At 65.8% G+C, this 107,564-nt stretch carries 120 protein-coding genes, 8 tRNA genes, 3 rRNA genes and 1 pseudogene (1 of these 132 running past the window's edge); 93 read left to right on the top strand and 39 right to left on the bottom strand.

Annotated features, from left to right (window positions below; all coding sequences use genetic code 11):
- Positions 1-63 precede the first annotated feature (63 nt).
- The 7 genes from rrf to petB all read right to left on the bottom strand — a co-directional run bounded on the left by rrf (position 64) and on the right by petB (position 8,259).
- Positions 64-180: ribosomal RNA gene (gene rrf / locus ACWJI3_RS09670) — 5S ribosomal RNA — on the bottom strand.
- A gap of 162 nt (positions 181-342) precedes the next feature.
- Positions 343-3,218: ribosomal RNA gene (locus ACWJI3_RS09675) — 23S ribosomal RNA — on the bottom strand.
- Between the two features lie 487 nt (positions 3,219-3,705).
- Positions 3,706-3,778 (bottom strand) — tRNA-Ala (locus ACWJI3_RS09680).
- 9 nt (positions 3,779-3,787) lie between these two features.
- Positions 3,788-3,861, bottom strand: a tRNA-Ile gene (locus ACWJI3_RS09685).
- 263 nt (positions 3,862-4,124) lie between these two features.
- Positions 4,125-5,610 (bottom strand): 16S ribosomal RNA (locus tag ACWJI3_RS09690).
- Together the 16S, 23S and 5S rRNA genes with 2 tRNA genes alongside form the textbook arrangement of a ribosomal RNA operon.
- A gap of 1,432 nt (positions 5,611-7,042) precedes the next feature.
- Positions 7,043-7,525 carry a cytochrome b6-f complex subunit IV gene (petD, locus tag ACWJI3_RS09695; RefSeq protein WP_094514044.1) on the bottom strand — a complete coding sequence of 161 codons (483 nt, stop codon included), beginning with the start codon at positions 7,523-7,525 and terminating at the stop codon, positions 7,043-7,045.
- Positions 7,526-7,584: 59 nt separating this feature from the next.
- Entirely contained in the window at positions 7,585-8,259 is a 675-nt protein-coding gene (gene petB / locus ACWJI3_RS09700) for a cytochrome b6 (protein WP_094514048.1), read from the bottom strand.
- 69 nt (positions 8,260-8,328) lie between these two features.
- On the opposite strand from petB, the gene ctpZ reads away from it, so the two are divergent.
- Genes ctpZ through ACWJI3_RS09715 form a run of 3 tightly spaced genes read left to right on the top strand, consistent with a single transcriptional unit; the run spans position 8,329 to position 11,555 of the window.
- On the top strand, positions 8,329-9,537 hold the full coding sequence (ctpZ, locus tag ACWJI3_RS09705; protein ID WP_369803094.1) for a carboxyl-terminal processing protease CtpZ: 1,209 nt from the start codon (positions 8,329-8,331) through the stop codon (positions 9,535-9,537).
- A complete protein-coding gene (locus ACWJI3_RS09710) occupies positions 9,538-10,809 on the top strand; it encodes an HD domain-containing protein (protein ID WP_094514053.1) in 1,272 nt (423 codons plus the stop codon).
- Between the two features lie 23 nt (positions 10,810-10,832).
- A complete protein-coding gene (locus ACWJI3_RS09715; protein ID WP_480203596.1) occupies positions 10,833-11,555 on the top strand; it encodes a septum site-determining protein MinC in 723 nt (240 codons plus the stop codon).
- 53 nt (positions 11,556-11,608) lie between these two features.
- Here the strand turns inward: ACWJI3_RS09715 and ACWJI3_RS09720 are convergent, their stop codons facing one another.
- From ACWJI3_RS09720 to ACWJI3_RS09730, 3 genes are read right to left on the bottom strand one after another with little or no spacing between them, the layout of a single operon-like run.
- Entirely contained in the window at positions 11,609-12,196 is a 588-nt protein-coding gene (locus ACWJI3_RS09720; protein WP_259730080.1) for a chromate transporter, read from the bottom strand.
- Between the two features lie 8 nt (positions 12,197-12,204).
- Positions 12,205-12,807, bottom strand: a complete 603-nt coding sequence (locus ACWJI3_RS09725; protein WP_233133097.1) for a chromate transporter — start codon at positions 12,805-12,807, stop codon at positions 12,205-12,207.
- Positions 12,807-13,766 (bottom strand): phospholipase D-like domain-containing protein, encoded by a 960-nt coding sequence (locus ACWJI3_RS09730; protein ID WP_233133098.1) that lies wholly within the window; start codon positions 13,764-13,766, stop codon positions 12,807-12,809. Before ACWJI3_RS09730 ends, ACWJI3_RS09725 begins: the two co-directional genes overlap by 1 nt.
- A 161-nt stretch (positions 13,767-13,927) precedes the next feature.
- Between ACWJI3_RS09730 and minD the strand changes: the two genes are divergently transcribed.
- The 4 genes from minD (at position 13,928) to ACWJI3_RS09750 (ending at position 15,486) form a co-directional block, all read left to right on the top strand.
- Positions 13,928-14,746 carry a septum site-determining protein MinD gene (minD, locus tag ACWJI3_RS09735; protein ID WP_094514061.1) on the top strand — a complete coding sequence of 273 codons (819 nt, stop codon included), beginning with the start codon at positions 13,928-13,930 and terminating at the stop codon, positions 14,744-14,746.
- 6 nt (positions 14,747-14,752) lie between these two features.
- On the top strand, positions 14,753-15,058 hold the full coding sequence (gene minE, locus ACWJI3_RS09740; RefSeq protein WP_094514062.1) for a cell division topological specificity factor MinE: 306 nt from the start codon (positions 14,753-14,755) through the stop codon (positions 15,056-15,058).
- 99 nt (positions 15,059-15,157) lie between these two features.
- Entirely contained in the window at positions 15,158-15,403 is a 246-nt protein-coding gene (locus ACWJI3_RS09745; protein WP_480203597.1) for a response regulator transcription factor, read from the top strand.
- An 11-nt stretch (positions 15,404-15,414) separates the two neighbouring features.
- Positions 15,415-15,486 (top strand) — tRNA-Thr (locus ACWJI3_RS09750).
- Between the two features lie 193 nt (positions 15,487-15,679).
- On the opposite strand, the gene ACWJI3_RS09755 is transcribed toward ACWJI3_RS09750, so the two are convergent.
- From ACWJI3_RS09755 to ACWJI3_RS09775, 5 genes are all read right to left on the bottom strand, one after another.
- The gene (locus ACWJI3_RS09755) at positions 15,680-15,838 is read right to left on the bottom strand and encodes a hypothetical protein (protein ID WP_198948317.1); all 159 of its coding nucleotides are present in this window, start codon (positions 15,836-15,838) and stop codon (positions 15,680-15,682) included.
- A gap of 7 nt (positions 15,839-15,845) precedes the next feature.
- On the bottom strand, positions 15,846-16,475 hold the full coding sequence (locus ACWJI3_RS09760) for an L-threonylcarbamoyladenylate synthase (protein WP_480203598.1): 630 nt from the start codon (positions 16,473-16,475) through the stop codon (positions 15,846-15,848).
- On the bottom strand, positions 16,475-17,392 hold the full coding sequence (prmC, locus tag ACWJI3_RS09765) for a peptide chain release factor N(5)-glutamine methyltransferase (protein ID WP_480203599.1): 918 nt from the start codon (positions 17,390-17,392) through the stop codon (positions 16,475-16,477). Before prmC ends, ACWJI3_RS09760 begins: the two co-directional genes overlap by 1 nt.
- A 64-nt stretch (positions 17,393-17,456) precedes the next feature.
- Positions 17,457-18,575: a DNA-processing protein DprA gene (locus ACWJI3_RS09770; RefSeq protein WP_480203600.1), complete on the bottom strand. Its 1,119-nt coding sequence runs from the start codon at positions 18,573-18,575 to the stop codon at positions 17,457-17,459.
- Positions 18,576-18,739: 164 nt separating this feature from the next.
- A complete protein-coding gene (locus ACWJI3_RS09775) occupies positions 18,740-19,168 on the bottom strand; it encodes an acyl-CoA thioesterase (protein WP_369803095.1) in 429 nt (142 codons plus the stop codon).
- 116 nt (positions 19,169-19,284) lie between these two features.
- On the opposite strand from ACWJI3_RS09775, the gene ACWJI3_RS09780 reads away from it, so the two are divergent.
- Positions 19,285-20,136, top strand: a complete 852-nt coding sequence (locus ACWJI3_RS09780) for a universal stress protein (RefSeq protein WP_094514074.1) — start codon at positions 19,285-19,287, stop codon at positions 20,134-20,136.
- Between the two features lie 372 nt (positions 20,137-20,508).
- On the opposite strand, the gene psbM is transcribed toward ACWJI3_RS09780, so the two are convergent.
- On the bottom strand, positions 20,509-20,616 hold the full coding sequence (gene psbM, locus ACWJI3_RS09785; protein WP_094514076.1) for a photosystem II reaction center protein PsbM: 108 nt from the start codon (positions 20,614-20,616) through the stop codon (positions 20,509-20,511).
- 15 nt (positions 20,617-20,631) lie between these two features.
- Entirely contained in the window at positions 20,632-21,117 is a 486-nt protein-coding gene (locus ACWJI3_RS09790) for a 2Fe-2S iron-sulfur cluster-binding protein (protein WP_094514078.1), read from the bottom strand.
- Between the two features lie 223 nt (positions 21,118-21,340).
- Between ACWJI3_RS09790 and psbB the strand changes: the two genes are divergently transcribed.
- The 13 genes from psbB to ACWJI3_RS09855 all read left to right on the top strand — a co-directional run bounded on the left by psbB (position 21,341) and on the right by ACWJI3_RS09855 (position 31,787).
- Complete coding sequence (gene psbB / locus ACWJI3_RS09795; protein WP_094514080.1) at positions 21,341-22,900, top strand: photosystem II chlorophyll-binding protein CP47; 1,560 nt, start codon at positions 21,341-21,343, stop codon at positions 22,898-22,900.
- A gap of 24 nt (positions 22,901-22,924) precedes the next feature.
- Entirely contained in the window at positions 22,925-23,020 is a 96-nt protein-coding gene (locus tag ACWJI3_RS09800; RefSeq protein WP_006042122.1) for a photosystem II reaction center protein T, read from the top strand.
- Between the two features lie 148 nt (positions 23,021-23,168).
- Positions 23,169-23,672, top strand: coding sequence for a transcriptional regulator NrdR (gene nrdR / locus ACWJI3_RS09805; RefSeq protein WP_094514082.1), 504 nt, complete (start codon positions 23,169-23,171; stop codon positions 23,670-23,672).
- 98 nt (positions 23,673-23,770) lie between these two features.
- Positions 23,771-24,832: a 30S ribosomal protein S1 gene (locus ACWJI3_RS09810; protein ID WP_094514084.1), complete on the top strand. Its 1,062-nt coding sequence runs from the start codon at positions 23,771-23,773 to the stop codon at positions 24,830-24,832.
- A gap of 27 nt (positions 24,833-24,859) precedes the next feature.
- The gene (locus ACWJI3_RS09815; protein ID WP_094514086.1) at positions 24,860-25,648 is read left to right on the top strand and encodes an HAD family hydrolase; all 789 of its coding nucleotides are present in this window, start codon (positions 24,860-24,862) and stop codon (positions 25,646-25,648) included.
- 60 nt (positions 25,649-25,708) lie between these two features.
- Complete coding sequence (gene metK, locus ACWJI3_RS09820; RefSeq protein ID WP_094514088.1) at positions 25,709-26,983, top strand: methionine adenosyltransferase; 1,275 nt, start codon at positions 25,709-25,711, stop codon at positions 26,981-26,983.
- Positions 26,984-26,998: 15 nt separating this feature from the next.
- Positions 26,999-28,288: an FGGY-family carbohydrate kinase gene (locus ACWJI3_RS09825; protein ID WP_480203601.1), complete on the top strand. Its 1,290-nt coding sequence runs from the start codon at positions 26,999-27,001 to the stop codon at positions 28,286-28,288.
- Between the two features lie 207 nt (positions 28,289-28,495).
- Positions 28,496-28,771 (top strand): DUF2470 domain-containing protein, encoded by a 276-nt coding sequence (locus ACWJI3_RS09830; RefSeq protein ID WP_259730068.1) that lies wholly within the window; start codon positions 28,496-28,498, stop codon positions 28,769-28,771.
- A gap of 103 nt (positions 28,772-28,874) precedes the next feature.
- Entirely contained in the window at positions 28,875-29,573 is a 699-nt protein-coding gene (locus tag ACWJI3_RS09835) for a ComF family protein (protein WP_480203602.1), read from the top strand.
- A 32-nt stretch (positions 29,574-29,605) separates the two neighbouring features.
- A tRNA-Phe gene (locus ACWJI3_RS09840) sits at positions 29,606-29,678 on the top strand.
- A 178-nt stretch (positions 29,679-29,856) separates the two neighbouring features.
- Positions 29,857-30,093 carry a hypothetical protein gene (locus tag ACWJI3_RS09845; RefSeq protein WP_233133102.1) on the top strand — a complete coding sequence of 79 codons (237 nt, stop codon included), beginning with the start codon at positions 29,857-29,859 and terminating at the stop codon, positions 30,091-30,093.
- 112 nt (positions 30,094-30,205) lie between these two features.
- The gene (locus tag ACWJI3_RS09850; protein WP_480203603.1) at positions 30,206-30,802 is read left to right on the top strand and encodes a chromophore lyase CpcT/CpeT; all 597 of its coding nucleotides are present in this window, start codon (positions 30,206-30,208) and stop codon (positions 30,800-30,802) included.
- Positions 30,803-30,968: 166 nt separating this feature from the next.
- Positions 30,969-31,787 carry a phycobilisome rod-core linker polypeptide gene (locus tag ACWJI3_RS09855; protein WP_255101504.1) on the top strand — a complete coding sequence of 273 codons (819 nt, stop codon included), beginning with the start codon at positions 30,969-30,971 and terminating at the stop codon, positions 31,785-31,787.
- An 82-nt stretch (positions 31,788-31,869) separates the two neighbouring features.
- Here ACWJI3_RS09855 and ACWJI3_RS09860 read toward each other — a convergent pair whose 3' ends face one another.
- The gene (locus tag ACWJI3_RS09860) at positions 31,870-32,418 is read right to left on the bottom strand and encodes a hypothetical protein (protein WP_480203604.1); all 549 of its coding nucleotides are present in this window, start codon (positions 32,416-32,418) and stop codon (positions 31,870-31,872) included.
- Between the two features lie 249 nt (positions 32,419-32,667).
- Between ACWJI3_RS09860 and ACWJI3_RS09865 the strand changes: the two genes are divergently transcribed.
- The 11 genes and pseudogenes from ACWJI3_RS09865 to ACWJI3_RS09915 form a co-directional block, all read left to right on the top strand.
- Positions 32,668-33,513 carry a phycobilisome linker polypeptide gene (locus tag ACWJI3_RS09865; protein WP_094514107.1) on the top strand — a complete coding sequence of 282 codons (846 nt, stop codon included), beginning with the start codon at positions 32,668-32,670 and terminating at the stop codon, positions 33,511-33,513.
- Between the two features lie 31 nt (positions 33,514-33,544).
- Positions 33,545-33,763 (top strand): phycobilisome linker polypeptide, encoded by a 219-nt coding sequence (locus ACWJI3_RS09870; RefSeq protein ID WP_094514109.1) that lies wholly within the window; start codon positions 33,545-33,547, stop codon positions 33,761-33,763.
- A 661-nt stretch (positions 33,764-34,424) separates the two neighbouring features.
- Positions 34,425-34,718, top strand: coding sequence for a DDE-type integrase/transposase/recombinase (locus ACWJI3_RS09875; RefSeq protein WP_480203605.1), 294 nt, complete (start codon positions 34,425-34,427; stop codon positions 34,716-34,718).
- Between the two features lie 789 nt (positions 34,719-35,507).
- A complete protein-coding gene (locus ACWJI3_RS09880) occupies positions 35,508-36,026 on the top strand; it encodes a phycocyanin subunit beta (protein WP_094514122.1) in 519 nt (172 codons plus the stop codon).
- A 79-nt stretch (positions 36,027-36,105) separates the two neighbouring features.
- On the top strand, positions 36,106-36,597 hold the full coding sequence (cpcA, locus tag ACWJI3_RS09885) for a phycocyanin subunit alpha (RefSeq protein ID WP_094514115.1): 492 nt from the start codon (positions 36,106-36,108) through the stop codon (positions 36,595-36,597).
- Positions 36,598-36,704: 107 nt separating this feature from the next.
- Complete coding sequence (locus tag ACWJI3_RS09890; protein ID WP_259728780.1) at positions 36,705-37,556, top strand: phycobilisome linker polypeptide; 852 nt, start codon at positions 36,705-36,707, stop codon at positions 37,554-37,556.
- Between the two features lie 863 nt (positions 37,557-38,419).
- Positions 38,420-38,938: a phycocyanin subunit beta gene (locus ACWJI3_RS09895; protein ID WP_094514122.1), complete on the top strand. Its 519-nt coding sequence runs from the start codon at positions 38,420-38,422 to the stop codon at positions 38,936-38,938.
- Positions 38,939-39,017: 79 nt separating this feature from the next.
- On the top strand, positions 39,018-39,509 hold the full coding sequence (gene cpcA / locus ACWJI3_RS09900) for a phycocyanin subunit alpha (RefSeq protein WP_094514115.1): 492 nt from the start codon (positions 39,018-39,020) through the stop codon (positions 39,507-39,509).
- A gap of 211 nt (positions 39,510-39,720) precedes the next feature.
- Positions 39,721-40,581, top strand: a complete 861-nt coding sequence (locus ACWJI3_RS09905; RefSeq protein WP_480203606.1) for a HEAT repeat domain-containing protein — start codon at positions 39,721-39,723, stop codon at positions 40,579-40,581.
- Between the two features lie 2 nt (positions 40,582-40,583).
- A complete protein-coding gene (locus tag ACWJI3_RS09910) occupies positions 40,584-41,222 on the top strand; it encodes a HEAT repeat domain-containing protein (protein ID WP_480203607.1) in 639 nt (212 codons plus the stop codon).
- Between the two features lie 5 nt (positions 41,223-41,227).
- A pseudogene (locus ACWJI3_RS09915) lies at positions 41,228-41,689 on the top strand (low molecular weight protein-tyrosine-phosphatase); the annotation flags it as partial.
- Between the two features lie 95 nt (positions 41,690-41,784).
- Here ACWJI3_RS09915 and ACWJI3_RS09920 read toward each other — a convergent pair.
- Together ACWJI3_RS09920 and ACWJI3_RS09925 are read right to left on the bottom strand one after the other, a co-directional pair.
- On the bottom strand, positions 41,785-43,359 hold the full coding sequence (locus ACWJI3_RS09920) for a bifunctional pantoate--beta-alanine ligase/(d)CMP kinase (protein WP_480203608.1): 1,575 nt from the start codon (positions 43,357-43,359) through the stop codon (positions 41,785-41,787).
- A gap of 84 nt (positions 43,360-43,443) precedes the next feature.
- Positions 43,444-43,995 carry a septal ring lytic transglycosylase RlpA family protein gene (locus tag ACWJI3_RS09925; protein ID WP_094514131.1) on the bottom strand — a complete coding sequence of 184 codons (552 nt, stop codon included), beginning with the start codon at positions 43,993-43,995 and terminating at the stop codon, positions 43,444-43,446.
- Between the two features lie 432 nt (positions 43,996-44,427).
- Here ACWJI3_RS09925 and purM point away from each other — a divergent pair, with 432 nt between their 5' ends.
- Both purM and ACWJI3_RS09935 read left to right on the top strand, forming a co-directional pair.
- Positions 44,428-45,462, top strand: coding sequence for a phosphoribosylformylglycinamidine cyclo-ligase (gene purM / locus ACWJI3_RS09930; RefSeq protein WP_480203609.1), 1,035 nt, complete (start codon positions 44,428-44,430; stop codon positions 45,460-45,462).
- A 140-nt stretch (positions 45,463-45,602) separates the two neighbouring features.
- A complete protein-coding gene (locus ACWJI3_RS09935) occupies positions 45,603-46,235 on the top strand; it encodes a hypothetical protein (RefSeq protein WP_094514137.1) in 633 nt (210 codons plus the stop codon).
- Between the two features lie 51 nt (positions 46,236-46,286).
- Here the strand turns inward: ACWJI3_RS09935 and ACWJI3_RS09940 are convergent, their stop codons facing one another.
- On the bottom strand, positions 46,287-47,294 hold the full coding sequence (locus tag ACWJI3_RS09940; RefSeq protein WP_480203610.1) for an aldo/keto reductase: 1,008 nt from the start codon (positions 47,292-47,294) through the stop codon (positions 46,287-46,289).
- Positions 47,295-47,352: 58 nt separating this feature from the next.
- Between ACWJI3_RS09940 and ACWJI3_RS09945 the strand changes: the two genes are divergently transcribed.
- Complete coding sequence (locus ACWJI3_RS09945) at positions 47,353-47,511, top strand: hypothetical protein (protein WP_158217486.1); 159 nt, start codon at positions 47,353-47,355, stop codon at positions 47,509-47,511.
- Positions 47,512-47,591: 80 nt separating this feature from the next.
- Complete coding sequence (locus ACWJI3_RS09950; RefSeq protein ID WP_144037039.1) at positions 47,592-48,119, top strand: hypothetical protein; 528 nt, start codon at positions 47,592-47,594, stop codon at positions 48,117-48,119.
- A gap of 96 nt (positions 48,120-48,215) precedes the next feature.
- On the opposite strand, the gene ACWJI3_RS09955 is transcribed toward ACWJI3_RS09950, so the two are convergent.
- Positions 48,216-48,286, bottom strand: a tRNA-Cys gene (locus ACWJI3_RS09955).
- A gap of 45 nt (positions 48,287-48,331) precedes the next feature.
- Between ACWJI3_RS09955 and ACWJI3_RS09960 the strand changes: the two genes are divergently transcribed.
- Positions 48,332-49,573, top strand: coding sequence for a lipid-A-disaccharide synthase-related protein (locus ACWJI3_RS09960; protein WP_480203611.1), 1,242 nt, complete (start codon positions 48,332-48,334; stop codon positions 49,571-49,573).
- A gap of 36 nt (positions 49,574-49,609) precedes the next feature.
- The gene (locus ACWJI3_RS09965; protein WP_255101377.1) at positions 49,610-49,867 is read left to right on the top strand and encodes a hypothetical protein; all 258 of its coding nucleotides are present in this window, start codon (positions 49,610-49,612) and stop codon (positions 49,865-49,867) included.
- 103 nt (positions 49,868-49,970) lie between these two features.
- Here ACWJI3_RS09965 and ACWJI3_RS09970 read toward each other — a convergent pair whose 3' ends face one another.
- Positions 49,971-50,630, bottom strand: a complete 660-nt coding sequence (locus tag ACWJI3_RS09970) for a ribonuclease D (protein WP_094514157.1) — start codon at positions 50,628-50,630, stop codon at positions 49,971-49,973.
- A gap of 78 nt (positions 50,631-50,708) precedes the next feature.
- Here ACWJI3_RS09970 and ACWJI3_RS09975 point away from each other — a divergent pair, with 78 nt between their 5' ends.
- Together ACWJI3_RS09975 and ACWJI3_RS09980 are read left to right on the top strand one after the other, a co-directional pair.
- Positions 50,709-51,263, top strand: coding sequence for a cofactor assembly of complex C subunit B (locus ACWJI3_RS09975; RefSeq protein ID WP_094514160.1), 555 nt, complete (start codon positions 50,709-50,711; stop codon positions 51,261-51,263).
- A 5-nt stretch (positions 51,264-51,268) separates the two neighbouring features.
- The gene (locus tag ACWJI3_RS09980; RefSeq protein ID WP_480203612.1) at positions 51,269-52,105 is read left to right on the top strand and encodes a dehydrogenase; all 837 of its coding nucleotides are present in this window, start codon (positions 51,269-51,271) and stop codon (positions 52,103-52,105) included.
- Here ACWJI3_RS09980 and hemF read toward each other — a convergent pair.
- Complete coding sequence (gene hemF / locus ACWJI3_RS09985; protein WP_480203613.1) at positions 52,053-53,222, bottom strand: oxygen-dependent coproporphyrinogen oxidase; 1,170 nt, start codon at positions 53,220-53,222, stop codon at positions 52,053-52,055. The two genes, ACWJI3_RS09980 and hemF, sit on opposite strands and share 53 nt — an antisense overlap.
- 88 nt (positions 53,223-53,310) lie before the next feature.
- Here hemF and ACWJI3_RS09990 point away from each other — a divergent pair, with 88 nt between their 5' ends.
- The 8 genes from ACWJI3_RS09990 (at position 53,311) to ACWJI3_RS10025 (ending at position 63,996) form a co-directional block, all read left to right on the top strand.
- Positions 53,311-54,402: an Mrp/NBP35 family ATP-binding protein gene (locus tag ACWJI3_RS09990; RefSeq protein WP_255101371.1), complete on the top strand. Its 1,092-nt coding sequence runs from the start codon at positions 53,311-53,313 to the stop codon at positions 54,400-54,402.
- 5 nt (positions 54,403-54,407) lie between these two features.
- Complete coding sequence (gene rodA, locus ACWJI3_RS09995; RefSeq protein ID WP_480203614.1) at positions 54,408-55,682, top strand: rod shape-determining protein RodA; 1,275 nt, start codon at positions 54,408-54,410, stop codon at positions 55,680-55,682.
- The gene (locus ACWJI3_RS10000; RefSeq protein WP_480203615.1) at positions 55,679-57,091 is read left to right on the top strand and encodes a histidine kinase; all 1,413 of its coding nucleotides are present in this window, start codon (positions 55,679-55,681) and stop codon (positions 57,089-57,091) included. The genes rodA and ACWJI3_RS10000 overlap by 4 nt, the downstream gene beginning before the upstream one ends.
- Positions 57,092-57,228: 137 nt before the next feature.
- Complete coding sequence (psaD, locus tag ACWJI3_RS10005) at positions 57,229-57,660, top strand: photosystem I reaction center subunit II PsaD (RefSeq protein ID WP_094514174.1); 432 nt, start codon at positions 57,229-57,231, stop codon at positions 57,658-57,660.
- A gap of 88 nt (positions 57,661-57,748) precedes the next feature.
- Positions 57,749-59,272, top strand: a complete 1,524-nt coding sequence (locus ACWJI3_RS10010) for an anthranilate synthase component I family protein (RefSeq protein WP_255140343.1) — start codon at positions 57,749-57,751, stop codon at positions 59,270-59,272.
- Positions 59,269-60,429 carry a glutamate--cysteine ligase gene (gene gshA, locus ACWJI3_RS10015; protein ID WP_480203616.1) on the top strand — a complete coding sequence of 387 codons (1,161 nt, stop codon included), beginning with the start codon at positions 59,269-59,271 and terminating at the stop codon, positions 60,427-60,429. The genes ACWJI3_RS10010 and gshA overlap by 4 nt, the downstream gene beginning before the upstream one ends.
- Positions 60,426-63,473, top strand: a complete 3,048-nt coding sequence (ppc, locus tag ACWJI3_RS10020) for a phosphoenolpyruvate carboxylase (RefSeq protein ID WP_369803084.1) — start codon at positions 60,426-60,428, stop codon at positions 63,471-63,473. The genes gshA and ppc overlap by 4 nt, the downstream gene beginning before the upstream one ends.
- On the top strand, positions 63,439-63,996 hold the full coding sequence (locus tag ACWJI3_RS10025) for an N-acetyltransferase (RefSeq protein WP_480203617.1): 558 nt from the start codon (positions 63,439-63,441) through the stop codon (positions 63,994-63,996). Before ppc ends, ACWJI3_RS10025 begins: the two co-directional genes overlap by 35 nt.
- A 47-nt stretch (positions 63,997-64,043) precedes the next feature.
- Here ACWJI3_RS10025 and ACWJI3_RS10030 read toward each other — a convergent pair.
- A tRNA-Arg gene (locus ACWJI3_RS10030) sits at positions 64,044-64,117 on the bottom strand.
- A gap of 136 nt (positions 64,118-64,253) precedes the next feature.
- On the opposite strand from ACWJI3_RS10030, the gene recF reads away from it, so the two are divergent.
- Both recF and speD read left to right on the top strand, forming a co-directional pair.
- On the top strand, positions 64,254-65,378 hold the full coding sequence (gene recF, locus ACWJI3_RS10035) for a DNA replication/repair protein RecF (protein ID WP_480203766.1): 1,125 nt from the start codon (positions 64,254-64,256) through the stop codon (positions 65,376-65,378).
- A 38-nt stretch (positions 65,379-65,416) separates the two neighbouring features.
- Positions 65,417-65,923 (top strand): adenosylmethionine decarboxylase, encoded by a 507-nt coding sequence (speD, locus tag ACWJI3_RS10040; RefSeq protein WP_255101367.1) that lies wholly within the window; start codon positions 65,417-65,419, stop codon positions 65,921-65,923.
- A gap of 196 nt (positions 65,924-66,119) precedes the next feature.
- Here the strand turns inward: speD and larE are convergent, their stop codons facing one another.
- Positions 66,120-67,028 (bottom strand): ATP-dependent sacrificial sulfur transferase LarE, encoded by a 909-nt coding sequence (larE, locus tag ACWJI3_RS10045; protein WP_480203618.1) that lies wholly within the window; start codon positions 67,026-67,028, stop codon positions 66,120-66,122.
- A 46-nt stretch (positions 67,029-67,074) separates the two neighbouring features.
- Between larE and ACWJI3_RS10050 the strand changes: the two genes are divergently transcribed.
- Positions 67,075-68,220, top strand: a complete 1,146-nt coding sequence (locus ACWJI3_RS10050) for a cob(I)yrinic acid a,c-diamide adenosyltransferase (RefSeq protein WP_094514202.1) — start codon at positions 67,075-67,077, stop codon at positions 68,218-68,220.
- Positions 68,221-68,430: 210 nt separating this feature from the next.
- Here ACWJI3_RS10050 and ACWJI3_RS10055 read toward each other — a convergent pair whose 3' ends face one another.
- Genes ACWJI3_RS10055 through ACWJI3_RS10065 form a run of 3 tightly spaced genes read right to left on the bottom strand, consistent with a single transcriptional unit; the run spans position 68,431 to position 70,961 of the window.
- Positions 68,431-69,252 carry an ion channel gene (locus ACWJI3_RS10055; protein WP_480203619.1) on the bottom strand — a complete coding sequence of 274 codons (822 nt, stop codon included), beginning with the start codon at positions 69,250-69,252 and terminating at the stop codon, positions 68,431-68,433.
- 7 nt (positions 69,253-69,259) lie between these two features.
- On the bottom strand, positions 69,260-70,429 hold the full coding sequence (gene moeB / locus ACWJI3_RS10060; RefSeq protein WP_094514206.1) for a molybdopterin-synthase adenylyltransferase MoeB: 1,170 nt from the start codon (positions 70,427-70,429) through the stop codon (positions 69,260-69,262).
- 46 nt (positions 70,430-70,475) lie between these two features.
- Positions 70,476-70,961 carry a M67 family metallopeptidase gene (locus ACWJI3_RS10065; RefSeq protein ID WP_255140349.1) on the bottom strand — a complete coding sequence of 162 codons (486 nt, stop codon included), beginning with the start codon at positions 70,959-70,961 and terminating at the stop codon, positions 70,476-70,478.
- 40 nt (positions 70,962-71,001) lie between these two features.
- Here ACWJI3_RS10065 and ACWJI3_RS10070 point away from each other — a divergent pair, with 40 nt between their 5' ends.
- Entirely contained in the window at positions 71,002-71,382 is a 381-nt protein-coding gene (locus tag ACWJI3_RS10070) for a CAAD domain-containing protein (RefSeq protein ID WP_094514210.1), read from the top strand.
- 3 nt (positions 71,383-71,385) lie between these two features.
- On the opposite strand, the gene ACWJI3_RS10075 is transcribed toward ACWJI3_RS10070, so the two are convergent.
- Complete coding sequence (locus ACWJI3_RS10075; RefSeq protein WP_094514411.1) at positions 71,386-72,267, bottom strand: fructosamine kinase family protein; 882 nt, start codon at positions 72,265-72,267, stop codon at positions 71,386-71,388.
- A gap of 46 nt (positions 72,268-72,313) precedes the next feature.
- Here ACWJI3_RS10075 and crtD point away from each other — a divergent pair, with 46 nt between their 5' ends.
- Complete coding sequence (crtD, locus tag ACWJI3_RS10080; RefSeq protein ID WP_480203620.1) at positions 72,314-73,828, top strand: C-3',4' desaturase CrtD; 1,515 nt, start codon at positions 72,314-72,316, stop codon at positions 73,826-73,828.
- Here the strand turns inward: crtD and ACWJI3_RS10085 are convergent.
- A complete protein-coding gene (locus ACWJI3_RS10085) occupies positions 73,825-74,745 on the bottom strand; it encodes a prephenate/arogenate dehydrogenase (RefSeq protein ID WP_480203621.1) in 921 nt (306 codons plus the stop codon). The two genes, crtD and ACWJI3_RS10085, sit on opposite strands and share 4 nt — an antisense overlap.
- Positions 74,746-74,787: 42 nt before the next feature.
- Here ACWJI3_RS10085 and ACWJI3_RS10090 point away from each other — a divergent pair, with 42 nt between their 5' ends.
- The 3 genes from ACWJI3_RS10090 (at position 74,788) to ACWJI3_RS10100 (ending at position 77,079) form a co-directional block, all read left to right on the top strand.
- Positions 74,788-76,221, top strand: coding sequence for a helicase (locus ACWJI3_RS10090; RefSeq protein ID WP_094514214.1), 1,434 nt, complete (start codon positions 74,788-74,790; stop codon positions 76,219-76,221).
- A 65-nt stretch (positions 76,222-76,286) separates the two neighbouring features.
- Positions 76,287-76,535: a DUF2839 domain-containing protein gene (locus ACWJI3_RS10095; RefSeq protein WP_094514216.1), complete on the top strand. Its 249-nt coding sequence runs from the start codon at positions 76,287-76,289 to the stop codon at positions 76,533-76,535.
- A gap of 145 nt (positions 76,536-76,680) precedes the next feature.
- A complete protein-coding gene (locus tag ACWJI3_RS10100; protein WP_094514218.1) occupies positions 76,681-77,079 on the top strand; it encodes a DUF1815 family protein in 399 nt (132 codons plus the stop codon).
- Positions 77,080-77,475: 396 nt separating this feature from the next.
- On the opposite strand, the gene recA is transcribed toward ACWJI3_RS10100, so the two are convergent.
- The 6 genes from recA to ACWJI3_RS10130 all read right to left on the bottom strand — a co-directional run bounded on the left by recA (position 77,476) and on the right by ACWJI3_RS10130 (position 83,113).
- On the bottom strand, positions 77,476-78,678 hold the full coding sequence (gene recA / locus ACWJI3_RS10105) for a recombinase RecA (RefSeq protein ID WP_094514224.1): 1,203 nt from the start codon (positions 78,676-78,678) through the stop codon (positions 77,476-77,478).
- A 148-nt stretch (positions 78,679-78,826) separates the two neighbouring features.
- On the bottom strand, positions 78,827-79,576 hold the full coding sequence (locus ACWJI3_RS10110) for an HAD family hydrolase (RefSeq protein ID WP_480203622.1): 750 nt from the start codon (positions 79,574-79,576) through the stop codon (positions 78,827-78,829).
- 25 nt (positions 79,577-79,601) lie between these two features.
- Positions 79,602-79,673: transfer RNA gene (locus ACWJI3_RS10115), tRNA-Gln, on the bottom strand.
- A 155-nt stretch (positions 79,674-79,828) separates the two neighbouring features.
- Positions 79,829-81,535: an AAA family ATPase gene (locus ACWJI3_RS10120; protein ID WP_480203623.1), complete on the bottom strand. Its 1,707-nt coding sequence runs from the start codon at positions 81,533-81,535 to the stop codon at positions 79,829-79,831.
- 32 nt (positions 81,536-81,567) lie between these two features.
- On the bottom strand, positions 81,568-82,704 hold the full coding sequence (locus ACWJI3_RS10125) for a Light dependent period protein LdpA domain-containing protein (RefSeq protein ID WP_233133107.1): 1,137 nt from the start codon (positions 82,702-82,704) through the stop codon (positions 81,568-81,570).
- A complete protein-coding gene (locus ACWJI3_RS10130) occupies positions 82,652-83,113 on the bottom strand; it encodes an NAD(P)H-quinone oxidoreductase subunit N (protein WP_094514235.1) in 462 nt (153 codons plus the stop codon). Before ACWJI3_RS10130 ends, ACWJI3_RS10125 begins: the two co-directional genes overlap by 53 nt.
- A gap of 425 nt (positions 83,114-83,538) precedes the next feature.
- Between ACWJI3_RS10130 and rplC the strand changes: the two genes are divergently transcribed.
- The 30 genes from rplC to prfA all read left to right on the top strand — a co-directional run bounded on the left by rplC (position 83,539) and on the right by prfA (position 100,232).
- Positions 83,539-84,186, top strand: coding sequence for a 50S ribosomal protein L3 (rplC, locus tag ACWJI3_RS10135; RefSeq protein WP_094514239.1), 648 nt, complete (start codon positions 83,539-83,541; stop codon positions 84,184-84,186).
- Between the two features lie 11 nt (positions 84,187-84,197).
- Positions 84,198-84,833: a 50S ribosomal protein L4 gene (gene rplD / locus ACWJI3_RS10140; RefSeq protein ID WP_094514242.1), complete on the top strand. Its 636-nt coding sequence runs from the start codon at positions 84,198-84,200 to the stop codon at positions 84,831-84,833.
- Positions 84,826-85,128 carry a 50S ribosomal protein L23 gene (locus ACWJI3_RS10145; RefSeq protein WP_094514247.1) on the top strand — a complete coding sequence of 101 codons (303 nt, stop codon included), beginning with the start codon at positions 84,826-84,828 and terminating at the stop codon, positions 85,126-85,128. The genes rplD and ACWJI3_RS10145 overlap by 8 nt, the downstream gene beginning before the upstream one ends.
- Before the next feature lie 15 nt (positions 85,129-85,143).
- Positions 85,144-86,007 (top strand): 50S ribosomal protein L2, encoded by an 864-nt coding sequence (gene rplB, locus ACWJI3_RS10150; RefSeq protein WP_094514251.1) that lies wholly within the window; start codon positions 85,144-85,146, stop codon positions 86,005-86,007.
- A 35-nt stretch (positions 86,008-86,042) separates the two neighbouring features.
- Positions 86,043-86,318: a 30S ribosomal protein S19 gene (rpsS, locus tag ACWJI3_RS10155; protein WP_006173352.1), complete on the top strand. Its 276-nt coding sequence runs from the start codon at positions 86,043-86,045 to the stop codon at positions 86,316-86,318.
- 13 nt (positions 86,319-86,331) lie between these two features.
- Positions 86,332-86,691: a 50S ribosomal protein L22 gene (gene rplV, locus ACWJI3_RS10160; RefSeq protein ID WP_094514255.1), complete on the top strand. Its 360-nt coding sequence runs from the start codon at positions 86,332-86,334 to the stop codon at positions 86,689-86,691.
- Between the two features lie 19 nt (positions 86,692-86,710).
- Positions 86,711-87,439, top strand: a complete 729-nt coding sequence (rpsC, locus tag ACWJI3_RS10165; RefSeq protein WP_094514258.1) for a 30S ribosomal protein S3 — start codon at positions 86,711-86,713, stop codon at positions 87,437-87,439.
- Positions 87,440-87,455: 16 nt separating this feature from the next.
- A complete protein-coding gene (rplP, locus tag ACWJI3_RS10170; protein WP_094514261.1) occupies positions 87,456-87,917 on the top strand; it encodes a 50S ribosomal protein L16 in 462 nt (153 codons plus the stop codon).
- A 2-nt stretch (positions 87,918-87,919) separates the two neighbouring features.
- Positions 87,920-88,135, top strand: a complete 216-nt coding sequence (rpmC, locus tag ACWJI3_RS10175) for a 50S ribosomal protein L29 (RefSeq protein WP_094514264.1) — start codon at positions 87,920-87,922, stop codon at positions 88,133-88,135.
- Positions 88,136-88,149: 14 nt separating this feature from the next.
- Positions 88,150-88,401, top strand: coding sequence for a 30S ribosomal protein S17 (gene rpsQ, locus ACWJI3_RS10180; RefSeq protein ID WP_094514265.1), 252 nt, complete (start codon positions 88,150-88,152; stop codon positions 88,399-88,401).
- Between the two features lie 12 nt (positions 88,402-88,413).
- Positions 88,414-88,779, top strand: coding sequence for a 50S ribosomal protein L14 (rplN, locus tag ACWJI3_RS10185; protein WP_094514267.1), 366 nt, complete (start codon positions 88,414-88,416; stop codon positions 88,777-88,779).
- A 1-nt stretch (position 88,780) separates the two neighbouring features.
- Positions 88,781-89,137 carry a 50S ribosomal protein L24 gene (gene rplX / locus ACWJI3_RS10190; RefSeq protein WP_094514269.1) on the top strand — a complete coding sequence of 119 codons (357 nt, stop codon included), beginning with the start codon at positions 88,781-88,783 and terminating at the stop codon, positions 89,135-89,137.
- Between the two features lie 116 nt (positions 89,138-89,253).
- Entirely contained in the window at positions 89,254-89,793 is a 540-nt protein-coding gene (gene rplE / locus ACWJI3_RS10195) for a 50S ribosomal protein L5 (RefSeq protein WP_094514273.1), read from the top strand.
- Positions 89,794-89,813: 20 nt separating this feature from the next.
- On the top strand, positions 89,814-90,215 hold the full coding sequence (gene rpsH / locus ACWJI3_RS10200; RefSeq protein WP_094514276.1) for a 30S ribosomal protein S8: 402 nt from the start codon (positions 89,814-89,816) through the stop codon (positions 90,213-90,215).
- 15 nt (positions 90,216-90,230) lie between these two features.
- Positions 90,231-90,770, top strand: coding sequence for a 50S ribosomal protein L6 (gene rplF, locus ACWJI3_RS10205; RefSeq protein WP_094514279.1), 540 nt, complete (start codon positions 90,231-90,233; stop codon positions 90,768-90,770).
- A gap of 32 nt (positions 90,771-90,802) precedes the next feature.
- Complete coding sequence (rplR, locus tag ACWJI3_RS10210; RefSeq protein ID WP_094514283.1) at positions 90,803-91,168, top strand: 50S ribosomal protein L18; 366 nt, start codon at positions 90,803-90,805, stop codon at positions 91,166-91,168.
- Positions 91,169-91,181: 13 nt separating this feature from the next.
- Positions 91,182-91,826 carry a 30S ribosomal protein S5 gene (gene rpsE, locus ACWJI3_RS10215; protein WP_480203624.1) on the top strand — a complete coding sequence of 215 codons (645 nt, stop codon included), beginning with the start codon at positions 91,182-91,184 and terminating at the stop codon, positions 91,824-91,826.
- Positions 91,827-91,831: 5 nt separating this feature from the next.
- Positions 91,832-92,281: a 50S ribosomal protein L15 gene (rplO, locus tag ACWJI3_RS10220; protein ID WP_094514288.1), complete on the top strand. Its 450-nt coding sequence runs from the start codon at positions 91,832-91,834 to the stop codon at positions 92,279-92,281.
- A gap of 142 nt (positions 92,282-92,423) precedes the next feature.
- Positions 92,424-93,743, top strand: a complete 1,320-nt coding sequence (gene secY / locus ACWJI3_RS10225) for a preprotein translocase subunit SecY (protein ID WP_094514291.1) — start codon at positions 92,424-92,426, stop codon at positions 93,741-93,743.
- Between the two features lie 82 nt (positions 93,744-93,825).
- On the top strand, positions 93,826-94,374 hold the full coding sequence (locus tag ACWJI3_RS10230; RefSeq protein WP_094514294.1) for an adenylate kinase: 549 nt from the start codon (positions 93,826-93,828) through the stop codon (positions 94,372-94,374).
- A gap of 46 nt (positions 94,375-94,420) precedes the next feature.
- Positions 94,421-94,534, top strand: coding sequence for a 50S ribosomal protein L36 (gene rpmJ / locus ACWJI3_RS10235; protein WP_006173336.1), 114 nt, complete (start codon positions 94,421-94,423; stop codon positions 94,532-94,534).
- A 97-nt stretch (positions 94,535-94,631) separates the two neighbouring features.
- Positions 94,632-94,997 (top strand): 30S ribosomal protein S13, encoded by a 366-nt coding sequence (gene rpsM, locus ACWJI3_RS10240; RefSeq protein WP_094514420.1) that lies wholly within the window; start codon positions 94,632-94,634, stop codon positions 94,995-94,997.
- Positions 94,998-95,060: 63 nt separating this feature from the next.
- A complete protein-coding gene (gene rpsK / locus ACWJI3_RS10245; RefSeq protein WP_006173334.1) occupies positions 95,061-95,453 on the top strand; it encodes a 30S ribosomal protein S11 in 393 nt (130 codons plus the stop codon).
- A 50-nt stretch (positions 95,454-95,503) separates the two neighbouring features.
- Positions 95,504-96,442: a DNA-directed RNA polymerase subunit alpha gene (locus ACWJI3_RS10250; RefSeq protein ID WP_094514422.1), complete on the top strand. Its 939-nt coding sequence runs from the start codon at positions 95,504-95,506 to the stop codon at positions 96,440-96,442.
- Positions 96,443-96,494: 52 nt separating this feature from the next.
- Positions 96,495-96,845, top strand: a complete 351-nt coding sequence (gene rplQ, locus ACWJI3_RS10255) for a 50S ribosomal protein L17 (protein ID WP_094514299.1) — start codon at positions 96,495-96,497, stop codon at positions 96,843-96,845.
- Positions 96,842-97,693: a tRNA pseudouridine(38-40) synthase TruA gene (gene truA, locus ACWJI3_RS10260; RefSeq protein ID WP_480203767.1), complete on the top strand. Its 852-nt coding sequence runs from the start codon at positions 96,842-96,844 to the stop codon at positions 97,691-97,693. Before rplQ ends, truA begins: the two co-directional genes overlap by 4 nt.
- 194 nt (positions 97,694-97,887) lie before the next feature.
- Complete coding sequence (gene rplM / locus ACWJI3_RS10265; RefSeq protein WP_094514307.1) at positions 97,888-98,340, top strand: 50S ribosomal protein L13; 453 nt, start codon at positions 97,888-97,890, stop codon at positions 98,338-98,340.
- Positions 98,337-98,744 carry a 30S ribosomal protein S9 gene (rpsI, locus tag ACWJI3_RS10270; RefSeq protein ID WP_094514311.1) on the top strand — a complete coding sequence of 136 codons (408 nt, stop codon included), beginning with the start codon at positions 98,337-98,339 and terminating at the stop codon, positions 98,742-98,744. Before rplM ends, rpsI begins: the two co-directional genes overlap by 4 nt.
- A gap of 8 nt (positions 98,745-98,752) precedes the next feature.
- On the top strand, positions 98,753-99,031 hold the full coding sequence (gene rpmE, locus ACWJI3_RS10275; RefSeq protein WP_094514314.1) for a 50S ribosomal protein L31: 279 nt from the start codon (positions 98,753-98,755) through the stop codon (positions 99,029-99,031).
- 103 nt (positions 99,032-99,134) lie between these two features.
- Complete coding sequence (gene prfA / locus ACWJI3_RS10280) at positions 99,135-100,232, top strand: peptide chain release factor 1 (RefSeq protein ID WP_094514424.1); 1,098 nt, start codon at positions 99,135-99,137, stop codon at positions 100,230-100,232.
- A 54-nt stretch (positions 100,233-100,286) separates the two neighbouring features.
- Here prfA and ACWJI3_RS10285 read toward each other — a convergent pair whose 3' ends face one another.
- The gene (locus tag ACWJI3_RS10285; RefSeq protein WP_094514316.1) at positions 100,287-100,784 is read right to left on the bottom strand and encodes an HNH endonuclease; all 498 of its coding nucleotides are present in this window, start codon (positions 100,782-100,784) and stop codon (positions 100,287-100,289) included.
- A gap of 125 nt (positions 100,785-100,909) precedes the next feature.
- Here ACWJI3_RS10285 and alr point away from each other — a divergent pair, with 125 nt between their 5' ends.
- Both alr and ACWJI3_RS10295 read left to right on the top strand, forming a co-directional pair.
- Positions 100,910-102,136 (top strand): alanine racemase, encoded by a 1,227-nt coding sequence (gene alr / locus ACWJI3_RS10290; RefSeq protein ID WP_480203625.1) that lies wholly within the window; start codon positions 100,910-100,912, stop codon positions 102,134-102,136.
- A gap of 18 nt (positions 102,137-102,154) precedes the next feature.
- Positions 102,155-102,243: transfer RNA gene (locus ACWJI3_RS10295), tRNA-Ser, on the top strand.
- 35 nt (positions 102,244-102,278) lie between these two features.
- Here ACWJI3_RS10295 and ACWJI3_RS10300 read toward each other — a convergent pair.
- Positions 102,279-103,280 (bottom strand): serine hydrolase, encoded by a 1,002-nt coding sequence (locus ACWJI3_RS10300; RefSeq protein WP_255140361.1) that lies wholly within the window; start codon positions 103,278-103,280, stop codon positions 102,279-102,281.
- 2 nt (positions 103,281-103,282) lie between these two features.
- Here ACWJI3_RS10300 and ACWJI3_RS10305 point away from each other — a divergent pair, with 2 nt between their 5' ends.
- The 5 genes from ACWJI3_RS10305 to ACWJI3_RS10325 form a co-directional block, all read left to right on the top strand.
- Positions 103,283-104,035 (top strand): C40 family peptidase, encoded by a 753-nt coding sequence (locus ACWJI3_RS10305; protein ID WP_399220361.1) that lies wholly within the window; start codon positions 103,283-103,285, stop codon positions 104,033-104,035.
- A 30-nt stretch (positions 104,036-104,065) separates the two neighbouring features.
- A complete protein-coding gene (locus ACWJI3_RS10310; protein ID WP_255101346.1) occupies positions 104,066-105,064 on the top strand; it encodes a glycosyltransferase family 2 protein in 999 nt (332 codons plus the stop codon).
- Positions 105,065-105,175: 111 nt separating this feature from the next.
- Positions 105,176-105,292, top strand: coding sequence for a photosystem I reaction center subunit VIII (locus ACWJI3_RS10315; protein WP_094514330.1), 117 nt, complete (start codon positions 105,176-105,178; stop codon positions 105,290-105,292).
- A gap of 71 nt (positions 105,293-105,363) precedes the next feature.
- On the top strand, positions 105,364-105,855 hold the full coding sequence (locus ACWJI3_RS10320) for a photosystem I reaction center subunit XI (RefSeq protein ID WP_094514333.1): 492 nt from the start codon (positions 105,364-105,366) through the stop codon (positions 105,853-105,855).
- Positions 105,856-106,059: 204 nt separating this feature from the next.
- On the top strand, positions 106,060-107,564 hold the beginning of the coding sequence (locus ACWJI3_RS10325; RefSeq protein WP_480203626.1) for an efflux RND transporter permease subunit. Its footprint extends 1,657 nt past the window's final position; 1,505 of the gene's 3,162 nt are visible here — the first part of the coding sequence; its start codon is at positions 106,060-106,062; its stop codon lies off the right edge, out of view.

A 107,564-nucleotide genomic window follows, 5' to 3' on the forward strand; every position in this document is an offset into this window, starting at 1 on the left:
GATTCATCATCATCAGATGACAAGCTCGATCAAAGCAAAACTTGGTAGGAATGAAAAGTTTTATCCTGGCATTGAGCTATTTTTGCAGGAAGCTACCCTCCAACTATCTTCGCCGCTACTGCGTTTCACAACCGAGTTCGAGATGGATCGGAGTGGGGCCACAGTGCCATGAACACCAGGAAATAGACTTTTCATCCTCAGGTGAACCCTGAGAACTGCATAAGCTAGTCATCCTATCGGAGTTATCTCATTGCTGACAAGCGCAAGCCTGCTGCAATGAGTCTTCTCAAGGTGACGTCTGGAAACAATGCATCCCTGGTCTCCTCAGCAAGGAGCCAAGTGTTGGTCAAGCCCTCGGTCTATTAGTACTCCTCCGCTTCACCTGTTACCAAGCTTCCACGTAGAGCCTATCAACGGGTGTTCTTCCCGTGACCTTACTGGCTTAAGCCATGAGAACACTCATCTTGAGGTGGGCTTCCCACTTAGATGCTTTCAGCGGTTATCCTCTCCGCACATGGCTACCCAGCGTTTACCGTTGGCACGATAACTGGTACACCAGAGGTGCGTTCCTCCCGGTCCTCTCGTACTAGGGAGAACTCCTCTCAATGTTCTTACGCATGCACCGGATATGGACCGAACTGTCTCACGACGTTCTGAACCCAGCTCGCGTACCGCTTTAATGGGCGAACAGCCCAACCCTTGGGACCGACTTCAGCCCCAGGTTGCGATGAGCCGACATCGAGGTGCCAAACCTCCCCGTCGATGTGAACTCTTGGGGGAGATCAGCCTGTTATCCCTAGAGTAACTTTTATCCGTTGAGCGACGGCCCTTCCACTCAGAACCGTCGGATCACTAAAGCCGACTTTCGTCCCTGTTCGACTTGTAGGTCTCACAGTCAAGCTTGCTTCTGCTTTTACACTCGTCGGCTGATTTCCAACCAGCCTGAGCAAACCTTTGCGCGCCTCCGTTACCTTTTAGGAGGCGACCGCCCCAGTCAAACTGCCCACCTGATACTGTCCAGCCCCCGGATAACGGGTGGCTGTTAGAACCCTAGCTCTGAAAGAGTGGTATCTCACCGTTGACTCCGCATGACCCGCAAGCCATGCATCAATGTCTCCCACCTATCCTGCGCATTCAGAGCCCGGGCACAATACCAAGCTACAGTAAAGCTTCATAGGGTCTTTCTGTCCGGGTGCACGTAGTCCGCATCTTCACAGACAATTCTATTTCGCCGAGCCTCTCTCCGAGACAGCGCCCAGATCGTTACGCCTTTCGTGCGGGTCGGAACTTACCCGACAAGGAATTTCGCTACCTTAGGACCGTTATAGTTACGGCCGCCGTTCACCGGGGCTTCAGTCGCCAGCTTCGCTTTCGCTGACCAGCTTCCTTAACCTTCCGGCACTGGGCAGGCGTCAGCCCCCATACATCGTCTTGCGACTTAGCGGAGACCTGTGTTTTTGGTAAACAGTCGCCTGGGCCTCTTCACTGCGACCACCTTGCGGTGGCACCCCTTCTCCCGAAGTTACGGGGCCATTTTGCCGAGTTCCTTAGAGAGAGTTACCTCGCGCCCCTCGGTATTCTCTACCACCCCACCTGTGTCGGTTTCGGGTACAGGCCGTCATGCCTTAACGGGTATAGGGCTTTTCTTGGAAGCTTGACATCACCCACTTCGCTGCCGTAGCAGCTCGTACTCACGCCTCAGCTCGGGATGTTTTCACCACCCCTCAACGCCTCGAACGCTTGAACCAGTAACCAACATCTGGCTGGGCTAGCCTTCTCCGTCCCCCTTCCCAAAACATGACAGGTACAGGAATGTTGACCTGTTGTCCATCGACTACGCCTTTCGGCCTCGCCTTAGGTCCTGACTAACCCTCCGCGGACGAGCCTGCCGGAGGAACCCTTAGGGTTTCGGGGCATGGGATTCTCACCCATGTTTTCGCTACTCAAGCCGACATTCTCACTTCCATGCAGTCCACGGCCGCTTACGCTAACGCTTCACCCCACATGGAACGCTCCCCTACCATTTAACAAGTTAAATCCGCAGCTTCGGTACAATGCTTAGCCCCGTTCATTTTCGGCGCAGGATCGCTCGACCAGTGAGCTATTACGCACTCCTTTGAGGATGGCTGCTTCTGGGCAAACCTCCTGGTTGTCTGGGCAATCCCACCTCCTTTATCACTCAGCATTGATTTGGGGACCTTAGCTGGCGGTCTGGGCTGTTTCCCTTTCGACCATGGAGCTTATCCCCCACAGTCTGACTGCCTAGTTTCACACAGGGTATTCAGAGTTCGTCTCGATTTGGTACCGCTCTCGCAGCCCGCACCGAAACGGTGGCTTTACCCCCCTGCTATAGCACTAGACGCTACGCCTCAACGTATTTCGGGGAGAACCAGCTAGCTCCGGGTTCGATTGGCATTTCACCCCTAACCACAGCTCATCCGCTGATTTTTCAACATCAGTCGGTTCGGACCTCCACTTGGTATCACCCAAGCTTCATCCTGGCCATGGTTAGATCACCCGGGTTCGGGTCTATAAACACTGACGATCGCCCTATTCAGACTCGCTTTCGCTATGGCTCCACCATTCCCGGTTTAACCTGCCAGTGCCTATAAGTCGCCGGCTCATTCTTCAACAGGCACGCGGTCACCCGATCAGTCGGGCTCCCACTGCTTGTAAGCTCACGGTTTCATGTTCTATTTCACTCCCCTCCCGGGGTTCTTTTCACCTTTCCCTCGCGGTACTGTTGCGCTATCGGTCACACAGGAGTACTTAGCCTTACGAGGTGGTCCTCGCAGATTCACACGGAATTCCACGTGCTCCGTGCTACTCGGGATACAGCTAGGCCAGTTTCGCTTTCGTGTACGGGGCTTTCACCCTCTATGGCGCGCCATTCAAACGCTTCCACTAACGTCCCTGGTCCACGTTGCTGTCCCACAACCCCGATGGTCGAAACCATCGGTTTAGGCTCTTCCCCGTTCGCTCGCCGCTACTTAGGGAGTCGTTTTTACTTTCCTTTCCTCCAGCTACTAAGATGTTTCAGTTCGCTGGGTTGGCTCGAGCCGCCCTATGTATTCAGGCGGCCGTTCTAGGGGTTGCCCCATTCGGAAATTCCCGGATCAAAGCGTGTTTCCAGCTCCCCGAGACTTATCGCAGGTAACCACGTCCTTCATCGCCTCTGTGTGCCAAGGTATCCACCGTGAGCCCTTTGTAGCTTGACCAATGTATCCCAACATTGCATTGCTGCCTTGAATCGCAGATTCTCTCGGATTCACCTCTTCATGACAAAATAAAGACAATTTTCATTGCCTTTGCCTTTGTCATGAACGGTTTGAATGCCAAAATCAAACCTCTCCCATCTCGGCGATGCTTGAGGAACAATGCTGGGTCTCGGCTCTTGCTCAAGAACTTCTCGATTCACGCTTCAAAAGTTTCTCTCGAAACCTTTCAGCAAAAATCGAGCATCCATGAGATGCTTTCATTTCCAGACTTTACTTATGCAGTTGTCAAGGTTCTGCTGAACATCAGAGCATGAATCCAGACTTCTCAGTCTCCATTCATGCTGCTAGAGCTCAGCGTCTTTTCAACTGGATGGCAATTCCATCTCAAATGAAAAGAAGCTGAATTCTTGATCAGCGGACATGTCTCGTCACACCGTGGCATGGCTCGGGTTCCTCCTCCTGCTTTCGCTGTGAAGGGTTTGGTCAGTGGAGGTTAGCGGACTCGAACCGCTGACATCCTGCTTGCAAAGCAGGCGCTCTACCAACTGAGCTAAACCCCCAAACACGAATGGGCCATCCTGGACTTGAACCAGGGACCTCACCCTTATCAGGGGTGCGCTCTAACCACCTGAGCTAATGGCCCAGGAGTTTTACCTTTCCATTAAGCTCCTCCCTTTCGGGATTCACTCGCTGTGGGGTGTGACCTAGACAAAGTTTAGGAACTGAAAAGACGCCTCAGACAAGTCTTCAATCACATCCATCGCTGGATATAATTTCTGCTTTCTGATTTGTCAGCTGAGGTACCGATCGACCTTCGAGATGACAGGATTGTGGCCTAAGACAAAGTTGCTACTTAGATTTTCATCCTCATAGCGCTCAGACATCACAATCAGTTTTGTCTCCCTGTTAGGAGGTGATCCAGCCGCACCTTCCGGTACGGCTACCTTGTTACGACTTCACCCCAGTCATCAGCCCCACCTTCGGCGTCCTCCTCCCTTACGGGTTGGAGTAACGACTTCGGGCATGGCCAACTTCCATGGTGTGACGGGCGGTGTGTACAAGGCCCGGGAACGTATTCACCGCAGTATGCTGACCTGCGATTACTAGCGATTCCTCCTTCACGTAGGCGAGTTGCAGCCTACGATCTGAACTGAGCCACGGTTTATGGGATTTGCTAGCTCTCGCGAGTTTGCTGCCCTTTGTCCGTAGCATTGTAGTACGTGTGTAGCCCAGGATGTAAGGGGCATGATGACTTGACGTCATCCACACCTTCCTCCGGTTTATCACCGGCGGTCTCTCTAGAGTGCCCAACTAAATGCTGGCAACTAAAGACGTGGGTTGCGCTCGTTGCGGGACTTAACCCAACATCTCACGACACGAGCTGACGACAGCCATGCACCACCTGTCACTGCGCTCCCGAAGGCACTCCCAAGTTTCCAAGGGATTCGCAGGATGTCAAACCCTGGTAAGGTTCTTCGCGTTGCATCGAATTAAACCACATACTCCACCGCTTGTGCGGGCCCCCGTCAATTCCTTTGAGTTTCACACTTGCGTGCGTACTCCCCAGGCGGAACACTTAACGCGTTGGCTACGACACCGAGGGGGTCGATTCCCCCGACACCTAGTGTTCATCGTTTACGGCCAGGACTACAGGGGTATCTAATCCCTTTCGCTCCCCTGGCTTTCGTCCATGAGCGTCAGTTATGGCCCAGCAGAGCGCCTTCGCCACTGGTGTTCTTCCCGATATCTACGCATTTCACCGCTACACCGGGAATTCCCTCTGCCCCTACCACACTCTAGCCCAGCAGTTTCCATTGCCTGGATGGAGTTAAGCTCCACTTTTTAACAACAGACTTGCTGGGCCGCCTGCGGACGCTTTACGCCCAATAATTCCGGATAACGCTTGCCACTCCCGTATTACCGCGGCTGCTGGCACGGAATTAGCCGTGGCTTATTCCTCAAGTACCGTCATGTCTTCTTCCTTGAGAAAAGAGGTTTACAGCCCAGAGGCCTTCGTCCCTCACGCGGCGTTGCTCCGTCAGGCTTGCGCCCATTGCGGAAAATTCCCCACTGCTGCCTCCCGTAGGAGTCTGGGCCGTGTCTCAGTCCCAGTGTGGCTGATCATCCTCTCAGACCAGCTACTGATCGAAGCCTTGGTGCGCCATTACCACACCAACTAGCTAATCAGACGCGGGCTCATCCTCAGGCGAAACTCATTTCACCTCTCGGCATATGGGGTATTAGCGGCCGTTTCCGGCCGTTATCCCCCTCCTGAGGGCAGATTCCCACGCGTTACTCACCCGTCCGCCACTAGCCCGAAGGCTCGTTCGACTTGCATGTGTTAAGCACGCCGCCAGCGTTCATCCTGAGCCAGGATCAAACTCTCCGTTGTATTCACTGTTCCTTTAAATCAATTCATCAAAGCCTTTAGCTTTCGCTAAACTCTTAAACTCATCGATCGCAAACAATGCCGTCGACGCCCAAAATCATCAACCTCTTCAAAACCACACTCGCGTATCGCTTCTTCAAAGCTCATGCTTTCAGTCGTGACCTCCTTCCTTGGAAGGGTTCGAGAGCGCATCTACAATCAAGCAATCTTGCTTTCGCCTCATTGCTCAATGTTCAATGACTTTCCAAATCACTCAGATCCGGTCGCTTCCTCGTAAACCGAAACTTGCATCCCTATTCGCATCGTGAGAACGCAAATAGAAACATCTCAGCTCACTCAGTCGCTTGTTTCTTTTTGACGGGACCTCACACCTTTGCTGCACGTTCGTCACTCCCTCCAAAGGCAGCGCTTCCGCGCTCTCCTCCTTCAGTCATGACGCAGCAAAAGCGTCAGTTCCTAAACTTTTTAGTTGTCCAGGTGCGCCTCCCCCTTCTTCAGGGTTCGGCTCTCGCGGCTTCCTCAGCCGCTTTCAAAACTTACAGCATCGTCGGCTCGCGCCTCCTTCTCCGTAAGCCCTGCAGCGCTCGCCTCTCGGCTCCCGCGCAGTCCAAAAAACTAGCACACAAACTCACCCCCCCGCTTCAACCAAGGCCTCCGCCCATGGCGCGAAGCGTGCCAGCTGCTCGCTATTGCTCGCCGCAAGCACCGGAAAGTCTGTGCTCGCAAGGCTTTCGCCTGCTACTAGAGCGGTGGGACTGCGTTGCAGCCACTGCTCTCAACGAGCCGCAGGAGCCATTGCGAAACGGGCCGAACCGTCCACTGTGAACTTTTGCAACAGTCACGCGGCCCCTTGGCTCACGGTTGCGCTGGCCGCGCTTGAAGCCACGAGAGAAGACAGCAGGTGCCACACGAAGGCAACGACTCCGCTCAGACCTCTCCAGCGCAGGCCCTCCTGGTGGAGCTGAGAGGAGACGGTTCGCTCCAGAGGCCGAGCACAAGCTCTTCGGACGTAGCCGTTCCAAGCCCCATCGCCTTCCAGCTTCCAATCCCCGCTCCGCTACTCCGCTTCTCACCACCCGGGGGCCGGCTTGCTGAACGCGACGGACGGATACGGCCCAGAAGCCCGCAGCCATAGGGAGGGCCAGTGTGCTCAGGAAGGTGCGTTCAAAGCCGTGAGCAGCCTTAGCCTCAATCGGACCTCTGCCCCTGGGAGGCCTTCGAGCAGCAGAGTGTGGCTGTCACTACAGACGCGCTACCGAGAGGCACACCCATGTCTGCCCAGGCCAGAGCAAAACCGAGGCAACAGAGGCGATAGCAGTTGCTGGCCTGCCTCAAGAGAGAAGAAGGCCCAGGAACTGCCAGCGGACCGTTCTCCCATAAAAAAAGCCGCGGCTGATGCCGCGGCGAGGGAGTATTGGCTGAGCTCGGAAGAGGCTCAGAACAGACCAAGGGTGAGGGACTTGTCAATCGGCATGGCGGCACCGATGCCAAGGTAAATCGTGAAAGCAGTACCAAAAAGGAAGGCACCCATGGCCACAGGGCGGCGGAAGGGGTTCTGGAACTTGTTGAAGCTCTCAATAAAAGGAATGAGCATCAAGCCGAGGGGCACCATCGTTTGAAGAGCGATGCCGAGCAGCTTGTTGGGGACAACCCTCAGAATCTGGAAGACGGGATAGAGGTACCACTCGGGGAGAATTTCCAGAGGAGTGGCAAATGGATCGGCTTTGTCGCCCAGCATGGCTGGATCGAGGACAGCGAGCCCAACAACGCACGCGATGGTGCCAAGGATCACCACTGGGAAGATGTAGAGGAGATCGTTGGGCCAAGCGGGCTCGCCGTAGTAGTTGTGCCCCATGCCCTTGGCGAGCTTGGCGCGGAGCTTGGGATCGCTCAGATCAGGCTTCTTGAGGATGTGCATGGAGGGGACCTAGTGAGGGCGGCGGAAAGCAGAGAGCAGGGGCAAGAAACAGGCAGAGATCACAAGGGACCGGAAATGCCTTGCTTACGGATCATCAGGAAGTGCATGAGCATGAAGACCGCAAGCAGCCAGGGCATGACGAAGGTGTGAAGGCTGTAGAAGCGGGTAAGAGTGGACTGACCGACGCTTTCACCACCACGGAGCAGCTCAACCATGAAGTCGCCAACCACAGGGACGGCGGCAGGAACACCGGAAACAATCTTGACGGCCCAATAACCCACCTGATCCCAAGGGAGGGAATAGCCGGTGACCCCGAAAGAAACTGTGATGACGGCCATGGTGACGCCGGTGATCCAGGTGAGCTCACGGGGACGCTTGAAGCCGCCAGTGAGATACACGCGGAACACGTGAAGAATGAGCATCAGCACCATCATGCTGGCGCTCCAGCGATGCACTGAGCGGATCAGCCAACCGAAGCTGACATCCGTCATGAGGTACTGAACCGAGGCATACGCCTCAGCGACGGTGGGCTTGTAATAGAAGGTCATCGCGAAGCCGGTGGCAAACTGGATCAGAAAGCACACCAGGGTGATGCCGCCGAGGCAATAGAAAATGTTGACGTGGGGCGGCACGTATTTGGAGGAGATATCGTCTGCGATCGCCTGGATCTCCAGACGCTCCTCAAACCAGTCGTACACAGGGGACGACTTGGCAGCCGGAGACGAGTTCGCCATGCAGCAGGGGACGGTGGGTTGCGAGAGTCTACCGATTGCCGTGGACCGGTCGTGATTGCTGGCAGGCCTCTGAAACAGAGGGCATGGGCCTTGGTGTCGGCGGCCTCTTTGGCCCTGATTCTGCTGGGGTGCCCGCCCCCCGTGCAGGCCCTCAACGACGCGCAGCAACTGGTGGTGGAGGCCTGGCGCCTCGTGAACCAGAGCTATGTGGACCCCGAGCGCTTCGAGGCTGTGCACTGGCGCCAGTTGCGCCAGCAGGCCCTTGAACAGAGGATCGAAAGCAGTGGTGAGGCCTACGACGCCATCGCCGCCATGCTGGCCCCGCTGGGTGACCCCTACACACGGTTCCTCAGCCCATCTGACTACGCCGCTCTTCGTTCAAGCACCAAGGGGAGCGTCAGCGGGGTGGGCCTGCAGCTTGGGACGGTGGGCAACGACCAGACCATCGTGGTGATTGCGCCCCTGGATGGCTCACCGGCTGCCGAGGCGGCCATCGGCACCGGCAGTGCACTGCTTGAAGTGGAGGGGCAAAGCTGCGCCTCACTCGGTCTGGAGGCCACAGCGGCACGGCTGCGGGGACCGGCTGGAAGCCGGGTTCAGCTGCTGGTGCGCTCACCCGAAGGCGTGGAACGGCAGCTGCTGCTGGAACGCAGAACCGTTGACCTGCAACCCGTGCGGCAGCGCGAGTTCAATGCGCAGGGCCACCGGCTTGGGTACCTGCGCATCAGCCAGTTCAGCGAGCAGGTGCCCGAACAGGTGCGCGACACCCTCACTGCCTTCGACAGCCATGGCGTGGAAGGGCTTGTGCTGGACCTGCGCAACAACTCCGGCGGACTGGTGGATGCCGGAGTTGCCGTAGCCGGCGCCTTGCTGGATGGCCAGCGGATCGTGGAAACCCGCACCCGCAGCGGCCTGAGCGAAGAGAGGCAGGCCCCTCCCGGCCAACTGTTCCGCGGGCCGATGCTCACGCTGGTGAATGGCGGCACAGCCAGTGCCAGTGAGATCCTGGCCGGGGCTCTCCAGGACGATGGACGTTCGGAGCTGCTGGGTAGCCGCACCTTCGGGAAAGGGCTGATTCAGACACTGATCGGGCTGGGCGACGGCAGTGGCCTCACGGTGACCGTGGCCCGCTACGTGACCCCCAGCGGCCGCGACATCCAAAGCCTGGGCATCACCCCCGATCAGCCCCTGCCCGAGCCGGAACCGCTCAACCCCGGCGGAGAGGACGACACCTGGCTGGCGGAAGCGGCCGCGACGCTCGCCGGGGAGTTGGCCTGAATGAAACGCACCCGCACGTATCACGATCCCCTGCATGGGGCCATTCGCCTCGACCGTGACAATCCAGCCGAAGCGCTGGCCATGGAACTGGTCGATACCGTGCCGTTTCAACGGCTGCGCCGCATCCGCCAGCTGGGGCCCGCCTTTCTGACCTTCCACGGAGCTGAATCCAGCCGCTTCACCCATTCCCTCGGGGTGCTCCATCTGGTCCGTCGCGCCCTGGCGGAACTCACTCCCCAGGCTCCCGATCTGCTCGAAGCCCAGGGCGTTCTGTATGCCGCGGCCCTGCTGCACGACGTGGGCCATGGCCCGCTCAGCCACTCGGGCGAGGAGATGTATGGGTTAAGGCACGAGCGCTGGTCGGCCCGGCTGGTGCGCGAGCACCCGGATCTGCGCGGCCCGATGGAGCAGTTCGCTCCCGGCACCGCCGAGGCTGTGGCCAGCCTGCTGGAAGAGGGCAGCCACCCGCATCCCTCGATCGCGGCGCTGGTGAGCAGCCAGCTCGACTGTGACCGCCTCGACTACCTGCTGCGGGACAGCCACAGCACCGGAACCTGCTTCGGACAGCTGGACCTCGACCGCCTGCTGGCCGCCCTGACCCTGGCCCCCGACCGCAGCCTTGCCATCCATCCCAAAGGCCTGATGGCAGTGGAGCACTACCTGGTGGTGCGCAATCTGATGCACCGCAGCGTGTACAACCACCGCCTCAACGTGGTCTGCAACTGGCTGCTGCGGCAGCTGATCCTGGCCGCCCGCGACGCTCGCCCCGATCAGGTGTTTGCCGATGCGGTGATGGCCCGCTGGCTGTGGGAACCGGCGGCGCTGGATGTCTCCACCTATCTGGCCAACGATGACGTACGCACCGGGTACCACCTGCTCCGCTGGGCCGAGGACGGACCTGAGCCCCTGCGGCAGCTGAGCGCTCGCCTGCTGGAGCGCAGGCTGTTGAAGGCCCTTGACGTGAGCGCCCTGCCAGCGCAAGGCCGGTTGGAGCTGCTGGCGCTGGCCCAGCGCCACGCTGCCGCCGCCGGCCTCGACCCACGGGTGTGTTGCGGGCTCGATCAGCGCCAGAGCCGTGGGTATCACCCATACAAAGGTGGGCTGCGGCTATGGGACGGTCACACGCTCGAAGCGCTTGAGGAGCGATCGCCATTGGTGAGCAGCCTGGTCAAACCGGTGGAGCTGTGTTGGCTGATCCATCCGGCTGAGGTCAACGCGCAGCTGAGGCAAGCGCTCCGGCAGCGATCGGCTGAATCGAGACCTCCTGGGTAAGTTGTCCTCCTTCGCCCGCACCGATGGCTGCCGTTCTGATTGCGGCTTCAGCGCCCGGCCTCGCCCATCAGATGCTGCTGCCGGCCTCCCCTGACGGAGCAGCCACTGCCTTTCAGAACGTGCGCCTCGCTCTGGGGCACAGACCACCGCAGGGGCCGGTGGTGCTGCAGAGCGGAACCTGGCAGCTGGATCTGCCGCAGCTGCGCGAGCTCCAGGGGTTGTTCCGCAGCCATGGCCTGAAGCTTTGCAGGGTGGAGGGGCGGTGCGAGGAAACGCTGGTGGCGGCGGCGGCGATCGGACTTGCCGTTGTCTCCAGCCGCAGCTCGGAAGAAGGGTCAGGCGCGGCGGGGAACAGCGACAGCCAGGCGAACGGCACCGTCGCAGGGCTGCCCGGCAGCGACGGACTCAGCCTGCATCGCGGCACGCTGCGCGCCGGGGACCACGTGGAGGTGGGGGGATCGCTGCTGGTGCTGGGGGATGTGAACCCGGGCGCCCGTGTACGCGCCGCGGGTCATGTGCTCGTGTGGGGACGGCTGCGGGGCATTGCCCATGCGGGCTGCGAAGGGGATGCAAACGCCAGGATCGTGGCCTTGCACCTGCGGCCTCTGCAGTTGCGGATCGCCGATGCCGTGGCCCGCGGGCCCGAAGATCAACCACCGCTGGGCTTCTGCGAGCAGGCCACGCTGGTGGCAGGAAGCATTCGGATCGATCCGGCGGAACCGTTCTGGCCGGTGACGGAGGCCTGAAGATCCCTTGGCTGGCACGTTTTCGGGGACAGCACTGACGAACAGCAAGCTCATCAGCGGTTGATGATCCCCAGCCCGCCCAAAAGGCCCGCCACCCCCATGAACCACAGCGGCGAAAGGCGCGTGCGCAGCATGAGGAAGCACACCACAATCGAAACGAGATAACCCGGAACCCCGTGGTTGGCCGTGTTGAGGATCTTGAAGCCCACCACGAAGAGAATGCCCAGGGTGATCGGCCCAAGACCGCGCTCAAATGCCACACGCCAGGGGGAATGCTCCAGGCGTTTCCAGCTGAGGCAGGCGACCACCATCAGCAGCGTGGATGGAATGAGAATGGCCAGTTCAGCGGCGTAGGCACTCACGAGCGCCATCCATGGCCCTTCCTTCCAGGCCGCCCCCATGCCCAGCAACCCCACAATCATTGAGCTGGGGCCCGGGGCCGCCTCCGCCAGCGCGTAGATATCCGAGAACTGGGAATCGGTGAGCCAGCAGAACTGCTCCACACTGATGTGGTGATACTCCGCCAGCAGGGTGTTGCCACCTCCCAGCGAAAACAACGAAAGAGAAAGGAAGGTCCAGATCAGTTGAAGGAAGTCACCCAGTTGAGTGGTGGGAGGGGTCGCGCAGGAAAGCAAGACCAACGGCGAGCTCATGACGGCTCCTGGGCGCTGCTGCGGGGCCAGTACCAGACCATGGCCAGTGGACCCGCCACCAGCACCATCGGAATCAGCCGCACATGGAACACGGCCATCGCCACAAAGGTGAGCGCAGCCAGTAGCAGGGCAACCCGATCTCGCCAGTAGGTGTGCAGGATCTTGAAGCCCATCGACAGGGCCATGCCGGCCGCCGCTGCAACGACCCCGGCCAGCACCCGATCCACGGCCGGGATCTCATGCACCTGGAAATACACGAGGCCGAGCAGCATCAGCAGCGTGAATGGCACCACCAACATGCCGGCAAGAGCCACCAGCGCTCCGACGAGCCCGTGAAAACTGGCGCCGATGTAAACAGCCATGTTGATCTGGTTGGGCCCGGGGAACAGGCGCGCCACGGTGAGGCCGGTGAGGAAGTCCTGGTCGGACATCCAGCGGCGCTGCTCCACCACGATGCGCTGGCTCCAGGCCGAAAGGCCACCGCCAAAGGAGGAGAGCGCGACCTGCAGCATGCCGATGAACAGCTGACGGAGGCCGGGGGGTGGCGCCAGCCCGGCAGGGCACGGAATCGGGTGCGGTTCGGGAGCAGACGCAGGCATCAATCGTGCACGAAGTGGGGATCAGGGGGGAGTTCACCCAGTTCGTGCAGGCTTGGATTGAGCGGGTCGGGGGCGGCATAGGGGCTGGCCTGCTCCCAGTCGGCTGCGAACGTGGCCTTGAGCCGTTCCACCACGGCCGGGGCATCACACTCGATGCCCAACTCCCGGCGCAGATCGAAGGCGCTGCGGTCGATATTCATGGATCCGGTCTGGGCGGCAATACCATCCATGAGGATCAGCTTGGCGTGCAGCTTGAGATGTTTCTGCCGCCGCACCTTCACACCGAAGCGTTGCATCACCCGCAGCGATGAGAAGGTGTCATAAATGTCCCAGTCACTGATGCCGTGCTTTCCTCCGCAGAGCACACGCACCTTCACCCCCCTTTCGCGGGCCGAAATGATCCGATCGAGGATCACCGCATCCACGAACTTGGGATGCTGGATCCACAGCGTGTTGTTGGCAGCATCCACGATCCGCGCCATCTGGCCGCGGCTGTGCAGACTGCTCCACAGCAGGCCGACCGCCAGATCAGGGGAGAAGAAGGTGCGGTTCCAGTCGGCCTCGAAGCCAGCAATCACCTGCTCCACCACTGCTTTGGCACAGCTCACCACGCCATAGTCGCGCGTCTGGGTGAAGTACTTGTCACTCAGGTTGAAGGTGGCGATCAGGGCCTGCTCGCGGTCCACCACCATCGATTTCTCGTGGGTCACAGGGAAGGCTTCGCTCGTCCAGTTCACCTCCATGCCCCAGTCACACAGGCGCTGGTAGGCGGCATCGTTCCAACGATCGCCGCCGGAAGTGTGAGGATTGAGCATCACCCGCACCTGCACACCACGTTGATGGGCCCGCAGCAAGGCCGCTTCCACCGCTTCCGATTCCAGCTTGAACTGCTTCAGCAGCAGTTGCTCCCTGGCCCCTTCAATGAGCGCCACCACCGCTTCAGCGCCGTCGTCGGGCATGACCAGAAGCCTCTGGTGATGGGGGAGCGGATCCGGCATCGGACAGGTGACAGCACGTGCACCGTTTTACTGGGCTCAGGAGCGTCTCGCCCGCAGCAGCAACGGGTACGGAGGGTGCCGACCACAAGTGGACGTAACCTGCAGGCATCCCTGGCAGCGCCGTGACCTCCGCCTCGAGCCGCACGATCCTCATCTGCTCCGGCAAGGGGGGGGTCGGCAAGACCACCCTCACCGCCAACCTCGGCATCGCCCTGGCCAAACAAGGCGCCAGAACCGCCGTGTTGGATGCCGATTTCGGTCTGCGCAATCTGGATCTCCTGCTCGGCCTCGAAAACCGGATCGTCTACACGGCGCAGGAAGTGCTCGCGGAAACCTGCCGCCTGGAGCAGGCTCTGGTGAAGCACAAGCAGGAGCCGAATTTATCGCTGCTGCCCGCAGGCAACCCACGCATGCTCGAGTGGCTCACGCCCGACGACATGAAGAAGATCGTGGCCATGCTGGAGGAGCGCTTTGATTTCGTACTGATCGACTGCCCGGCCGGCATTGAGGACGGCTTCAAGAATGCGGCGGCCGCCTCCCGCGAAGCCCTGATCGTGACCACTCCGGAAGTGTCCGCGGTGCGGGACGCCGACCGGGTGATCGGCCTGCTGCAGACGCGGGAAATCCAGCCGGTGCAGCTGGTGCTGAACCGGGTGCGGCCAAAGATGATGGCCAATCAGGAGATGCTGGCCGTCGACGACGTGACCGACATCCTCGCCCTGCCGCTGGTGGGCCTGGTGCTGGAGGACGAGCAGGTGATCGTGTCGACCAACCGCGGCGAACCGCTCACGCTCAATGGCAGCCGCTCCCCCGCAGGCCAGGCCTACATGAACGTGGCCAGGCGCCTGCGGGGCGAGGACGTTCCACTGGTGGATCCCACCAAGAAAGCACCAGGGCTGAGGGCCAAGATCGGCCGCTTGATGCAAACCAAGATCTTCTGATCACCGATGACGCTCCGCGAACTCATCGACAAGCTGCTTGGACGTCAACCGGCCAGCGCTGCCACCGCCAAGCAGAGGCTGCAGTTGGTGCTGGCTCACGATCGCAGTGATCTGAATCCTGAATTGCTGGAGCAGATGCGCCGGGAAATCCTTGAAGTGGTGTCGCGCTACGTGGAAATCGATCTGGAGGAAGGCGATGTGAGCCTGGAAACCGAAGACCGCGTGACTGCTCTGGTGGCCAACCTGCCGATCAAGCGGGCCCGCCCCACACCGTTACCTCCACCGCCTGGCACGGCTGCCGCCTCCGCCTGAGCAAGCCAGCGGCTTCAGCCGCTGGCTTGCTCAGGCGGAGTGAAGTGGGAACCAGGGCCAGCAACGAGGGCGAAGCTGCGATTGCGTGGGAACCCTGGCATGAGCCCCACTTCAGCGATGGATCCCTTGCCTGCCACCAGCGAAACCACACTGACTTCACCCGTGCTCACCCCTGCCGAGAGGCGCGTGCTGCACATGTTGAAAGATGGGAGAAGCAACAAAGGCATTGCCGCCGCCCTTACCTTGAGCCACCGCACCGTGGAAAGCCACGTGTCGCACTTGCTGGCAAAAACCGGCTGCAACAACCGGAGCCAGCTGCTGCTGTGGGCTCTGGGGGAGAGATAAGCTCAACGCGTGCCGGCTTAGCTCAGCGGTAGAGCAGCGCTTTTGTAAAGCGAAGGCCATCGGTTCAAATCCGTTAGCCGGCTTCTCTTTGCCCTCAAGCTCACTGCTGTTGGCTTCTGGCCAACAGGTTCCGGCGGCGTGCCGGCCTTCCCGGTGCTGTGCAACAGCATTGCTCCTTGCCGCTTGATGCTGTTTTGCTCTATGCCCAGCAGGACGTCAGCGGCTCAGGAGCAAGACAAGCAACACACGGGGAAGCCCCTCAGCCGACGCCGTCTTTCAGGAGCGCCGGCCCGCCAGCAACCAACCGCCAGCGATCAGCGGCAGCCAGATCCAGCCGCTCAAGGAGAGGAGCGGCGTGAAGGCGCGCAGCACCGGCTCCAGGAGTGCGTCGAATCCCGTGAGCAGGAACACGATCAGCAGGATCAGCCAGAGCATGGCGGCATCATGGCGCGCCGTTGATGGGCATCACAGCCCCACGCCGCAGCACTTCCCAGCGATCGTCCGGATGCCAGCGAAGCACCGTGCTGGCCTGGCCCTCCATCGACGGCCATGGCAGCGGAGCCAGGATCGGCAACCCGCCGAACACCGCAGCCACCTCGACAGGGGTGCGGCAAGGCGGCTCCCCTGAGCGGTTGGCGCTTGTGGTGGCCAGAGGGCCGGTGCGCCGCAGCAGATCCAAAGCCGGGGCACAGGCTGGAATGCGCAGGCCCAGGGAGATTCCCTGCTTGGGCGCACTGGGCTGCAGGGCCTCAACGATCGGGCCGCTCGCCGGCAGCACGAGGGTGACCGCGCCTGGCCAGCAGCGCGCCGCCATCTCCAGCCAGGACGGCTGCAGAGGTTGGTGCAACGCCGCAAACAACAGCTCTGGATCTGCCCCCATGAGGATGAGCGGCTTGCCTTCAGGGCGCTGCTTGAGACGCCAGATCTGGGCGGCCACAAGTGGTTGGGTGGCCAGGGCGGGAAGGGTGTCGGTGGGAAACACCGCTGCTCCGCCACCGACCAGGTGCTGAGCCAGAGCCGCTGGCCCGAGGGTGAGCGGCAGAGAGGAACCAGGAGCAGGCAACGAATCCATCAGTGGGGAATGGGCGGACGGCGGCCCTGGGCAAAGCGGAAATGCCCTTCCAGATCCTTGTGGGCAACAACCGCTTCCAGACCGGCCGCGCTGAGCAGAGCGCACACGGCGGAGGATTGGTCGTGGTGGTGCTCAAGCAGCAGCCAGCCCCCGGGGGCCAGTGCCTGGAGAGCTCCGGCGGCAATCAAGCGAACTGCATCAAGGCCTTCGGCACCGCCATCGAGGGCGAGATGGGGTTCATGCCAGCGCACCACGGGATCGAGCTGGCTCACCTCGGCTGAGGGGATGTAGGGGGGATTGCTCACCACCAGATCGAGCTGCCCCCAGACGGCCTGCAGGGGGTCCCACCAGGACCCTTCCAGCTGTGCGACCCGGCCTTGGACGCGGGCGCGCTGGAGATTGTTGTGCGTGTGGTGAAGCGCCTCCGGGGAGCAATCCACTGCCCATCCCTGAGCCTCTGGGAAAGCCAGCGCCAGCGCCACTGCCAGGCAACCGGAACCGCAGCCAAGATCGGCCCAGCGGCGCGGCCAGCCGGGGGCGAGGGCGCCGGCATGCTCCAAGGCCAGTTCCACCAGCCATTCGGTTTCCTGGCGGGGAATCAGGGCCCCGGGCCCCACAACAAGCTCCAGATCGCGCCAGGGGCATAAGCCCACCAGGTATTGAAGGGGGATGTGCTCGCTCAGATGACGGCGCCAGAGGCGCTCGATCTCGCCGAGGCTGCATCGCAGATCCACGCTGAGCTCAGGCTCAAGCCGCAGGCGATGGCGGCAGCGGCCATCCACTCCGCCGGCGAGATCCAGCAGCCAATCGAAATCTGCGGCAACTCCGCCGAGGCGAAGTTGTTCGCGGCGCCAAGGCCAGAGTTCCTTGCCGCTGAGCCGAATCGGCCGTGGGGAGCCTGTGGATGGGGTTTCCACGGGGGAGAACGCCTGTGGCGAGGCTGGAACTGCGATGGGACTGCGTTTGGCCGATGCGGAAAGGCTAAGCAAAGCTGCCGTGGGCGGGCCGCCAGTACAGCCCAGGCTCGGCGCTGATCAGCCCCGCCAACTCCAGATCCAGAAGCAGGCTGGAGAGATGCGCTGGTGGCTCTCCAAGAGACTGGCAAAGGTGCTCAAGCGAGGCCCCGCTGCCCAGTGCGGCGAGCAGATTCCGCTGCACAAACGTCAGTGCCCCCGCCCGGCAAGATGGCAAGCCCGTGGCCCGCTCAGCGGAGCTCTGCGCCTGCAACAGCGGGCCGGGGCCCAGCTGGTGCACAAGATCCCCAGGCTGCAGCAACGGTGTGGCACCTTGCAGCAGCAAGCGGTTGCTGCCCTGGGCAGACACCTTGGCCGCATCGGCCGGCACCACCCAGAGCGGCAGACCCTGCTCCCAGGCCAGCGCCGCGGAATGGAGAGCGCCACTTTTGAAGGGGCACTCGATCACTACCACCGCCTTTGCTAGGGCCACCTGCAGGCGGTTGCGGGCGGCAAAATGGCCACGCTGAACCGAGGCGCCCGGGGGTTGCTCGGTGATCAGCAGCCCCCGGGCGGACACAAACTGCTGAAGGGGCCCGTGATGGCGGGGATAAGCCCGCCTTAGCGGCGTGCCGAGCACCGCCACTGGCTTGCCATCCTGAGCCAGACACCCTCGATGGGCGGCGGCATCGATGCCATCGGCGAGGCCGCTCACCACAGGCCAGCCTGCCGCGGCAAGGGCAGCACCCACCGCCTCCGCCATCGCCAGACCGTGCAGGGAGGGGTTGCGGGTGCCCACCACAGCCACTGCCTCACGGCGGCGCAGCACCGGCCATAAGGCGCCCTGCCCCTGCCAGTAGATCGCCAGGGGTGGCCGTTCCAGGGCAGTGAACGCCCGCGGGTTGGCGGGATCCCCGGGAAGCAGCACCCGGCGCATCGCCGCCGGCGCCGGCTTGCCGGCGGCGACCGGATCGGCGCCGTGCCGCTGCCGATAGGCCTCCACAGCGGCCCGCAACCCTGCACCCAACCCCTGCACAGCGGCAAGATCCGCGGCCGGCGCCTTCCAGGCCTCTTCCAGAGAGCCGAACCGCTGCTCCAGCCCCTCCAGCCGCCGGATTCCCAGACCCGGACAGCCAGCCCAGAGCAACCACCACCGCCGACGCCGCTGTGGCCATGGCAGCCCCATCTCAGACGTGGGATTGCCAGAAACGAAGCCCTTGGGCCATGGGCTCGGCACAGCGCCAGAGCCCCGAGGAAAGCTGACGGCAACAAGCTCTCCCATTCCGCCGACAAAAGATCAGTACGCTTGTACTATGGCATGGCGGTCCGAGGGCCCCGCCGCAGGGCTGCAAGCGCCTCCGCCAGATCGGCGGGCGGTTGGCGTCGCAGCCGCCGCTGTGGAACGCCCCCGGCCGGATGGGGCCTGGATTCCACCAGCACAAGCTCCACCCGCGCGGTGGCAGCCACATGCCCTTCCATGCCCACGAACCTGCTGCACCAGGGCAGTCGCAGCCCCTGCGCATCACCCACCATGCTCTCGATGTCCACGCAGTCGCCGTGCTGGAGCGGGCGGCGGTAGTCGATGGTGAGCGAAACCACCGGCAGCTCAAGGCCCCGGTCGGAGAGCACCCGGTAGGGCAAGCCCACCGCTGCCAGCGCCTCCACCCGCGCCTCCTCCAACCAGCGGAGGTAGGCCCCGTGCCACATCACCCCTGCGTGATCCGTGTGCTGAGGCAACACGCGCCGGGTCAGACGCCAGGGCCAGGTCGGATCACGATCGTCCATTACGACCTCGACAGGGCGGAGCTGCTGGCCCCGGAGGCGGCCATAGGCTGATTTTGAACCGTGACGCCCCCGTGTTTCGCAACCTTCTGATCGCCGATTCCGGCAAAGGTCATGTGGAGGAAATGGTGCGCATGCTGCGCGACCTCCCGGCCTTCCGGCAGGCACGGCTCAACCTGCTCCATGTGGTGCCCGAGCAGTCGGGGGAAACCGTGCAGGAGCACTGGCAGCGTGCCGGCGGGTTGATGGCGGAGGCCGTTCAACGCCTGGGCCTCAATCCCACCGATGTGAACACGATCATCCGTCAGGGGGATGCCAAGCAGACTGTGCTGAAGGTGGCCGATGAGCTGGATGCCGACCTGATCGTGATGGGGTCGCGCGGCCTTGGACGGCTGCAGTCGATCCTGGGCAACAGCTCGAGCCAATACGTCTTCCAGCTGTCCACGCGGCCCATGCTGCTGGTCCGCGACGACCTTTACGTCCGGCATGTCAACAGGGTGATGGTGACCATCGATGGCACCGGCGTGGGCGATGACGCCCTCAAGATCGCCTGTGAGCTGGTGAAGGAGATTCCCGGGGGCACGCTCACCGGTGTGCACGTGAGCCGCCAGCAACTGGCTCCCAGCCGAGGCGGAAAAACCCCGGCAGACGAGGTGCTGGAGAAGGCCAAGCAGCGCGCGCGCAGCTTTGGCGTGGAGCTCAAGGGGGTGCACCGCGATGGCAACGATGTGGGCCGGGAAGTGTGCGCAGCAGCCAAGGAGATCGAGGCCGATCTGCTGGTGATTGCCTCTCAGGATCGTCGCCCGCTGGTGGCCAAGGCACTGGTGGACATCGATCGGCTGCTTGGGACCTCGGTAAGCGACTTCATCCGGGTGCACGCTCCCGCGCCGGTGCTGCTGGTGCGCGAACCCGAACGCCGCGCCTGAATCCGAAAGCTCTGGCCCGTTTCAGCCGGAGCCTGTGGTGCAGTTGTCAGGGAATGGCGTAAAGGCAGTTGCGTGGAGGCAATTGCGTTCGTGCAGTTGCGTGCAGGCACCTGGCTTCACGGCCTGAAGAACGACCACCTGACTGGATCTCTAGCAAGCAGAACCAACGGCCAGCTCTGGGGAAAACCTTTCCTGCGGCAAAAGGCGTGAGCAAACCACTGGGTTGCGCTCATGCGTTGCGCTCACCTTGCCCGAAAGCTGTGAGCGGAGGGAGCGATGCAGGGGGACGAAAAAACGGGTTTCTCTCTGCCAGAAAATCACCCCAGGGCAAACCTGAGGTTGCTCTGGGGTGAAAAAGCGCCAGCTGCGGGCTCAGCCTTGCTGGCGGCTGTTGGTCTGGATGTAGAGGATGATCAGGAAAATGGCCGGGACCAGCACGAACAACAGGCTGGCCACGAAACCGAGATCGTTGGTTTCCATCAAGGCATGGAGGACTCAGCGGACCGTATCACCATTGCCAGACGCTTCAGGAAGCCCTTCACCCGTCGTTGCGGTCGTGGCGCCCTCGTCCTCGTCGTCCAACGGCGCTTCCACCACGGGCCAGCTGGTGGGGCCCTCCGGCAGCGGCTGCTGATGGGCCTCCGCAAGCAGCCGGTCACCGTCCGGCAAGGCGACCTGGGGGCGGGTCACCACAATCAGCGAGCGCTGCACCAGCGCCTGGCAAGCCAGGCGCCAGTTCCCAGGACGCTTGAGCAGCTTCCGCTCCTCCACAGCGGTGCGTGGGGAGAGGGCGGCCGCAGACGTTGCCGGCTCCTCAACCGCCACAAAACAGGTGATGCACTGGCCGCAGCCGCCGCAATTGCCCAATTTCCCCTTCAGGCCATAGATCTCCACCCCTTCGCGCAGGGCCACCTCCCGCAGGTTTTCGCCGGGATAACAGCTGACATCACGGCCTTCACGAACAAAGCGGATCACGGGCATGGAGGAACGGCTCAAACCACGCCATTGTGCTCCCAAGGTTGCGAAATGTAACTGCACCATCGCGACAGGGCCAGACCCCGTATCACGGCTCGTTTCAGCTCCCTTGGTGGCCTCTCCGCAACGGAAGGAAACCCTTACGATCGCCAGCACGGAACGATCCATCTGATCGTCCGCTGCTCGGGTCACACCCTTGCAGCCGTTTGTTTCCCCGGACCTAACCCCCATGGGATTGCCCTGGTATCGGGTGCACACGGTCGTGATCAACGACCCGGGCCGCCTTCTGGCCGTGCACCTCATGCACACCGCTCTTGTTGCCGGCTGGGCCGGCTCCATGGCGCTTTACGAGCTCGCCATCTTCGATCCCTCCGACCCGGTGCTCAACCCCATGTGGCGCCAGGGCATGTTTGTGATGCCCTTCATGGCCCGCCTCGGGGTCACAGGCAGCTGGGGAGGCTGGAGCATCACCGGTGAAACCGGTGTCGACCCTGGCTTCTGGAGCTTCGAAGGCGTAGCCGCCGCTCACATCATTTTCAGTGGCCTGCTGTTCCTTGCCGCCATCTGGCACTGGACCTACTGGGATCTTGAGATCTGGCAGGACCCCCGCACCGGCGAGCCCGCCCTGGATCTGCCCAAGATCTTCGGCATCCACCTCCTGCTGGCCGGCCTCGGTTGCTTCGGCTTCGGAGCCTTTCACCTCACAGGCGTCTTCGGCCCTGGAATGTGGGTATCCGATGCCTACGGCCTCACCGGGCACCTTGAGCCCGTTCAGCCCTCATGGGGGCCCGAAGGATTCAACCCCTTCAACCCCGGTGGAATCGTGGCTCACCACATCGCCGCCGGCATCGTTGGGATCATCGCCGGCATCTTCCACATCACCACGCGCCCCCCGGAGCGTCTTTACAAGGCTCTGCGGATGGGCAACATCGAAACGGTGCTCGCCAGCGCGATCGCAGCCGTTTTCTTTGCAGCCTTCATCGTGGCTGGCACGATGTGGTACGGCTCTGCGGCCACCCCAGTCGAGTTGTTCGGTCCCACCCGCTACCAGTGGGATCAGGGCTACTTCAAAACCGAGATCAACCGGCGCGTGGCCACGGCCATGGAGGCCGGAGCCAGCAAGAAGGAGGCTTACGCCTCCATCCCTGAGAAGCTTGCCTTCTTTGACTACGTCGGCAACAGTCCTGCCAAGGGAGGCCTGTTCCGCGTCGGCCCGATGGTGAACGGTGACGGCCTGCCCACCAGCTGGCTGGGTCATATCAGCTTCACCGACAAAGAAGGGCGCGATCTCCAGGTTCGCCGTCTGCCCAACTTCTTCGAGAACTTCCCCGTGGTCCTTGAAGACAGCACAGGCATTGTGCGGGCTGACATCCCCTTCCGCCGTGCCGAAGCGAAGTACTCCTTCGAGCAGACCGGCGTCACCGCCACCGTCTACGGCGGTGCTCTCGACGGTCAGACCTTCACCGACCCTGCAGACGTGAAGCGCCTGGCACGCAAGGCCCAGCTGGGTGAAGCCTTCGAATTCGATCGCGACACCTATCACTCCGATGGCACCTTCCGCAGCTCCCCCCGCGGCTGGTTCACCTTCGGGCACGCCACCTTCGCGCTGCTCTTCTTCTTCGGCCACATCTGGCACGGGGCTCGCACCCTCTACCGCGATGTGTTCGCAGGCATCGATCCTGATCTTGGCGAGCAGGTCGAATTCGGCCTCTTCCAGAAACTCGGTGACCGCTCCACCCGTCGGATCCCCGAGGGCTTCGTGCCCCCGGCCGGCAGCACGCTCAGCTGATCGTCCCTTCGCCCGAGAACCTCGATGGAGAGCTTCGCCTACATCCTGATCCTGACCCTGGCGATCGCCACCCTGTTCTTCGCCATCGCCTTCCGCGATCCCCCGAAGATCGGCAAGTGATCCCTGTCCAGCTCTGCCCCCGCCCCGGCGGGGGCTTTTTCATGCCGACGGGCCGGAGAGAGAGGGGGGAAACCTGAGGGCGAGAACCCTTTTCATTGAATGAATGTCTGCTTACAATTGATAAGCGCAACTTGCGGCGAAAAAAGGGATGCAATGTCCCTCCTGCCAACACACCGACAGCCGGGTCCTCGAATCCCGATCCGCAGATGGAGGCAGGAGTGTGCGCCGTCGCAGAGAGTGCCTCAACTGCGAAGCCCGCTTCACCACCTACGAGAGGGTTGAAACGGTTCCGGTCACCGTGGTGAAGCGCAACGGCCAGCGGGAGCTGTTCAGCCGCGAGAAGCTGCTGCACGGCCTGATCCGCGCTTGCGAAAAAACCGGCCTGGAGCCAGCCCGGTTGGAAACCGTGATCGACGAGATCGAGCTGCAACTCCAGCAACGCGGCGGTCGTGAGGTCAGCAGTGCCGAGATCGGCGAGCTCGTGCTCCAGCAGCTCGGCGAGATGAGTGAAGTGGCCTACGTGCGCTTCGCCTCGGTGTATCGCCAGTTCCAGGGGATCAGCGATTTCGTTTCCGCCCTCGAAGGGCTGAGCCGGCGTCCCGCCAAGCGCCGCAACGACGGATCCAGCCCGGCACTGGCCATCTTGAACTGACGGTCGCGCCGATTCGTATAGTCGGAGATTGGGTTTGCGCTGTCGGCGGGCAGCCAGGCCGAACCTTCGCTCTGCCACAGGCAGACCGCCACTCCTTCATGACCGTGACCCCTTCCGACATCAGCAGCGCCGAGGCCGACCTCGAACTCATCGACACCATCGCCGCTGATCTGGACCTCGACATTCCGGAAGAGGTTCCCACCGCTGACGACCCCTCGAGCCGGGCTGCAAGCCGCGACGCCGATGGGGCCGGTTTCACCCTGGAGGAGTTCGCCTCTCTTCTCAGCAAGTACGACTACAACTTCAAACCCGGCGACGTGGTGAACGGCACTGTGTTCGCCATGGAGCCAAAGGGCGCCATGATCGACATCGGCGCCAAGACGGCTGCCTTCATGCCTCTCCAGGAGGTCTCGATCAACCGCGTCGAGAACCTCAGCGACGTGCTGGAGCCCGGTGAGGTTCGCGAATTCTTCATCCTCAGCGAGGAGAACGAAGACGGCCAGCTCACCCTCTCCATCCGCCGCATTGAGTACCAGCGGGCCTGGGAGCGCGTGCGTCAGCTCCAGAAGGAAGACGCCACGATCTACAGCGAAGTGTTTGCCACCAACCGTGGCGGTGCCCTGGTGCGGGTGGAAGGCCTGCGTGGCTTCATCCCCGGCAGCCACATCAGCACCCGCAAGCCGAAGGAAGATCTCGTCGCCGACTTCCTGCCCCTGAAGTTCCTGGAGGTGGACGAAGAGCGGAACCGTCTGGTGCTCAGCCATCGCCGCGCCCTGGTGGAACGCAAGATGAACCGCCTCGAGGTCGGCGAAGTGGTGATCGGCACCGTGCGTGGCATCAAGCCCTACGGCGCCTTCATCGACATCGGCGGCGTCAGCGGCCTGCTGCACATCTCCGAGATCAGCCACGAGCACATCGAAACACCCCACACGGTGCTCAATGTCAACGATCAGATGAAGGTGATGATCATCGACCTCGATGCAGAACGTGGTCGGATCTCCCTCTCCACCAAGGCGCTCGAACCCGAACCCGGTGACATGCTCACCGATCCCCAGAAGGTGTTCGACAAGGCCGAGGAGATGGCCGCCCGCTACAAGCAGATGTTGCTGGAACAGGCGGAAGAGAGTGAGCCGATGGGCGTCACCCTCGACCTCGACTGATCCACGCCTCTCCCCCCGGGTGCATCCATGGCCGTCCTGGCCCTGCGCGGTGAACCGATTGGCCAGTTGGAGGCCGTTCTGTTCGACAAGGACGGAACCCTCAGCCATAGCGAGCCATTGCTGACCAGGCTGGCCCGCACCCGCATCGATCTCTGCGAGGCACGGGTGGCGCCTGAGCGCCGCCTTGAGCTGCGTGAACTGCTGGAGCGGGCTTATGGGCTCACGGGCGATCGTCTCCACCCTGCCGGAACCACTGCGGTGGCCAGCCGCAGCCACAACCTCATCTCCACCGCCACGGTGTTCTGCCTGGTGGGACTGGGCTGGCCAGAAGCCCTCCGCCACAGCGAGGAGGTGTTCTTTTGCACCGATGCTGCGCCGGGGGAGGATCAGGCCGCTGCTGTTGCTTTGCCTACCCAGGGCCTGGAGCGGCTGCTGGCTGAGCTCGACACTGCGGGCGTGGTGATCGGGGTGATCAGCAACGATCAACCCACAGGTATCGAGCGCTTTCTGAGGGCCCATCAACTTCAGCACCACATTCGTGGCATCTGGAGTGCCGATCACAAGCCCGCCAAGCCCGACCCGGGCGCCGTGCATGGGTTCTGCAGGCAGCTCGGTGTGGAACCTGCGGCCTGCGCCCTGATCGGCGACGCCGACAGCGATCTATCCATGGCTGAGGCCGCAGGAGTTGCCGTGGCCTTGGGGTATCTCTCCGGCTGGCTCACACCACCGGCGCTCGACGCCCGCTACCCCCGCATCCACCATTGGTCGGAGCTCACTGTGCTGGAGGCACCGGGCACCAACGGATCCGCTACCTGAGTACGAACCCCTGAGGATTCAGGGAATAGGCTCACCCCTCTAGATCCCTTTTCCACCGGCATGGCGCGATACGTCTTCACGTCCGAATCGGTCACCGAAGGGCATCCCGACAAGATCTGCGACCAGATCAGCGACGCGGTGCTCGATGCCCTGCTCAGCTCCGACCCCACCAGCCGTGTGGCCTGTGAAACGGTTGTCAACACCGGGCTCTGCCTGGTGACGGGGGAGGTCACCACCAACGCGAAGGTGGATTTCACCAGCCTGGTGCGAGGGGTGATCGAACGGATCGGCTACAGCGGAGCGCGGGCCGGCGGCTTCGACGCCCACAGCTGCGCCGTTCTGATCGCTCTCGATCAGCAATCTCCCGACATCGCCCAGGGAGTCAATGAAGCCGATGACCACGATGGCGACCCGCTCGATCTGGTGGGTGCCGGCGACCAGGGAATCATGTTCGGCTTCGCCTGCGATGAAACGCCGGAGCTGATGCCGCTGCCGATCAGCCTGGCGCATCGCCTCTCCAGGCGCCTCGCCATGGTGCGCCACGAGGGGACGCTTCCTTACCTGCTTCCCGATGGCAAGACCCAGGTGAGTGTGGTGTACGAGCATGGCCGCCCCGTGGCCATCGACACCCTGCTGATCTCGACCCAGCACCTGGCGGAGATCACCTTTGCCGATGGCGCGGTGGTGAGCGACGAAACCACCCTGCGCGAGCGGATCGCCGACGACCTGTGGACGCACGTGGTGGAGCCGGCCACTGCCGATCTCTACATCCGCCCGTCCCGCAGCAGCACCCGCTTCCTGGTCAACCCCACCGGGAAATTCGTGGTGGGCGGGCCGCAGGGGGATGCCGGACTCACCGGCCGCAAGATCATCGTGGATACATATGGCGGCTCTGCCCGCCATGGCGGCGGTGCCTTCTCCGGCAAGGACCCCACCAAGGTGGACCGCTCCGCGGCCTATGCCGCCCGCTTCGTGGCCAAAAGCCTCGTGGCGGCAGGGCTTGCCCGCCGCGTGGAAGTGCAGCTGAGCTACGCGATCGGTGTGGCCCGCCCGGTGAGCATCCTGGTGGAGAGCTTCGGCTCAGGCCTGCTCGGCGATGAGGCACTCACCGCCCTGGTGCAGGAGCATTTCGACCTGCGGCCCGGGGCGATCATCGACGTCTTCGGGTTGCGCACCCTTCCCCAGGAGCGCGGTGGTCGCTTCTATCAGGACGTGGCGGCCTACGGCCACTTCGGCCGCAGCGACCTCAACCTCCCCTGGGAGAACGTTGACGCCATGGCGGCCAAGCTGAGGCAGGCCACGGCCGATCGCATTCCAGCCGGAAGCGCCGCCTGACTGGAGGCCTCCGCCATGTCCGGGGCGGGACCGCAAGCCCCGTTCTGCCTGGGGATTGACCTGGGCACCAGCGGCCTGCGCCTTGCCCTCGTCGATGCGGCAGGACTGCCGGTGGCTGGAGGCGAGCGGGCCTTGCCCTACCCACAGCCGTTTGAACAGCCCGGCGGTTGGCGCTCCGGACTGATGGCCCTGGTTCAATCCCTGCCGGCAGCCTGGCGGCAGCAGGTGGCGGCCCTCAGTGTGGATGGCACCTCCGGCACCCTGCTGGCCTGCCGCCCCGATGGTGAACCACTGGGGGAGGCGCTGTCCTATGCACTGGCCTGCCCTGAGCAAGCCGCCAGCCTGGTCACACTGGTGCAGCCCGGATCACCGGCCCGCAGCAGCTCCGGCAGCCTGGCGAGGGCGCTGCGGCTTCTGGAGGTCCACGACGCGCTGCAGGAACCAGCCCTTCTGCTCCGCCATCAGGCCGACTGGGTGATGGGCTGGCTGCTGGGGAACTGGCGCTGGGGGGAGGAAGGCAACAATCTCAAGCTCGGCTGGCAGCTGGAACCAGGCCTCTGGGCGGGCGCCATCGGCGAGCAGCACTGGTGGGGCGCGCTGCCGGAGATCGTGGCCAGTGGCACCGCTCTGGGCCCGTTGCATGCCCCAGCGGCCGCCGCACTGGGTCTGCCGCCTGGCTGCCTGGTGATCGCAGGCACCACCGACGCCAACGCGGCCGTGCTGGCGGCGGCACCACGGGATCACGAAGGGGTTGCCGTGCTGGGGAGCACGTTGGTGCTGAAGCAGTTCGTGGCGCACCCGATCCAGGCGGCCGGGGTGAGCTGCCATCGCGTGGCTGGGCGCTGGCTGGTGGGAGGAGCCTCGAATGCGGGCGGCGTGGTGCTGAGGCGCTTCTTCACCGATCAGCAATTGCGGCAGCTGAGCCGTCAGATCGACACACGCCGCCCCAGCGGGCTGGATCTGCTGCCGCTGCCGTCGGCGGGAGAGCGTTTCCCGGTTGACGATCCCACCCTGGAGCCGGTGCTGGAGCCCCGGCCGGTCAGCGATGTGCGGTACCTGCAGGCCCTGCTGGAGGGCCTCAGCCGTATCGAGGCACAGGGCTGGCGGAAGCTTCAGGAGCTCGGCGCGCCGGCCGTGCAGCAGGTGGTGACGCTGGGGGGTGGGGCCCGCAACCCCCAGTGGTGTCAGCTGCGTGAGCAGCTGTTGGGAGTCCCGGTGCGCTGCCGACCGGGTGTGAGCTGCGCTTTCGGCTCAGCCTTGCTGGCCCAGCGAGGCTGGCGGCAATGGCTGGCTGGCCGAGGATGATGACCATGGAACCGTCTGCCTGCCTGCGATGAACGAACGACTGCGCACCGTCATCTCCATGGGGCTGTTCGTTGTTCTGGCGGGCTATGTGGCCTTCAGCGGCGTGCGGCTGGGGCTGCTCCTCTGGCAACGCTTCGGGGCCGGCTAGAGGCGCAGGGGCGAGCAGGGCAGCCAGAATCGCGCTTCGTCCCACTCCTTTGCGCGTCGATGTCCGCCGATCCCCTCACCCCAGCCGTCAGCGCACGCATCTGCGCCCACATGAACAACGACCACGCCGAGGCCGTACTGGCCTACGCCCGCCACTACGGCGGAGTGGCAGACGCCCAGGCGGCCCACATGCTTCAGGTGCTGCCGGAAGCCATGGAACTCGACGTGGATGGCGCCACCATCTCCGTACCCTTCGATCACCCGCTCACGGACAGTGAGGACGCTCACCGGACCCTCGTCGCCATGCTGCGGGCCATGCCCTCACAGCCGGGCTGAGCGGCGTCTGAGCCGCAGGGATCACAATGGCGCCGGTTGGGAAGGCTGAGGAGACACGGCAGGTGGGAGTCCTGCCACTCCCCGCCACCCCCGCCCACACGCCATGTTCCGGTCGTTTTTGAGCGGCTGCTGTGAGCTGCTCACCATCACGGTCTGCCCACGCTGCCGCCAACCGTCGCCCAGCCGAGAGCAGGCGAGGCTTCTGTGCCTGCCGTGTCAGGAGCACCTGGAGTTCACCGGCATCGGGCTGCAAGGAACCGAGCCGCTGCCCTGGTGGAGCCTGGGCGCCTATGACGGCGCCTTCCGCCGCGAGCTTCTAGGACTGCGCAAGCGCCCTGATCCGGCCATGATTTCCGCCCTGGCGCGCAGCCTGGGCGCCACCCTGCCGGACGCACTCTGCCGTGACGGGCTGCTGGTGGCAGTGCCGAGCTGGAAGCGCCGGGCGAATCCCCTGCCGGAACAGATCTGCGCCGGACTCCCCCTGCCGGAGGCCGCGCTGCTGCGCCGCCGCCACGCCACCCTCGGGCAGCACCACCTCAATCGCCAGCTGAGGGAGCGGAACCAGGCTGGCTCGTTCTGCCTCAGTGCCGAAGGCGAGCGGTTGGCCGAGCAAGGCCTGCGCGCCTGCGGCGACTTGCCGGCCCCCACCTGGAGGAAGCAGCAGGTGCTGCTGGTGGACGACATCCTCACCACCGGCGCGACGGCGCAAGCCGCCGCTTTGGCCCTGGGACAGGGGGGATTCCAGGTGGCGGGGCTGCTCTGTCTGGCCCGCACGCCAGCAAGAAGGCGCCACGCGCCGTGATCTAAGATCCGGGAGCGCTGCGGCCGCAGCCTGCCGGGATAGCTCAGTTGGTAGAGCAGGCGACTGAAAATCGCCGTGTCCCCAGTTCAAATCTGGGTCCTGGCATCCACCATTTCTGGCCTACAGCCTTTGCGTGCCGCGATTTTCGGGCACCGTGCGCTGTGTAGTTCTGCCTGGCTTCGTGCTCAGCCGCTGAAACTCCGGGTCGATTCCGGCGTCGGCGGCGGTCACCAGGCCGGGGCTTGCCGAAACTTCCATTGCCCTCCCCGACGCAGCTTTCATGATGCGCACCCCCCCCGAGTGGGACTCGAATCAACTGTTCAACAACGCCGACAGCTTTGGCATGTCGTTTGATCAGGCCTGGCAGGCCTCTCTGGCGGCCGACCCCTCCCCGGACCTGAGCGAGGCGGAGAGGCTCGCGGCCATCCTGGACGCCCTGAGTGACCACCCTTTCGCCATCAACCAGCCGGATCTGGTGGCCCAGGTGGCGGCGTTCCGCCTGCGGTTGCTGGGCGGCTGAGGCTGGGGCTGGGGCATGCTGCACCGCAACGTTCTTCGGCTTCCACTACAGGCTTCCAGCAAAGGCTCCGGCCAGAAACTGCCAGCGCAGGCTCCGCTCATAGGATCCGCTCATGACCACGACCCTGCGCCGTCTGGTGGAGATGCTGAGCGCCGGCTTCAGCAACCAGCACCAGGCGTTTGAGAACCCACCGATCTACGCCCACATCCTGGTGGCCTTCCGTCCCGTGCCGCAGCTCGGAGAAGGTGCCTTGCTGCTGGAGCAGTCGTATGCCTTCGCACCGCGGCAGCCCTACCGGATCCGCATCCTGCGGGCTGAGGCGTCACCGGATGGCTCGGTGCGCATCCATAACCACGCGTTGGTGGAGGAGAAGCGGTTCTGGGGGGCTGTGGAGGAGCCGGAGCGGATGGCGACGATCCAGAACGACGACCTGCGCCTGCTCAAGGGCTGCTCGTACGTGGTTCGCCAGCAGGGAGACGGTTTCGTGGGCGAGGTGGAGCCCGGCTGTGGTTGCCTGGTGGAACGCAAGGGGAGCGTGGCCTACCTGGTGAGCAGCTTTGAGCTCGATCCCCGCGGGATGCGCACGATCGACCGCGGCCACGATCCGGAAACCCACCAGCAGCTGTGGGGATCAGTGGCTGGCCCCTTCGAGTTTCAGCGAACCCACGATTACAGCGCAGAGATCCCAGCCGATTGGTTCGCCGCCTGAGGCATGACCGGGGCGGGCGGCACAGCCTGCCCCACCAACTTCAAGACTTCTTCATGAAGAGAATGTCATGAACTCTTATTTTGTAAAGGAGTATGTGTGGATGCTTTTCATTCACCAAGATCGCGACGAGAGCCTCTAGCTTCTACCACCAGCACAACACTTTCGCATGCCTCTGCCCCTGCTCGAATACAGCCAGATCGCGCAAAATGCCCGCGTCAAAAGCTATTCCGTCGGCAGTGAGGAGGATCCCCGCCGCTCCCCCGAAGGCCTGCGCCGCAGCCCTCAGGACATGGACGCTTTGATCGAGCGCTCCTACCGCCAGATCTTCTTCCACGCCTTCAAAGTCGACCGCGACGCCGCCCTGGAATCGCAGTTTCGCAACGGCCAGATCACAACACGACTCTTCATTCGCGGTCTTCTGCTATCGCCGCGATTCCGTGAAGGCTTCTATCGCTGCAACAGCAATTACGCGATGGTGGATCAGATCGTCGGCCGCGTTCTCGGCCGCAAAGTGAATGGGGATGGGGAACGGCTCGCTCTCTCCATTCTGATTGCGCAGCGCGGGCTTGAAGGCTGTGTCGATGCCCTGCTGGAGTCGAATGAGTATCTCGATCGTTTCGGCGAGATGGACGTTCCCCAGCAATTGGGACGTGTGCTGCCTGGCAACCCCGGCGGTGAGCTGCCGTTCAACCAGCAAGCCCCCCGTTACACCGCTTACTGGAGGGACGCCCAGTCCAAACGAGCGCCTGCAGGGCCCTTCCGCGGCACCCGCTCCTGGGGCAGCACCCCCCACATGGTGATGGGCACCGACGTGATGGCTCCCGGCCCGGTTCCCGTTCAGGTGTCGCCCACCTGGAAGAACGGCCAACCACCACGCCTTGCGATGAATCTCTGGCTGCTGGCCGGAGGCCTCGGCGCTCTCGAACTGGTGAGGGTGCTGCTCACAACGGCTGGCGCCATGCTGAGCACCGGTTCCGGGGGCTGAGTCCCAAGCGTGAGCAAGGGCTTGGGCGCCCATGGCCCAGGCCCATCGTTCATCTTCAGATGGCTTGCCCAGGCAGCCCGATTCAGGCCGTCAGTTCATCCATGAAGGGTTGTTCCTCGTCCTCGGGAAACACATCGTCGGCTTCGCTGGGACGTTCAGGGCGCTCCAAGGCTGCCGGCATGGAACGCGCCTTCGCCAGCGACGGCTCCTGAGCATGGAGGCCGAACACCTTGGCCCCGCTCATGGCGCCAGCAGCCTCAGCAGCGGCCAGATTGTCCCTGTCGCCAGGCTCGGGCGGCGATGCTTCGAGCAACGACTCTTCCAACGGGCGCCCTTCGACCTGCGCGCGGCGCCTGGGCTGGGCATGCAGCACCTGCAAACGCGGCGGCGCGGCATTGGCTTCAGCAACTACCCCTTGTGTCCCCTCCAGCAGCGACTCCAGAGAGGCAAGCCGTTGGCCGGTGGCTTCCAGCACATCCACCAGAGCGGCGGCGCTGCCGGCTTGCACCGAAGCCTGCTCTTCCAGGCACCGCTTCTGCTCATCCCAGCGGCCCATGCGCTCTTCCAGCTCCAGCAGACGGAGGGTGAGCGTTTCGCAGATCACACTGAGCGACTGGAGCTGAAGGCTCATGCGATGGGACCAAGAATCCGCCGCAGGCAGGGACGTCATGGCTTCACACAACAGACCAAGGCATGGCCGGATGGTATCGGCGTTGGCGGATGGCGCCAGATCTCTGCTTTGTAACGATTCTGGAACCAGGCGCTGGAGGTTGTAGTCCCCCCATAGGATCCCGCTAATGCCAGACCCGTCCGCGAGTGCCGCGCCGTGTACGGCACCCTCCCGACAGGCCCTGTCTCCCCACCCCCGGCTCGCACGCCCATGACACTCGTCAACGCTGCCTATCTGGGCATTGACCGTTTTTCGACCTCGCAAAACAAGGAAAACTGGCTGAACGCCACCGAATCCGACAAGGCCACATTGATTCGGGCTGTTTACCAGCAGGTTCTCGGCTTCCAATACGTCCTCAAGAGCGATCGCCTTGAGGGTCCTGAATCCCTGTTCCGTCGTGGCTATCTGAGTGTGCGCGAGCTGGTTCGCCAGATCGCCAAGAGCAGCCTCTACCGCAAGCGCTTCTTCGAAAGCACCAACCCCTACCGGTTCATCGAACTCAACTTCAAGCATCTTCTCGGGCGCGCTCCCCAGAACAAGGCCGAAATGCTTGAGCACTTCACCATCCTGCAGGAGCAGGGCTTCGACGCCGAAATCGATTCCTACATCGACAGCGCCGAGTACCAGGAGCGTTTCGGAGAAGATCAGGTCCCTTACCTCCACGGCTGGAATTACTCCGCCGGGCAGCAGGGCCTTCAGTTCTCCTACCTCCTCCAGCTCACCCGCGGCGTGGCCGCTTCTGTGAAAGGTGATCTGGCCAAGAACCAATCACGTCTCAACCCCTCCATTCACAAGGAAGCGCCCATTCCGGTGGTGAGCCCGAATGCCTGCGGTTCGGCTTTCCGCAAGGTGGAAGACGATGGCGTCACCCGCATGGGCGTGGGTGCTGGCCAGCAAGGCCGCACCTATCGCGTTGAGATCACTGGTTTCAACAACTACAAACTGCACAAGCGCAGCAACCGTGTGCGCTTCATTCCGTTCGACAAACTGCTGGAGTACCAGCAGCAGATTCACCGCCAGGGTGGCAAGGTTGCCAGCCTCACACCAGTGAACTGATCTTTTTCTCCATCCCCTCGCCATCCCAGCCATGAAGGTCTCCGCAGGCACCCGCGGCAGCAGCTTCAGCAGCAACCGCCAAGTCACCATCAGCGTCACCGGCATCGTCAACAACGACTATGTGCGCAGCTCTGATTGCGTCATGCAGGTTCCCTACACCCGCATGAACGACACGCTTCGGCTCGTGAACCGCCTTGGCGGCAAGGTCACCAACGTCTCCGTCAGCGGCGGCGATATCGCAGCGGATTGATTCCGGCGGGGACAACCCACGCCGCCTAGCGCCTGAAGCCTGGGGCCCTTCCTGGGCCTCTTCTCATCAAACCTCCTCCATGGGAGGTTTTTTTATGGCAGCAATGACCTGGATTGGAACGGGCGGCGTGAACCCCGGAAACCAGTCCAGGGTGAAGGAGAGTCTTCAGCCAGCCCGACTTGAGCCGGGGACTCGACCATGAAACACACCAGGCCTTCACCCGAACAGATCCTCCGCACGCTCCAGCCCGAAGGGCTTCTGCGAAGCAGTGGAAGCTTCTGGCTGAGGCAGAGCTGGAGAAGGCAATGCGCAAAGACCTTGCCGAGAGCAACTTCTGAGCCCGGAACTCCGGCACAGGGCCGTCGTGGTCCTGCAGGAGCGATACCGGGCATCTGAACGCTTCGTCTGTCGGGTGGCTGGCCAGCACAGAAGCACGCAGAGCCATGGCGGCAAGGTCATCGATCTGGAGGAGAGCAAGCTCCGGCGGCGTCCCCGAAGGATCGCGGCCGAACACATCCGCTGGGACAGCCGCATGGCCTATCGCCTTCGGCGTGAGGGCTGGATGGTGAATCACAAGTGAGTGCAACGGCTGTGGCGGGAGATAGGCCTGCAGCGCCCCACTCCTCGCAAGCAGAAGCGTGCACGACCCGCCGAAGGCTCCGTGCGGCCGCACCAGGGTGAGCATCCCCATCAGGTGTGGGCCATGGACGTCCAGTTCGATGCCACCGCTGATGGAAGGCGGCTCAAGTTCCTGAACGTGATCGACGAGGACAGCCGCCTGTGCCAGGCGATCCGTCTGGGACGGCGTTGCAAGGCCATAGATGTGGTGGCGGTGCTGGAGAAGCTCATCAGGCTCTACCCAGCTCCGGCCTTCATCCGCAGTGACAACGGGCCGGAGTTCATTGCTCATGCCCTCAGACGCTGGAGCGAGAGCATCGGTACGGGAACGGCCTAGATCGAGCCAGGATCGCCTTGGCAGAACGGCTTGCCGAGTCGTTGAACGGACGGTTCCGCGATGCGTTCCTGAATACGGAACTGTTCTCGACACCAACCAAGGCCCAGTTGCCATCAGACCAATGGCAGAGGGACCACCACAACACCCATGAGCTCCGCTTGACTTCGTCTACAGGCCGCACTCAGCCCTCCAGGGTCATGCGCCCCTGGGAGCAGCTCAACTGGGAGCTGCAGCATGGCCACAACCAACAACTCTCCTTCGGCCTGGACCGATCAAGGGGGTGACTTCAGGGGTGCGGTCGGGCAGCGCGGAGCTGGGCTGGCCAGTGTCAATCCGAACCGAGCTGAACTGGACGCACTTGACCAGCACGGAATCGGACTGGACGCGTTGATCCCCTCAACGTTGAACTTGCAGCGCTCGAGCAGGATTCCCACAACTCGTGGGCATCAAAGTGATCCCACACATGGGATTTTCACCAGGTTTCTGTTCGCTCAGATACATTCACTGGGGCCTGCCACCTCAGCCTGGGCACAGAAAGCCTGGCTTCACCACGCAAAAGCCTTGCCCCGCAATGGATATCAGCAGGCAATGACCATTTGTTAAGCATCGCTCACAAGATTAGGCGTTGGGCCAAAAATACGTAGGCCAAGTCGGGGGTCCGCTGGCACCGGTCAAACAACGGTGTTCAGCGCAAGACACACCTTTCTGGCTCGCGTGAACGCCTTTGGCGCTCTCGCTTTGCACACCCACCCTCCCGACCCCACCCGTCGAGAACAGGAGCTCATTTACATGTTCGACGCCTTCACCAAGGTCGTTGCTCAGGCTGATGCCCGCGGCGAATTCCTCAGCAGCGCCCAGATCGACGCCCTGGCGTCGGTTGTCGCTGACAGCAACAAGCGCATGGATGCTGTCAACCGCATCACCTCCAACGCCTCCAGCCTCGTCACCAACGCTGCTCGCGATCTCTTCGATCAACAGCCTGCTCTGATCGCCCCCGGTGGCAACGCCTACACCCATCGCCGCATGGCTGCCTGCCTGCGCGACATGGAGATCATCCTCCGCTACGTCACCTACGCCGTCTTCACCGGCGACGCTTCCGTCCTGGAAGATCGTTGCCTCAACGGCCTTCGCGAAACCTATCTCGCCCTCGGCGTCCCCGGCGCTTCGGTGGCTGAAGGAGTCCGCAAGATGAAGGACGCCGCCATCGCTCTCGTCAACGATCGCAACGGCATCACCCCCGGTGATTGCTCCGCTCTCGTTTCCGAAATCGGCACCTACTTCGATCGCGCCGCCTCTGCTGTCGGCTGATCGGCTGCACCTGGATCGGCTGGTCTCATCCCGCTGATCCAACCCTTTCTTCGGTTCCCACCTTCTTCTCCTTCACCCAATGTCGAAGACTCCCCTCACCGAGGCCGTTGCTGCCGCCGACTCCCAGGGTCGTTTCCTGAGCAACACCGAGCTCAACGCCGCCTTCGGTCGCTTCGAGCGCGCCAAGAACGCCCTCGAAGCTGCTCGCCAGCTCACCGCCAACGCTGACGCTCTCGTCAACGGCGCTGCTCAGGCCGTCTACAACAAGTACCCCTACACCACCCAGCAGCAGGGTTCCAACTTCGCCTCCACCCCCCGGGGCAAAGAGAAGTGTGCCCGTGACATCGGTTACTACCTCCGTCACATCACCTATTCCCTCGTTGCTGGTGGCACCGGCCCCCTCGATGAGTACCTCATCGCTGGTCTCGATGAAATCAACCGTGCCTTCGAGCTCTCCCCCTCCTGGTACGTTGAAGCCCTGAACTACATCAAGGCCAACCACGGCGTCTCCGGCGACCCCGGTGTCATCGCCAACAACTACATCGACTACGCCATCAACGCCCTCGTCTGATCCCTCGTGGATTCAACGATGCAACCGAGGATTCTCTCCTCGCTTGCCATCGGCGCAACGGAGGCCTCACGGCCTCCTTTTTTTTACCCTCTTCCAGCCCGGCACCCATGACACTCGTCAACGCCGCCTATCTCGGCATTGAGCGCTTCGCCAACGATCGCGGTAACGAAAATTGGAGCAACGGCTCCGATCAGGACAAAGGGAAACTGATCCGCGCCGTTTACCGGCAGGTTTTCGGTTACCAATACCTGATGGAGAGCGAGCGGCTTGAAGGGGCAGAGTCCCTCTTCAAGAACGGCTACCTCAGCATCCGCGAGTTGGTGCGGATGATGGCGAAAAGTGGCCTGTACAGGGCAAAGTTCTTCGAGAACTGCAACCCCTACCACTTCATTGAACTGAATCACAAGCATCTGCTCGGCCGCGCCCCTCACAGCAAGGCGGAGATGCTGCATCACTTCACGATCCTCCAGGAGCACGGCTACGACGCCGAAATCGACTCCTACATCGACAGCGATGAGTATCAGGCGCGGTTCGGGGAAGAAACAGTTCCCTACCTGCATGGCTGGGATTACTCCGCAGGCCATGCCGGTCGTCAGTTCTCGTGGCTGATGCAGCTCACCCGCGGAGCGGCTGCTTCGGTGAAGGGTGACACTGCCGGCACCAACTTCCGTCTCGGCAAGGCCCTCCACCAGGACCGTGCACTGCCCGTGGTGAGCCCGAACGCCGCCGGTGCAGGCTTCCAGCCCACCAAGGTCGCCAACGAGTCGATCACCAAGATGGCCAAGGGGATCGGCCAGCAGGCGAAGATGTATCGGGTGGAAGTCACCGGGTTCAACAACTACCGGCTGCACAAGCGCAGCAACACGGTGCGCTTTGTTCCCTTCAACAAAATGCTGGAGTACCAGCAGATGATTCACCGTCAAGGTGGCCGCGTGGCCAGCGTCACACCGGTGAACTGACTCAACGTCCCCAGAATCCATGGGCATCAGGCCCGGCGGTGACCCCGCCGGGCTTTTTTGTGGCCGTGCAGCGCCACCACCGTCCCTGCCGTGCACCTGGCTGTCAAGAGAGAAGCGGCAGGAGCACGGGGCTGTCGCCAGAAACAGCACGCACCAGCCAAGGCTGGCGGGTCAGCCTGTCGGCCAGAGCAGGGCGATTGGAGCGGCGCGCCTCAGCCGAGCAGCCGCCGACCTGATCGTGGGCCGCAGGGCACCAATCCAGTGACATCGGGCCAGTGAGGTTTGACCAGTGGCGTTGGGCGGCCAGGCAGCTCACTCAGAGACGGAGCGTCTTCACCAGCGGCGGAGCGCTTTGACCCACTGAGCAGCGATTCGTCCGGCAGCGGGGCGACATGGCCAGCCCCGTCTATGGATCTGGGTGCTGGCGTGGTGACCGCGCCGCCCGGGCACCAGCGGACATCGACGCGGACCTTGCCGGAGCGGGGCAACCGCCCTGTGGAGGCAAGACACACAGGCTTGACCACTCAAGGCCTTGGGGCCGACTTCAAGAGAAGGCCGGCCGACCAGGAGCAATGGCTGACCGCTGCGGGGAACGGCCACTGGCGGACCCGGGCCAGCGAGGCGGAATCCGGAACGATGCCTGCAGCCTCAGGGCTTGCCAACGGGGAGGGGCGTCGCCATCGTTGTAGCGTGGAGGCACAGACAAGGGGGTCTGACCCCAGTGCGCAAGGGGCTAGGTGACCCTTTGTGAACTTCCCACGGAACGGGTGCGTTCGTCCGCAGAATAGCGCAGTCGATCGGAAGAATCCGATCGCTGTCAACCCCATCCCGACCCCGATCGTCGAGAACAGGAGCTCATTTACATGTTCGACGCCTTCACCAAGGTCGTTGCTCAGGCTGATGCCCGCGGCGAATTCCTCAGCAGCGCCCAGATCGACGCCCTGGCGTCGGTTGTCGCTGACAGCAACAAGCGCATGGATGCTGTCAACCGCATCACCTCCAACGCCTCCAGCCTCGTCACCAACGCTGCTCGCGATCTCTTCGATCAACAGCCTGCTCTGATCGCCCCCGGTGGCAACGCCTACACCCATCGCCGCATGGCTGCCTGCCTGCGCGACATGGAGATCATCCTCCGCTACGTCACCTACGCCGTCTTCACCGGCGACGCTTCCGTCCTGGAAGATCGTTGCCTCAACGGCCTTCGCGAAACCTATCTCGCCCTCGGCGTCCCCGGCGCTTCGGTGGCTGAAGGAGTCCGCAAGATGAAGGACGCCGCCATCGCTCTCGTCAACGATCGCAACGGCATCACCCCCGGTGATTGCTCCGCTCTCGTTTCCGAAATCGGCACCTACTTCGATCGCGCCGCCTCTGCTGTCGGCTGATCGGCTGCACCTGGATCGGCTGGTCTCATCCCGCTGATCCAACCCTTTCTTCGGTTCCCACCTTCTTCTCCTTCACCCAATGTCGAAGACTCCCCTCACCGAGGCCGTTGCTGCCGCCGACTCCCAGGGTCGTTTCCTGAGCAACACCGAGCTCAACGCCGCCTTCGGTCGCTTCGAGCGCGCCAAGAACGCCCTCGAAGCTGCTCGCCAGCTCACCGCCAACGCTGACGCTCTCGTCAACGGCGCTGCTCAGGCCGTCTACAACAAGTACCCCTACACCACCCAGCAGCAGGGTTCCAACTTCGCCTCCACCCCCCGGGGCAAAGAGAAGTGTGCCCGTGACATCGGTTACTACCTCCGTCACATCACCTATTCCCTCGTTGCTGGTGGCACCGGCCCCCTCGATGAGTACCTCATCGCTGGTCTCGATGAAATCAACCGTGCCTTCGAGCTCTCCCCCTCCTGGTACGTTGAAGCCCTGAACTACATCAAGGCCAACCACGGCGTCTCCGGCGACCCCGGTGTCATCGCCAACAACTACATCGACTACGCCATCAACGCCCTCGTCTGATCCCTCGTGGATTCAACGATGCAACCGAGGATTCTCTCCTCGCTTGCCATCGGCGCAACGGAGGCCTCACGGCCTCCTTTTTCATGCGCCTGCCTGAATCTGCCTGGCTGACGCCGGCAGGCTCAGGCAGGGCCACCGGACACCGGTCCGGTTGTTCTTCCGGCAAAGGCAGGCCACCCGCCTGCCTTTGCGAACCCGACACACAGCGGCCATGGATGTCGCCGGATCCACCATCGACACACCCCTCTCAGACCCTGCCGCCACGGGCGGTGGCGCACCGATTTCGGAAGCGGAGGCCCTGCGGCGGCTCCGCCAGAGCGAAGACCAGTCGTTGCAGTATTACGCCGCCTGGTGGCTGGGTCGCATGCGCAGCCGCCACCCCGACGCCGTGCCCCTGTTGTGCGTGGCCCTGAGGCAGCGCCAGCCCCGCCAGCTGGACGCCGGGGTGGAGCACAATGCCGTCGCCCGCAACGCCGCCCGCGCCCTGGGCAAGCTCGGCTCTGCCGACGCCGTCGCCGACCTGATCGAAGCGCTCGACGATGAGGACGACGGGCTGCGCGAAGCCGCGGCCCGGGCCCTCGGTGAGCTGGGAGCCACCGCCGCGGTGGAGACGCTCTGCCGACGGCTCGCCAGCGGTCCCGCTGTGGCCGGGGCCGTGCAGCCGGCCAGCAGTCGGCTGCAGGAACCCTGCGAAGCGCTGCTGGAAGCCCTTGGGTCGCTTGGGCAGGCCACGCCCACAGTGCTGGCGGTGATCGAGCCCTTCGTGGCGCATGAGCGGCCGTTGATCCGCAGCGCCGCCTGCCGCGCTCTGCTGCAGCTCACGGGCGACCATCGCTGGGGCGAGCAGCTGGTGGAACTGCTTGATCATCCCCAGCTGCAGGTGCGGCGCGCCGCCTTGATGGATCTGGGAGCTGCCGGCTGGCGGCCTGCGCTGGAGCCGATTCGCCGCACCCTGGCCGAAAACAGCCTCAAGCTGATCGCTTTGCGCGGGCTGGCGGAAAACCTGCAGCCGCCCGCCATGTCCGATCCCGCCACCACCGCTGTGCTGACAGTGATGGACGACCTGCTCTGACCATGTCATCTGCTGATCCGAGCGTTCTGATTCGCAACCTCAAGGAGGCCGACAGCCCCGTCGGGCTGCTGCAGGCCACCCGCGCCCTGGCAACGGCCTGCCATCCAGAGGCTGCTGTCCATCTGGTGGAGGTGCTGGGCTTCAACAATCCCGGGGCAGCGGTGGCGGCGGTGGAGGGATTGGTCGCCCTCGGCACCTCTGCCGTGGAGCCCCTGCTGACCAACATCGACGGCTACAACTACGGCGCCAGGGCCTGGGCCGTGCGCGCCCTCTCCGGCATCGGTGATCCCCGCGGCCTGGCGGTGCTGGAGGAGGCCCTTGCCGAAGACATCGGGCCGAGCGTGCGGCGCGCGGCGGCCCGCGGGCTCGGCCAGCTGCGGTTGGAGAGCCTGCCGCAGGAGGAGCGCAGCGCCATCTGGCAGCGCTGTCTCACGGGGCTGCTGGCTGGAGCGGCCGATCCGGAATGGGTGGTGCGCTATGCCGTCGTGGTGAGCCTGGAGCAACTGCTGCCCCATCCTCTTGCGGCTGAACAGCGCGTGCGCGGGCTGGCGCAGCTGGAGGGACTGGCCGCGCCGGCTTCGGAAGACACCTTGGTGGTGCGTCTGCGCGCCAGGCTGGCGCTCGACAATCTGTCTGGCTGATGGCGATGGCTCCCACCCGTGTCCTGTTTGTCTGCCTCGGCAACATCTGCCGCTCCCCGGCGGCGGAAGGGGTGTTCCTCAGCCAACTGGAGCAGGCCGGGCTCTCGCACGCCTTTGCTGTGGATTCCGCCGGCACGGGCGGTTGGCATGTGGGCCATCCCGCCGATGCGCGCATGCGCGCCGCTGCCGAGCGGCGCGGCATCCTGCTCACCAGCCGGGCCCGCCAGCTCGAGCGGAGCGATCTCGACCGCTTCGACCACATCCTCACGATGGATGAGGACAACCTGGCCGCCGTGCGTGCCCTGGCCGGCGACGGGAACCACAGAGCCACGGTCACCCCACTCACCACCTACTGCCGCCGCCACAGCGCCAGGCACGTGCCCGATCCCTATTACGGCGGCAGTCAGGGATTCGAGCAGGTGCTCGACCTTCTGGATGACGCCTGCGCCGGACTGTTGGCACACCTCGAAGCCAGTGGCGGCGAGGGTGGCTCTGCCAGTGGAGGCGCCGCCGGCGGTGGACACGACCCTGGCGGTGGAGCTGGAAACGGAGCCGGCGCGGCTTAGGCCGGATCCGGCCAGGCCTCTTCCGGCACCCGCTCGCGAAACAGTTCGGTGAGCCGTTCGATCACCGCTTCGATCGCCATACCATCGGTGATCACCTCCACCGCATCCTCGGCCTGGAGCAGGGGCGCAACAGCCCGGGTCGAATCGAGCCGATCGCGTTCGGCGATCTGCGCCTCCAGCTCCGCGCCTGCTGGTACAGCGAAGCCCCGCTCCGCCAGATCGAGCGCCCGGCGACGCGCCCGCTCCGCCACGGTGGCCGTGAGGAACACCTTCAGCTCGGCGTCCGGGAATACAGCTGTGCCGATGTCGCGGCCTTCGGCCACCAGGCCGCCGCGCTCCCCCATGCCCTGCTGCTGACGAGTGAGCGCCTCACGCACACAGGCATGGGCCGCCACCACGGACACCTGAGCGGTGACGTCCGGACTGCGGATCGCCGTGGTGATATCGGTGCCGTTGATGGTGACGCACGGTTCGCCGCCGGGGCCGTTGTCGAGGCGAAGCTCCAGGGCCTCGAGCAGGGGAGCCACAGCCGCGGCATCGGCAGGATCGGCCCCCTGGCGCTGCACCCACCAGGTGACGGCGCGGTACATGGCGCCGGTGTCGAGATAGATCAGCCCCAGCCGCCGGGCGAAGGCGCGGGTCACTGTGCTCTTGCCGGCGCCAGCGGGGCCGTCGATGGCGACGATCGGGAGACGGGTCATCAGAACGGTGTGATCGATCAGGCGGCTGGGCCCGCAACGGACGGCCACGGCGAGCAGAGCCATGGCGCGGAGCTGGGTCACCGGCGCCAGGGTCTGGGGGACCACCAGCTCGGCGTACTCCACCGCAAGGGCGGCAGCCTCGAGACCTTGGCACACCGCCTGCTGCACCACGGCGGCGCTGCGTTCGCCTGCGGCCACCAGGGCCCGGCCGGCTTCCAGCGCCCGGGGCAGGGCTGCAGCCTGCAGGCGTTGGGAAGAGGTGAGATAACGGTTGCGGGAGCTGCCGGCCACGCCATCGGCTTCACGCCAGGTGGGACAGCCGCGGATCTGCAGCGGCAGCCCGAGATCGGCCACCACCCGACGCAGCACCACCAGCTGTTGCCAGTCTTTTTCGCCGAGCCAGAGCTGCTCAGGGCGGATGAGACCCAGCAAACGGCAGACCACCGTGGCCACCCCTTCGAAGTGGCCCGGGCGGTGCCGGGCGCAGAGGCCGGCAAGCAAGGCCGGCGGCGGGCACACGCGGGTGAGGCCTGCGTCACCACCGGGGAAGAGCTCTTCGGCCGTGGGCACGAACAACGCCATTGCTCCGGCCGCCTCAGCCAGAGCACGATCGGCCTCCAATGTGCGGGGGTACGACTGGAAGTCCTCGCCCGGGCCGAACTGGAGCGGGTTGACGAACAGGCTCACCAGCACGCGTGGCTGGTGGCGGCGGCCATCCGGCGCGGGCACCGGCCGGCCGGCCCGCTCGATCAGGCTGAGATGGCCGGGGTGAAGCGCCCCCATGGTGGGCACGAAGTGGAGGGGCACGTTCCGGGTGGAGGGGGTGCCGCACCAATGCTGCAGGTCCCGGCGAGTTCTCAGCAGGCGCACCGGCTCCACAAGCGAAAGGCCCCAACCGAGGGATTCTCGGATGGGGCCTGTGCACCCCTCAGAAGGGGTGTTGAAGAGGAAGACCTACCGCAGGACTTCCAGGCGGACCGGGGCGAGGCCGCTGGCCACGAGGCCCAGGTGCTGGGCGGCTCCATGGGCGAGGTCAATGACGCGGCCGCCGGTGAAGGGGCCTCGGTCATTGATGCGCACCACGGCCGTGCGGCCGTTGTTGAGGTTGGTGACCCGCACCTTGGTGCCGAAGGGGAGGGTGCGGTGGGCGGCCGTCATGGTGCCGGGGCGGAACACCTCGCCGTTGGCGGTGCGATTGCCGAAGAAGCCGGGGCCGTACCAGCTGGCTTTGCCGCTGCTCACGTTGACGACGCGCGGGGCGCGGGGAGCTGGGGCGACAGGGGCGGGAACAACCGGGCGCACTTCGGGTTCGGGAGCGACTTCGCTCTGCACTTCCCGGATGGCCACGTCAGTGCTGGTTTCGAGCTGGACCGTGGGCTGGCTCACCTGGGCCGAAGCCAGCAGGGGGGACTTGTGGGAAAGGGTCGAATCAGCCAGAGCCGGTACGGCGAGGCTGCTGCCGGAGAGCAGAAAGGCGATGGCGCCAAGGGAAAAGGAAGGTTGCATAACGCTCGGAACGCCCCTGGGTGAAAGAAATCGCCAATGAGAATTGGGAAATTTCTTTGGCTCTCCGCGCCAGGTAACGACCTGGAGCATCGAGCAGACGAGGGGAATTCCTGGGCAGAAGTAACGGCCCGGCAAAGTTAGGCTGTCTTTTCAGTGCAGTTCGGCCAGGAATACGCCAAAGAAAATGATCAGGAACAATCATCAAAGCCGACATCCCTGTCACTGTCTGCACTTCCTGACCACCGCCGCCCAGGCAATGATCAGCGAACCCGATCACCCCGATCAGCGCCGCTGATGGTTTCCTGTGCCAATCGACCCAGCGTCTACCGGAAATGGCGCCCGCCGGTCGCGAGCGGCACCGCATTCAGCGCAATCTGTCCCGCTGCATCGGAGGATCGGAGCGGAGATCGCCCGCCCTGAAGGACCTGAGCCATGGACTACCGCAGTGCAGGGGTGGATGTGGTCGCCGGTCGCGCCTTCGTTGAGCGCATCCGCAGCAGCGTGGATTCGACCCGCCGGCCTGAGGTGGTGGGGAACCTCGGCGGCTTTGGAGGGCTGTGCCGGCTGCCGGCCGGGCTGAAGAAGCCGCTTCTCGTCTCCGGCACCGATGGCGTGGGCACCAAGCTGGAACTGGCGCAGGCCCATGGCCGTCACCACGACGTGGGCATCGACCTGGTGGCCATGTGCGTGAACGACGTGGTCACCAGCGGCGCCGAGCCTCTGTTCTTTCTCGACTACATCGCCACCGGCAAGCTGAGTCCTGAGGCCATGGCGGCCGTGGTGGAAGGCATCGCCGACGGTTGCCGTCAGAGCGGCTGTGCCCTGCTGGGTGGGGAAACCGCCGAGATGCCCGGCTTCTACCCCAGCGGTCGGTACGACCTGGCGGGGTTCTGCGTGGCGGTCGTGGAAGAGGACGCACTCATCGATGGGCGGCAGGTCAGCGCCGGTGATCGCCTCATCGCCCTGGGCAGCAGTGGCGTCCACAGCAACGGTTTCAGCCTGGTGCGACGGGTATTGGAGGCGGCAGGAGCCAGCAGTGAAACGCGGCTGCCCGGCAGCGGCGCGTCGGTGATCGAGGCCCTGCTGACGCCCACCCAGCTGTATCCCGCCGCAGTGAAGGCCCTGCTGACTGCTGGGGTACCGCTCCGGGCAATGGCCCACATCACCGGCGGCGGACTGCCGGAAAACCTGCCACGCGCCCTGCCGGCACACCTGCACGCAGTGATCGATCCCGCCAGCTGGGAGCGGCCTGCGCTGTTCTGCTGGCTGCAGGAACAGGGCAGCATCCCGGAAGAAGACCTCTGGAACACCTTCAACCTGGGGGTGGGATTCGTGCTGGTGGTACCGCCGGCGGCCCTGCCTGATGCGCTTGCCGTGTGCGCCGCCATCGGCCAGGCGGCCTGGCCATTGGGAGTAGTGGCAGAGGGCTCTGCAAGCAACCGTCTACTTGGGGGGTTGCCGTACTGACACCGCCTGCCAGAAATGACAAATTGGATTCGGCTTATCCGCGATCGGTCGTCGAGCAGGTGACACGATTCGCTTCACATGCTCCCCAGGCCTTCTGGAGCCAGCAGGAGCCACGTCTTCGTCGATAACTCCCTTTGTCCATGATTCCCAACCCCGGTCGCATCACCCGTCGCCGCAGCTCCGCTCCTCCTCTGGCTCCCGTGCCGCCTCGTCGCCACGGCGAAAGCTTCTCCCGACCCCCGATCCGCCCCACCTTTCTCACCCTGAGGGACTACGGCAAGGTGTATGTGGCGGATCTACCGCGCCTCTCGGATGGCCAGCTGGGCCACGTGCTCAAGGAAGCCCGCGACATCCTCGAGAGTCTCAACAACCGCCTCAAGGAACTTGAACTGCAGGCCTCGCTCAGCCCGCTGGAGCAGGAAACCGTGATCCGGGCCGGCACCAAACGGGATGTGACCGAGCGCTTCATTCAGGCCCTTACCGAAGAGCTCGAACAGCGCCGCAACAACCCCGCCCTGCGCGCCGCCGTGGGCGAATCCCTGGCCCGTACCTTCCTGGAGATGGCTCGCCATCGGCTGCCAGGTTCAACCTTCGATTCCCTCCTGCAGGAGGCGATGGCCGCCTGCGGCGGCGACGACGGCTCCGCTCTGGCTGAAGCGGACGACATCGCCGACGAGGACGAATCGGAGGAACGCTCCGCCCCGGTGCTGGTGCGCGTCACCCGGCCTGCCGCCATGCCGGTGGTGCTCACACCCGATGCCTCCCCGGCGTAAGCCCCCAGGGCGCCTGTTCATCCATCGCCCGCCGTTTCAGAGCGCTTGGGTTCAGGCGCTCTGAAAGGGATTGGCCGGCATGCGCACCGGCAGGGCCAGTGCCAGCCCATCAAGCTCGTGGCGTTCAGCAGCGCTGAGCTGCCAGGCCAGCGCTGACGCTGCTCCATCCACCTGTGCCGGCGTGCGCAGGCCGGGGATCGGCATGGCTCCGTGGGCGCGGCACCAGTTCAGCGCCACTTCCGCCACCTGGGCCCCACGGGCATGGGCCATCGCCCGCATCGCCTCGAGCAACGGGGTGATACGCGGCCATAAGCGGCGGTACAACACACCCCTCGGGCCTACCGGCCAGCTCTCGCCAGCCCGGTGGCGATCGCTGAGCAGCCCCAGGGCGAGCGGGCTGTAGGCGATCAGCTCGACGCCGAGCTCGCGGCAACAGTCCGCCACGCCCCCCGGCGCCAGGGCCTCAGGTGCCAGCAGCGAGATCTGCACCTGCAGGCTCGCCAGCCGCACCCCTCGCTCGGCCAGGTGCCGGTGCACGCGGCGCAGGCGCTGCGGGCCCATGTTCGACACCCCCAGGCTGGTGGCAGCGCCGGCCAACACCCGATCCGCCAGTCCGTCGAGCAGGGGCCCCTCCTGCCAGGGCGCGTAGCGGGCGGTGCTCCAGTGCAGTTGCACCCGGTCGAGCTTGCCTCGCAGGCGCTCGCTTGATGCATCGAAGGCACGCCCGAAACCGCCGCGGCCCAGCCGCCAGGGGAAGGGGGCCAGTTTGGTGGCCAGGCACAACGCCTCCCGCTCGCCGGGTGGCAGGGCCGCAGCGAAGCGGCCGAGCAGGGTTTCGCTGCGGCCCGTGAACCGGCCGGTGCCGTAGGAGTCGGCGGTGTCGAAGAACCGGAAGCCCTGGGCCACCGCCCGCTGAAACGTGGCCTCCAGCTCGGCGTCGTGCCGCTCGGGCTGGTAGCCCCACAGAAACTGGTTGCCCCAGGCCCAGGTGCCCACGCCGATGGCTGGGACCGCCGCTGCCGGTGCAGCAGGCTCGAGGGAGGAACTCCGCTCCTGCATGGCTCCACGTTCTCCACGGCCTGGTGGCCATGATCGTGGTTCGTTGCTGTAGTGCGTCATGCAGCCAGGCGGCCGGTTGCCCGAGCCCAGCCCCGAGCCTCCCGTGGCCGTGGCTGATTCCACCCCTGCCGAACCGGTGCTGTGCCAGCACTGCGGGCGCACCGCCAGCAACGGGATCGCCTGCCAGGGGTCCTGCGTGGCCGATTCCGGCTACTGATCCACGCGTTGGCCGGCGCTTCTGCTCCGGCCGCTCCCCCGGATCAGCACAGACAATGGGGTTCATCCCGTCCCTGAGCCGTGCAAACTCCTTTGAACGTGGCGGGCCGATGGGCGGCCCGTCTCTCCTTGGCGTTACTCGCCGCCGCCCCGCTGGGCGGTTCCTTCCCTTCGGTCGTCCGAGCCGCTGAGCCGGGCGACGATTTCGGCCGGCTGCGAAAAGCACCCGACACCTGCCGCGCCAACCTGGCGGAGGCGCCGGCAGTGGCCTGCACGTCAATCCAGCTGGAACAACGCGCCCGTGGGTCGCTCAGCATCCGCTTCTTCCTGCCGGAAGCGGAGGCAGTGAGCCACCAGCTCACGTTTGCGGGGGTGTTGACGCCGGGCAGCCAGCCGCTGCAATGCCGTCAGGGCCGTTGCCGCCTGCAGGGGCCGATCGAAACGGAGATCGGCAGCATCAGCGAAAGCGGCTTCGACGGCCGTGGGCTGGCGACCAGCTTGCCGAAGGCCTGGCCGGTGCGGGGCCGCTGCAAGGTGGAGCAACTGCAACTGAGCTGCGAAGGCACATCCTTCAGCGGAGAGCGCTGGCAAGCGCAGGCCAGCTTCTGACGACGCTGCTACCGCGCCAGTGACCTGCACTCTGCCGAAGCCCCGGGCCCCCACGCCTCATGGCGGGGCGAGGAGCTAACGGTTGACTGAATAAAGAGGCGGCACCCAGATTCGAACTGGGGGTAAAGGATTTGCAATCCTCTGCCTTACCACTTGGCCATGCCGCCGCATGGGGGAGCAAACTCCCTGGACCGGATCGTATCAGCCACGGCATGCCCTCCCGTCTGCTGGTCCTGAGCAACGGGCATGGGGAGGATCTGATCGCGCTCAAGGTGATCGAGGCCCTGCAGCAGCGGCAGCCGGGCCTTGACGTGTGCGTTCTGCCCCTGGTGGGAGAAGGGCAGTGCTTTGCCGCGGCCGAAGCCGCCGGCGCCCTGCAGCGCATCGGCCCCCGCCAACGGCTGCCCAGCGGCGGCTTCAGCAACCAGAGTCTCTCCGGGCTGGTTCAGGACCTCGTCGCCGGCCTGCCCCAGCTCAGCTGGGGCCACCTGCAGACGGTGCGCCGCTGGGGGCGCACCCACCAGCCCCTGCTCGCTGTGGGAGACCTGCTCCCCCTGGCTCTGGCCTGGAGCAGCGGGGCACCGTTCGCCTTCATCGGCACCCCCAAGAGCGACTACACCTGGCGCAGCGGCCCGGGCCACAACGGCCTGGCCGATGGCTATCACCGCTGCAAAGGCAGCGAGTGGGATCCCTGGGAGTGGGCGCTGATGGGCTCGCGGCGCTGCCGGCTGGTGGCGGTCCGTGATGGGCTCACCGCCCGGGGGCTGCGCCGCCATGGGGTGCCGGCCCTGGCTCCGGGCAACCCGATGATGGATGGGCTGGCACCCACGGCCCTGCCGGCGGCTCTGGCCTCCAGCCGGCGGCTGGTGCTGCTGTGCGGCAGTCGTCTGCCGGAAGCGATCCGCAACTTCGAGCGGCTTCTTTCTGCCCTTCAGGGGCTGGCGGCAGAGCACGACACGCTGGTGTTCTGCCCGATCGGTGCCACCCCGGCGCCGGAGCAGCTCGGGCCAGCGCTGCGTGCGCATGGCTTCCAGCCTGTAGCCGTGCCCGGCGGCAGCGGCGCCGATCAGGCCTGGCGGCGGGGCGCGATGGTGCTGTTGCTGGGCCGGGGTTGCTTTCCGCGCTGGGCGGGGTGGGGAGAGCTTGGCCTGGCCACGGCGGGCACGGCCACCGAACAACTCGTGGGGCTCGGCCTGCCAGCCCTGTCTTTGCCGGGTCCTGGCCCGCAGTTCAAGCGGGCCTTCGCGCGCCGGCAGAGCCGGCTGCTGGGGGGAGCGGTGCAGGTGTGCGCCAGCCCTGGCGCATTGACCCGTCGCCTGAAGGAGCTGCTGCAGGATCCAGTCGGCATCCGCCGGCTGGGCCAGATCGGCCGGCGCCGCATGGGCAGCGCCGGCGGCAGCGAGCGACTGGCGGCCCTGCTCGAACGCCAGCTGCTGGCAGGGGGCCGGGGCTGAGGCGAGGATGGGGTCAACTCCCTACGCACCCCCCTGATGCCAGTTCCGCCCAATCGGGCCTATGCGGTGGCCACCGGCAACCTGGCCACCCTGCTGGGCATCAGCATCTCCTCCGCCCGGCGGCGGGTGGATCTGCAGGCGGCACGGGAGGAGGTGCGTGATGCCGCCGGCAGAGTGGTGATCGCCGAGCGGCTGATCGAGGCGGCGCGCGCCGATGCCCTCAGCCAGGGCCGGCTGCTGGATGAGCTGCTGGTGGCCAAGCCTTCGGAATCCAATTTCCTCGACGAGGACTGAACGTCACCGGCGCTGGGCGGATAGGGCTTCAGCGACCTTGGTCGTGGGGCGCCTCAACGGCTTTGTGCGGGCAGCCCTTCATCGGCCCTGGGCGTGCGAACCCTCAGCGACCCTGGGCCGAATGCTCGAACACGGAGCCGAAGCGGCTGCGGTCGAGGTCGGCGAACACCGGGATGCAGGCAAAGCAACGCTGCGCCAGCTCGAGGCGCTCTTCGCGTTCCAGGATCGCGCTCAGGCGGCGGTAGGCGGGCAGCAGGTAGCGGGCATCGTTGGCCGCATAGGCCAGCTGGGCCTCATCGAGCTCCTCCACCCGTCCCCAGTCGCTGCTCTGGGCCTGCTTGTCGAGCTCCACACCCACGAGCTCCTGCACCACCTCCTTGAGGCCATGGCGGGAGCTGTAGGTGCGGGCCAGGCGGCTGGCCACCTTGGTGCAGAACAGCGGCGCCACAGCGATGCCGAGCCCTTCCCCCAGGGCCGCCACATCGAAGCGGGCGAAATGGAACACCTTCTCGATCGTGGGGCTTTCCATCAGCTGCTGCAGACGCGGCGCCGCCTTCTGGCCGCGGGCGATGCGGATGCAGCAGACGTTGTCTTCGTCGTCGGCGATCTGTACCAGACAGAGGCGGTCACGGCCGTGCACCAGCCCCATGGCTTCGGTATCCACCGCCAGGGCGGGCGCGGCGGCATACAGCCCCAGCCATTCCTCGTCGAGGTCGCCATCGAAGACGGCGAAGCGGGCGGGTGCGGAGGCGGAGGAACCCATCGAAGGCGAAGCGACGGTCGTCATCGTCGCCCGCCGGGGGACTGGGAGAGAATGGCCGCCACACACGGCCCGCTCCCCATGCCCCCTGCCCTGGGCTCCACCCTGCTGCTCACCGTTCTGCTGGCGATCGGGCTGGTGTTCTTCCTGCGGGCCGCCAGCAAGGACCGCACCACGGTGGTGGAGGTGCACTCGCCCCGCCCGCCGGTGGAGGTGCTGGAGGGCCTGAGCCAATGGTTGCTGCAGCGCGGCTGGCGCACCGACAGCGGCGATGCCGAGCGGCGGGTGCTTCGCTTCCAGGGCACCGTGGCCGCCAGCACCAATCTGGCGCTGCTGCTGTCCCTGCTGGCGGCGGTGGGGGGGGCCTGCCTCGGCCTGGTGCTGCGTCAGCTGTTGCCGGTGCTGGGCGGCTGGCCGCTGCTGCTGGTGGCGGCAGGCCCACTGGCGGGGGTGGTCTACCGGCGGCGGGCCAACCGGCAGGAGCAGGTCGAGTTGCGTCTGATCAGCGGCGATGAGGCCTCCGGCAGCAGCCTGCAGCTGCGGGCCCACCGCGATGAACTGATCGCCCTGGAACTGGAGATGGGCCCCCGCCTGCAGCTGGCCAGCGACGGTGCCCTGCTCAGCTCCCCGATCTGATCCCCATGCACTGCCTCGCCCCGACGCGCTGGCCCGGATCGCTGCTGCCCCGGTTCGGCCTGCTGGCGCTGGTGATCACCACCACGCTGCCGGTGCCGGCGGCCCTGGCCGGCCATGATCCTCTCACCGGTCCCCGCACCCGGCTCAGCAAAGACTGGGTGGGCACCCGCACGCTCCCCCCCGGCACGCCGGTCCTGGTGCTGGCGGGCCACGCCGACTCCCAGGGCATCGCCGGCGCCGGCACACCGGGTGAGGCCGTGGCCCTGTTCGGGGCGGCCCCGATGCAGGCGGAGATCCGCGACGAGCTCTTCTGGAACCTGGCGGTGGCCCAGGAGGTGGCACGGCTCGGCCAGCAGCGTGGTCTGGCGATCGGCTTCTACGACCCCCCGCTCCGCACGATCGCCAACGGCGACGATCCCCGCACCAACTGGAGTGTGGGCCGCGAGCACGTGCGCCGCGGCGGCTATGCGGTCGAGATCCACTTCGATGCCTACGGCCCCGATGGATTCGGCTCCGGCCTGATCCCCCCGTTGCAGCAGCCGCTCAGCCGCCTCGACGAAGCACTGGCCGGTGCCTTCGGCGGGTTTCCGGCCCGCTTCCGCCAGGGGCTGGGGGCGCCCCGGCGCGGCATCGCCATCCTTGAGATCGGCAAGCTGGAAGGGCCCCTGGAAGCCGCGCTGCGCGACCCCTACCGGCGCCAGGCCACTCTGGAGGCCATCGCCGCCCGGGTGGTGCAGGCCATCGAGACGGGTCTCACGCCCAGTCCTGGCGGGCCCGGGACGGCTCCGCTCAGTCCACAGCCTGTCGGGGTCGGCAGCGTTCCTCCAGCGATGGATCGCTGAGCCACTCCTGCGGGCGGGTGAACAGCTCGGTGAGCAGCGCTTCGCGGCTGCCAGGCTCCGGCACATACCCGTATTCCCAGCGCACCAGCGGCGGCAGCGACATCAGGATCGACTCGGTGCGGCCGTTGGTTTGCAGGCCGAAGATCGTGCCGCGGTCGAACACCAGGTTGAACTCCACGTAGCGCCCGCGCCGGTAGAGCTGGAACTGCCGCTCTCGCTCGCCGTAGGGAAGGCCATTGCGCTTCTCCACGATCGGGATGAAGCTGGGCAGGAAGGCATTGCCGCAGGCTCCGGCCAGGCGGAACAGCTGCTCCCAGCCGTGGCTGCAGGGCCCCAGGGCCTTGCTGACGGCAGCGGCAGGGCCGGCTGGATCCTGCCCCTTGTAGAGGATGCCGCCCGGATCCTGGTAGTCGTAGAAGATGCCGCCGATGCCGCGGGTCTCGCCTCGGTGCTTCAGGTGGAAGTATTCGTCGCACCACGGTTTGAACACCGTGTAATAGGCCGGGTCGACGCTGTCGCAGGCAGCCTTGAGCGTGCCGTGGAAATGGCGCGCGTCCTCCAGGAACGGGTAGTAGGGGGTGAGGTCGGCGCCGCCGCCGAACCACCACACAGGGCCGGCCTCGAAATAGCGGTAGTTGAGGTGGACGGTGGGAACGTAGGGGTTGCGGGGGTGGAGCACCATTGAGGTGCCGGTGGCGAACCAGTGCTGCCCCTTGGCCTCGGGGCGCTGGTTGAGGATTGACGGGGGAAGGTTGTCACCCTCCACCTCGGAGAAGTTCACACCGCCCTGCTCGAACACACGGCCCTCGCGCATCACCCGCGAGCGACCGCCCCCGCCATCGGGGCGCTCCCAGCTTTCCTCCTTGAAGGTTCCCTCGCCGTCCAGGGCTTGCAGTCCCGCGCAGATGCTGTCCTGCAGGCCCATCAGCAACTGTCTGGCGCGCTGGCGTGAATCCGCGGGGGCTGGCGTCGCCGTGCCCTCTGGCCCGGGGGCCGTCGCTGTGCCCACGGGGCCGGGGGACTGGGTTCCCACCGGCTCCGGCCCGCCCTGCCTGGCCACTCCCTGCTCCGCCACCAATCCCTTCGCCGCAAACGGCGCCCGATACCTGAACACCATTCCAGCCTGTCGCCCCGCCAGACAAGCCTTCGAGAGGGTCTGTCATGGGAGCGGCGCCTAAGATCACCCTCTTTGCCCAGTCAGCCGGATGGCCACCGCCGATCAGGCACGCGAAGCCCTTCAGGCCCTCTGCGACGCGGGCACCGGCCGCAGCCTGCTGGAACTGGCCTGGATCAGCCAGGTGCGCACCCAGGACAACCGCGCCCTGTTCCGACTCGCCCTTCCCGGCTACGCCACCAGCCAGCGGGAGCAGATCGCCAGCGCCGCGAGGGCAGCCCTGCTGGCGCTTGATGGCATCGACGACGTCCAGATCGAGCTGGCCCAGCCCGCCTCCAGCGCGGGGCACGGCCATGGCCATGGCGCCTCGGCGGCCCCGGGGCAGCTGCCCGAGCGCCAGGGCATCCCCGGGGTGAAGCGGGTGATCGCCGTCAGCAGCGGCAAGGGCGGTGTCGGCAAGAGCACGGTGGCCGTCAACCTGGCCTGCGCCCTGGCCGCCAGCGGCCTGAAGGTGGGCCTGCTGGACGCCGACATCTACGGCCCCAATGCCCCCACCATGCTGGGCGTGGCCGACCGCACCCCTGAGGTGAGCGGCAGCGGCGACCAGCAGGTGCTCACACCGATCGACACCTGCGGCATCGGCCTGGTGTCGATGGGCTTGCTGATCCAGGAAAACCAGCCGGTGGTGTGGCGTGGACCGATGCTCAACGGCATCATCCGCCAGTTTCTGTATCAGGTGAACTGGGGCGAACGCGACGTGCTGGTGGTCGACCTGCCACCCGGCACCGGCGACGCCCAGCTCACCCTCGCCCAGGCCGTGCCCATGGCCGGCGTGGTGATCGTCACCACACCCCAGAAGGTGTCGCTGCAGGATGCGCGCCGCGGCCTGGCGATGTTCCTGCAGATGGGGGTGAAGGTGCTGGGCGTGGTGGAGAACATGAGTGTGTTCATTCCTCCCGACAGGCCGGAGACCCGCTACGCGATCTTCGGCAGCGGTGGCGGCGCCGCCCTGGCCGCCGAAGCCGAGGTGCCCCTGCTGGCGGAACTTCCCCTGGAGATGAGCGTGATGGAGGCCGGTGATCAGGGGTTGCCGGTGGTGGTGGCCCGGCCGGATTCCGCCATGGGCCAGGCCTTCCGCGCCCTGGCGCAAAGCCTCTCCAGCCCGAGCCTGACCCCGGCCTGAGCGTGATGGGCTTGCCCAAAGGGCGGCAGAGCATGTTCTCGGCGCGGCGGCCCCAACGGCGATCGCCGTTTCACGAGATCGATCTGGTGCTGTGGGGCATCCCCCTGGCCATGACCTTCCTGGCCGGCATCCTGATCGCCAGCACCCAGCGCCAGGCCGAATTCGCCGACTGGTATCAGCACTGGATCACCGGAGGGGTGGGCCTGGTGCTGGCGGCCCTGCTGTCTCGGGTGCCGCTGGAGCGGCTCAGGGCGCTGCTGCTGCCCATCTACGGCCTCACCGTGGTGAGCCTCATCAGCGTGCGATTGATAGGCACCTACGCCCTCGGGGCGCAGCGCTGGATCAACATCGGCGGCTTTCACGTGCAACCTTCGGAGTTCGCCAAGCTCGGCGCGATCCTGCTGCTCGCCGGTGTGCTGTCGCGCTACCCGATCGAGCGACCGGTGGATCTGATCAGGCCCACCGGGGTGTTCCTGATTCCCTGGACCCTGGTGTTCCTGGAACCCAACCTGGGCACCTCTTTGGTGTTCGCCGCCGTTCTGCTGGTGATGATGTTCTGGGCCGGCATGCCGCTGGGCTGGGTGGTGCTGCTGCTGTCACCGCTGGTGGCAGCGATCCTGGCCGGCACACTCCCACCGGCGCTCGGGATCTGGGTGCCGCTCATGGGCCTGATCGCCTACCGCTCTTTGCCGTGGCGCTGGATCGGCGTGGCGATCACCCTGGCGGTGCAGGGGCTGTTTGCGGCCATCACCCCTTACCTCTGGATGCATGGGCTGAAGGCCTACCAACGCGACCGGCTGGTGCTGTTTCTCGATCCATCCAAGGATCCCCTCGGTGGGGGGTACCACCTGCTTCAGAGCAAGATCGGCATCGGCTCCGGCGGGCTCTGGGGCACCGGCCTGATGCACGGTCAGCTGACCAAACTGCGTTTCATCCCCGAGCAGCACACGGATTTCATCTTCAGCGCCCTCGGCGAGGAGCTCGGTTTCGTGGGCGCGATGCTGCTGCTGCTCGGCTTCGGTGTGCTGATGTGGCGCCTGCTGCAGATCGCCGGCAAGGCCCGCACCGATTTCGAGTCGTTGGTGGTGATCGGCGTGGGCGCCATGGTTCTGTTCCAGGTGGTGGTGAACATCAACATGACCATCGGGCTGGGGCCGGTCACCGGCATCCCCCTTCCTTGGATGAGCTACGGGCGTTCCTCCCTGCTGGTGAACTTCCTGGCGCTGGGGCTTTGCGCCTCGGTGAACCGCCACAGCCGCCACCAGCAGAGCCACTGGTGACCTCCCCGAGCCTGGCGCAGATCAGGCAGAGGCTGGCCGAAGGGGTGCCGCCCGGGCGCGCCGACGAGGACGGCGTGCGCCGGCAATGGTGGGCGGCCCTGGCCACCTTGCAGAACGACTTCCTGCCCGCGCTCCAGCCGCTTCGCGGCGTTTGGCTGGCCTCGCCCCTGCCGGCTCTCTACGAGCCAGCGTTGCTGCAACAGCTGCAGGGATGGGTCTGGACCCCGGCGGCGGTGGGGTCGTTGCTGCAGCCGCCGGTTGCACTGCTTCCGGATCCGCGCGGCGCCGTCCCGGCGGCGGCGGAAGGGAAGGCCGCCGCCTTCGAACGCCTGATCTTGCGGGACGACGACGGCACCGATCCGCTGTTGTTGCTGATCACCCCCGACCTGCAGGTGGCCATGGCCCTGGAGGGGGAGCCCCCGCGCCGCCGCTTTGTGCTGCGCTTCGATCCCGCCACCCTCTCGGCCGCCCTGCAACTGGTGGACCAGCGGCTTCAGGACACGGCTCCGCAGGCGGGTCTGCAATTGCGCAGCGCTCTGCAGCGGCTGGGCCAGCTGCGCAGCGACGAGGGCATGGCCTTGCGCTTCTGGCCGCGGCTGGGGGAACAGCTGGCCGCCATGGCGCCGAGTGTCACGCTTCAGCCGCTGGTGGCTACGGGAGCCGGCAACGATCACCAGGCCGAACGCTCCAGCGAGCTGGCCCTGCTGGAAGCCCTCACCCATGAGGTGCGCACGCCCCTGGCCACGATCCGCACCCTCATCCGCTCCCTGCTGCGGCGCCGCGACCTGCCCGCCGTGGTGGAGCAGCGGCTGCAGCAGATCGACAGCGAATGCAGCGAACAGATCGATCGCTTCGGTCTGATCTTCCATGCCGCCGAGCTGCAGCGTCAGCCGCGGCAGCAGCAACAGCTCGCCCGCGCCGATCTGGCGGCCCTGCTGCACCAGCTGGCAGGGCTCTGGCAGCGGCAGCTGGAACGGCGCGGCCTGACGCTGCAGCTTGAGGTGGCCGAGGCGATGCCGCCGGTGCTCAGCGATCCGAGCCGCCTGGAAACGATGCTGGGCGGCCTGATCGACCGGTTCAGCCGCAGCCTGCCGGGGGGCACCACCGTGCGGATCCGCCTGCAACCGGCGGGATCACGGCTGAAATTGCAGCTGAGCTGCGATGAAGCCGGCGGCGGCCGTGAGCCTGACGGAGACAAGTCCGGGGGGCGGGGATCCACCGCCACCGTCGGACCGGTGCTGCGCTGGGATCCGCTCACCGGCAGCCTGCAGCTCAGCCGGCAGGCCACTCAGGACCTCTTCCGCAGCCTGGGGGGCCGGTTGACCGAACGCTCCGGCAGCGGCCTGACCGTGTTCTTTCCCCTCGCCAACCAGGGGGCGACCGCGCCTCCGCCACGCGAACCCGCCTGACTTTGTTGACGGGTGTGAAGACCAGGCGCCGAGAGACGGTCTGGCTGAAATGACAGTGCTAGCTTCCAGCCGAAATGGTCGGCGGACGGCTTCTGAGCACCCCTCAGACCCCTGCAGACTCCCCTCCCCCCACAGCCATGACAGCAACGGCGCTGAGCGGTCAACTTCCCAAGTACATCGGCAGCACCGGCGGTCTGCTCAACTCGGCTGAAACTGAGGAGAAGTACGCGATCACCTGGACCAGCTCCAAATCCCAGCCCTTCGAGCTGCCCACCGGTGGTGCCGCCGAGATGAACGAAGGGGAGAACATCATGTATTTCGCCCGCAAGGAACAGTGCCTCGCCCTCGGCACTCAGCTGCGCACCAAGTTCAAACCCAGAATTGAGGATTACAAGGTTTACCGTATCTTCCCCGGCGGTGACACCGAGTATCTGCACCCGAAAGATGGTGTGTTCCCCGAGAAGGTCAACGAAGGCCGCCCAATGGTGAACCACAACGCCCGCCGCATCGGCCAGAACCCCGACCCTTCCTCGATCAAGTTCTCGGGCCGCAACACCTTCGACAGCTGAAGCTCTGACCTGCGCTGATCCCTCGCGCAAACAACACTTAGAAAGGCGGGGCCGGTGGCCCCGTTTTTTTTGCCCGGCCGTAGGCCCGATGCCCTTTCCCGATCGCGACGCCTTTCTCGCTCAGGCCAGCTCAGGCCGCACCTTCATCCCCCTGTGGGACCGCTGGCCAGCCGACCTCGAAACGCCTCTCACCACCTGGTTGAAGGTGGGCACCACAAGCAGCCATGGGGTGCTGCTGGAGTCGGTTGAGGGCGGCGAGCGGGTGGGGCGGTGGAGCTTCGTTGCCACCGATCCCCTCTGGACGCTCACGGTGCGTGGTGCCAGCGCCGAGCGCCTCTGGCGTGATGGGCGCTGCGAGCCGCTGGAAGGCAACCCCTTCGAGCTGTTGCGCGACGGCCTGGCCGGCCTCCATACCAGCCCGATCCCCGGCCTGCCGCCGGTGGGGCAGCTGTTCGGCTTCTGGGGCTACGAGCTGATTCGCTGGATCGAGCCCAGCGTGCCGGTGCATCCCTGCGATCCGCATGGCCCGCCCGATGGCTGCTGGATGCTGGCCGACAGCCTGCTGGTGTTCGACCAGGTGAAGCGGCAGATCACGGCTGTGGCCTACGCCGACCTGAGCCAGGGGGGCGATCCCGAGCAGGCCTACGCGGCGGCAGTGGAGCGCATCTCGGCGCTGGAAGCCCGCATGCATGCTCCGCTGCCCAGCAGCGTCCTACCGCTGCGCTGGGAATCGGAGCCCACCAGGACGCTCCCCACCACCAGCAACCGCAGCCGGGAGGATTTCGAGTCCGCCGTGCGGGCCTCCCGCGAGCACATCGCCGCCGGCGATGTGTTCCAGCTGGTGCTCAGCCAGCGGCTGGAAACCCGCATGCACCGCGATCCGTTCGACATCTACAGAAGCCTGCGGATGGTGAACCCCTCCCCTTACATGGCCTTCTTCAACTTCGGCGGCTGGCACCTGATCGGCTCGAGCCCCGAGGTGATGGTGAAGGCCGAGCCGATGGCGGCAGGGGTGAAGGCCTCGCTGCGGCCGATCGCCGGCACGCGCCCCCGCGGCGCCGATGAAAGCGAAGACCAGCAGCTCGAGCGCGACCTGCTGGCCGATCCCAAGGAACGGGCCGAGCATGTGATGCTCGTGGATCTCGGTCGCAACGACCTGGGCCGGGTCTGCGCACCCGGCAGCGTCAAGGTCACGGAGCTGATGGTGATTGAGCGCTATTCCCACGTGATGCACATCGTCAGCCAGGTGGAGGGCGTGCTCGCCGCTGGCAAGGACATCTGGGACCTGCTCAAGGCCTCCTTCCCCGCCGGCACCGTGAGTGGCGCCCCGAAGATCAGGGCGATGCAGCTGATTCATGCCCTTGAACCCGATGCCCGAGGCCCGTACTCCGGCGTCTACGGCGCCATGGACCTGAGCGGTGCGCTCAACACCGCGATCACGATCCGCACGATGGTGGTGCTGCCCCACCCGGACGGCGGCTGGCGGGTGCAGGTGCAGGCGGGAGCCGGCCTGGTGGCGGATTCCCAGCCCGCCAGTGAGTACGAGGAAACCTTGAACAAGGCGCGCGGCCTGCTCAAGGCGCTGGCCTGCCTCGGCGAGGAACGGCCATGAGCGCCTCCCTGCTGACCAAGGGGTTCGAGGTGGAACTGTTCACCGGCCGCTCCGACGGCCGTGTGGTGGGGGTGGCGGCTGAGGCCGCCGCGGCCCTCAGCGGCTTCGTGACCGAACCGGATCACCGCAATCTCGAATACATCACCGAACCGGACGCCGATTACGCCCGCCAGCTGGCGCTGCTGCTGGAGCCCCGCCGACGGTTGCGGCACTGGCTGCAGGACCGCGGCCTCACCCTGCTGCCGGGCAGCACCTTGAGCCTGGGGGACAGCCGGCGCTTCGAGCGCTCCGACCCCAGCAACCCGTACCACGGCTTCATCGCCTCGGCCTACGGCACCCGGGTGGTGACCGCGAGCGTGCACATCAACCTGGGCCTCACGTCGATGGATCCCCTGTTCGCCGCCTGCCGGCTGCTGCGCTGCGAGGCGGCGCTGCTGCTGGCCCTGAGTGCGAGCAGCCCCTTCCTCGATGGCGTCGCCACCGGCGCCCATTCGCAGCGATGGCTGCAGTTTCCGCTCACCCCCGAGCAGGTACCCCTGTTTCTCGATCACGGGCACTACATCCGTTGGATGGAAGAGCAGCTGGCGGCGGGAACGATGCGCAACATCCGCCACCTCTGGACCTCCGTGCGGCCCAACGGCGACGACCGTCCCCACCGGCTCAACCGGGTGGAGATCCGGATCTGTGATCTGATCAGCGATCCCCGGCTGCTGCTGGCGATCACCGCCTTCGCCGAGCTGCGCCTGTGGCAGCTGCTCGACGACCCCGACGCCCACGACCCCCTGCTCGCCAGCCGTCTCAGCCCCGACGCCCTGGCGGAGCTGGCCGATGCCAACGATCAGGCCGCCGCGCGCCGGAGCCTCGACAGTGAGTTGCGCGACTGGCGCAGCGGCGAAACGATCACGGCTCGCGCCTGGCTGCGGCGGGAGATCGATGCGCTGTGGCCCCTGGCCGAACGCAGCGGCCTCGCCCCCTGGCTGCTGCCGCTGGAGGCGGTGCTGCGGGACGGCAACCAGGCGATCCGCTGGCTGGCGCTGCACCGGCAGGGCGAATCGATCGAGGCGATCCTCAGCCGCGAGGTGGTCTGGATGGAAGAGCAGGAACGCACGTGGGATCCGGCACCGCTCAACACAGAAGCCCTGCACCCTTTGGGATGATCATGGGAGCGTCCTCTGCTGGCTCCGTCCTCATGCGGCAGTCCCTGTCCGCCCCTGCACCCATGCGCGAAGACGGCGTCATGGAGGCCGGCCTGGCGCAGCCTGCCCCGCGGGTGACCCGTCTGCTCGGTGAGCGGCTGGAGCTGGTTGAAGACCTCTGGAAAACCGTGCTGCGCAGCGAGTGCCCGCCCGAGCAGGCGGAACGGCTGCTCCGCATGAAGGATCTCAGCGATCCCGCCAACGCCCTGACGGCCAGCGCCACCAGCGCAGCGATCGTGCAGCTGATCAGGGACATGGACCTGGCGGAGGCGATCGCCGCGGCCCGCGCCTTTTCTCTCTACTTCCAGCTGGTCAACATCCTCGAGCAGCACATCGAGGAAGACAGCTACCTGGCCAGCCTTCAGGAGGGCACCACCAACCCCATCCCCGATCCGTTCGCGCCGCCGCTCGCCAGCCAGACCGATCCGGCCACCTTCCGCGAGCTGTTCACCCGCCTGCGGGGGCTGAACGTGCCCCCTGCCCAGCTGGAAAACCTGCTGCGCGAACTGGACATCCGCCTGGTGTTCACTGCCCACCCCACCGAGATCGTGCGCCACACCGTGCGGCACAAGCAGCGGCGGGTGGCGAGCCTGATCCACCGGCTACAAGTGAACAGCCCCAGCGATCTGCACGACGAGCGCAGCCTCAGGCTGCAGCTGGAGGAGGAGATCCGGCTGTGGTGGCGCACCGATGAGCTGCACCAGTTCAAGCCGTCGGTGCTCGACGAAGTCGACTACGCCCTGCATTACTTCCAGCAGGTGCTGTTCGACGCCATGCCGCTGCTGCGCCAGCGCATCCACAGCGCCCTGGGCTGCAGCTACCCGGATGTGGAGCCCCCCCGCGACGCCTTCTGCACCTTCGGCTCCTGGGTGGGAGCTGATCGCGACGGCAACCCCTCGGTCACCCCGGACATCACCTGGCGCACTGCCTGCTATCAGCGGCAGCTGATGATCGAGCGCTACATCAGCGCCGTCCAGGACCTGCGCGATCAACTCAGCATCTCGATGCAGTGGAGCCAGGTGAGCGCTCCGCTGCTGGAATCCCTGGAGATGGATCGGCTGCGCTTCCCCGAGATCTACGACGAACGGGCTGCCCGCTACCGGCTGGAACCCTACCGGCTGAAGCTGAGCTACACCCTGGAGCGGTTGCGCCTCACCCACCGCCGCAACCAGCAGTTGGCGGAGGCGGGCTGGGAGGCCCCCTGCGATGCCGGCTCCTTCCCGCCGGCTCTCACCATCGGCACCGGGCCGATCGCCAGCGCCCCGCAAGACCTCCACTACGCCTCCGTGGATGAATTGCGCACCGATCTGGAGCTGCTGCGCGACAGCCTCGAAACCACCGGGCTCAGCTGTGAGCCGCTGCGCAAGCTGCTGAGCCAGGTGCACATCTTCGGCTTCAGCCTCGCCACCCTCGACATCCGCCAGGAGAGCACCCGCCACAGTGATGCCCTCGACGAACTGAGCCGTTACCTCCAGCTGCCGGTGCCCTACGGCGAGATGGCCGAGGACGAGCGCGTCGCCTGGTTGCTGCAGGAGCTGCAGACGCGGCGGCCGCTGCTGCCCGCCGCCGCCGTCTGGAGCCCGGCCACGGCCGAAACCTTCGCGGTGTTCCGCATGCTTGAGCGGCTGCAGCGGGAGTTCGGCACGCGCATCTGCCGCAGCTACGTGATCTCGATGTCGCACACGGCCTCCGATCTGCTGGAGGTGCTGCTGCTCGCCAAGGAGGCCGGGCTGGTCGATCCCAAGGCGGTGCGCACCTCGCTGCTGGTGGTGCCCCTGTTCGAAACGGTCGAAGACCTCCAGCACGCCCCGGCCGTGATGGAGCGGCTGTTCAGCGAACCCTTCTACCTGCAGCTGCTCGCCAGCAATGGCGAAGCCGACAGGGCCCTGCAGGAAGTGATGCTCGGCTACTCCGACAGCAACAAGGATTCCGGCTTTCTCTCCAGCAACTGGGAGATCCACAAGGCCCAGATCGGCCTGCAGCGGCTGGCGCTGCAGCACGGGGTGGCGCTGCGCATCTTCCATGGCCGCGGCGGCTCGGTGGGACGCGGCGGCGGCCCCGCCTACCAGGCGATCCTGGCCCAGCCGAGCGGAACGATGAATGGCCGCATCAAGATCACCGAGCAGGGCGAGGTGCTCGCCTCGAAGTATTCCCTGCCCGAGCTGGCGCTCTACAACCTCGAGACGATGACCACCGCCGTGCTGCAGAACAGCCTGGTGAGCAGCAGCCTCGATGACACCCCCGCCTGGAACGAGCTGATGGGCCGCCTCGGTGCCCGCTCCCGTCAGCACTACCGCAAGCTGGTGCATGAAAACCCCGACCTCGTGGAGTTCTTCCAGCAGGTCACCCCGATCGAGGAGATCAGCAAGCTGCAGATCTCCAGCCGGCCGGCCCGCCGCAAGAGCGGCGCCAAGGATCTGTCCAGCCTGCGGGCCATCCCGTGGGTGTTCGGCTGGACCCAGAGCCGCTTCCTGCTGCCGAGCTGGTTCGGTGTGGGGGCGGCGCTGCAGGAGGAGCTGGAGCACGACCCCGACCAGCTGGAGCTGCTGAAGCTGCTCTACCAGCGCTGGCCCTTTTTCCGGATGCTGATCTCCAAGGTGGAGATGACCCTCTCGAAGGTGGATCTCGACCTGGCCCATCACTACGTGCAGGCTCTGGGCCGGCCCAGCCACCGCGACGCCTTCGAGCGCATCTTCGAGGTGATCGCCGCCGAGTTCACGCTCACCCGGGATCTGGTGCTGAAGATCTCCGGTCACACCCGCCTGCTGGATGGTGATCCGGCCCTGCAGCTTTCGGTCGATCTGCGCAACCGCACGATCATTCCGCTGGGCTTCCTGCAGGTGGCCCTGCTGCGCCGCCTGCGCGACCAGCACCGCCAGCCGCCGATGAGTGAAGTGGCCAGCGATGCCGCCACCGATGGGCGCACCTACAGCCGCAGTGAGCTGCTGCGCGGCGCCCTGCTCACGATCAATGGCATCGCCGCCGGCATGCGCAACACGGGTTGAACGCTGCTTGATCCCGTTTCGCAACCAACCGGCCGTGCCGCGTCTCCCTGATGGGTACGTCCTGGAGAGTGAGCCCTCCCCCCACCCCAGTGAGCTGAACCGGCTGCTGATGGCCTGCGGAGAACCGCAGCGCAGTGAGGCCAAGCTGGCGCAGGTGCTCCTGCGCAGCGCCTGGCAGCTGAGCGTGCGCAACACCGCCGGCGAGCTGGTGGGCTTCGTGCGCGCCACCAGCGATCAGGCGCTGAACGCCAACCTCTGGGACCTGGCAGCCACCCCCGGCGACGAACAGCAGCAAGCGGTGCTGACCGTGCTGGTGCATGCCGCCCTCTCCCGCCTGCGCCGTGAGCTCAGCGGTTGCAGCATCTCGGTGGCGGCCCCACCGGAGGCCTTGCCAGCCTTGCGCCGCTATGGGTTTCTGGTGGATCCCGGTGGCATCCGCGCCATGGGTCTGGGCCTCAAGGCGGAGGTGGAGGCGCCGGCCCCCGCCGGCGACGGGGCATCATCGCGGCCAATGGCCGAGTGACACCCGCAGCTGGTGTGAGGGAGGGTCGCCTTAGTGAATGAATGAAGCGAGCATGGAGGGATTCGAACCCCCGACCCTCAGAACCGGAATCTGATGCTCTATCCAGCTGAGCTACATGCCCGTGTACGGCGCTGTGGGCCGGATCACGTGGGTGAACAGGCAAAACCTGCTGACCTTGATGGGAAGACAACGCCCTCACCACTCGGCCTACCTTAGCCGCAAGCCGCCCCAGACCCATTCGGCTGCATCGCCTGGAGCTGCTGCACTTCCGCAATTACGCCCGGCTGGAGCTGGAGATCGAAGCCCCACGGCTGTTGGTGATCGGAGCCAATGGCGAAGGCAAGTCGAATCTGCTGGAAGCGGTGGAACTGCTCGGCAGCCTGCGCTCGCATCGCACCGGCAGCGACCTCGACCTGATCCAGCACGGCGAAACCCACGCCAGCGTGCGCGGCTTCTGCCATGAACCGGCGGCGCCGAACCACCAGGGTGCGGCCAGCGCCAGCGACGCCCTGGAACTGGAGCTGCGCCAGCGGGGCGGACGCACAGCACGGCGCAACGGCAAGACCCTGAGCCGCCAGCACGATCTGATCGGTCCGCTGCGCTGCGTCGGCTTTAGTGCCCTCGATCTGCACCTGGTACGCGGCGAACCGGCCCTGCGGCGCCAATGGCTCGACCGGGTGGTGCTGCAGCTCGAGCCCGTCTACACCGAGCTGCTGAGCCGCTACGCCCGCTTGCTGCGGCAGCGCAGCCGCCTCTGGCGCGGCGGCCTCTCGGGACCGGAGCGGGAGGCCCTGCTCGATGCCTTCGACCTGCAGATGGCGGTGGTGGGCACCCGACTGCACCGGCGCCGGCGGCGGGCGCTGGCACGCCTGCAACCGCTCGCGGCCGCCTGGCAGGCCCGGCTGAGTGGGGGCCGGGAACGGCTGGAGCTGCGCTATCAGCCCGGCAGCGTGCTGGAGGGAGAGGAGGAGGAGGTCCTGTGGCGGGAGGCCCTGATCGAGCAGCTCCAGCGTCAACGCCAGGAGGAACGCCGGCTGGGCCAGTGTCAGGTGGGGCCGCACCGCGACGAAGTGGGGCTGTTGCTCGGCGATCAGGCGGCACGCCGCTACGGCTCGGCCGGCCAGCAGCGCACCCTGGTGCTGGCACTGAAGCTGGCCGAGCTGGAGCTGGTGCAGCAGCTCTGCGGCGATCCGCCCCTGCTGCTGCTCGACGACGTGCTCGCCGAGCTCGACCCCACCCGCCAGCAGGTTTTGCTTGAAGCCGTGGGCGAGGCGCATCAGTGCCTGGTGAGCGCCACCCATCTGGAAGGTTTCAGCGATCGCTGGGCCGCAGGCTCGCAGCGGGTGGGGATCGTGGCGGGGGCGATCCACTCCCCCCCTTGAACCTGGCACTAGGATGCATTGCTGTTTGTACAGATTCGATGACCCAGACCCTGCCCTGCCTCCACCCCAACCCGGGATGGAACGGAGCCCAAAGCCTCAAGAGCCCTAAGCACCCCGCCTCTCCTGCCCCGGCTGAACCCGTGGCCAGCTCACCTGAAACCATGGTGGGCAAACACTGCATCCTCGAGCTCTACGACTGCAACCCGCAGAAGCTCGATGACGAAGCCTTCCTCAGGACCGCCATCACCACAGCAGCGAAACGTGCTGGCGCCACTCTCCTGAACCTCATCACCCATCGGTTCGAACCGCAGGGCGTTACGGGGCTTGCTCTTCTGGCCGAATCCCACATCTCGATTCACACGTGGCCGGAATCCGGTTACGCGGCTGTGGACGTGTTCACCTGCGGTGACCACACCATGCCCGAGCGGGCCTGTGACGTGCTTGGCCAGGAGCTCGGAGCCACACGCCGGAAGTTGAAGAGCTTCCGGCGCGAAACGCCCGCCTCGATCGCCGACGGAATCCGCGAACCGGTGCCCGCCGCCTGATCCGGTCCGGGGCACACCAAGAGGGCCATGCAAGGTGGGCGGGCATTCAGTGCCCTGCCCACCTTTTTCGCGTCTGGCCATGCTCTGACACAGGCCTGGCCCGTAGATCGGCCTGTGCTCTGGCCATCGTCTTGCCGTGGCTCGGCCTGGGCGTGGGCGCTGCCTGGAAACTGACCGTGCGTTTGTCTGGTCCCGTTCAGCCCCGGCCCATTGCGGCGCCCGGCAGCCGGCGGTTCAGCTTGCCGCTCACCAACCCTTCCAGGTCCAGGCTCACAGCGGTGAAGCCCAGCCCCAGGAACGTGTCCACCAATTCCTGTCGCGGCAGGCGGGTCACGAAGGAATCGAGCTGATCGGCGGGCACTTCGATGCGGGCCGTCTCCCCCTGCACCCGCACCCGCAGCTCACGCACCCCGCGGCGGTGCAACCACTCTTCGGCACGCGCCAGCCGTTCCAGGCGCAGCGCTGTGATCGGCTCTCCGTAGGGAAATCTTGAGGAGAGGCAAGGCTGGGCAGGTTTGTCCCACCAGGGGAAACCGAGCGCTCGCGAGATCTGACGGACGCCCGCCTTGTCGATACCGAGCTCCGCCAGCGGTGAAATCACCCCATGCTCCCGGGCCGCCTCGATCCCGGGGCGATGATCCCCGAGGTCATCGAGGTTGACACCATCCACCACCTGCAGGCCGCGGCCTGCGGCGATCTGCTCTGCCAGCACACCGTGCAGCTCCTTCTTGCACGCGTAGCAGCGGTTGACGGGGTTGCGGAAGTAGGCGGGATCCTGCAGCTCTGCGGTGGCCAGCTCCTGGTGGCGGATGCCCATCCAGGCCGCCTGCTGGCGGGCCTCCTGGAGCAGATGGGGGGCCAAGGCGGGGGAAACACCCGTCACCGCCAGGGCCTCCTCGCCCAGCTGCTCGGCCGCCACCGCTGCCACCAGGGCGCTGTCCACACCGCCGGAATAGGCCACCACCACAGCCCCGAAACCCTGCAATCGGGCGCGCAACCGCTCCAGCTGGGTGCACAGCTCGGCAGGCAGGCACTCCAGCAGGCGGTGCAGGGCCGGGGCAGCATCGCCTCCGGCAGCCTGAAACGGCAGTGCTGGTGAAGGCATTCCAGTCGCTGCCGATCGTTAGCATCTGATCGTAGAAGCCTGAGCCATGGCAGCGACCACAAGCAACGGCCGGGGCATAGGGATCCGCACGGCCGCAGGCAGCAGTGAGCGCAGCCACGGCCAGTTGCACGTCTACGACGGCGAAGGCAAGGGCAAAAGCCAGGCGGCCCTTGGGGTGGTGCTGCGCACCATCGGTCTGGGAATCTGCGAACAGAAACGCACGCGGGTGTTGCTGCTGCGCTTTCTGAAAGGCCCGGGACGCTCCTACGACGAGGACGCGGCCATTGAAGCCCTGCAACAGGGCTTTCCCCATCTGATCGATCAGGTGCGCACCGGCCGCGGCGATTTCTTCACCGCCGGAGAGGCCACGGCCTTCGACCGGCAGGAAGCGCAGCGCGGCTGGGACATCGCCAGAGGCGCCATCGCCAGCGCGCTCTATTCCGTGGTGGTGCTGGATGAGCTCAACCCGGTGCTCGACCTGGGCCTGCTGGAGGCAGGTGAGGTGGTGCGCACCCTGGCGGCCAAACCGGCAGGGATGGAAGTGATCGTCACCGGCCGGGGGGCGCCGGCCCAGTTGGTGCAACTGGCCGACCTGCACTCGGAGATGCGGGCCCACCACCACGAGGATCAGGGCGGCCGGCTCACCGGAATCGAGATCTACACCGGCGAGGGCAAGGGCAAATCCACCAGTGCCCTGGGCAAGGCACTGCAGGCGATCGGGCGTGGCATCAGCCAGGACAAGAGCCACCGGGTGCTGATCCTGCAATGGCTCAAAGGCGGCAGTGGCTATACCGAAGATGCGGCCATTGCCGCGCTGCGGGAAAGCTATCCCCATCTGGTGGATCACCTGCGCTCAGGCCGCGATGCGATCGTATGGCGCGGCCAGCAGCAGCCGATTGATTATGTGGAAGCAGAGCGGGCCTGGGAGATCGCCCGGGCAGCGATCGCCAGTGGTCTCTACAAAACCGTGATCCTCGATGAACTGAATCCCACTGTGGATCTGGAATTGCTGCCGGTGGAGCCGATCGTTCAGACCCTGCTGCGCAAGCCGGCCGAAACGGAAGTGATCATTACGGGCCGCTGCAAGAACCCACCGGCCTATTTCGATCTGGCCAGTGTACATTCAGAGATGGTCTGCCACAAGCACTACGCCGAGCGCGGCGTGGACCTCAAGCGCGGCGTGGATTATTGATTCGAGCGTTTCTTTGCTTCTCTGACTTGGATCTTCCAGGATCCCGCAACTTCAGCACGAACATGCCTGGGCCATGTGTACGCGCATCTCTGGCTTGTGCATGCCTGGCTTGCGCACTCAGACTTCACCCAATTTGCTCCATCCTGTTTTATTGATTTTCGCGCAGACGACTGTACGCAGCGACTCCCGCACAAGCACAAGCACGTTCGCTCATTCCTTTCGGCTTCTGTCGACATCGAGCGGCAGCGGCAGGCGCCCCTCCTCGATTTCCTCTTCGATCAGATCCACCTCCCGGTTGGCAATGAAGCGGCCGAGCAACAGGCCCATCAACAGAGACACATACAACGTGCTGCTGAGGCTCAGCAGAATGGCCAGCCGTTCGCCGAGGGGATTGCTGGGCAACACATCGCCATAGCCCAGGCCGCCGAGGGTCACAAAGCTGAAATAGGTGAGTCGGTCGAGCAGGAAGTCGTTGTGGGCTTCTACGCCCAGGTTGAAGCTGCCCGGGTGAATCACCTGAATGGCCGTGGCCAGGATTCCACCGGTGAGGCCAAGATGCACATAGCCCGCCGCCGCGCCGGCCAGCACCTTCAGGTTCACACGCGGCACCCGGGCCAGCACCAGGACGAACCGCACCGTTGTGGTGAGGAAGAACATCGTGAGCATCAGCAGCGCCACCACCCTCAGCTGCTGGTTTGGCCAGCCCCCAACCAGCAACGGCACCCAGGTGCCGAGCGCCGCCAACAGTCCGAGCAGCCGGTAGAGCTGAACGCGCAGCAGCTCCGACGAGGAGGGCCGGATCGCCGGCAGAAGCCGGATCGACTGGAGCACCAGCAGCGACACCATCACCGGCAGCAGGAAGCGGGCGAAGCCCACCCCGCGGATCGTGGCCACCGGCATGAGAAACACCGGCAGCAGGGTCAGCAGGAGGAAGGGAACGAACTGCTGTTCAAGGAGCAGCAGACGCCGTTCCTCCTGTCGCCGGCCGTCACGCTCGTGCTCCGTGAGTGCCGCCCTTGCCACTGGGGGCATGCGGGGGTCAGTAGAGCGGAACGGAAGGATCGACCTCCTCGCTCCAGGCCTTGATGCCTCCCGTCACGTTGACCCCCTCGATGCCATGCCGTTTGAGCGCGATCAGGGCCTTGGCCGAGCGGCCGCCGAGCTTGCAGTGCACATAGAGGCGCTTGCCTGCGGCCAACTCGCGCACCTGCTCGATCGCCTGCCCGCTTTCGATCTGATCGAGGGGAACGAGCACGCCACCAGGCATCACAGCGATCTCCGCCTCCGGCGGGTTGCGCACATCGAGCAGCACCACATCAGTGGGCTGGCTGTCGAGCAGGGCTTTGAGTTCCTGCACGCTCACGGAGGGCACACTGCCCGCTTCCTCCTGGCCGGGTGCCGAGCCACCGACACCACAGAACTCCTGATAATCGATCAGTTTGTCGATCACCGGACGCTCAGGGCTGGGGCGCAGCTTCAGTTCGCGGAAGGTCATCTTCAGGGCATCGAACAGCATCAGGCGACCACTGAGCGTGGTGCCGATGCCCACGATGATCTTCACCGCTTCGGTGGCCTGGATCATGCCGATGATGCCGGGAAGCACGCCCACCACCCCGCCTTCGGCGCAGGACGGCACCATGCCCGGCGGCGGCGGTTCGGGGAACAGATCGCGGTAGTTGGGCCCGCCCTGATAGTTGAACACCGTGGCCTGGCCCTCGAAGCGGAAGATCGAGCCGTAGACGTTGGGCTTGTCGAGCAGCACGCAGGCGTCGTTCACCAGATAACGGGTGGGGAAGTTATCGGTGCCATCGCAGATCACGTCGTAGGGGGCGATGATCTCGAGCGCGTTTTCGCTGGTGAGCGCCGTTTCGTAGAGATCAACCTGGCAGTGGGGATTGATCTCGTGGATGCGATGCCGCGCCGATTCGATCTTCGGCTTGCCCACCCAGCTGGTGCCGTGAATCACCTGGCGCTGCAGGTTGCTGCTATCCACCACGTCGAAATCGACGATGCCGAGGCGACCGACGCCGGCGGCGGCCAGATAGAGCAGAAGGGGAGAACCAAGGCCACCCGTGCCTACGCAGAGCACCGAGGAGGCCTTCAGGCGCTTCTGTCCCTCCATGCCCACCTCGGGCAGGATCAGGTGGCGTGAGAAGCGGGCCACCTCATCAGGTGTGAGCTGGACGCCGCTGGTGTCGGGAGGAAGCATGGGCAGAAGGCCGGTGGCCAGAACAGCCGCTTGGGCGGCACATGCCTCAGTCTCCCAAACCCCCGGGCCTTGCCTCATCATCCGAAGCCAGCGGCAGCGGCTCGGCCGCCCTGCCATCGCCGGTCTCCGTCAGCCACCAGCCCCGCAACTCCTGGTGCAGGCCTGAGGCGATCAGCAGCACGGTGGGGGGCATCGCCAGCTCCAGATCCAGCGCCGAAGGCACCGCCGCGCTGGTGGGATGGCTGTGCGCGGCGCCGATCACCGAGAGGCCACGGCTGCGCGCCCACTTCTGTGCCTGCAGCTGCTCGCGCGGATCGAGGGCGAAACGCCGATGACGCTCCGGTTCCGGTTCCCACACATTCAGGCACGGCCACGCCGTGGTGATCCGCCAGCGGTGGTCTGCGTGGCCTGTCGGAATCGGGCCGATCAACAGAGCGCAGCCCTCCTGAGGGTGGGCCGCCCGCACGATCGCCTCCAGCACCGTCAGGGCGCGCCGATCGATCACCAGCTGTTCTGGCCAAGAGCCACCCATGCCGATACGTTATGGGCCGTCACCGCACCCCGCTCATTCAATGAACGAAACAATCACCGAGCAGGACGTGCAACCGACCAGCCATGTGCCCGCTTCTGAGAGCTCCGACGCTGGAGCGAGCTTCAACGCCCGTTACGGCGAGATCCTCACCAAGGTGAACCAGACCCTCGAGCAGGTGGACTGGAATCAGGCCGGCAAGGCGGGCAAGGCGCTCGGCATCCTGCTGGCCGTGATCGTGGCCCAGATCCTGATCAAGGGAGTCCTCGACACGATCAACCTGCTGCCTGTGGTTCCCGGCCTGCTCGAACTGCTCGGTTTGGTGGTGGTGGGCAGCTGGAGCTGGAAGAACCTCACCACCAGCGAAAAGCGCTCCGCCGTGGTGGAGCGCCTGCGCAGCCTGCGCCAGGAGTATCTGGGCTGAGGCCTAGAGCAACCGGTCAATCAACGCCTGCGCCTGTCGCCAGTAACCGCCACCGAACAGGTTGGCGTGATTGAGCAGGTGGTACAGGTCGTAGACAAGCCGCCGGCGCGCTTCGCCCGGCGGCAACGGCCATTCACGCCCATAGCCCAGGAAGAAGTCCGCCGGAAAGCCTCCGAACAACCGCGCCATGGCCAGGTCCACTTCCCTGTCGCCGCGGTAGACGGCCGGATCAAACAGAGCCGGCAGCGACGAATCTTGCAGCAGCGCCGCATTTCCGCTCCACAGATCCCCGTGCACGAGGCAGGGATCAGGGCCGTGGTCGTCGAGCCAGCCGGGCAGGTCTGCCAGCAGTTGCTGGCTGCCCGGTAGCTGTTTTCCCTTCGCCGCCGCCAGCTCCAGCTGCACGCCCAGACGCCGCTCTGCGAAGAAGCGACCCCAGTGATCCCCCCAACCGTTGCGCTGGGGGTTCGAGCCGATGAAGTTGTCGTGCGGCCAGCCGAAACGCAACGACGGGCCAGCGGCGCTGCGCCGGTGCAGGCAGGCGAGGGCAGCACCGAAATCACTCCAGGCCTGGGAGCTGCCGCCATGGGCCAGCGTCAGCCACGGCAGCAACAGCACCGCTTCCCCCTCCACCACGGCGCAGTGCAGCGGTTGCGGCACCACCAGGTCGGCGCCGGCGGCGGCCGCAAGGGCCTTGAGACCGTCCGCTTCGGCCTGAAGCAGGGGCAACGCTGTCGCGCCGTTGGTTTTGGCGAAGAAGCGGCGGCCATCGGCAAGCTGCAGCTGCCAGGCCCGGTGGATGCAGCCACCGCCCACCGGCTGGCGGGAGAGCAGTGGCGCCTGCAGGTGCTGCCGCACCCAGGCCGCCAGCGAATCGTCCGTCACGGCCGCCCCGTCAGCATGCCTGCAATTCTGTGGCGGGGCAGCGAAGGTGGGCACGCAAGCCGATGCGGCCAAAGGCCAGTGCGACGTGGCCGTGCTCGGCGCCGGCATCGCCGGCCTCACAGCAGCGGCCCTGCTGGCGCGCCAGGGCCTGGACGTGCAGCTGCTGGAAGCCCATCACCAGAGCGGCGGCTGCGCCGGCACCTTCCGCCGCCGGGGCTATGTGTTCGATGTGGGGGCCACCCAGGTGGCCGGCCTGGAGCCGGGCGGCATTCACGCGCGGATCTTCGAGCAGCTGGGCGTGGAGGCGCCGGCAGCCACCCCTCTGGACCCCGGTTGCGTCGTGGATCTGGCCGATGGCCAGCCGGCGGTGCGGCTCTGGCGTGATCCCGAGCGCTGGCGGCAGGAACGGCAGCGGCATTTCCCGGGCTCGGAGCGCTTCTGGAGCCTGTGCGCAGCCATCCACCAGGCCAACTGGGGCTTCGCTGGACGGGAACCGGTACTGCCCCCCCGCAGCCTCTGGGACCTGGGCCAGCTGCTGGGGGCCCTGCGCCCCGCCAACCTGGCCAGCGGTGTGCTGGTGGGAAGCACGATCGCCGATCTGCTGAGGCTCACGGGCTGCGCCAACGACGCGCGGCTGCGGCGCTTTCTCGATCTGCAGCTGCGTCTCTATTCCCAGGAGCCGGCCCACCGGACTGCCGCGCTCTACGGCGCCAGCGTGCTGGCGATGGCACAGGAGCCTCTGGGCCTGTTCCACCTGGCGCCCTCGATGCAGGCCTTGAGCGAGGCGCTGGAGCTGGGGCTGGCCCGCGCCGGCGGCAGCCTGCGCTTGCGGCACCGGGCGAGCGAGCTGCGGCAGCACGGCGGCGGCTGGAGGGTGCATGGCACAGGGCCAGGCGGGAGCAGCTGGCAGCTGCTCGCCCGTGAACTGGTCTGCAGCCTTCCCCCCCAGTCGTTGCCGGATCTGTTGCCAGGGGATGCCCTGCCGGCCGGTTACGGAGCGCGGCTGCGGCACCTGGAGGATCCCAGCGGTGCGCTGGTGCTGTACGCGGCCGTGGAGCGCAGCGCCCTGCCCGCCGACTGCCCCGCTCATCTGCAGCTCGACTGGGCCGACCCTGGCTCCCTGTTCGTGTCGGTGAGCCGGGAGGGGGATGGCCGGGCGCCGGCGGGGGAGGCCACCGTGATCGCCAGCGTGTTCACTCCGGCCCGGCCCTGGTTCGAGGGCGACGAAGCCGCCTACCACTCCCGCAAACAGACGGCGATGGCGAGCCTCCAGGCAGGGCTGAATCGGTTGCTCGGTCTCACGCCGGCGCACTACCGCCACGCGGAACTGTCCACACCACGCAGCTTCGCCCGCTGGACCGGGCGGCCCTTCGGCTTCGTGGGCGGCCTGGGCCAGCATCCCTCCCGTTTCGGCCCCTTCGGGCTGGCCAGCCGCACACCCCTGCCTGGCTTCTGGCTCTGCGGCGATGCCATCTACCCCGGCGAAGGCACCGCGGGCGTGAGCCTGTCGGCGCAGATGGTGAGCCGGCAACTGCTGGCTCGGCGGGGGATCGCTGCCTAGAGGAACTCCGGCCGCAGGCGCTGGCCGGCCGCCAGTGCCTCGCGCAGATCGGCCCAGCGCTCCTGCTGCAGCAACCCCTCCAACTGATCGAGTGATCGCCGGTAGGAGGCCAGGGCCGCCAGGAGTTGCTCCCGGTTGCAACGGGCCATCAGGGCACCCAGTTCCGGGTTGCCGCCCCCCACACGTGTGGTGTCGGCAAAGCCACTGGAGGCCAGCGCACGCACCAGCGCCCTGGCCTCAGTGTCCACCTGCTCGTAGCCGGCTTGCCCATCGCCAGAGGGCGGCGCCGCCACGGCGCCCCGATCAGCCGCCTGCAGCAGGGCGGCACCCACCAGCACCGGCAGGTGGGAAATCAGCGCCACGGCGCCGTCGTGGGCCTGGGGGTCGCACAGCAGCCATCGGGCCTCCACGGCTTCCGAGAGGGTGCGCACGAGCTCCAGAGCTGCCGGGTCGGTGTCTGGCGTGGGCGTCACCACCCAGGGGCGACCGCGGAACAGGTGGCGCACCCCCGCTTCCACCCCGGCCTCCGCGGTGCCGGCCATCGGGTGACTGGCGACGAAACGAGGCACGATCCCCTGCCAGGTGCGCAGCACGGGTGCCTTGACCGAGCCCACATCGGTGATCACTGCGTCCGGCGGCAGGGCAGCCAGCAAGGTCGGGTCCGGCGCCAGCAACTGATCAAGCGGCAGCGCCAGCACCACGAGCCGGCAGCCCGCCAGCACGGAGGGATCGGTGCTGACCCGGCCAGCCAGTCCGCGCTGGCGAGCCCGCTCCGCCGTGCTCTCCCGCCGTACAAGCCCGCGCACATCCCAGCCGCGGGCATGCAGATCGAGGCCGAGGGAGCCGCCGATCAGGCCCAGCCCCACCAGCCCCACCACTCCGGCCGTGCCGTCGGGGTGCATCGTCTGGGCTGTCATGGCTGCCACGGTCCACTCGGAGCAGCTTCCTACGATTCGCGGATGTTGGAAGCCCGCGCCCACCAGCAGCTCAAGCAACTCCTGCGGCAGGAGGGTGGCGTGGGCTGGCCGCATCACCTCACGCTCAGCCGGGTGGTGGGGCGCAGCCTGCGGCGCGGCGATCACTGCTGCCTGCAGCTTGCGCCTGGCAGCGATCCGGGCTGGCTTGTAGCCCTGCTCGTGCCGATGGCCCTGGCGACGGCTCCGCTGGTGCTGGTGGTGAGCGAGCCGATGCGCCGGCGCTTGCTGCAGGTCGAGCTGCCCCGGCTGAGGGCCGCCGGGCTCACGCTGCCGTGCTGGGAAGGGGAGACACCGCCCCGCGACAGCACCCTCTGGCTGATGAACCATCAGCAGTTGGTGAAGGCCTGGCAGAGCGGCACCCTTGGAGATCGCCACCTGGTGATTCCCGAGGAGGAGATCCTCGAAGCACGGCTGCGCACGGCGCTGGATCAGCAGCTCGCTCCTCAGCATTGGGACCAGATCCGCCTCAGCCTGCCGGCGGCGGACGCGAGCCTGCTGGAGCTGCACCAGCGACTCGGCCGCCGGATCCTCAGCCACCCGGGCACCCCCTCGGCCCAGGTGCCCCTGCCGCCCGAAGACGAAGCGCCCCTGCGGCAGTTGCTGTCGCTGCTGGGGCCGCTGCCGCGTCCATGGCCCGAGTGGATGGCGGCCAGCGGCCCGGGCTGGACGAGCTGGGCCACCGTGGACCGCCAGCTGCTGCAGTGGGACCTCCACCGGGTGCCGCTCGAACCGCTGGAGGTGATGCAGGGACTGCTGGATGGCCGGGCCCTGGTGCTGGTGGGCCAGCGCGGAGCGCCTGTGCAGCTGGCGGGGTTCACCCCCCAGGTGCGGGTGGATCTGGCCGATCCGCTCCTTTCCGACCCGTTGCCGCTCTACGCGCCCCTGCGCCAGCCCCTGCCCAACAGCCCCCAGTACGGCGAGCATCTGCTCGATCACTGCCGCCGTCTGGTGCTGGGCCAGGCTGGTCTGACGATCGTGCTCGTCGATGAGGCTGGCCTGCGCCTGCCGCTGGCGGCGGCGCTGGCGGCCGAGTTCGGCACGCGGGTGTGCCATCAGGACACAGCCCCGGAGAGCAATGGTGTGATCTGCTGCGGCTGGAGCTGGTGGCTGGAGCATCAGGAGCGATTGCCGGTGCCCTGCCAGGTGGTGGTCGGTCCACTGCCGATCGCCAGCCTGGAAGACCCGCTCACCGCCGCCCGGGTGATGCGGCTGCGCCAGCAGGGACGCGACTGGTTCCGCGAACTGCTGCTGCCCGAAGCGCTTGATCGACTGCAGCGCGGCCTGGCCAGCCTCAGGCGCGGAGGGGCGGGGCGACTGGCTGTGCTGGATGGCCGGGTCCGCAGCCGCAGCTGGGGGCGGCAGGTGTTGCGCGCCCTGGAACCCTGGGTGGCCCTGAATCGCCTGCTCCCGGGCTGAGCCGCCAGCTGCAGATACGCCCGGTGGCCACCTCTACGCTGCACCGCAGTGGGAGCAGAACGGTCATGGGTGAAGCAAGGCGGAGGGCGCAACAGGGTCTGCCACCACGCCAGAAGGCCAAGCCATCCGCAGCCAAGGACGCCTCACCACGCCTGGTGGAATGGTTTCCGCTCACGCGCGACCAGGCCGATCGCTTCGTGAAGCTCACCACCCGCGGCGCCTGGGTCGGCATTGGCTCACTGGTCCTCTTCTGGGTGGTCGTGCGCTTCATCGGCCCGGCCGCCGGCTGGTGGCAACTTTCCGACACCCCCTGAGACATCGCCCTGACATCCACCCCCTGGCCGCCGCAGGCGCTCCTGCTGAGCGCCACAGACGTCACCGCCTGCTGACGCGCCACTATGAACGGTCGCAACAATCGGAAGAAAACCTTATGATCAGGCGGACCAACGGTTCCGCGTGATGTTTACCCGTCTGGCTGAGCAATACCGCTCGCTGGCTCAGGATCTCGTCATGAGCCTTCAGGCTCTTGCCAGCAGCCTGCAGCGCAAAGGGCTGGTGGCCACCTGCTACGTCTGCGGAGACGGCCAGGAGCGGCAAGGCGCTTCCTTCGTCGCAGACCTGGGGGATACCCACACCATCCGCTTTCTGGTGTCTGACTGCGGCATCAGCTGGGTGGAATCGCGCAATGGTCACGAGCTGGTACGGCTGGACGGGGCCGATGCGATCCAGGAACTGCAACGGGTGACCGCCTTCCTGCAACAGGTTCCCGCCGACGGCAACGCCATAAAGACTGCGGACCAACGACAGGCTGTGCTGATCAGCGCAACGTCCCAACCCCTCGAGGAATTGGTGGGGTGACCAGCTCGGCTGAGCGGATGAGCCGCTGGCGTTCTGGGGACAGTCGACCCACGGGTGTACGCCTCTGCTCAACTTCTGAGCTGCAGAGCTGCTCGTGTACTGACCGAAAGGCTGGTTCTTCGGAAGGCTGAATTGAGCCCAGGCGAGGCCCAGGACGCCTCAGCACTGGACCGGTGAGCTGGACAGCTGACTGGGAATCGGAGGGAGCGTTCCAGCTGCGGCCAGCTTTCAGGCCGATGGCTGGCCGCAGCTGGCTCTCGTTGCCGTCGAGACTTCACCTGGATTTCCGCACCACGCTGGGGCGATCCGGGCTCTCTGTCGATGCCCGAATCACCCTTTCAATCCCCCGCCCCGCTGATACGGCTGGAATGGTGGGGCTGGGCCTGCGGCCTGCCCTCAGCGCGCAGCCAGACCAGCCACCTCCACGGCGTCATCCGCGTCGGAGCCGTCGTCGGCCTCAGCCTCAGCCGCAGCCAGCTTTGCCGCCGCCGCCGCCAGGGGCTTGACGGAATTGGCCGTCACATCGGCGCCTTCGGTGAGCTTGCGGCGCACGATCGCTTCGATCGCCTCCTTCTGGGTGGGGTTCTGCTCCAACCAGGTGATGGTGTTGTCGCGCCCCTGGCCGATGTTGTCGCCCTCGTAGCTGTACCAGGCACCCTTGCGGACCACCACGGCCGTTTCCTCGGCCAGATCCAGCAGACAGCCCAGGGTGCTGATGCCGCGGCCAAAGAGAATGTCGAACTCAGCGATGCGGAAGGGGGGCGCCACTTTGTTCTTCGCCACCTTCACCTTGGCCCGGATGCCGTACTCCTCGGTGCCACGCTTGAGGGTCTGAATGCGGCGGATGTCGAGGCGAACCGAGGCATAGAACTTGAGCGCGTTGCCTCCCGTGGTGGTTTCCGGGTTGCCGTAGGTCACCCCGATCTTTTGCCGCAACTGGTTCAGGAAAATCACCGTGCAGCCGGATTTGCCGATGTTGCCGGTGATCTTGCGCATGGCCTGACTCATCAGACGGGCCTGACTGCCCACCGCCAGGTCGCCCATCTCCCCTTCGATCTCCGCCCGTGGGGTGAGCGCCGCCACCGAGTCGACCACAACGATGTCGACGGCCGCAGAACGCACCAGCTGATCCACGATCTCGAGCGCCATTTCGCCGGTGTCCGGCTGGGAGACCAGCAGGTTCTCCACATCGACCCCGAGGGCCGCCGCATAGACCGGATCCAGGGCATGCTCGGCGTCGACGAAGGCCGCCACGCCACCACGGCGCTGGGCTTCGGCGATCGCATGCAGCGTGAGCGTGGTTTTCCCCGAACTCTCGGGGCCGTAGATCTCCACCACCCGGCCCTTGGGATAGCCGCCACCGAGGGCAAGATCAAGAGTGAGCGCGCCGGTGGAAACGGTTTCGACCCGCATGCGGGAAGCATCCCCGAGGCGCATGATCGAACCCTTGCCGAAGTTGCGCTCGATCTGACCGAGTACGAGGTCAAGGGCCTTGTCGCGGGCGGCGGCGGCGGAACCGAGGGCGGCGGCCGACGATCCGGCGGCGGCGGAGCGGGGATGAGCGGCCCTGAGGTCGGTGCTCTTGGGGTCGGCAGGCATGGTCAACGGTGGGTGAGAGAACAGGCCGCTGATCGAGACGTCCGAAGCGGGACATCCTGCGGCCTCAAAGGCACAGGTGCCACCGAATCGGGTGGACGTATCAGGCCGGCGCGCCGGACAGGAATTAGTACAGGCGTACGCTAGCGGATCAGGGCCAGGTCGCCAAGGGGGCCGCGAACCGCTCCGGGCGGAGCAGGGCGATGCCCGGCGGCAGGCCGGTCAGATCAGCCGCGCGCAAGTACCCCCACGACACCAGAAAGCAGCGCACGGAGGTCAATCCCGGCGTGGCCCGCACCTGCTCCAGGGTGGGGCGCCTGTCTTCGATGAACCAGATCGGCCTGTTCAGCGACCGCAACTGGAGCAGAACCTCCGGCTTCGGCCCCTGCTCATGACCGAACAGCTGCCAGGGCTCAAGGCCCTCGGCAGAGAGCAGCTCAGCGGCGAAGGCCGCCCCCTTGGTGGTCAGCACCGCCCAATCGGCCGCCTCGCCGCTCAGGGCCCGCAGCCGCTCCGGCACGCCGGGGTAGGGGCGGTGCAGTGCAAGCCAGGCGCTGCGGTCGGTGGCGATGGCCTCGCGGCGCACGAGCTCCAGCACCTCCTGCAGCTGGGAGGGATGCCACTCCCAGCGCTCCAGAGCACGGTCCAGAGCACCGCCGTAGTCAGCCAGGGTGTCGCTGAGCCGATGGTCGTCGCGGCCCAGCTCAGCGGCCAGCAGCACCATCTCCCAGCCCTTGTGGATCAGAGGCCGCAGCTGGGCAAAGCCGGGCGGCGCCGACACGGGCAGCTGAAGGTCGGGGCGCAGCCGCAGAGCAGCCCGGCGGGCGCTCCACCAGTACTCGGCCATGCCGTCGACCAGCACCCCGTCAAAATCGAACACCAGCAGGGGGCTGGAGGACACAGGGGAGCTCAAAGGAGTGTCAGAACTGGGCCGCTAGGATTCGAACCTAGGAATGGCGGGACCAAAACCCGCTGCCTTACCACTTGGCGACGGCCCAACGCGCAGTTGTGGGGTGGTCCGGGGAAGAGGGCCCGCAGGCCGCCAACGCAGTGGAACACCCGACGCCCGGGATCCAGATAGTTACCCACAGCGAGCCGTCCTTCGTCAATCTCTCGCTGTGCCGACAGGGATCACGGCAGCTGATGGCAGCGCTCAGCGCGGGAACACACGCAACCGCAGCTCCCCGCCGCTGCCGAACTCGGCACAGCGCAATCCATAGCGGCGCACCTGCTCCGCCTGAATCTGGCGGACGCGGGCGCTGCGGGGCAGCAACTCCACCGGGCAGCCGCGGGGCACCACCACCTGTTCCACAGCCAGACGGCATTCCTCCATGGCGCCGTAGGCGTCGTCCGGCAGTACCTGCAGCGGCGCCACCCCATCCGGCTGGCGCCGCCGCAGCAGCCGCTCGAGACCTCGCTGGATCTGATGCAGGCTGTCGGACTTGATCACCAGGATCGGCACACCGTGGAGCTGGGCCTGCCGCCGCACCTCCGGGTCCTGGCCCAGCTGGTTGCGCACGGTGAGCACCGCATCCGCCTGCTCCAGATCAACAACCTGCTCAACGGCATAGCGGCGGCTGCGCACCGCCTGATCCAGCAGCGCAGCGCTGATGCCGCAGCTGAACAGGCGCAGGGTCGTCGCTGCCGGCTCCACCGCTGGGCGCCGGTGCGGTGCGGGCATGGATAAGTCGGGCAGCGGCACCGGCGCCAGGGGCGGGGCCGGATCCGGCCGCCGTAGCTCGCGGCGTGGCGCTGATGGCTCCGCGCGCGTCAAGCGGGGTGGGGCCGGAGGAGTGGCCGCGTCTTCGAGCCGCACGCGGCCGGAAGCATCGCATTCGCGCACCTGGGGGCGGGCAGGCTGCCCCCGAAGCTGGAAATCCACCGTGCGGGCCACGTCACGGTGCACCAGCCAGCGGCTGCGGCTGTGCATCTCCACCGCCAGCGGGAAGGTGGGGTCGGCGCAGCGCTCCAGCACGGTCTTCTGGGAGCCGCGCCGCCGCGCTTCCTCATCACCGAGCGTGACCGACTGAATGCCGCCGATCAGGTCGCAGAGGGTGGGGTTCTTGATCAGGTTGGCCAACTCATTGCCGTGGGCCGTGGCCACCAGCTGCACCCCCCGTTCGGCGATCGTGCGGGCCGCCTGAGCCTCCAGCAACGTGCCGATCTCATCGATCACGATGACTTCCGGCATGTGGTTCTCCACCGCCTCGATCATCACCTGATGCTGCAGCTCGGGGCGCGCCACCTGCATGCGGCGGGCCCGGCCGATAGCGGGGTGGGGAATGTCACCGTCGCCGGCGATCTCGTTGCTCGTGTCGATCACCACCACGCGGCGTTCCAGGTCGTCCGCCAGCACACGGGCAATCTCCCGCAGGGCCGTGGTCTTGCCGACACCGGGACGCCCCATCAGCAGCAGCGACTGACCGGAATCCAGCAGATCCCGCACCATCGCCACCGTGCCGTACACAGCGCGGCCCACCCGGCAGGTGAGACCCACCACATCGCCGGTGCGGTTGCGGATGGCGCTGATGCGGTGCAGGGTGCGCTCGATGCCCGCCCGGTTGTCGCCGCCGAAATGGCCGAGCCGTTCCACCACGGCCGCCAGGTCCGAGCGGTCGATCGGCTGATCGGTGAGGGCAATGGCGCGCCCGGGGTAGCGGGCCTCAGGACAACGACCAAGATCCAGCACCACCTCGAGCAGCTGGTCGCGGCTCTCCGCGGCGGCGAAGGCCTCGCGCACCCGCTCCGGCAGCACCGCCAGCAGCGCTTCGAGATCGTCGGTCACCCGTTGCGGCGAAAGGGCGACCTCAGGGGCGCCGGCGTGAGCCAGGGCGAGGGGGGCAGCGTCGGGAGCTTGCATGACCCATCACTCCAGGACTGCCGTTCTAGCCATCAGGAAGCCAGCCACGGGCCGACCAGCGCCCGGGCCCTTGCAAGCGCCTCGGTCCAGAGGTCCGCATCGTCGAGCAGCCGTGTGCCCCGCCGCTCGGCCTCCACCAGCAGCGGCTGCAGCTGACGGCGCGCCATCCCGCCGAAGGCCACACCGGCGCTGAGGCGCCGCGCCTCCGCCGCCGAGCCCGCCAGACGACGCAGCAGCTCCAGGGTGTGGCCGTTGGTGCCACCCGCCAGTTGCAGGGGCCCCGGTGGTGCCCAGGGCCGCAGCGCCGCCAGCAGCCGCACCGCGGCATGGGCCGTGCCGTCCCCCACATCGCCGCTCATCGGCCGGCCATCGAGCTGCCAGAGGGGCCGCAACCCCGCCGCTCTAAGGCGCGCGAACCGCTGCCAGAGCTCCGCCGCCAGACCCTCCACCCCTGGACGTTCCATGCCTGCAGATTCCGCACCTGAACCGTCCACGCCGTCAGCCACCGCCTGCCTGCGGCCGTTGGAGGGCGCTTCCCAGCCGCAACTCACCGACAGGCGCTGCAGGGGCAGTCGCGCAGCCACCACCTGGTCGAGACGCTGAGCGAAAGCGGCGCCTCGGCCCGGCTGGGTGTGAATCTCCACCGCATCCGGCCGCAGCGCTTCCAGCAGAGGGGTCACAGCCTCCGCCGGCAGCGCATGCTCCCTGGCCGCGATCAGGCCGAGGGGGCAGGCCGGCAGGCAGCGGCCGCAGCCGTAGCAGCGCTCGTCGATCACACCGCCGCTCTCGCCGATGGCCAGGGCCGGGCACACCCGCGCGCAGGGTCGGGGGCAGGACGGCGGACAACGCTCCGGATCGAAGTGGGCCTTGCGGAAATGGGGGTCGGCGCCATCGCTGAGGCTCAGCATCAGCCAGGGGGGACAGCCGCCAGCGGAGCGCTCCAGACCCCAGGCGATGCCGCGCCGCGCTGCCACCACCACAGCGGGATCGGCAGCCACATCGATCGCCTGAACACCCGCCAGGGTGTAGATGCCGCAGAGATCGACGATCGCAGCCAGATCCTGGTTGCTGGCGCCGCAGATCAACTTGACCCAGCGGCCGGAGCGCAGCGCCTGCTCAGGCGGCAACGCACTGATCGAGCGGATGCCAGCGCAGCGACCTCGAGCCACCCATTTCCGCCACGATGCGCAGGCGCGGCTCCCTCTGGGTGAGCCCGCACAGGGCCGAGAGCTCTGCGGCGGAGAGCACCTGGGCTTCCAGCAGCCAGAGCAGGATCGGTTTGGTGCCTTCCAGCAGGGGGCCGAGCTGGGGCATCACCTGTTGGACGTCACCGACGGCAGCGGCATTGCCAACGCTGTGGTGGCCAAGGTGCGGCGGACGGATGCCATGCGACTGGAGCAGGAACACTTCGGGATCACCGAGGCCGCGGGCTGAAGTCATTTGTGCGCGGTAGCCGGCGGCGCGCAGACGCCGCATCAGCCGTGTCTCCGCACCACCTTCCAGGGGGGCATAGAGGGCCAGGGCACCAGCCTTCTCCAGATCCTCCCGAAAGCGACGGCCGGTAAGAAGGAGCGGCATGGAGGGCAATGCCAGGAACGGCGGCAGTCTGGCAGGACGCTTTCAGGAATAGGGGGTCGGACCATGCGGTACTGTGGATTCTTGTGCATGTGTTCTGTGCCCGTCCGCTAGCCGGGCCTCCGGAACCTTGCGCGGGTCCACCGCTGTCGGTGGATCCTCCCGGCCAGTTCGGCAACGAGCAGCTCTGCTGCCTCACCGCCGACGGGAAACTCGCCGTCCTCCGGCTACGGCCCGACGGAAAAGTCTCAGCCTGCTGTTTCGCCCACCGCTAGCCCCCGGCCCTGCCTGCCCGTCAGGCCATGGCCGGATGCTCCGTTTCCACGGGATCCAGTCAAGCGGATCCAGCGCGTTCATCGATTCAGCCTCCAGGCGGCCCGTCATCTCCGGATGGTCTCGGCCGTGGTCCTGCTGGCGTTCTTCCCCCAATGTCCATCGGCATCCTCGGCAAGAAATTGGGCATGTCCCAGTTCTTCGCCCCCGACGGCAAGTCCATCCCGGTCACCGTGATCGAGGCGGGCCCCTGCCGCATCACCCAACTCAAAACCCCTGCCACCGACGGCTACACCGCCGCTCAGATCGGCTTTGGCGACATTCGCGAGAAGCTCGTCAACCGCCCGGCTGCGGGTCACCTGGCCAAATCCGGCAGTGAGCCCCTGCGGCACCTCACCGAATACCGGCTCGATTCTGTCGAAGGCCTCGAACTCGGTGGCACGATCACGGTCGAAGGCTTCGAGCCCGGCCAGAAAGTCGATGTCAGCGGTGACACGATCGGCCGCGGTTTCAGTGGTTACCAGAAGCGCCACGGCTTCAGCCGCGGTCCGATGACGCACGGTTCCAAGAACCACCGCGAACCCGGATCCACCGGCGCCGGCACCACCCCCGGTCGGGTCTACCCCGGCAAACGGATGGCAGGCCGCTACGGCGGCAAGCAGATCACCACCAAGGGTCTCGTCATTCTCAAGGTGGATGTCGAGCGCAACCTGCTGGTGGTGAAGGGTTCGGTGCCCGGCAAGCCCGGCGCCCTGCTCAACATCCGACCCGCTCGGCGGGTCGGTGACAAGGTCGCGAACTGAGGATGTCAGCCATGGTCAACTGTGTCGTTCGTGATTGGCAGGGCAAGGAAGCCGGCAAGGCCAGCCTTGATCTGAGGGTCGCCAAGGAAGCCTCGGCCGGCGGCCTGCTGCAGCGCGCGGTCGTGCGCCAGCTCGCCCACGCCCGCCAGGGCACGGCCAGCAGCCTCACCCGCGCCGAAGTGCGTGGTGGCGGCCGCAAGCCCTACAAACAGAAAGGAACGGGTCGTGCGCGCCAGGGCTCGATCCGCACCCCGCTCCGCCCCGGTGGCGGCGTGGTGTTCGGGCCCAAGCCCCGCACCTACAGCCTGGCGATGAACCGCAAGGAACGTCGCCTGGCACTGCGCACCGCCCTGATCAGCCGGGCCGCCGACATGGTGGTGGTGCAAGGCTTCGGCGCGGCGCTGGAGCAGCCGAAAACCCGCGAAATCGTCGCTGCTCTGCAGCGCTGGGACATCCCCGCCGGCGCCAAGGTGCTGCTGGTGCTGGATGCCCCCACCGATGTGGTCCGCCTGTCGGTCCGCAACCTCGAAAACGTGAAACTGATCGCCGCCGATCAGCTGAATGTCTTCGACTTGCTCAACGCCAGGAAGCTGGTGCTCAGCGAGGAAGCTCTCGCCAAGATCCAGGAGGTCTACGGAGATGACTGAACGTTTCGCCAACCGGCTGGCGGATGTGATCCGGCGCCCGCTGATCACCGAGAAAGCCACCCGCGCGCTCGAACTCAACCAGTACACCTTTGAGGTGGACCCCAGGGCTGCCAAGCCCGACATCAAGGCCGCCGTCGAGCACCTCTTCGATGTGCGCGTCATCGGCGTGAGCACCATGAATCCCCCTCGCCGTGCCCGGCGGGTCGGACGCTTCGCCGGCAAGCGCGCCCAGGTGAAAAAGGCGGTGGTGCGGCTCGCCGCAGGCAATGCCATCCAGCTGTTCCCCGAGGCCTGAGGGTTCTGAATCGTTATGGCAATCCGCAACTACCGTCCCTACACCCCCGGCACCCGCACCCGGGTCGCCAGCGACTTCAGCGAAGTCACTGAGCGCAAGCCCGAACGCAGCCTGGTGGTGGCCAAGCACCGCCGCAAAGGCCGCAACAACCGGGGCGTGATCACCTGCCGCCACCGTGGCGGTGGCCACAAGCGCCTCTATCGCCTGGTGGATTTCCGCCGCGACAAGCACGGCGTGGAGGCCCGCGTGGCCGCCATCCACTACGACCCGCACCGCAACGCGCGTCTGGCTCTGCTCTTCTACACCGATGGTGAGAAGCGCTACATCCTTGCCCCTGCAGGCATTGAAGTCGGTCAAACGGTGGTGTCCGGCCCCGGATCCCCGATTGAAACCGGCAATGCCCTGCCGCTCTCCTCAATTCCTCTGGGCTCCGCTGTCCACAACGTCGAGCTTTATGCCGGACGTGGTGGCCAGATGGTGCGCACCGCCGGCGCCAGCGCCCAGGTGATGGCCAAGGAAGGTGATTACGTCGCCCTCAAGCTGCCGTCCACCGAGGTTCGTCTCGTGCGCCGGGAGTGTTACGCCACCCTCGGTGAAGTGGGCAACGCTGAAGTTCGCAACACGAGCCTCGGCAAAGCCGGTCGCAAGCGCTGGCTGGGGCGTCGCCCCGAAGTGCGCGGCAGTGTGATGAACCCCTGCGACCACCCCCACGGTGGTGGTGAGGGCCGCGCACCGATCGGCCGCTCCGGCCCGGTCACCCCCTGGGGCAAACCGGCCCTGGGCCTCAAAACCCGGAAGCGGAACAAACCCAGCAATCGGTTTGTCCTGCGGAAACGTCGCCGCACCTCCAAACGGAGCCGTGGCGGACGGGATTCCTGATGGTCAACACTGTTTTGCTGTCTGCTTAAACCGCCATGGGACGTTCACTCAAAAAAGGACCATTCGTCGCCGACCACCTGCTGCGCAAGGTCGAAGCGCAGAACAGCGCTGGCGACAAAACCGTGATCAAAACCTGGTCGCGGGCTTCCACCATCCTGCCGATGATGATCGGCCACACGATTGCCGTTCACAACGGCAAGAGCCACGTGCCGGTGTATGTCACCGAGCAGATGGTGGGCCACAAGCTGGGGGAATTCGCCCCCACCCGCACCTTCCGGGGTCACATCAAAGACAAAAAAGGTGCCCGTTAAGGAGCGACACACCATGGCCAACCCTTCCCCCAGCTCAGAAGCCCGCGCCCACGGCCGCTACATCCGCGGATCCGTTTCCAAGGTGCGCCGGGTGCTCGACCAGATCCGCGGCCGCTCCTATCGCGAGGCGCTGATCCTGCTCGAGTTCATGCCTTACCGCTCCACCGGACCGATCACCAAGGTGCTCCGTTCGGCGGTCGCCAATGCGGAACACAACCTTGGTCTTGATCCCGCTTCCCTGGTGATCAGCACCGCGATCGCCGACATGGGTCCTTCCCTGAAGCGATTCCGTCCCCGCGCCCAGGGGCGGGCTTACGCGATCAAGAAACAAACCTGCCACATCAGCATTGCTGTGGCGTCCACTTCCGCCTGACCCCCGAGGACACCGCCCGATGGGACACAAGATCCATCCAACCGGATTGCGCCTGGGGATCACCCAGGACCACCGCTCCCGCTGGTATGCCCCCAGCAAGACCTATCCGATTCTTCTCCAGGAAGACGATCGGATTCGTCGCTTCATCCACAAGAAATACGCCAGCGCCGGCATCTCCGACGTGCTGATCGCCCGCAAGGCCGATCAACTCGAAGTGGAGCTCAAAACGGCACGCCCCGGCGTGCTGGTCGGCCGCCAGGGCAGCGGCATCGAAGAGCTTCGTGCCGGCATCCAGACCACGCTCGGCGACCGCCAGCGCCAGGTGCGCATCAATGTCGTTGAGGTGGAGCGGGTCGACGCTGACGCCTACCTGCTGGCCGAATACATCGCTCAGCAACTGGAAAAGCGGGTCGCCTTCCGCCGCGTCATGCGGATGACGGTGCAGCGCGCCCAGCGGGCCGGTGTGCTCGGGCTGAAAATCCAGGTGAGCGGTCGTCTCAACGGCGCCGAAATCGCCCGGACGGAATGGACCCGCGAAGGTCGCGTGCCCCTGCACACGCTGCGCGCCGACATCGATTACGCCACCAAGGTGGCCACCACCACCTACGGGGTGCTGGGCATCAAGGTCTGGGTGTTCAAAGGAGAGGTGCTTCCTGGGCAGAAGGAGCAACTGCCCGCTGGTGGAGCACCCAGGCGCCGGAGCAGCCGGCGGCCCCAACAGTTCGAAGACCGCTCGAACGAGGAGTGATCAGGAGGCCTGAACCATGCTGAGTCCCAAACGCGTCAAATTCCGCAAACAACAGCGAGGTCGCATGCGCGGCGTCGCCACCCGGGGCAACACGATTGCCTTCGGTGAGTTTGCCCTCCAGGCCCAGGAATGTGGCTGGATCACTTCTCGCCAGATCGAAGCCAGTCGTCGGGCGATGACCCGCTATGTCAAGCGGGGAGGAAAGATCTGGATCCGGATCTTCCCCGACAAGCCGGTCACCATGCGCCCCGCCGAAACCCGTATGGGTTCCGGTAAAGGCAACCCTGAATTCTGGGTGGCGGTGATCAAGCCCGGCCGGATTCTCTTTGAGATGGGCGGGCCTGAAATCACCCCGGCCATCGCCAAGGAGGCCATGCGCCTGGCGCAGTACAAGCTGCCGGTCAAGACGAAGTTCCTCGCCTTGGCCGACCAGGAGCCGGAAGCTTCCCCCGAACCCTCTCTCGCCCTGGAGTCCTGAACATGGCACGTCCTGCCATCGCCGAGGTGCGAACCCTCACCGATGCCGAATTGGTCGAACAGATCGGCGGTTGCCGCCGTGAACTGTTCAACCTTCGCTTCCAGCGGGCCACCCGCCGGCTGGAGCAACCGCACCTGTTCAAGCAGAGCCGCACCAAGCTGGCTCAGCTGTTGACGGTGCAGCAGGAGCGGCAACGCTCCGCTCCCTCCGCCTCCTGATCCCCCACCACCCCATGGCACTCAAGGAAAGGGTCGGCACCGTCGTCAGCGACAAGATGGAAAAAACGGTGGTGGTCGCGGTGGAGAACCGCTTCCCCCATCCCATCTATCAAAAGACTGTCAGCCGCACCACCCGCTACAAGGCCCACGACGAAGACAACCGTTGTCGGGTCGGTGATCGCGTCCGCATCACCGAAACCCGTCCCCTCAGCCGCACCAAGCGCTGGGCGGTGGCGGAAGTTCTCACCCCATCCGGCGCGAGCTGAGGAGGTCACACCATGATTCAGCAGGAAACCTTCCTCAATGTCGCTGACAACAGCGGCGCCAAGCGCATCCAGTGCATCCGTGTGCTGGGCACCAACCGCCGGTATGCCCACGTCGGCGATGTGATCGTCGCTGCCGTCAAAGACGCCATGCCCAACATGGGGGTGAAGAAGTCGGACGTCGTCAAGGCTGTGGTGGTGCGCACCCGCGCCACGCTGCGCCGCGACACGGGCAACTCGATCCGCTTCGACGACAACGCCGCCGTGATCCTCGGCAACGACAACAACCCGAAGGGCACGCGTGTGTTCGGTCCGGTCGCCCGTGAACTGCGCGAGCGCAACTTCACCAAGATCGTGTCACTCGCCCCGGAGGTGATCTGAAATGGCCGCCGCAACACCCCAGCCACGGCCCGCCAAGCGGGTCAAGATGCGCATCCGCAAAGGTGACACCGTCAAGGTGATCGCTGGCAAGGACAAGGGAAAAACCGGTGAAGTCCTGCGCACCCTTCCTTATGAGAACCGCGTGGTGGTGCAGGGGATCAACCTGCGCACCCGTCACGTGAAGCCCACCCAGGAAGGCGAAACCGGCCGGATCGTCACGGAAGAAGCCTCTGTGCATGCTTCGAATGTGATGGTGTTCTCCACCAGCCAGAACGTTCCCAGCCGTGTCGCCATTGCCATCCAGGCCGACGGCACCAAGAAGCGCCGCCTCACCAAGACCGGCGAACTGCTCGATTGAGCACATCCTCGATTCGGTGGCCTCGGCCATGGAGTCACCTCCCCCGCCCGTCCCTGCACTCCCCGTTCCTGTCCGCCTTCTGACAACGCCCAGAAGCGAATTTCCCCCACCCCGCCATGTCACTCAAACAGCGCTACCGGGAGACGATCCAGCCCAAGCTGCTGAAGGATCTCAGCCTCTCCAACATTCATGAGGTTCCCAAGGTGATGAAAGTCACCGTGAACCGAGGTCTCGGCGAGGCCGCCCAGAACGCCAAGGCCCTTGAGGCTTCGATCGCTGAACTGGCCACGATCACCGGTCAGAAGGTGGTGGTGACCCGTGCCAAGAAGGCCATCGCCAGCTTCAAGATCCGCCAGGGCATGCCGATCGGCGTCGCCGTGACCCTTCGTGGTGACCGGATGTATGCCTTCCTTGAGCGCCTGATCCATCTGGCCTTGCCCCGCATCCGCGATTTCCGCGGTGTGAGCCCCAAGAGTTTCGATGGACGGGGGAATTACACCCTTGGAGTCCGGGAACAGATCATCTTTCCGGAAATCTCCTACGACAAGATCGATGCCATCCGGGGCATGGACATCACCATCGTGACCAGTGCCCGTAACGACGAAGAGGGCCGGGCCCTCCTCCGCGAGATGGGAATGCCGTTCCGCAGCAACTGAGCCCTCTTCGGACCCCCAACATGGCCAACCACGACCCGATTTCAGACATGCTCACCCGCATTCGTAATGCGAGTGAGAAAAAGCATCAGACCACCAAGGTGCCTGCTTCCCGCCTGTCGCACAGCATCGCCAAAGTGCTGCAGCAGGAAGGGTTCATTGCCCAGATCAGCGAAGAAGGTGAAGGGGTGCAAAGGCATCTCGTTCTTGAGCTGAAATACAGCGGCAAGCATCGTCAGCCCACGATCCGCTCCGTCAAGCGCGTCAGCAAGCCGGGTCTGCGGATCTACAAGAACACACGTCAACTCCCCAAGGTGCTGGGTGGTCTCGGCGTCGCGATCATTTCCACCTCCAAGGGTGTGATGAGCGACCGTGACGCCCGTAAGCAGGGTGTCGGCGGTGAAGTCCTCTGCTACATCTACTGAAAAGGGAGTTGATTCATGTCACGTATTGGTAAAGCACCGATCCCGATCCCCGACAAGGTGACCGTGAGCCTCAACGGCCTCTCGGTCCATGTCAAGGGGCCCAAAGGCGAACTGAACCGCACCCTCCCTGAAGGTGTCCAGATTCGCCAGGAAGACAACACGCTCGTTGTTGCCCCTTCCACAGCCACCCGCCGCTCGCGGGAGCGCCACGGACTCTGCCGTACGCTGGTGGCCAACATGGTCGAAGGGGTGAGCAAAGGCTTCACCCGCAAGCTCGAAATCGTGGGCGTGGGCTACCGGGCCCAGGTTCAGGGTACGAAGCTCGTGGTGAGCGCCGGCTACAGCCACCCGGTCGAAGTGGTGCCCCCCGAAGGCATCGTCTTCACCGTGGAGGGCAACACCCAGGTGCTGGTCTCCGGTTTCGACAAGGAACTGGTCGGCAACGAAGCGGCCAAGGTCCGCGCCATTCGTCCTCCTGAGCCCTACAAGGGCAAGGGCATCAAGTACGAGGGCGAGCGCATTCTGCGCAAGGCCGGCAAAACCGGTAAGAAATGAGGCCTGCCTGAGCGTCCCACCCCTCCACTCCCATGTCCACCGTTTCCCGCAAAGCCCAGACCCAGAAGCGTCACCGCCGTCTGCGTCGCCATCTCACCGGATCCGCCGCCCGTCCGCGGCTGGCTGTGTTCCGCTCCAACAATCACATCTACGCCCAGGTCATCGACGACGACGCACAGAGCACGCTCTGTGCCGCTTCGACGCTCGACAAAGATCTGCGCACCAGCCTGACCGCCAGCTCCACCTGCGATGCCTCCGTGGCCGTGGGTCAACTGGTGGCCCAACGTGCCCTCGCCAAAGGCATTCAACAGGTGGTGTTCGATCGTGGCGGCAACCTCTATCACGGCCGTGTCAAGGCCCTTGCCGACGCTGCCCGTGAAGCGGGCCTTCAGTTCTGAACCGGATCCAACCATGACCGAAATCAACGAAACGATCCAGTCCAGCGACGTGCCAGCGGCGGCTGAAGGCCAGCCCGAACAGCGGCGCGGTGGCGGTGGCGGCAAAGGCGGCGATCGTCGCGGCGGCAGCGGCGGTGGTCGCCGTGGTGAAGGGCGGCGCGGCGGTCAGGAGCGCGACTCCGAATGGCAGGAGCGTGTGGTCCAGATCCGCCGGGTCTCCAAAACCGTCAAAGGCGGTAAGAAGATGAGCTTCCGCGCCATCATCGTGGTCGGCAACGAACGCGGTCAGGTGGGTGTGGGCGTCGGTAAGGCCGGCGATGTCATCGGTGCCGTCCGCAAGGGCGTGGCCGACGGCAAGAAGCACCTCGTCAAGGTTCCGCTCACCCGCACCAGCTCGATTCCCACCGAGAGCCGTGGGTTCGATGGCGCTGCCAGCGTGCTCATGCGCCCGGCCGCCCCGGGCACCGGCGTGATCGCAGGCGGCTCCATCCGCACCGTGCTTGAGCTCGCGGGCATCAAGAACGTGCTGGCGAAGCGCCTGGGCAGCAAGACGCCCCTCAACAATGCCCGCGCCGCCATCGAGGCGCTGCAGGCGCTCCGCACCCACAAGGAAACCGCCAAGGAACGGGGCATCTCCCTCGAGCAGATTTACTCCTGAGCCCCATGACCCACACTCTCCAGTCCCTCAAGCCCCAGGCCGGTGCCCGGCGCCGTAAGCTCCGCAAAGGCCGCGGCATCGCCGCCGGTCAGGGTGCCAGCTGCGGCTTCGGCATGCGCGGACAGAAGTCCCGCTCCGGCAGCCCCACCCGCCCCGGCTTTGAAGGCGGCCAGATGCCGCTCTACCGGCGGGTCCCCAAGCTCAAGCACTTCCCACTGGTGAACCCCAAGTCGTTCACCGTGCTGAACGTGGCCAAGCTGTCGGGCCTCAAGGCCGGCAGCACCGTCAACCTGGATGTGCTGGTGAAAGAAGGGCTGGTCACCAGCCCCAAGCACCCTCTGAAGATCCTCGGCGACGGCGATCTCAGTGTGAAACTGACCGTTCAGGCTGCTGCTTTCACTGCGTCTGCCCGTGAAAAGATCGAAGCCGCTGGTGGCACCTGCGAGCTCACCTGACCCCATCTCCACACCCCGCCAGCCATGCTGGTGGGGTTTCCTGGCCTCAGAGCCGTCTGCCACCGTCCTGCGGAACGGCAGGCGGCTTTCGTGTCACTCCGCAGCGTCTCCTTTCTGCCTCCCCACCGCCTGAGAACACACCATGCTCCTTAGCCGGGGGCGCAATCCCAGCGCCGGCGAAATCCTCACCCAGCTGATCCAGTCCAAGGGTCTCCGTGACCGGGTGCTCACCACGCTTGGCTTGCTGCTGTTGGTGCGCCTGGGGATTTACATCCCCGTTCCCGGCATCGACCGGGTGGCCTTCCAGCAGTTCATCCAGCAAGGCGGCCAGCTGATCGGCTTCCTCGACATCTTCACGGGTGGGGGCATCTCCACCCTTGGTGTGTTCGCGCTTGGCATCCTGCCGTTCATCAACGCCTCGATCATTCTTCAGCTCCTCACGGCGGCGGTGCCCCAGCTGGAGGACCTCCAGAAGAACGAAGGGGAAGCCGGCCGGCGCAAGATCGCTCAGATCACACGCTATGTGGCACTGGGTTGGGGGATCCTGCAGAGCACGGTCTTCGCCCTGATCCTGCGGCAATACGCCATCCCGGGAGTGTCCGCTCCTGTCTTCGTCATCCAGACCTCCCTCGCACTTGTGGCGGGATCGATGGTGGTGATGTGGATCAGCGAAGTGATCACCGAGCGGGGGATCGGCCAGGGAGCGTCGCTGGTGATCTTTGTGAACATTGTGGCCACGCTGCCGCGTGCCCTTGGCTCCACCGTGGAGCTGGCCCAGAGCGGCGACCGGGCCACCGTGGGCGGAATCGTGGTGCTGGTGCTGATTTTCCTGGTCACGATCGTTGGCATCATTTTCGTGCAGGAAGGCAGTCGTCGCATCCCGATCGTGAGCGCCAAGCGCCAGGTCGGGCAAAACACCCCCCTTTCCGCGCGTCAGAGCTACCTGCCCTTGAAGCTCAATGCCGGTGGGGTGATGCCGATCATCTTTGCGTCAGCCGTGGTGTTCCTGCCCCTCACCATCGCCAACCTCACCCGCGCCCCCTGGCTGATCCAGCTGGCCGGCTACCTCAGCCCCAACAGCAGCACGCCATGGCTTTATGCCCTGCTGTTCTTCGCGTTGATCATCGGCTTTTCGCTGTTCTACGCCACCCTCACGATCAATCCGGTCGACATCGCCACCAACCTCAAGCGCAGCGGTGTAGCCGTTCCGGGTGTGCGTCCCGGCTCTGCCACTGCCATTTATCTCAGTGGCGTGCAGAACCGGCTCACCATCCTCGGGGGTCTCTTTCTCGGTGCGGTGGCAATCATTCCCTCGGCTGTGGAGGGCGCCACGCAGGTGCGCACCTTCCAGGGTCTGGGGGCCACCTCCCTGCTGATCCTGGTGGGCGTTGCGATCGACACCGCCAAGCAGGTCCAGACCTACGTGATCTCGCAGCGCTACGAGGGGATGGTGCGCCAGTGACGCGTCCCACCCCTTCCAGGGCTCCCCAGGTCATCGCCACTCCCCCGCCCCTTCTCTGGTTTCCGCTCATCCGCCCCCTTCCATGAAGCAGCGCATTCTTTTTCTCGGCCCCCCAGGAGCCGGCAAGGGCACCCAGGCCGAGCGTCTCGCGGCCAGCCACAACCTCCTGCACCTCTCCACCGGCGAGTTGTTGCGCGCCGAAGTGGCTGCGGGCAGTGCGCTCGGCCAGGAAGCGGAGGCCGTGATGGCCCGTGGCGAACTGGTCAGCGACACCTTGGTGCTGGCGATCGTTCGTGCCCGTCTGACCTGCTGCAACGGCGGCTGGCTGCTCGATGGTTTCCCACGCAACCTGGCCCAGGCCGAAGCCCTCCAGCAACTGCTGGAGGAGATCGGCCAACCGATCGAATTGGTGGTGCTCCTGGCCCTCGATGACGAAACCCTCGTGGAGCGCCTGCTGGCACGCGGCCGCGCCGACGACAATGAAGCTGTGATCCGCAACCGTCTTGTCGTCTACAGCGATCAGACGGAGCCTTTGATCGCGTACTACCGCGCCAAGGGGCTGCTCAGTTCCGTCGAGGCCAGTGGCACGGTCGAGGCGATTGCCGAGCGAATCTCCGCTGTTGTGGGTTGAGCGCTGTGGTACGTTGTCTGTTTGGAAATTTGGAGCACCGCTGCTCATGAAGGTGCGTGCCTCGGTCAAGAAAATGTGTGACAAGTGCCGGGTGATCCGCCGCCATGGCCGGGTCATGGTGATCTGCACCAACCCCAAACACAAACAGCGCCAGGGCTGACCTGCGCTGTTCCCGCCTCATTCATCTGCGCCCTCTTGGGCGCACCACCCAGCCCACCGTGGCTGGGCTCCCCTCTGCCCAACTGAATCGTTTCTTCGTGGCTCGGATTGCCGGTGTCGATATCCCTCGTGACAAGAGGGTTGAGATTTCTCTCACTTACGTCTATGGCATCGGCTTGACCCGTGCCCAGAAGATCCTGGCCAAGGCCGGTGTCAGCCCGGACATCCGGGTGAAAGACCTTGACGACGCTGACGTGCAGAAACTGCGCGCCGCAGCGGAATCCTTCACCCTCGAAGGCGACCTGCGCCGTCAGGAGGGCATGGCGCTCAAGCGTCTGCAGGACATCGGCTGCGTTCGTGGCCGCCGCCATCGCATGGGCCTGCCGGTCCGTGGGCAGCGCACCCGCACCAACGCACGCACCCGCCGCGGCGCGCGCAAAACCGTGGCCGGCAAGAAGAAGTAATCCTCTCGCCCAGCGCCTCACCGGCGTCAGTCCTTCCCAGTCCCCTACCCCAGGCCCCTGTCCATGGCGAAGCCAGCCAAGAAAACCGGCGCAAAGAAAACCAAGCGGAATGTGCCCAACGGCGTGGCACACATCCAGAGCACCTTCAACAACACCATCGTGTCGATCACCGACACCGCTGGCGAGGTGATTTCCTGGTCGTCTGCCGGGGCCAGTGGCTTCAAGGGAGCCCGCAAGGGCACCCCGTTCGCCGCCCAGACGGCCGCCGAAGCTGCCGGCCGCCGCGCCCTCGAGCAGGGCATGCGGCAGATCGAAGTGCTGGTGCGCGGGCCTGGATCTGGCCGTGAAACCGCCATTCGTGCTCTGCAGGTGGCAGGTCTTGAGATCACCCTGATCCGTGATGTCACCCCGCTGCCTCACAACGGTTGCCGGCGCTCCAAGCGCCGCCGGGTCTGAGTCGCTTCACTTCCAAGCCCTCGGGCATTCCTCTTCACCACCTTCAGGCCGTGCATCAGTATCAGATCGATCGCGTCGAGCATCAGATCGGCGAAGACCGCTCCCAGACGGGCGTCTTTGTGATCGGGCCTCTCGATCGCGGCCAGGCCATCACCCTGGGCAACGCCCTGCGTCGGGTGCTCATGGGTGGGATGGAAGGCAGTGCGATCACGGCCGTGCGCATCGCCGGCGTGAACCATGAATACGCCACGGTGCCGGGTGTCCGCGAAGACGTTCTCGACATTCTGCTGAACTGCAAGGAAGTGGTCGTCAGCAGCCGCAGCCGCGATCTTGAGATCGGCCGGCTTGTGGCCACCGGCCCCGCCACCGTTACCGCCGGTGACCTGCAATTCTCCTCGCAGGTTCAGGTGATCGACCTTGAACGGCCGATCGCCACCGTCGCGGAAGGCCACAGCCTCGAGCTTGAAGTGCACGTGGAGCGGGGTGTGGGCTATCGCCCCGTCGACCGTCACAACGAAGACACCAGCGCCATCGACCTGCTCCAGATCGATGCCGTGTTCATGCCGGTGCGGCGGGTGAACTACACCGTCGACGAAACCGCTGTCGGCGAAGGCGGCTCGGCGCGGGAGCGGCTGCGGCTCGAGATCCACACCAGCGGCGCGATCACCCCCGACGACGCCATGGCCCAGGCCGCCAATCAGTTGATTGCCCTGTTCCAGCCGCTGGCCAGCCTCACCATCGACGACGAGCCGGGCGTGGAGCCGGAGCCCTCTGCGGAAAGCCAGATCCCTCTGGAAGAACTCAACCTGTCCGTGAGGGCTTACAACTGCCTGAAGCGTGCCCAGGTGAACTCGGTTTCCGATCTCATGGGCTTCAGCTACGAAGACCTCCTCGAGATCAAGAACTTCGGTTCCAAATCGGCCGACGAGGTGATCGAAGCCCTTGAGCGCATCGGCATTTCTCTGCCCCAGAGCCGCACCACGGCCTAGACCCCGCTTCCCTGCGCGATCTCTCCCCTTCGACGTACACCACCCCGGAACCATGCGCCACCAATGCCGAGTCCCCCTTCTTGGTCGCCCAGCTGACCAACGCAAGGCACTGCTGCGCGGACTCACCACCCAGTTGATTCGCGAAGGCCGCGTCACCACCACCAAGGCCCGGGCCAAGGCCCTGCGTGACGAGACCGAGCGCATGATCACCCTGGCCAAGGAGGGCACCCTGGCGGCCCGCCGCCGGGCCATGGGCTACATCTTCGACAAGCAACTTGTCCACTCGCTCTTCGACAAGGCCCAGGAGCGTTACGGCGACCGCCAAGGTGGCTACACCCGCATCATCCGCACGGTGCCCCGGCGCGGCGACAACGCCGAGATGGCCATCATTGAGCTGGTCTGACAACGCCGCGCCGCATCGCCCTCTGTCTTCAGTACGAGGGCTCCTGCTATCACGGCTGGCAACGGCAGCCTCATCAGTCCAGTGTTCAGAGCACCCTGGACCATGCCATTGCTGCGCTTGAGCCCCCACCGTCACCCTCCACAGTTGCGGCAGGCCGCACCGATGCAGGTGTTCATGCCGCAGGTCAGGTGGTGCATTTCGATGCCACAGGCCCGATTCCTGCCGAGCGCTGGCCCGCCGCGCTGAACGGACGCTTACCTGCGACCATCCGCGTGCTTGCTGCCTCTGAGCAGCCTCAGAGCTGGCACGCCTGCTTCTCCGCCACCTACCGGCGCTACCGCTACACCCTCTACAACGGGCGCACTCCCAACCTCTTCCTGGCGCCATTCACCTGGCATCGCTACCGCCACCGGCTCGATGAGAACCGGATGCGTGCCGCGCTGGAAGGAATGCTCGGCACCCACAACTTCGCCGCTTTCCAGCGGGCCGGGAGCAGCCGCCCCCATGCCCGCACCACCGTTCAGGACGTGAGCCTGGAACGCGACGGCGACCTGATCACCGTGGAGATCCAGGCCAGTGGCTTCCTGTACGGCATGGTGCGCCTGGTGCTGGGCCAGCTTGTGGCTCTCGGGGAAGGCCGGCTCAGCCTCGAGCAGTTCGAGCACCGTTGGCGCACCGGTGCGCGCGCTGAGGTGAAGGAAGCGGCTCCGCCCCAGGGCCTTTGCCTGCTGCGGGTTGGGTACCCACAGCCAATCTTCCCCATGAGCGCATGGTATGATTGCCAACCGCGATTCAGGTTGAGAAGCCAGGATCCGCCGGAGTTTTCGCCTCTTTCGCCCAGCTCCTGAAACCAAGTCCAGCGGGCCTTTCGCGGCCGCCTCCAAGGGATTCACCCAGGAGCTGGAGAAGGCGACGGTCTAGGCTCCGGATCAGCGATGGGCTCAACGTTCTCTCCATGCGGAGATAACAGGGCCACCTCCCTCCTGTCCAGCCCCCCCATTCAGCGGGATGGCGCAATCCCTCCGTCCGGCCTGCCGGTGCAATGAACAAGACCTCCGTCCCCTCTCCTGATTCCCTTGATCGCCAGTGGTACCTGGTTGATGCAGAGAATCAAACGCTCGGCCGTCTGGCCAGCGAGGTGGCCAGCGTGCTGCGCGGCAAGAACAGCCCTTCCTTCACCCCTCACCTTGATACCGGCGATTTCGTCGTGGTCGTCAACGCCGACAAGGTGCGTGTGAGCGGCAACAAGCCCGAGCAGAAGATCTACCGGCGCCATTCCGGCCGCCCCGGCGGCATGAAAACCGAAACCTTCGCCGCCCTGCAGGCTCGCCTCCCTGAGCGCATCGTTGAGAAGGCGATCAAGGGGATGCTGCCCCACAACGCCCTCGGGCGGCAGATGTTCCGCAAGCTGAAGGTCTACAAGGGTGCCGAGCATCCGCACGCCGCTCAGCAGCCCCAGCCCCTGGCCCTCGATCCTTCCGCTTCCGCACGATGAGCACCTCCACCAATCGCGTCGTCTACTGGGGAACCGGCCGCCGCAAGACAGCCGTCGCCCGTGTGCGCGTGGTGCCCGGCACCGGCGCCATCACGATCAATGGCCGCCCCGGCGACAACTACCTGAACTACAACCCCAGCTACCTCGCTGCGGTCAAAGCACCCCTCGACACCCTGGGGCTGTCCACCGACTACGACCTGTTGGTCAACGTCAAAGGCGGCGGCCTCACTGGGCAAGCCGATGCGATCAAGCAGGGGGCTGCCCGTGCGCTTTGTGATCTCTCCCCAGACAACCGCAAACCGCTGAAGACCGAAGGCCACCTGAGCCGCGACCCCCGGGCCAAGGAGCGTCGCAAATACGGCCTCAAGAAAGCCCGCAAGGCTCCCCAGTTCTCCAAGCGCTGATCCACGTCATGCCCAAGAGCGACATCCATCCCACCTGGTACCCCGATGCCAAGGTGATCTGCAACGGAGAGGTGGTGATGACCACCGGCTCCACTCATCCCGAGCTCAACGTCGACGTGTGGAGCGGCAATCACCCCTTCTACACAGGCACCCAGAAGATCCTCGACACCGAAGGTCGCGTCGACCGCTTCATGCGCAAGTACGGCATGGCCAGCACCGACAGCGCCAAGAAGGCCACAGCACCGGCGGCCGAAGCAGTCAGCGAAACCCCTGCAGCCGACGCTTGAGACCCTGCCGGTCTGGCCTCCCACCCGGCACCGTGCTGATTTCACACCCACGGCCGGATGCTCCAGGGCATCCGGCTTTTTGCTGAGCGCGCCACCCGCTGCCATGGACCCTGCCTTCCTCGCCGAACGTCTGGAAGCCGTCCGTCTGACCTTCACCACCCTGGAGCGGCAACTCGCCGATCCGGCGGTGGCCGCCGATCCGGCCCAGCTGCAGCACCTGGCCCGCGAACGGTCACGGCTCGAACCGCTGGTGCTCGATTACGCCTGCTGGAACGAGCTGCGGCGAGAGTGGACCCAGACCCGCCAACTGCTGAAGGAGAGCCGCGGCGACGCTGAACTGGAGCTGATGGCCCAGGAAGAGCTGGCGAGCCTGACGGCCCGGATCGGTGCCACCGAGGAACGCCTCACCCTCGCCTTGCTGCCGAGCGATCCCCGCGATGAGCGCAGCGTGATGCTGGAGATCCGCGCCGGCGCCGGCGGCGACGAAGCCTCGCTCTGGGCCGGGGACCTGGCCCGGATGTACGAACGCCATGCCCAGACGCTCGGCTGGCAGGTGCAGCCCGTCAGCGCGTCTGAAGCCGATCTCGGTGGCTACAAGGAGGTGATCCTCTCGATCCGTGGGGATGGGGTGTACAGCCAGCTGAAGTACGAAGCCGGCGTGCACCGGGTGCAGCGGGTTCCCGCCACCGAGTCGCAGGGGCGGGTGCACACCTCCACCGCCACCGTGGCCGTCATGCCCGAAGCGGATCCAGTGGAAGTGCAGCTTGACCCCAGCGACCTGGAGATCAGCACGGCCCGCTCAGGGGGCGCCGGCGGACAGAACGTCAACAAGGTGGAGACCGCCGTCGATCTCCTCCACAAACCCACCGGCATTCGCGTCTTCTGTACCCAGGAGCGCTCCCAGCTTCAGAACCGGGAACGGGCTCTGGCGATCCTGCGGGCGAAGCTGCTGGAGCGTGAACTGGCGGCCGCGGCCGCAGCCGAAAGTTCGCAGCGACGGGCCCAGGTCGGCAGCGGCGACCGCAGCGAAAAGATCCGCACCTACAACGTGAAAGACAACCGGGTGACCGATCACCGGCTCGGCCGAAACTTCGCGCTCGAGGCGGTGCTGCAGGGCCAGTTGGGCGAAGTGATCGCAGCCTGCATCGCCGCCGATCAACGCCGGCAACTGGAGCAGCTGGCGGCTGACGCAGCGGCGTGAACACTGATGGGCTGCTTGGCCCATCAGCGGGAGGTCCGTTGTCTGGCGCCGGCTTCAGGCCCCGATCACATACTTGGCCCACTCGCGACGGCCGGAGCGGATCTGGCGTGTGGCCTCGAAGTAGAGGGTGCTCACGGGCCGCCGCGGCACCCTTGCCAGTGGCATGGAGGCCTCGCGCGGGGTGCGGTTGCCCTTGCGAACGTTGCAGCGCAGACAGGCGGTGGTCACGTTTTCCCAGCTGTCGCCCCCTCCTCTGCTGCGGGGGATCACGTGATCGATCGACAGCTGATCGCCCTGATAGCCGCAGTATTGGCAGGAATGGCCGTCGCGCTGAAAGACATTGCGGCGGGTCAGGGGCAGCTCCTTGAAGGGCACGCGCACGAACTGGCGCAACCGGATCACCGATGGCAGCAGCAGATCGTCCCGCAGGATGCGGCTGCTGTCGTGTTCGAGGCCTTCCGCCTTCCCCTTCAGCACCATCACCGTGGCACGACGCCAGGTCGTGATGTTCAACGGCTCATAGGAGGCGTTCAGTACGAGAACCTGGCTCACGACGCTCTGTCGAGGGGAGGCATGCCAGACCTCCTGCGTGGCGGCATGCTAATGGGAGTTTCTGGTCCTGCTTCAGATCCGCTCCAGGTTCGCTCTACGCGGCTCCCTGCCACGCCCTCGCCCGGATGATTCCCGCTTCCGACGCTCCTTCCTTCCCCTCCGCCACTCCCTCCACCACCGACGCCCCGCTCGCTTGCGGTCTGCATCCCACCCAGCGAGCATGGGTGGAGGTGGATGCTGCGGCAATCCAGCGCAACGCCAGCCGGTTGCAGCGCTTTCTCAGCCCCGGCTGCGCGTTGATGGCCGTAGTCAAGGCCGATGGCTATGGCCATGGCGCCCTGCCCGTGGCGCAGGCGGCGCTGGCCGGCGGTGCCAGCTCACTCGGGGTGGCCACCCTGCAGGAAGGTGTGGATCTGCGGCAGCGGGGAGTTAAGGCACCGATCTTGGTGATGGGCAATCTGGTGGGCGCCGAAGAGCTTCACAGCTGCCTGCACTGGCAGCTGATGCCCACGATCAGCACGCTGGAGGAGGCCAGCTTGAGCCACCGCCTGGCGGCAGGCACCGGTCGCCGTATGGAGGTGCATCTCAAGCTCGACACCGGCATGGCCCGGCTGGGGGTCGACTGGCGCGTGGGTGCCCAGCTGCTGGAGTCGCTGCATGACCTCGACCACCTGGAGGTGGCCGGGCTGTATTCCCATCTCGCTGATGCCGATGCCCCTGACGCCGGCGGCTCCGATCTGACGCGCCAGCAGCAGGAGCGGTTCGAATGCGTGCTGTGCCAGGCCGCGAACCGCGGGCTGGCCACCGGCCTACGTCATCTCGCCAACTCCGCCGGCAGCCTGCGCGGGCCTTCCCTCCACTACGACCTGGTGCGGGTCGGCCTGGCCCTCTACGGCCATGCGCCTGCCCCCCATCTGGCCACGCAGGTGCAGCTGGAGCCGGCCATGGGGGTTCGTGCCCGGGTCACCCTGCTGCGCGATGTCCCAGCCGGCGTGGGGGTGAGCTACGGCCACCAATGGCGCGCGCCGCGGCCCAGCCGCCTGGCGGTGGTGGCGATCGGTTACGCCGATGGCGTGCCGCGCTCCCTCTCTAGCCGCATGGAGGTGCTGTTCGCGGGCCACCGGCTGCGCCAGGTGGGTGCGATCACCATGGATCAGCTGTTGATCGATGCCACCGACGAACCCGAGCTGCGCGTGGGATCGGTGGTGACGTTGCTGGGCTGCGACGGGGACATTCGCATCGGTCCGGAGCACTGGGCCGCCACCTGCGGCACCATCCCCTGGGAGATCCTCTGCGGCTTCAAGCATCGGTTACCGCGGCTCCGTCCCGAGGAGGCCTGTCACAGGCGCTGATAAGCTTTGCCAGCCCCTGGAGAGGTGGCTGAGTGGTTGAAAGCGGCTCCCTGCTAAGGAGTTACAGGAGGCAACTTCTGTCGAGGGTTCGAATCCCTCCCTCTCCGTTCCCTGGTTCTGCAGCTCCCGCGCTGCTCCTTGCTCACTGAAGCGTGGGCCTGCCTTGGCGCTGCTGGTCAGTGGCGCCCTTTGCATCGGCAGGCCGCACCTCTGGATCCACGGCGCTGGCTTTCAGCAGGCCGGCAGCCAGCTGGGGCAACAGGCGTGCATCCTGCGCCCGCTCGGACCCCTCGCTGAACACCACCAGCAGAAAGGGACGATGGCCCTCCATCTCCACATAGGCAGCATCGTGGCGGGCCTGGCTCATCCAGCCCGCCTTGCTCCAGAGCCGGGCGGACAGCGGCAGCCCTTCACCGAGGAAGCCGTCCACCTGATTCTCCGGATCCGCCGCCCGCAGCGCTGGATCGAGAGGACGCCGCAGCAGCTCGCGCATACGGGCGCTCGCCAGTGGCGATACGAAGGCGCCCGCCATGGCGGCATGCAGCAGGCGGGCAGTGGCATCGCTGCTCAGCCGGTTGCGGTTGGCGCGATCGGGTCCGTAGAACTGGCGCTCACGCCCGTAAGGACCATCGCCCCAGGTCTTCTGACAGAGGTTGCAGGCCTCCATCTCGGGCCAGCCCAAGCGGGCGAACCAGCGGTTCACCAGCTGACGTTGCGCCATCCAGGCGTCCAGAGCGGCCGGAGGCAGGTCCGGACCGCTGGTGGTGCCGGTCAGCATGTCCACCACATAGCCGGTGGCGTCGTTGCTCGAGTCACGGATCATGTCCGCGAGGGAGCGCCGCAGTTCCGGCGACTCCTCCAGCAACTGGCGCTGCAGCCAGGCTTCCGCCGCCGCCAGATAGAAGAGCTTCACCACGCTGGCGGGGTAGACGGAGCGGCCGCCCGCCCAGCTCGCTCCGGCCGGCGGCAGGGCCCAGAACGTCGCCGGATCAAGCCCATCGGCCTGGCCGATCAAGGAGGTCTCGTACCGCAGCCAGGTGACGGCCAGCTGATCGGCAAGACCGGGCCGGGCCTGCCCTTCCAGTTCGCGGAGCCGCTCCTGCAGGATCGTGCCCATGGCCCCATCCGGGCGGTAGAACGCCATCGATGTCGGCCACAGCAATGGTGAGATTAGGCACTCCCGCAGCGGCGGAACTGCTGGTAACAGGCAGCCGCTGGCGCCTGCTGGCCCCGCTGGACGGGTACAGCCGCCCCAGCGGGGCGGGACTCGCCACCCAGGCCGCGGCAGGGCGCTGCCTGGAGGTACTCCAGGCAGCAACGCCGCCGGAGGGAAGGCTGCGGGTGCGGCTGCTCGAAGACGGCTACGGCTGCTGGCTGGACGCGGGTGAACTGGCCGGCAGGGCGGAAGCGGCAGCCCGTCCGTTGCCGCGGCTGCTGACGGCGGCAGCGATCCAGGCCCGGCTGCCTGAGGTGCTGGCATTTGCGGCCGGCGCTGCCGCCCACCCCAACCACTACCTCTGGGGAGGCACCACCGGCCCCCACTACGACTGCTCCGGGTTCATCCAGAGCGCGTTTGCCCAGGCGGGGATCTGGATTCCTCGTGACGCCTATCAACAGGAACGGTTCTGCCAGCCGGTGGCGGTGAGCCCCTCCACCCTGACGCTGCTACGACCGGGGGACCTGATCTTCTTCGGCCGTCCGCAACGCTGCACCCATGTGGGACTGCACCTGGGCTCCGGGCGCTATCTGCACAGCTCCGGACGCGACCACGGCCGCAACGGTCTGGGCATCGACCAGCTGGCCCCCTGGGACACGCATCCGGTGGCCAGCCACTACCGCCGGGAACTGCGGGGCGCCGGCAGGGTGGTCCACTGCCATGACGGCAGCCCACTCCCGTAAGTTGCAGGCTCACCTCTTTCCGCCAGCCCCATGAGCGCGCCCCTCCGGCTGGAGCTCTCGGTGGTGATCCCCCTCTACAACGAGGAAGAAAGCCTGCCACCGCTGGTGGAGCAGGTGCTACGCGCCGTGCGTCCCCTGGGGCGGCCCTTCGAACTGGTGCTCGTCGACGACGGCTCCACCGACCGCACCGCCGAGGTGCTGACCGGGCTGGCCGCGCGCGTGCCGGAGCTGGTGGCCGTGCTGCTGCGGCGGAACTACGGCCAGACCGCTGCGATGGCGGCGGGTTTCGATGCCAGCACCGGCGCCATGATCGTGACCCTCGACGGAGACCTGCAGAACGATCCGGCCGATATCCCACTGCTGCTGGAGCGGCTGGAGGACGGCTACGACCTGGTGAGCGGCTGGCGGCACCTGCGCAAGGACGCTGCCGTGCAACGGCTGCTGCCGTCGTTGATCGCCAACCGGCTGATCGCGCGGGTGACCGGGGTGCGCCTGCACGATTACGGCTGCTCGCTCAAGGCTTACCGCCGTGAAGTGGTGGCCGACATGAACCTCTACGGCGAGCTGCATCGCTTCCTTCCGGCGCTCGCGTTCATCGAGGGCGCCCGAATCGCCGAGGTGAAGGTGAACCACCATCCACGGCGCTTCGGCAGCAGCAAATACGGCATCGATCGCACCTTCCGGGTGCTGATGGATCTGCTCACGGTCTGGTTCATGAAGCGGTTCCTCACCCGTCCCATGCACGTGTTCGGGTTCGGGGGGCTGGCCTCCCTGGCGGTGGGCCTGCTGATCAGCCTCTACCTGCTGGGCGAGAAGGTTTTCCTCGATGCCGATATCGGCAATCGTCCCCTGCTGCTGGTGGCGGTACTGGCGATCGTGGCCGGCATCCAGTTGTTCTGCTTCGGGCTGCTGGCGGAGCTGCAGATGCGCACCTATCACGAAAGCCAGGGGCGGCCCATCTACCGGGTGCGGCAGACCCTCAAGGGGCCCCGTGGCGCTGAGCTGGCCGCAGCGGTGGGCCCGGCCTGAGCGATGGGTTTGTCCCTGCCGGATTGAACTTTTATGTCGCCCTGTGCAGGCTTCTGAGCCTGGCCGAAAGCGATCCTTACAGTACCGGCGGTTGCTGTATTGGCCCAAGCCATGACTGGAGAATTCGTAGCTGCCTGGCTGCCGTCGGTGTTCGTGCCTCTGGTGGGAATCCTCGGTCCTGCTGTCGCCATGGCCCTGCTGTTCAACGTGATCGAAGCCCGCGACTGAACCGGTGCACGGGTCAACGCCCGCCGGTCTTTCGCTCCGCCCGTTCGCCTCCCCTTCGCTCGCTTCACCTCATGACCGTCCACCCCGTCGCCGACCCCACCGTCGGCAACCTGGCCACCCCGATCAACAGCAGCTACTTCACCAAGGCGTTCCTGAACGCGCTGCCCGCCTACCGTCCGGCATTGTCCCCCAACCGGCGTGGCCTGGAAGTGGGCATGGCCCACGGTTTCTTCCTCTATGGGCCTTTCGCCCTCACCGGGCCGCTGCGTCTCACCGAGTACGCCAGCACCGCCGGCCTGCTGGCCACGATCGGTCTGGTTTCGATTCTCACGGTCTGCCTGTCGATCTACGGCACCGCCGGCACCGGCCCCAACGTGCAGCCCCCCGACGCCACGATCGACAATCCCCCCGCAGACCTCTTCACCAAGGCCGGTTGGGCTGAGTTCGCCAGCGGCTTCTGGCTCGGTGGCTGCGGCGGCGCCGCCTTCGCCTGGTTCCTGGCCGGTACCGCTCTGGTGGCTCCGCTCACCAACCTCGCCGGTGGCGTCTGGAGTGTGAACTGATGCGCTGAGTCTTCAGCGTTCACCTTGAAGCCCCGCCCAGGCGGGGCTTTTTCATGGCCGGAACCAAGTTGGCATCAGGTCGGCACTGGCTCTGATGCAGGAGAAGCAGCGCCAGCAACCTGGCACGTGCCGAAACGGCACCGGAGCGGGGGCAGTTTCTGTAAGGATTGTTGAACGACAGGCTTGAGTTGCGGGATCGGGTCCATGTCGGTGTCTGGTCCGTTTCTGCGCCGGCCGGTGCTCACCTTGGTGGTGACCCTGCTGATCCTGCTGGCGGGAGCGATCTCCCTGCCAGCCCTGCAGGTGGAGAACCTGCCACCGATCGCACCCATCCGGGTGAGCGTGCGCGCCAGCTACCCCGGCGGCGGCGCCCTCGCCGTGGAGCAGGGCGTCACCACCCCGCTGGAGCGCCAGCTCAACGGCCTCGAGCGCCTCGAAAGCATCCGTTCCAGCAGCTCGGCGAACGGCAGCACGATCACGCTCACCTTTGAGGGCGGCAATCCCGAGCTCAACCAGATCAACGCCCAGAACGAAGCCACGCTGGCGAACCGTCAGCTGCCCCCGCAGGTGTCGCGGCTGGGGGTGCAGGTGCGCCGCAGCTCCGACGACCTGCTGATGGTGCTGGGCTTCAGCGCCAAGGAAGGCATGTACACGCCGTCGTTCCTGAGCGGCTGGGTGGATCAACAGCTGCGTGATTCTCTCCAGCGGGTTCCGGGCGTGGGCAACGTCACCGCGTTCGGCGGGGGGGATCTCGCCTTCCGGCTGTGGCTGGATCCGGTGGAGCTGGAAAAGCGTCAGCTCACCATTCTTGATGTGGAGCGCGCCCTGGCCGAGCAGAACGTGTTGGCTGCTCTCGGTCAGGTGGGCGACGCCCCCAGCCCCCCCGGCCAGCAGATCACCCTGCCACTGGAGATGGAAGGGCGCCTCCGCAGCGTGCGCGAGCTGGAGCAACTGGTGGTGAGCCGGACCGCCGATGGTGGCGTCGTGCTGCTCAAGGACGTGGGGCGGGTGGATCTCGACCTCGAGAGTTTTGAGAGCACCGGCATGAACCTGAAAGGGGATCCGGTGGTGGCCGTGCAGATCTTCCAGCGCGATGGCAGCAACGCCCTGGCAGTGAGCGATGCCGTCAATGCCAGCCTTGATCGGCTGGCCGATCAGTTTCCACCCGGGGTGGAGGTGCAGCGGATCGTCGATGTGGCCGACACCGTGCGGGAAAGCATCGACCTCACCACCGCCAGCCTGCGGGACGCTGTGGTGTTGGTGCTGGTGGTGCTGCTGCTGGCCCTCGGCAACAGCCGGCTGGCGGTGGTCACGGCCGTGGCCGTGCCGGTGGCCCTGATCGGCAGCCTCAGCCTCCTGTGGGTCACCGGCAGCTCGATCAACACGCTGAGCCTGTTCGGCATGGTGCTGGCCACCGGACTTGTGGTGGATGACGCGATCGTGGTGAGTGAAGACATCAGCCGGCGACTCGAGCAGGGCGAATCACCGGCGATGGCCGCACGCAACGCCATGGAGGAGCTGGGCGGAGCTGTGATCGCCACCTCGCTGGTGCTGGTGGCGGTGTTTCTGCCGGTGCTGGCCATGGCCGGCAGCGTCGGCCGGCTCTACCAACCGATCGCGATCACGATCAGCGCCACGATCTTGTTCTCCACGATCAATGCGCTCACCTTCACACCGGTGGCGGCGGCCTGGCTGCTTGCCCATGGCTG

The sequence above is a fragment of the Marcopretia estuarina LEGE 06307 genome (assembly GCF_056633115.1).

What these genes read in the sequence shown, in the direction of transcription:
- recA (WP_094514224.1), bottom strand. Translation starts at nt 78,678, where the DNA reads ATGCCTGCCGACCCCAAGAGCACCGACCTCAGGGCCGCTCATCCCCGC.
- rplE (WP_094514273.1), top strand. Translation starts at nt 89,254, where the DNA reads ATGTCACTCAAACAGCGCTACCGGGAGACGATCCAGCCCAAGCTGCTG.
- secY (WP_094514291.1), top strand. Translation starts at nt 92,424, where the DNA reads ATGCTCCTTAGCCGGGGGCGCAATCCCAGCGCCGGCGAAATCCTCACC.
- rpsH (WP_094514276.1), top strand. Translation starts at nt 89,814, where the DNA reads ATGGCCAACCACGACCCGATTTCAGACATGCTCACCCGCATTCGTAAT.
- ACWJI3_RS09825 (WP_480203601.1), top strand. Translation starts at nt 26,999, where the DNA reads ATGTCCGGGGCGGGACCGCAAGCCCCGTTCTGCCTGGGGATTGACCTG.
- ACWJI3_RS09845 (WP_233133102.1), top strand. Translation starts at nt 29,857, where the DNA reads ATGCGCACCCCCCCCGAGTGGGACTCGAATCAACTGTTCAACAACGCC.
- ACWJI3_RS09835 (WP_480203602.1), top strand. Translation starts at nt 28,875, where the DNA reads ATGTTCCGGTCGTTTTTGAGCGGCTGCTGTGAGCTGCTCACCATCACG.
- ACWJI3_RS09725 (WP_233133097.1), bottom strand. Translation starts at nt 12,807, where the DNA reads ATGCCTGCGTCTGCTCCCGAACCGCACCCGATTCCGTGCCCTGCCGGG.
- ACWJI3_RS10130 (WP_094514235.1), bottom strand. Translation starts at nt 83,113, where the DNA reads ATGCCGCTCCTTCTTACCGGCCGTCGCTTTCGGGAGGATCTGGAGAAG.
- ACWJI3_RS09855 (WP_255101504.1), top strand. Translation starts at nt 30,969, where the DNA reads ATGCCTCTGCCCCTGCTCGAATACAGCCAGATCGCGCAAAATGCCCGC.
- ACWJI3_RS10320 (WP_094514333.1), top strand. Translation starts at nt 105,364, where the DNA reads ATGACCGTCCACCCCGTCGCCGACCCCACCGTCGGCAACCTGGCCACC.
- ACWJI3_RS09710 (WP_094514053.1), top strand. Translation starts at nt 9,538, where the DNA reads ATGAAACGCACCCGCACGTATCACGATCCCCTGCATGGGGCCATTCGC.
- ACWJI3_RS09895 (WP_094514122.1), top strand. Translation starts at nt 38,420, where the DNA reads ATGTTCGACGCCTTCACCAAGGTCGTTGCTCAGGCTGATGCCCGCGGC.
- moeB (WP_094514206.1), bottom strand. Translation starts at nt 70,429, where the DNA reads ATGCTTCCTCCCGACACCAGCGGCGTCCAGCTCACACCTGATGAGGTG.
- ACWJI3_RS09905 (WP_480203606.1), top strand. Translation starts at nt 39,721, where the DNA reads ATGGATGTCGCCGGATCCACCATCGACACACCCCTCTCAGACCCTGCC.
- cpcA (WP_094514115.1), top strand. Translation starts at nt 39,018, where the DNA reads ATGTCGAAGACTCCCCTCACCGAGGCCGTTGCTGCCGCCGACTCCCAG.
- rplV (WP_094514255.1), top strand. Translation starts at nt 86,332, where the DNA reads ATGGCCAACCCTTCCCCCAGCTCAGAAGCCCGCGCCCACGGCCGCTAC.
- rpsK (WP_006173334.1), top strand. Translation starts at nt 95,061, where the DNA reads ATGGCGAAGCCAGCCAAGAAAACCGGCGCAAAGAAAACCAAGCGGAAT.
- ACWJI3_RS09975 (WP_094514160.1), top strand. Translation starts at nt 50,709, where the DNA reads ATGCCCCCTGCCCTGGGCTCCACCCTGCTGCTCACCGTTCTGCTGGCG.
- ACWJI3_RS10145 (WP_094514247.1), top strand. Translation starts at nt 84,826, where the DNA reads ATGACTGAACGTTTCGCCAACCGGCTGGCGGATGTGATCCGGCGCCCG.
- ACWJI3_RS10050 (WP_094514202.1), top strand. Translation starts at nt 67,075, where the DNA reads ATGGCAGCGACCACAAGCAACGGCCGGGGCATAGGGATCCGCACGGCC.
- gshA (WP_480203616.1), top strand. Translation starts at nt 59,269, where the DNA reads ATGAGCGCCTCCCTGCTGACCAAGGGGTTCGAGGTGGAACTGTTCACC.
- ACWJI3_RS09860 (WP_480203604.1), bottom strand. Translation starts at nt 32,418, where the DNA reads ATGAGCCTTCAGCTCCAGTCGCTCAGTGTGATCTGCGAAACGCTCACC.
- rpsS (WP_006173352.1), top strand. Translation starts at nt 86,043, where the DNA reads ATGGGACGTTCACTCAAAAAAGGACCATTCGTCGCCGACCACCTGCTG.
- ACWJI3_RS10085 (WP_480203621.1), bottom strand. Translation starts at nt 74,745, where the DNA reads ATGACAGCCCAGACGATGCACCCCGACGGCACGGCCGGAGTGGTGGGG.
- petD (WP_094514044.1), bottom strand. Translation starts at nt 7,525, where the DNA reads ATGCACATCCTCAAGAAGCCTGATCTGAGCGATCCCAAGCTCCGCGCC.
- rplR (WP_094514283.1), top strand. Translation starts at nt 90,803, where the DNA reads ATGTCCACCGTTTCCCGCAAAGCCCAGACCCAGAAGCGTCACCGCCGT.
- rplB (WP_094514251.1), top strand. Translation starts at nt 85,144, where the DNA reads ATGGCAATCCGCAACTACCGTCCCTACACCCCCGGCACCCGCACCCGG.
- rpsQ (WP_094514265.1), top strand. Translation starts at nt 88,150, where the DNA reads ATGGCACTCAAGGAAAGGGTCGGCACCGTCGTCAGCGACAAGATGGAA.
- ACWJI3_RS09935 (WP_094514137.1), top strand. Translation starts at nt 45,603, where the DNA reads ATGATTCCCAACCCCGGTCGCATCACCCGTCGCCGCAGCTCCGCTCCT.
- rodA (WP_480203614.1), top strand. Translation starts at nt 54,408, where the DNA reads ATGGGCTTGCCCAAAGGGCGGCAGAGCATGTTCTCGGCGCGGCGGCCC.
- ACWJI3_RS09715 (WP_480203596.1), top strand. Translation starts at nt 10,833, where the DNA reads ATGGCTGCCGTTCTGATTGCGGCTTCAGCGCCCGGCCTCGCCCATCAG.
- prfA (WP_094514424.1), top strand. Translation starts at nt 99,135, where the DNA reads ATGGACCCTGCCTTCCTCGCCGAACGTCTGGAAGCCGTCCGTCTGACC.
- ppc (WP_369803084.1), top strand. Translation starts at nt 60,426, where the DNA reads ATGATCATGGGAGCGTCCTCTGCTGGCTCCGTCCTCATGCGGCAGTCC.
- purM (WP_480203609.1), top strand. Translation starts at nt 44,428, where the DNA reads ATGGACTACCGCAGTGCAGGGGTGGATGTGGTCGCCGGTCGCGCCTTC.
- speD (WP_255101367.1), top strand. Translation starts at nt 65,417, where the DNA reads ATGACCCAGACCCTGCCCTGCCTCCACCCCAACCCGGGATGGAACGGA.
- ACWJI3_RS09730 (WP_233133098.1), bottom strand. Translation starts at nt 13,766, where the DNA reads ATGCCCGACGACGGCGCTGAAGCGGTGGTGGCGCTCATTGAAGGGGCC.
- ACWJI3_RS09850 (WP_480203603.1), top strand. Translation starts at nt 30,206, where the DNA reads ATGACCACGACCCTGCGCCGTCTGGTGGAGATGCTGAGCGCCGGCTTC.
- minE (WP_094514062.1), top strand. Translation starts at nt 14,753, where the DNA reads ATGACGCTCCGCGAACTCATCGACAAGCTGCTTGGACGTCAACCGGCC.
- psbM (WP_094514076.1), bottom strand. Translation starts at nt 20,616, where the DNA reads ATGGAAACCAACGATCTCGGTTTCGTGGCCAGCCTGTTGTTCGTGCTG.
- ACWJI3_RS10120 (WP_480203623.1), bottom strand. Translation starts at nt 81,535, where the DNA reads ATGCAAGCTCCCGACGCTGCCCCCCTCGCCCTGGCTCACGCCGGCGCC.
- ACWJI3_RS10315 (WP_094514330.1), top strand. Translation starts at nt 105,176, where the DNA reads ATGACTGGAGAATTCGTAGCTGCCTGGCTGCCGTCGGTGTTCGTGCCT.
- ACWJI3_RS09755 (WP_198948317.1), bottom strand. Translation starts at nt 15,838, where the DNA reads ATGCTCTGGCTGATCCTGCTGATCGTGTTCCTGCTCACGGGATTCGAC.
- ACWJI3_RS10300 (WP_255140361.1), bottom strand. Translation starts at nt 103,280, where the DNA reads ATGGCGTTCTACCGCCCGGATGGGGCCATGGGCACGATCCTGCAGGAG.
- nrdR (WP_094514082.1), top strand. Translation starts at nt 23,169, where the DNA reads ATGCAATGTCCCTCCTGCCAACACACCGACAGCCGGGTCCTCGAATCC.
- rplN (WP_094514267.1), top strand. Translation starts at nt 88,414, where the DNA reads ATGATTCAGCAGGAAACCTTCCTCAATGTCGCTGACAACAGCGGCGCC.
- ACWJI3_RS09990 (WP_255101371.1), top strand. Translation starts at nt 53,311, where the DNA reads ATGGCCACCGCCGATCAGGCACGCGAAGCCCTTCAGGCCCTCTGCGAC.
- ACWJI3_RS09960 (WP_480203611.1), top strand. Translation starts at nt 48,332, where the DNA reads ATGCCCTCCCGTCTGCTGGTCCTGAGCAACGGGCATGGGGAGGATCTG.
- rplP (WP_094514261.1), top strand. Translation starts at nt 87,456, where the DNA reads ATGCTGAGTCCCAAACGCGTCAAATTCCGCAAACAACAGCGAGGTCGC.
- ACWJI3_RS10025 (WP_480203617.1), top strand. Translation starts at nt 63,439, where the DNA reads ATGGCATCGCCGCCGGCATGCGCAACACGGGTTGAACGCTGCTTGATC.
- rpmJ (WP_006173336.1), top strand. Translation starts at nt 94,421, where the DNA reads ATGAAGGTGCGTGCCTCGGTCAAGAAAATGTGTGACAAGTGCCGGGTG.
- rpsE (WP_480203624.1), top strand. Translation starts at nt 91,182, where the DNA reads ATGACCGAAATCAACGAAACGATCCAGTCCAGCGACGTGCCAGCGGCG.
- ACWJI3_RS09940 (WP_480203610.1), bottom strand. Translation starts at nt 47,294, where the DNA reads ATGCAGGAGCGGAGTTCCTCCCTCGAGCCTGCTGCACCGGCAGCGGCG.
- ACWJI3_RS09760 (WP_480203598.1), bottom strand. Translation starts at nt 16,475, where the DNA reads ATGGATTCGTTGCCTGCTCCTGGTTCCTCTCTGCCGCTCACCCTCGGG.
- ACWJI3_RS09870 (WP_094514109.1), top strand. Translation starts at nt 33,545, where the DNA reads ATGAAGGTCTCCGCAGGCACCCGCGGCAGCAGCTTCAGCAGCAACCGC.
- ACWJI3_RS10090 (WP_094514214.1), top strand. Translation starts at nt 74,788, where the DNA reads ATGTTGGAAGCCCGCGCCCACCAGCAGCTCAAGCAACTCCTGCGGCAG.
- ACWJI3_RS09830 (WP_259730068.1), top strand. Translation starts at nt 28,496, where the DNA reads ATGTCCGCCGATCCCCTCACCCCAGCCGTCAGCGCACGCATCTGCGCC.
- rpsC (WP_094514258.1), top strand. Translation starts at nt 86,711, where the DNA reads ATGGGACACAAGATCCATCCAACCGGATTGCGCCTGGGGATCACCCAG.
- ACWJI3_RS09910 (WP_480203607.1), top strand. Translation starts at nt 40,584, where the DNA reads ATGTCATCTGCTGATCCGAGCGTTCTGATTCGCAACCTCAAGGAGGCC.
- ACWJI3_RS10100 (WP_094514218.1), top strand. Translation starts at nt 76,681, where the DNA reads ATGTTTACCCGTCTGGCTGAGCAATACCGCTCGCTGGCTCAGGATCTC.
- rplQ (WP_094514299.1), top strand. Translation starts at nt 96,495, where the DNA reads ATGCGCCACCAATGCCGAGTCCCCCTTCTTGGTCGCCCAGCTGACCAA.
- ACWJI3_RS10230 (WP_094514294.1), top strand. Translation starts at nt 93,826, where the DNA reads ATGAAGCAGCGCATTCTTTTTCTCGGCCCCCCAGGAGCCGGCAAGGGC.
- ACWJI3_RS10055 (WP_480203619.1), bottom strand. Translation starts at nt 69,252, where the DNA reads ATGCCCCCAGTGGCAAGGGCGGCACTCACGGAGCACGAGCGTGACGGC.
- larE (WP_480203618.1), bottom strand. Translation starts at nt 67,028, where the DNA reads ATGCCTTCACCAGCACTGCCGTTTCAGGCTGCCGGAGGCGATGCTGCC.
- ACWJI3_RS09980 (WP_480203612.1), top strand. Translation starts at nt 51,269, where the DNA reads ATGCACTGCCTCGCCCCGACGCGCTGGCCCGGATCGCTGCTGCCCCGG.
- ACWJI3_RS10065 (WP_255140349.1), bottom strand. Translation starts at nt 70,961, where the DNA reads ATGGGTGGCTCTTGGCCAGAACAGCTGGTGATCGATCGGCGCGCCCTG.
- ACWJI3_RS09945 (WP_158217486.1), top strand. Translation starts at nt 47,353, where the DNA reads ATGCAGCCAGGCGGCCGGTTGCCCGAGCCCAGCCCCGAGCCTCCCGTG.
- rplM (WP_094514307.1), top strand. Translation starts at nt 97,888, where the DNA reads ATGAACAAGACCTCCGTCCCCTCTCCTGATTCCCTTGATCGCCAGTGG.
- rplD (WP_094514242.1), top strand. Translation starts at nt 84,198, where the DNA reads ATGGTCAACTGTGTCGTTCGTGATTGGCAGGGCAAGGAAGCCGGCAAG.
- ACWJI3_RS10310 (WP_255101346.1), top strand. Translation starts at nt 104,066, where the DNA reads ATGAGCGCGCCCCTCCGGCTGGAGCTCTCGGTGGTGATCCCCCTCTAC.
- ACWJI3_RS09925 (WP_094514131.1), bottom strand. Translation starts at nt 43,995, where the DNA reads ATGCAACCTTCCTTTTCCCTTGGCGCCATCGCCTTTCTGCTCTCCGGC.
- rplX (WP_094514269.1), top strand. Translation starts at nt 88,781, where the DNA reads ATGGCCGCCGCAACACCCCAGCCACGGCCCGCCAAGCGGGTCAAGATG.
- ACWJI3_RS09965 (WP_255101377.1), top strand. Translation starts at nt 49,610, where the DNA reads ATGCCAGTTCCGCCCAATCGGGCCTATGCGGTGGCCACCGGCAACCTG.
- ACWJI3_RS10010 (WP_255140343.1), top strand. Translation starts at nt 57,749, where the DNA reads ATGCCCTTTCCCGATCGCGACGCCTTTCTCGCTCAGGCCAGCTCAGGC.
- ACWJI3_RS09970 (WP_094514157.1), bottom strand. Translation starts at nt 50,630, where the DNA reads ATGGGTTCCTCCGCCTCCGCACCCGCCCGCTTCGCCGTCTTCGATGGC.
- rpmC (WP_094514264.1), top strand. Translation starts at nt 87,920, where the DNA reads ATGGCACGTCCTGCCATCGCCGAGGTGCGAACCCTCACCGATGCCGAA.
- ACWJI3_RS09890 (WP_259728780.1), top strand. Translation starts at nt 36,705, where the DNA reads ATGACACTCGTCAACGCCGCCTATCTCGGCATTGAGCGCTTCGCCAAC.
- metK (WP_094514088.1), top strand. Translation starts at nt 25,709, where the DNA reads ATGGCGCGATACGTCTTCACGTCCGAATCGGTCACCGAAGGGCATCCC.
- ACWJI3_RS09880 (WP_094514122.1), top strand. Translation starts at nt 35,508, where the DNA reads ATGTTCGACGCCTTCACCAAGGTCGTTGCTCAGGCTGATGCCCGCGGC.
- ACWJI3_RS09745 (WP_480203597.1), top strand. Translation starts at nt 15,158, where the DNA reads ATGAGCCCCACTTCAGCGATGGATCCCTTGCCTGCCACCAGCGAAACC.
- ACWJI3_RS10095 (WP_094514216.1), top strand. Translation starts at nt 76,287, where the DNA reads ATGGGTGAAGCAAGGCGGAGGGCGCAACAGGGTCTGCCACCACGCCAG.
- rplF (WP_094514279.1), top strand. Translation starts at nt 90,231, where the DNA reads ATGTCACGTATTGGTAAAGCACCGATCCCGATCCCCGACAAGGTGACC.
- rplC (WP_094514239.1), top strand. Translation starts at nt 83,539, where the DNA reads ATGTCCATCGGCATCCTCGGCAAGAAATTGGGCATGTCCCAGTTCTTC.
- rplO (WP_094514288.1), top strand. Translation starts at nt 91,832, where the DNA reads ATGACCCACACTCTCCAGTCCCTCAAGCCCCAGGCCGGTGCCCGGCGC.
- ACWJI3_RS09865 (WP_094514107.1), top strand. Translation starts at nt 32,668, where the DNA reads ATGACACTCGTCAACGCTGCCTATCTGGGCATTGACCGTTTTTCGACC.
- ACWJI3_RS09810 (WP_094514084.1), top strand. Translation starts at nt 23,771, where the DNA reads ATGACCGTGACCCCTTCCGACATCAGCAGCGCCGAGGCCGACCTCGAA.
- hemF (WP_480203613.1), bottom strand. Translation starts at nt 53,222, where the DNA reads ATGGTGTTCAGGTATCGGGCGCCGTTTGCGGCGAAGGGATTGGTGGCG.
- ACWJI3_RS10305 (WP_399220361.1), top strand. Translation starts at nt 103,283, where the DNA reads ATGTCGGCCACAGCAATGGTGAGATTAGGCACTCCCGCAGCGGCGGAA.
- petB (WP_094514048.1), bottom strand. Translation starts at nt 8,259, where the DNA reads ATGGCGAACTCGTCTCCGGCTGCCAAGTCGTCCCCTGTGTACGACTGG.
- ACWJI3_RS09800 (WP_006042122.1), top strand. Translation starts at nt 22,925, where the DNA reads ATGGAGAGCTTCGCCTACATCCTGATCCTGACCCTGGCGATCGCCACC.
- psbB (WP_094514080.1), top strand. Translation starts at nt 21,341, where the DNA reads ATGGGATTGCCCTGGTATCGGGTGCACACGGTCGTGATCAACGACCCG.
- ACWJI3_RS10070 (WP_094514210.1), top strand. Translation starts at nt 71,002, where the DNA reads ATGAACGAAACAATCACCGAGCAGGACGTGCAACCGACCAGCCATGTG.
- ACWJI3_RS09790 (WP_094514078.1), bottom strand. Translation starts at nt 21,117, where the DNA reads ATGCCCGTGATCCGCTTTGTTCGTGAAGGCCGTGATGTCAGCTGTTAT.
- ACWJI3_RS09815 (WP_094514086.1), top strand. Translation starts at nt 24,860, where the DNA reads ATGGCCGTCCTGGCCCTGCGCGGTGAACCGATTGGCCAGTTGGAGGCC.
- alr (WP_480203625.1), top strand. Translation starts at nt 100,910, where the DNA reads ATGATTCCCGCTTCCGACGCTCCTTCCTTCCCCTCCGCCACTCCCTCC.
- psaD (WP_094514174.1), top strand. Translation starts at nt 57,229, where the DNA reads ATGACAGCAACGGCGCTGAGCGGTCAACTTCCCAAGTACATCGGCAGC.
- cpcA (WP_094514115.1), top strand. Translation starts at nt 36,106, where the DNA reads ATGTCGAAGACTCCCCTCACCGAGGCCGTTGCTGCCGCCGACTCCCAG.
- rpmE (WP_094514314.1), top strand. Translation starts at nt 98,753, where the DNA reads ATGCCCAAGAGCGACATCCATCCCACCTGGTACCCCGATGCCAAGGTG.
- rpsI (WP_094514311.1), top strand. Translation starts at nt 98,337, where the DNA reads ATGAGCACCTCCACCAATCGCGTCGTCTACTGGGGAACCGGCCGCCGC.